Below are 110,163 nucleotides of genomic sequence, written 5' to 3'. Positions count from 1 at the left end.
CGGCGGACGCGCATCTGCGCGTCCGTGTCGGTCGTGTCGGTGGCGATGGCCCTGTGCGGCTGCAGCCAGCCTCTGCTGATCTTCCGGGGCGATCCCCCGGCGGCGCCGCGCGTGGTCGAGGAGCCCACCGTCACCGGCAGCATCGAGAAGCGGCCTGTGAGCTTCGGGGACGACCTCGCCGAGGAGGATTGGCGCCGGGCGCGTGCCGCCCTGGGCGTCGCCCTGGATCCGCAGGGCAACGGGCGGCCCGTGAAATGGGACAATCCGGAGACCGGGCTTCACGGGTCGGTCAACCCGACCGGCCTGCCCTATGTCTCGGACGACCTGATCTGCCGTAACTTCCTGGCCTCGGTGATCGGACCGGCCCGCAGCCGCTTCGTCCGCGGCACCGGCTGCAAGCTCTCGGGCGGCCCATGGACGCTGAAGCGCGTCCGGAGCGCGAGCGGCGCCGGCCGCTCCTGAACGAGGCCGCCGCGCCCGGCGGCCTCAGCCAAGTCATTCAGCCGGCGAGGTTTCTCAGTAGGGGTGGCCGTAATACGGCCGCACGCGCAACCGCGGCTGCGCCGCCGGCGGGGCGGCGTAGCGGGCCGCGGCCTCCGGATCGTAAGTCCGGATGTAAGGGTCGAGGGCTGGGTCGCGGTAATTGCCGTTGTTGACCCCGGCCGAACGATCGTTGCCGCTCAGCGCCGCGTAGGGCGAGAGGCCGCTGCCGCTGTCGCCGCCACCACCGCCACCGCCGCCCCAGGCAAAGGCCATCCCCGGAGTGGCGGCGAGGAGCATCGCCGCGAGGGGCATCGTCAGCGTCTTGCGCGTCATGTCCTGTCTCCGCACCATGTCATTGCCAAGCGAACGGTCCAGCTGAAAGCGCGGTTCCCTCAAAGGCGGACTCTGGCGCGAACCGCCGCGGCTTCACGGCATTGTATCACCGTCTGCCAACACCCGCCTATTCGACGCCCTGAATTTCGATTTTTTCGGTTCACCGCCCAGAAATCGTCTCCGCTGTTAAGATTGAACCGGTAGACATCGATCCGGCCGTGCTTGATCGTGGCGCGGCGTAACAGAATTCGAGCCTGCGCGACGACCGTATCGGCGGTCACCGCCGGGCGCATACCGGGTCTGGCTGCCGTGAACGTCGATACGAAAGCCGGCACGCGGGGCATGAGGCCGACCGGCTGATGGAGCGGGCGACCGGAGGCATGGACCGGCCATCGGCGGCCGGCGGCCGGGCTCCCGCCCGGGCCGAGCCTTCGCCCTCGCGGACGCTCCCCCGCAGCCGGACCGTCACCGTTCGACTGGACCGCCGGGCGCTGCGCGGCTGGCATATCCGCCTTCTCGACCAGCTCGGGCAGCGGCCCGACCACCGGATCCGCGTCGCATGGGTCGACCACGCGGGGGGGCTGCCGCCGAACGCGGAACTCCTGTTCCGGCTGGAGGCCACCATCCACGGCCTGCCCCGGCCGGGCCTGGCCACGGCGGCCGAGCCGGTGGCGCTCGCGTCCTACGAGGCGAGCTCCGCGGGCGAGGAGCTCCGCAGCAGCGGCGCCCAGGATCTCGTCCTCGATCTCTCGAGCGCGCCTGCGGAACCGGGATCGGCACCGGCGTGGCGGCTCGACTATGACGGGTTGCCGGGCGAAGCCGGCCTGCTCGCGGCCCTGTTCGCCCATGGTGCCCCGGTGGCGGCCCTGCGTGGAGCGGACGGCAAGCCGGTGGCCTTGGGGCGCCTGGGCGCGGAATCGCATACGGTGATGCTCGCGGCCTTCGAGGGCTACCTCGCGCGGACCATCACGCTGATCCTCGCCGCCCTCGACGGCGCCGCCTCGACGGAGCTTCCCGACGGCGCCGGGGCGCCCCTGCAGCCCGCGACCGCCTACGACCTCGGCGGCCTGGGCGCCCGGCGGCGGGCCGCCGGGGGGCTCGCCCGGCAGATCGCCCGCAGGCTCTACGCCCTCTGCTTCCACGGCCCGCATTGGCGGGTGGGCTGGCGCCGGATCGTCGGCCCCGACCTGATCGATCTGCGCCGGCATCCCGAGGGCGGCTGGCAGGTCCTTCCCGACGACGGCCGGCGCTTCTACGCCGACCCCTTCGCGATCGCCCGGGACGGCGCCGTGACCCTGTTCGTGGAGGAGTTCGACTATCGCCGCGGCAAGGGCGTGATCGCCGCGGTGGGCTTCGGGGAGACCGGACCCCGCGGCCGTCCGGAGCCGGTGCTCGAACTCGAGACCCATCTCTCCTACCCGTTCGTGTTCGAGGCGGACGGACAGGTCTGGATGATCCCGGAATCCCACGCCTCCGGCACGATCGACCTCTACCGGGCCACCGACTTCCCGCGCGGATGGGTCCACGAGGCGGTGCTCCTCGACGGGGTCGTGGCCGGGGATGCGACCCTGCTGCAGCATGGCGGCCGCTGGTGGATGTTCGCCACGGTCCGGGCCGGCGGGGGCAGCTATTCCGACACCCTGCATCTCTGGCACGCGCCGCATTTCCGCGGGCCCTGGACCCCGCACCGGCACAACCCGGTGTTGATCGACATCGGCTCGGCCCGGGCCGCGGGCCCGATCGTGGCGCGCGACGGCGGCCTGATCCGGCCGGTCCAGGATTGCCGCGAGGGCTACGGCGCGGCGCTCGGCCTCGCCCGGATCCTGCGCCTCGACGAGGAGGCCTACGCGCAGCGGGTCGAGACGCGCCTGCGGCCCGGGGCGGCCTGGCCGGGCACGCGCCTGCACATGCTGAGCGCCGCCGGCGGCTTCGAGTTCATCGACGGCTCGCACCGGGCCCGCACGCGACTCCTGGGCTGATCCCGGCCCGCGCCGCGCCCGGCGCGGACCCGTCGGTGCCGAACGGCACCCGCGGACGGCTCGCATCCCGGCCCCGCGCACGCTAAGCGGGGGGCTCCACCCGCGCCGATCCAGCAGAACCGCCGGGACGATCACCATGGCGAGCCCCGTCGAACATGCGAGCTTCCTGCCGCCGGTCCTGACCTTCCTCACGGCGGCGGTGATCGGCGTGCCGATCTTCCGGCTGATCGGCCAGAGCGCCGTGCTGGGCTATCTCGTGGCCGGGGTGCTGATCGGGCCCTCGGGCCTGTCGCTGATCGCCGAGCCCGAGACGGCGGCGAGCGTCGCCGAGATCGGCGTGGTGCTGCTGCTCTTCATCGTCGGCCTGGAACTGCACCTGTCGCAGCTCGTCTCGATGCGGCGCGACATCTTCGGCCTCGGCACCGCGCAGCTCGTCCTCTGCGCGCTGGTGCTCGGCGGCGCCGGAATCCTGGCGGGCCTCAGCTTGGGCGCCGCCGCGGTGATCGGCCTCGCCCTGGCGCTCTCGGCCACCGCGGTGGCCCTGCAGCTCCTGGAGGAGCGGGGCGATCTCTCCAGCGCCTATGGCGGCCGCGCCTTCGCGGTCCTGCTGTTCCAGGACCTCTCGGTGGTCGGCATCCTGGCGCTGATGCCCCTGCTGGCCTCGGCGGGGGAGGCGACCGACGTCTCCTGGCTCGGGGAGGCGGCCCTCTCCACCGGCAAGGCGCTCGCGGCGATCCTGGCGGTGGTGCTGGTCGGCCGCTACGGCCTGAACCCCTTCTTCCGGCTGCTCGCCGCGAGCGGCGCCCGCGAGGTGATGACCGCCGCCGCGCTCCTGGTGGTGCTCGGCACCGCGCTCCTCATGGAGCAGGTCGGCCTGTCGATGGCGATGGGCGCGTTCCTCGCCGGCATCCTGCTGGCCGAGTCGAACTTCCGCCACCAGCTGGAGGCCGATATCGAGCCGTTCCGCGGCATGCTGCTCGGCCTGTTCTTCATGAGCGTCGGCATGTCGATCGACGGCAACCTCGTGCGGGAGGTCTGGCCCGCCCTGTTCGGCGCCACCCTGGCGGCGATCCTGGTCAAGGTCGCCATCGTGGCCGGCCTGTTCCGGCTGTTCGGCTCGGACACGCTGGGGGCCCTGCGGGGGGCGGCGGTGCTGGCGCCCGCGGGCGAGTTCGCCTTCGTGCTGCTGCCCCAGGCCCAGGATCTCGGCCTCACCGGCGTCACGGCGACGCGCTTCGCCGTGGCGCTCGCCGCGCTGACCATGCTGATCGGGCCGATCGCCGCCAAGGGGCTCGACAAGCTGATCGAGCGGCGCACCGCGCGCAGCACCCGCGCGCTGGAGGCACCCTCCACCGAGCTGACCGAGAGCGGCGACGCCAGGGTGCTGGTGATCGGCTTCGGCCGCTTCGGGCAGGTGCTGACGCAGGTGCTGATGGCCGAGGGCATCCCCGTCACGGTGATCGACAAGGACGTGGAGCAGCTCCGCGCGGCCTCGCGCTTCGGCTTCCGCATCTATTACGGCGACGGCACCCGGCTCGACGTGCTCCGCGCCGCCGGGATCGGCCGGGTCGAGCTGGTCTGCATCTGCGTCGACGACCGGGAGGGCGCCCTCAAGATCGTCGACATCGTCCACGAGGAGTTCTCCAGCGTGCGCACCTTCGTGCGCGCCTACGACCGCCTGCACGCGGTGGAGCTGATGAACCGGGACGTCGACTACCAGATCCGCGAGACCGCCGAATCCGCCCTCGCCTTCGGACGGTCGGCGCTCGAAGGGCTCGGCCTGTCGCCGGAGGCCGCCTCGGCCCGGGCCGACGACGTGCGCAAGCGCGACATCGCCCGCCTCGTCCTGCAGCAGGCCGGGGCCCTGCCGGACGGCGCCGGCTGGATGCGCGGCGCCGCGGCGGGTCTGAAGCCCGAGCCGCTGACCATTCCGGTCCGGCCGGCGCGGGCGCTCAGCACCGAGACCCGCGACCTCGTGGGCAGCGACCGGCGCGAGGCGGCCGAGCGGCTGCTGGAGAAGCCCGCACTGGCGCCGCAGGAGACGGACGCCGCCGAGGGGGAGGCCGATCCGGAGGCGGAGCTGGAAGCGGAAGGCAGCGCCCGGGATGCGTGACCGGCCGGATGTCTGACATGTCCGACGGGCCGCCCCCGGCGGAGGCGGGCCGCTTCGTCACCGGCTCGATCCTCCGGCACGTGGTGGTGATGGCCGCCACCGGATCGGTGGGGCTGATGGCGATCTTCGTCGTCGACCTCTTGTCGCTGCTCTACGTGTCGACGCTCGGCGACCCGAACCTCACCGCGGCGGTCGGCTTCGCCGGCATCGTGCAGTTCTTCGCCACGGCGGTGAATATCGGCCTGATGATCGCCGCCGGGGCCCTGGTCGGGAAGGCCGTCGGCGCGCGCGACCGCGCGGCGGCGCGGCGCCTCGCAACCTCCGCGCTGGTCCTCGGCAGCCTCGTGGCCGCCCTCATCGCGGTGCTGATCGCGCTGCTCGCCGACCCGCTCCTGGCCCTGATCGGCGCGAAGGGCGAGGCGCTGCGGGTGGCGATCCTGTTCCTCCACATCACCCTTCCCTCGAACCTGCTGCTCGCCGCCGGCATGCTGTTCACAGGCCTGCTGCGCGCGGTGGGCGAAGCCAGGCAGGCGATGTCGGTCACCCTGGCCGGAGCGGTGGTCACCGCACTGCTCGATCCGCTGCTGATCTTCGGGGCCGGCCTCGGCGTCACGGGCGCGGCGATCACCGTCTGCGTCGCGCGCGCGACCTTCGTGGCGGTGGGCGTCCGCGGCGTCGCCCGGCACGGCCTCCTCCGCCGGCCGCACCTGTCCGACCTGCCGGCCGACGCCGCCGCCCTGGCCGGCGTCGCGGGACCGGCCGTGCTCACGAATCTCGCCCCCTCGGTGGCGAGCGCGTTCCTGGCACGGCTGTTCGCCGGCTACGGGGCGGATGCGGTCGCCGCCGCGTCGGTGATCGACCGCCTGACGCCGGTGGCCTTCGGCGGCCTGTTCGCCCTGTCGGGGGCGATCGGCCCGATCCTGGCGCAGAACTGGGGCGCGGGCCTGTTCGACCGGATGCGCGGCGTGCTGCGCGCGGCGGTCCGGGTGACGCTGGTCTATGTCGCCGTGGTCTGGCTCGTCCTGGCGCTGACCCGGGGATGGCTCGCCACCCTGTTCGGCCTGCACGGGGTCGCGGCCGAGCTCTTCGGCTTCTTCTGCCTCGTCGGCGGCGCGATCTGGTTCTTCAACGGGCTGCTGTTCCTCGGCAACGCCGCCTTCAACAATCTCGGCTTCCCCCTGCGCTCGACGCTGCTGAACTGGGGGCGCGCGACCCTCGGCACTGTCCCCCCGGCGATGCTCGGGGCGGCGCTCTACGGCCCCCGCGGCGTGGTCGCCGGGATGGGCGTGGGATCCCTGGTCTTCGGCGCCCTCGGCATCCTGCTGGCCCGCCGCACGGTGGACCGCCTGGAAGGGAGCGGCCGGCGCGGGCGTGAGCCCGAGGCTGCGGCGGCGGTGCTGGAGAGGCCGGCGCCGCTGCCGCCGGGCCATGCCCATCCCGAGCCGTTGCACTGAGACGGCGGAGAAGGCGCAAGTTCCGCGGGGAAGAACTGGTATTTCCCCGCGTGACGGGTCACCATACCCTGTCTCGGCCTGTCCCGGCCGGGGCAGGATCGAGGCGTCATGTTCAACCCGCTCGAGATGTTCCAGGCCCAGGGCGAGGCCGGGCTTCAGGCCATGGCCCAGCAATTCGGCCTGACGACTGAGCAGACGGCCCGCGCCTTCGAGGCGCTGATGCCGGCCCTGACCCTGGGGCTCCAGCGCAGCGTCGGCGTGGACCCGACCGGCTTCGCCCGGATGTTCGGACTGGAAGCCGCCAAGCCCGCGCCGCCGCAGGGCTTCGAGGCGCTCAGCCAGATGTTCGGCTCGGCGCAGCTGATGCAGGCCGTGCTGCGGCAGGCCTCGGCCACGAGCGGCGTCGGCGCGCAGGTGCTGCGCCAGATGCTGCCGATGATGGCGGGGGCCGTGGTGGCGAGCATCGTCCATGTCATGCTGAACCAGCCGCAGGCCGAGCCCGCGCAGGCGCGGTCGAGCCCGCCGCCGCCCGTTCCGTTCCCGTTCGGGCCGGCCTGGGCCGAGATGGCCAAGGCGATGATGCCCGCGGTCCAGCCGCCGGCGCCGCCGCCGAAGCCGGCCGCCAAGCCGACCGCGAAGCCGTCGCAGGGGACCGCAGGCGAAGCCGGCTCGGATGTGTTCCAGCAGATGATGCGCACCGGGGCTGAGGTTCAGGGCAACAACATCCGGGCGATGCAGGAGCTGTTCGAGACCTTCTGGCCTGCCTCCGGGGGCGCGACGCCCCAGTCCTCGGACGGCACCCCGGCACGTCCCGATCCGGCGCCCGCCGATCCGGCGGCGGGCAAGGGCCGGCGCGGTCGCCCGTCCGGCGGGACCGGTTGACGCAGGGACAGGGCCCGGGCGGACGTTGACCCCGCGGATCGAAGCGGCCACCTGTCGCCGAGGAGATGCGCCGATGAGCGACCATTTGACCGCCTGGGATGATCGCACGGAGAGCGTCGCCGGGAATGGCGTCGCCAAGCGAGCGATCCCGGGTGCGGGTGCCAGCCTCGTGCGCGTGGTGGTGCCGGCGGGCATCTCGGCGCCGGCCCACAGTCACGACCACGAGCAGTTCGTGCAGGTGCTCGCGGGCTCCGGGGTCCTGGAGACCGAGCAGGGTCGCAAGCCGTTCTCGGCCGGCAGCGTGTTCCACTTCCCGGCCGGGGCGTGGCACGCGGCCGAATTCGAGACCGAGACGGTCTTGATCGAGACGAACCTCGAGGCGCAGGTCTGACATAGGTCCGGCGGGCGTGGTTGGTTCGCCGGGACTCCTCGGCCGGCTCAGGCTCGGCGCCGAGGAGGAGGACGGATCATTCCGGTCCGGGGCCGAGTTGCCGTTCCAGTTCCTCAGCCGCGGGCACCGTCTTGCGCGTGTACCGGATGGCCTGATCGGCGGTCAGCAAGCGACCGTCCTCGGGAAAGAAGGCGAGCCCCCCGACCGATGTCACGCAGGCCGTGATCGCCATCAGGGCGCCGATGGATTCCGCGATGGTGCCGAACCAGAACGCGTACACGCATGGCCAGGAGCCGGCGAAGTCGGTCTCCGGATAGGTTTCCTTCAATTCCGAGAACGGCACGATCGAGCACTCGAAGCCCGAGGCCCGGCCGCGCCGCACGGCCGGCAGATGCCCCGACGAGGCCGGCGGAATCGTCGTTCCACGAAGCTGCAGATCGAAACCGAGCGCGTCCAGGCCGGCCTGCCAATCCGATACGCCGGCGAGTGGTCTCGGACACAGGGCGTACGCTTCCATACTCATGCGAGCACGACTCCGCGTGTGACGGCGACAGAGATGCGGCTCTTGACGGAGATGCCGCGGAGCAGGTGGATCTCGATGACCGGGACGCTGTCGCCGACACCTGCGCCGGCCCGCAGGGCACGGATGCGGCGCGGCGACAGACCCGTTTCGCCGGTCTTGATGTCCCAGATCGCCCGGATCGGCGCTGCGCTTGTCCGGTCATCCCGGAGGAGAACATCCGTGCGTCTGCTGCCGGACAGGCCGTGGCGGACGATGTCGCCGGCGACGAAGCTCTGCTCGACACCGTGCCTGCCGATCCCGGGGAGATCCAGCGCGCGCAGGCGGGCCGCCAGGCTGGCGTGGATCTGGAATCCGTAGAGGAACCCCTCTCCCGGCTCGGTGCTCGCGACGACGTCCTTCAGGACATCGAGGATCTCATCGGTCTTCGCGTCGATCCGAGGATCACCCGTTCGGTCCTTGCGAACGACGGTGAGCGACCCGGCCTCTCCGCACCACCGACCATCGCGGCCCCGTCGCCGATCCGGTCTGAATCCGGCTTTGATGCCCCGGCGTTCCAGGGCCACGAAGGCTCGGCTCAAGCGAAGCTCCGGGAGGGAATACGCCCAGATCACATCGGGATCATGATCTCGCATTGCGCCAGAACCCGCCGTCCTTGTTCCTGTTTTATTCCATGATTCTTTTCCTTCCATCCAGCGATCTCAGGTTGCATTAGGAAAACACTTCGACCCCATCCGGCCGAGCGGGCGCCGGGCCTGCGGCAAATTATTCTTGGCGCGCGAGCAAAATGCCTGCGCTTGGCCTGAGCCGTCGGCGCGTGTAGGAATCCCACCTTGAACGCCCGCCCGTGCACGCCGACGAAAGGCCGGGCATCGCCCCTACCAGAACAGAGGCAGACCATGAGCGCCGGTACCGCCGCCGACAAGCACTTCTCCAACAGCTTCTTCGCCGCCCCCCTCACGGAGACCGATCCCGAGATCGCCGAGGCGGTGGCCAAGGAGCTCGGCCGTCAGCAGCACGAGATCGAGCTGATCGCCTCGGAGAACATCGTCTCCCGCGCCGTGCTGGAGGCGCAGGGCTCGGTGCTGACCAACAAGTACGCGGAGGGCTATCCGGGCCGGCGCTACTACGGCGGCTGCCAGTTCGTGGACATCGCCGAGGATCTCGCCATCGAGCGCGCCAAGCGCCTGTTCGATTGCGGCTTCGCCAACGTGCAGCCGAACTCGGGCTCCCAGGCCAATCAGGGCGTGTTCCTGGCCCTGATGCAGCCCGGCGACACCTTCCTGGGCCTCGACCTCGCCGCGGGCGGCCACCTGACGCACGGCGCCCCGCCGAACGTCTCGGGCAAGTGGTTCAAGCCGGTCTCCTACACGGTGCGCCGCGAGGACCAGCGGATCGACATGGAGCAGGTCGCCCAGCTCGCACAGGAGCATAAGCCGAAGGTGATCATCGCCGGCGGCTCGGGCTACCCGCGCCACTGGGACTTCGCCAAGTTCCGCGAGATCGCCGACTCGGTGGGCGCCTACTTCATGGTCGACATGGCCCATTTCGCGGGCCTCGTTGCGGCCGGCGTTCATCCGTCGCCGTTCCCGCACGCCCATGTCGCCACCACGACGACCCACAAGACGCTCCGCGGCCCGCGCGGCGGCATGATCCTGACGAACGACGAGGCGCTGGCCAAGAAGTTCAACTCGGCGATCTTCCCGGGCATCCAGGGCGGCCCGCTGATGCACGTCATCGCCGGCAAGGCCGTGGCCTTCGGCGAGGCGCTGAAGCCCGAGTTCAAGATCTACGCCCGCCAGGTGGTGGAGAACGCCAAGGCGCTCGCCGACACGCTGATCTCGGGCGGCTACGACATCACCTCGGGCGGCACCGACAACCACCTGATGCTGGTCGACCTGCAGCGGAAGGGCCTCACCGGCAAGGCGGCGGAAGCCGCGCTGTCGCGGGCGCACATCACCTGCAACAAGAACGGCGTGCCCTTCGACACGCAGAAGCCGACCATCACCTCGGGCATCCGGCTCGGCACCCCCGCCGGCACGTCCCGCGGCTTCGGCGTCGCCGAGTTCAAGCAGATCGGCGGCTTCATCGTCGAGGTGCTGGACGGGCTCGCCGCCAAGGGTGAGGCGGGCGACAGCGCGGTCGAGGCCGATGTCAAGACCCGCGTCCATGCCCTCACGGACCGGTTCCCGATCTACGGCTGAGGCGTGAGCGGGGCCGGTCTTTCGGGCCGCCCTTCGGTGGATTAGGAAACGGCCGCGGATCCGACCGGTCCGCGGCCGTTTCCATGCCCGAGTATCCCATCCATGCGGTGTCCCTATTGCGGCGGCTCCGAGACCCAGGTGAAGGACTCGCGGCCCTCCGAGGACGGGGCCGCGATCCGGCGGCGCCGGGTCTGCCCCGACTGCGCCGGCCGCTTCACCACCTTCGAACGGGTGCAGCTGCGCGAGGTCGTGGTGCTCAAGCGCTCGGGCAAGCGCGTGCCCTTCGACCGGGACAAGCTTCAGCGTTCCATCGACGTGGCGCTCCGCAAGCGCGCCGTCGATCCGGAGCGGATCGAGCGGCTGGTCAGCGGCATCACCCGGCAGCTCGAGAGCGCCGGGGAGCCCGAGGTGACATCCGAGGCGATCGGCGAACTGGTGATGGCGGGGCTCAAGGGTCTCGACGACGTCGCCTACGTGCGCTTCGCCTCCGTCTACAAGAACTTCCGCGAGGCGAAGGACTTCGAGGACCTGCTCGGCACGCTGAGCGACGGTAGCCCGGTGCCGGCGGCCGTGCCGGGGCCGGACGCCGAGCTGGAGCCCGAGGCACCGGGGCGGCGCCGCGCCGGCCGCCCATGAGCGACGATACCCACTTCATGCGCCTCGCCCTGGCGCTGGGCCGCCGCGGTCTCGGCACCACGTGGCCGAACCCGTCGGTCGGCGCCGTGGTGGTCGAGCCCGGGACCGGGCGCATCCTCGGGACGGCGGCGACGGCGCGGGGGGGACGCCCGCACGGGGAGCCCGTGGCGCTGGCCGCCGCGGGGGACGCCGCCCGCGGCGCGACCCTCTACGTGACCCTTGAGCCGTGCTCACATCACGGCCGCACGCCGCCCTGCACCGACGCCATCCTGGCCTCCGGGATCGCCCGGGTGGTCAGTGCCCTGGAGGATCCCGACCCGCGGGTGGCGGGGCGGGGCCACGATCTCCTGAGACAGGGCGGCGTCGCGGTCGAGACCGGGCTGATGCGGGATGCGGCGGCGCGCGACCATGTCGGCCACATCACCCGGGTGACACGCGGCCGCCCGGCCCTGCACCTCAAGCTCGCCCGCACCCGCGACGGCTTCTGCGCCGCCGCCGGTCCGGAGCGCCTGCGCATCACCGGCCCGGTGGCGGACGGGGCGGTCCATCTCTGGCGCGCCCATGCCGACGCGATCCTGATCGGCATCGGCACCGCCCGGGCGGACGACCCGTCGCTGACCGTCCGGCTGCCGGGCCTGGACGGGCGCTCACCCCTGCGGGTCGTGCTCGACACGCATCTGCGGCTCTCGCCCGCCAGCGTCCTGGCGCGGACCGCCCGCGACACGCCGACCCTGGTGCTCACCACCCGCTCGGCCCCGGCCCATGCGCGGCGCGCCCTGGAGGCGCTCGGCGTCGAGGTCGCGACCGTCCCGGCGGACGCCGCGGCCGGCGGGATCGATCTCCCGGCGGCCCTGGCGCAGCTGGGCGAGCGCGGCCTGACCCGCCTGTGCAGCGAGGGCGGCCCCCGCCTTGCGGAGGCGCTCGCACGGGCCGATCTGATCGATACCTGCACGCTGGTCACCGGTCCGGTGGAACTGGGACCGGCGGGCGGTCTTCCGGCGCTGGGGCCCGCCCTGGCGGAGGCCCTGGCGGGCGACCGGTTCCGCGAGGCCGAGCGGCTCACGTTCGGGCCCGACGAGGCCGTGACCTACGAGCGCAACAGGACGTAAGCGATGTTCACGGGGTTGGTCAGCGACGTCGGCACGGTCGTCTCGGTCTCGGGCGAAGGTGATCTGCGCCGGATCGCGATCCGCGCCTCCTACGACCCGGCGACGATCGCGCTCGGCGCCTCGATCGCCTGCGCGGGCCCCTGCCTCACGGCGGTATCGGTCGAGCCGGCCGAGGGCGGCTGCGTCTTCGCGGTGGACGCGGCCGCCGAGACCCTGGCGCGCACCACCGTGGGCGCCTGGGCGGCGGGCACGCGGATCAACCTCGAACGCTCCCTCAAGATCGGCGATGAACTCGGCGGCCACTTGGTCACGGGCCACGTCGACGGTCTCGCCGAGATCGTGGAGCGCGAGAGCGTCACGGCGGGCGCCTGGGGGCCGAGCGAGCGGTTCACGCTCCGGGCGCCGGCGGCCCTGGCGAAGTTCATCGCCGAGAAGGGCTCGGTCTGCCTCGACGGCACCTCGCTCACGGTGAATTCGGTCCAGGGCGACCTGTTCTCGGTGCTGCTGATCCCCCACACGCTCCAGGTCACCACCTGGGGTGAGCGGCGCCAGGGCGACCGCCTGAACCTGGAGGTCGACCTGATCGCTCGCTACGCCGCCCGGCTCGCGGAGGCGCGGGCCTGAGCGTCCTCAGCGCGGCGGGATCGAGTAGGTGCCGGTGGCGTGGCAGACGAGGTCCGGGCTGCCGACAGCGGTGATCGCCACCTCGCCGACGGCGAGCCGCCGCCCGAGCTTGAGCAGCCGGCATTCGGCCACGAGATCCCCCGTGGCGGGCTTGCGCAGGAAGTTGAAGTTGAGACTCGTGGTCACCGCGAGCGCCACCGGCCCGATATTGGCGAGGATTGCCGCGTAGAGGGCATAGTCGGCGAGCGCCATCATGGCCGGCCCCGACACCGTCGCGCCCGGGCGCAGGAAGCGCTCGTGGGCCTCCAGCCGCATCCGCGCCGAGAGCGGTCCCACGGCCTCGAGGTGGTAGGCCCGCCCGCCCGCCTGCATCTGCGGGAACTCGCGGTCGAGGAAGTCGCGGGTCTCGGCGAGGGTCAGGATCGTGGCGGTCATGGGCCCTTGCAGCACGGGCGCTCCCGGGAGGCAATCCGAAGCCCGCCTCCCGTCCATCCCCCCGCATCCTGCGGTGTCCGGATGGAATCAACCGTCGCGCGGCTCCGATCAGAAGAAGATCGGCCGTGCGCTGGCGGTGATCTCGCCCAGCACCGTGCCGGTGGCCGGCTCGATCTCCTTGAGCACCACGTCGTAGCCCCAGAGGTCGGCGAGGTGCTGCAGGACTCGCTTGGCGTCGTCCTTCTGCAGGGTGATCTTGTTGATCGCCTTGTGGTGCAGGATCAGGCGCCGGTCGCCCTCGAGATCCACATCCACCACCTCGATGTCGGGATCGAGCCACGCGACGTCATACTGGCGCGCGAAGGCGCGGCGCAGCTTGCGGTAGCCGCGCTCGTCGTGGATCGCCTCGACCCGCAGCTCCGGCTCCTCCGGATCGTCCACGACGTGGAACAGGCGCAGGTCGCGCATCAGCTTGGGTGACAGGAACTGCTGGATGAAGCTCTCGTCGCGGTAATTCTCCCAGCAGTCGCGCAGGACCGCCATGGCGTCGCCGGTGCCGGCGATGTCGGGGAACCACGCCCGGTCCTCGTCGGTCGGCTGCTCGGCGATGCGGGCGATGTCCTGCATCATGGCGAAGCCGATCGCGTAGGGGTTGTGGCCGCCGTAGGAGCGGTCGTCGTAGTTCGGCTGCCGGATGACGTTGGTGTGCGATTGCAGGAATTCGAGGTAGGCCGCCTCGGTGATCTGCCCGGATTCCGACAGGGCATTCATGATCCGATAGTGGCAGTACGTGGCGCAGCCCTCGTTCATCACCTTGGTCTGGCGCTGCGGGTAGAAGTACTGGGCCACCAGGCGGACGATGCGCAGGATCTCGCGCTGCCAGGGGCGCAGGCGGGGCGCGATCTTCTCCAGGAAATAAAGAATGTTCTCCTGGGGCAGCTCCAGCAGCGCCTTGCGCCGCTCGGCGGCCATGTCGGAGCGGACGGCGCCGACCTTCTGCGGCAGGGTCCGCCAGAGATCGTTGTAGATCTGCTCCCCGTGCTCGATCCGCTCGCGCTCGCGCCGCTGCTCGGAGGCGAGGTCCGGCCGCTTCTTGCGCGGATAGCGGTGGACCCCCTGGCTCATCAGCGCATGGGCGGCGTCCAGCACTTGCTCCACCGCCTGGTGGCCGTAGCGTTCCTCGCAGCGGGCGATGAAGCCCTTGGCGAAGTCGAGATAGTCCAGGATGCCTTCGGCGTCGGTCCACTGCCGGAACAGATAGTTGTTCTTGAAGAAGTGGTTATGCCCGAAGGCGGCGTGCGCGATGACGAGCGTCTGCATCGTCGCCGTATTCTCCTCCATGACGTAGGAGATGCACGGGTCGGAGTTGATGACGATCTCGTAGGCGAGGCCCATGAGGCCGCGGCGGTACCCGGACTCGTGCTGGGCGAAGTGCTTGCCGAAGGACCAGTGCTTGTAGAACAGCGGCATGCCGATCGACGCGTAGGCGTCGAGCATCTGCTCGGCCGTGATGATCTCGATCTGGTTCGGGTACCAGGACAGGCCGAGCTGCGGTCCGGCCACCGCCTCGCAGGCGTCGTGGATCCGTCGGATCGTGTCGAAATCCCAGTCGTTACCGGTGAACAGGGGTTTCTGGCCCCCGGAGATGGTCTGGGGCGTCCGTGCCTTGACGAGCGTCATGCGGCCTCCCGTTCGATTGCTTGGATCCGGCCAACTCCGCGTCTCGCCCTCCCCCGCAGAGGCGGGAGGGGCGCGTCGCGCCACTCCGTGTCACGCCTCCGCCTCGGCGCGGCCTTCCTTGCGGCCGAACAGCTCGCGGAAGACCGGGTAGATCTCCCGGCGATGGTTGACCTTGCGCATGGCGATCGGACCGCCGGCCTTGGCGATCGCCTCGTAGGTCCGCCACAGGGTGGTGCGGTGCTCCACGAAGCCGGCGCGGGGGCCGTTCTCGTCCCCCACCTCGAGATAGGCGAAGTGCTGGCAGGCCGGAAGGATGTGCGACCGGAGGAGTTCCGTCGAGGTCGGCCCGTCGGAGGAGACGTTGTCGCCGTCCGAGGCCTGGGCCGCGTAGATGTTCCAGTCGTTCGGGTCGTAGCGCTCGGCGATGATGCGCTTCATCTCCACGAGCGCCGAGGAGACCAGGGTGCCGCCGGTCTCCCGGGAGCCGAAGAAGGTCTCCTCGTCCACCTCGGTCGCCCGGTCGGTATGGCGGATGAAGACGATCTCCACGTGCCGGTAGCGGCGCGTCAGGAAGATGTGCAGCAGGATGTAGAACCGCTTGGCGAGGTCCTTCATGTGCTCGGTCATCGAGCCCGACACATCCATCAGGCAGAACATCACCGCCTGGGCGATCGGCCGCGGATAGGGCTCGAACCGGCGGAAGCGCAGGTCGATCGGATCGACGTAAGGGATCCGCTTCGACCGCTCGCGCAGCCTGAACAGGGCCTGCTCCAGTTCCGAACGCTCTGGATCGCCCTCCGCCAGGGCCTGGATCTGCGCCTCCAGGGCCGCGACTTCCTCGGGCTTCGGCCGCTTAAGGGCGATCCGCCGGGACATCGAGTTGCGCAGGGTGCGGGTGAGCGCGAGATTCGCCGGCGAGCCGGTGACCGTGTAGCCCGCCCGGCGCAGCCCCTCGGTCTCCACCACGGCCAGCCGCCGCTTGGCGAGGTCCGGAAGCTCCAGATCCTCGAGGAAGAGCTCCAGAAACTCCTCGCGGGTGAGGACGAAGCGGAACGCGTCCTCGCTGTTCTCGCCGCCCTCCCCGCCTTCGCCGGCACCACGGCCGCCGCCGCTGCCCGGGGGCCGCTCGATCGTGTCGCCCTCGACGTAGGTCTTGTTGCCGGGCAGGATGTGGTCCTGCAGGCCCGTGCCGGGCTGGCGCGAGAAGCGGGGCTCCCGGACGCCGTCAGCCGGCACGGTGACGCGGCCGTCCTTGCCGAGATCCTTGATGTCCTTCTCGCGGGCGGATTCCCGCACCGCGCGCTGGGCCACGTCCTTCACGCGCCGCAGGAAGCGCTGGCGGTTCGGGAGGCTCTTGCCGCCCGGGTTCAAACGTCGGTCGACGATATGCATCCGCTGCGAAAACCCTCGTCCGCGTGTTCCGGCCGGGTCCGGACCCTTGTCGTACCATGCCGTTACCGGAGGGATGGATCCCTCTTTTGCAGCAGGGCCGAGATCTTCACCGGCCGGTCGTCCGAAACTGTGGCGGCAAAGGGTCGGATCTCAGGGTCGAACCCTGTGCCGGCCGGATTGGACCCGGCCGGACACCCCGCGCCTCAGCCGGCCTGCTTCACCCGCATGTACCATTCCACCAGACGGCGAACCTGCCGCTCGGTGTAGCCGCGCGCGACCATGCGCTCGACGAACTCGCCGTGCTTCTTCTCGGTCTCGCCATCCTTCTTGGAACCGAAGGAGATCACCGGCAGCAGTTCCTCCACCTGGGAGAACATCCGCCGCTCGATCACCTCGCGCAGCTTCTCGTAGGAGGTCCAGCTCGGGTTGCGGCCGCCATGCTGAGCGCGGGAGCGCAGGGCGAACTTGACCACCTCGTTGCGGAAGTCCTTCGGGTTGGCGATCCCGGCGGGCTTCTCGATCTTGGTGAGCTCCTGGTTCAGGAGCTCCCGGTTCATGAGCTGCCCGGTCTCGGCATCCTTGAAGTCCTGGTCCTCGATCCAGGCGTCGGCATAGTCGATATACCGGTCGAACAGGTTCTGCCCGTAATCGTGGTACGATTCGAGATAGGCCTTCTGGATCTCGTGCCCGATGAACTCCGCATAGCGCGGGGCCAGCTCGGTCTTGATGAATTCCAGGTACTTCTTCTCAGTCTCGGGCGGCAGCTGCTCGCGCTTGAGCGACTGCTCCAGCACGTACATCAGGTGTACCGGATCGGCCGAGACTTCGGTGGTGTCGTGGTTGAAGGTCGCGGCCAGGACCTTGAAGGCGAAGCGGGTGGAGATCCCGTCCATGCCCTCGTCGACGCCGGCCGTATCCTTGTATTCCTGCATCGAGCGGGCGCGGGGATCGACCTCGCGCAGGGACTCGCCGTCGTAGACCCGCATCTTCGAGAAGACGTTGGAATTGGCGTGCTCGCGCAAGCGGGACAGGACCGAGAAGCGCGCCAGCATCTCCAGCGTGCCGGGGGCGCAGGCGGCGTCCGAGAGTTCCGAGCTGGAGATCAGCTTCTCGTAGATCCGCTGCTCCTCGGTGACGCGCAGGCAGTACGGGACCTTGATCACGTAGATCCGGTCGATGAAGGCCTCGTTGTTCTTGTTGGTCTTGAAGGTCTGCCACTCGGCCTCGTTCGAGTGGGCCAGGATCACGCCGGTGAACGGGATCGCGCCGATATTCTCGGTGCCGACATAGTTGCCCTCCTGCGTCGCCGTGAGCAGCGGGTGCAGCATCTTGATCGGCGCCTTGAACATCTCGACGAACTCGAGAATGCCCTGGTTCGCGCGGTTCAGGCCGCCCGAATACGAGTAGGCGTCGGGATCCGCCTGCGACAGGGTCTCCAGGCGCCGGATGTCGACCTTGCCGACCAGCGAGGAGATGTCCTGGTTGTTCTCGTCCCCCGGCTCGGTCTTGGCGATGGCGATCTGGCGCAGCCGGGAGGGCCGGACCTTGATCACCTTGAAGCGCGAGATGTCGCCGTTGAACTCGTCGAGGCGCTTGAGCGCCCAGGGGCTCATCAGGCCGGTCAGCCGCCGGCGCGGGATGCCGTAGCGGCGCTGGATCTCCTCGCCCATCGTCTCGGGATCGAACAGGCCCAGCGGGCTCTCGAAGACCGGCGAGACCTCGTCCCCGGCCTTGAGGACGTAGACGGGGTGAACCTCCATCAGGAGCTTCAGCCGCTCGGCCAGCGACGACTTACCGCCGCCCACCGGGCCCAGCAGGTAGAGGATCTGCTTGCGCTCCTCCAACCCCTGCGCGGCGTGGCGGAAGAACGAGACGATCCGCTCGATCGTCTCCTCCATGCCGTAGAACTCCCGGAAGGCCGGGTAGGTCCGGATCGTCCGGTTCATGAAGATCCGGCCGAGGCGCGAATCCTTGGCGGTGTCCACAAATTCGGGTTCGCCGATCGCCGCGAGGATGCGCTCGGCGGCCGAGGCGTACATCAGGGGCTCGTCGCGACAGGCCTCCAGGTACTCGGAGAGCGTCATCTCCGTGTCGCGGCGGGCCTCGTACCCTCGGGCGAAGCTCTGGAAAAGGTCGTTCGTCGCATGCATGGGCATTCGATAACCCTCTCAGACCGTGACAGCTTCATCCTGTCTCGGCTTGGATGCAACCGACAGGCCCGCTTTTGTCGCAGTGCGGCGAGCGTGGCGCCCGGCATGTCGATTGCTTGCAACACTCCCGAGCGCTGAAGGCGGCACAGATGAGACTCCGTGCGGCCCCCGAACGGCTGCACGAGCCGCTGAACTGGGCAGATACCGCCTAAGCGGGCCCAGGCTCACAAATCCGTGCCCTCTTTCTTGCCATCGTCTCCCGATTTGGCACCGGACGCCGCGACCGTAATCTTGACGGTCTGCGTCTGCACTTGACCGTCGGAGCTCTTGACCTCGAACGTCACTTCGTCGGTGCCGGTGAAGCCGGAGTTGGGCTGGTAGAACAGCGCCTGGACGGCCGCCTCCTTGTTGGGACAGCGATAGCTCGCCGGTGTCTTCAGCTTGCCGACCTTGGTGATCACCGAGCCGTTCTTGGGCGGCCCGGAGACCTTGAACTCGGGCATCGGCCCAGGAGAACAATCCTTCTTGAGGTTCGGCGCGATCTCGATGCGCACGGTCTTGCCGGGCGCCACGGTCTTGGTTCGGCTGGCGGGCGCCTGGGCCAGCGCCGGGCCGGCGAGGGCCATGCTCCCGACGAGCAGCGCGGCGAGCGGACGAAGGGCAATCATGGAAGCGTCTCTCCAGTGCCGAGCCGGGACCTGTCTCCGGACGCGCGTCCGGATGCCCCGTTCCTCGGTGGAGACCATGTGGGGACGCCGCGCACGGGCGTCGAGGGCCCGGACGGCCCCTTAATTCTGGAGAGCCGCCGCGACGATACCGGTGATGCGGGCGATCTGCGCGGCATCGAATTCGCCGGCCAGGGCGGCGGCGAGCCGCCCTTCGACCCGCGCGCGCTCCCCGGCATCGGCAAGCGGAGCGGGGGGAATCTCATCCTCGGCCAGACGGCAGACCCGGCGAATCGTCTCGGCGGCCGCGAGGAGTTTCTCCCGGTCGGTGGGACCCATCTCCCAGAGCGGATTGCGCAGGCGGCTGATCACGCGCTTGGCGTCGCGGTACTCGCGGTCGACGCCGGTGGCCGCCTCGATCTGGCTGACGAGGAACATCAGTTCCAGGACTTCGGACGCCGCATCCGGGCATGTGCGGACGATCCGCATGATGCGGGCCATCAGTTCCTGGCTGGGCGTCAACTTGGGTTTGGGCGCGGCCATGCGGGCGACAACGCAGGTTGTCGCCGGAAAGTTCGCTGGCCGCGTGTCGGATCGCGCGGTCGTGCCGACACGGTCAGGCTGGGCCGGTCAGGCCTCCATGTCAGGCCTCCAGGTCGGGCATCTCGTGCAGGCCATCGAGCAGGGCGCGGCAGGCCCGCAATTCCTCCAGGGCTTCGGCCAGGGACGCCCGGTCGGAGGCTCCCAGAGTGCCGGACCGGGCGCCCGCCTCCGTCTCGACCTCCTGAATCAGGGGTTCGGCCGCCACGGCCTCGCCGCGGCCGACCGCCTGCACGAAGCGGACGCCGTTCTCCTTGAGGACCCGCTGCGCCCCCGCGATGGTGTAGCGCTGCACGTGCAGGAGATGCCGGATGCCCGCCACCAGCTCGACATCCTGGGGCCGATAATAACGCCGTCCACCCGCCCGCTTCACGGGACGGATCTGGCCAAAGCGAGTCTCCCAGAACCGCAGCACGTGCTGGGGCACGTCGAGTTCCTCGGCCACCTCGCTGATCGTCCGGAACGCGTGGGCGCTCTTCTCGCCGATCCCGGTCGGCGGTTCGTCGGTCTGTGCGGCGGCGAGGGCTGGCGGCATGGGTGTCTTGCGAATGGGCTCGGAACGCCCCGATCTTGACGGGTCGCAGGGTCGCACTCAAGCCTGAGAGGCTGAGGAATCCGGCGGCGTTTGGAGCGGGTGCCGCTTGTGCGGTGCGTCGTGTGCCGGGCTCCGGATCACCGTCCGCGACCTTGCGGGCATCCGGGACAAGGGCGGGGCAGGATGAACCGCAGCCCGTTCCGGGGCGCAGGCCCCGCAGGAGGCGGCCCCGCACGCGGCCCCGCTCAATCGTCGTCGTGAACGCCCGTGCCATTCAGGCCGTTGATCTTGGCCTTGAGCACGTTGGACGGCTTGAACACCATCACCTGCCGCGGCTCGATCGCGACCTCGACCCCGGTCTTGGGGTTGCGGCCGACGCGCTTGCCCTTGCTGCGCACCACGAAGGAGCCGAACGAGGACAGCTTCACCGTCTCGCCGCTCGCCAGGCAGCTGCAGATCTCCGACAGCACGGTCTCGACGAGGGCGGCCGACTCGGTCCGCGACAGGCCCACCTGATGGTAGACGGCCTCGCTCAAGTCGGCGCGCGTCACCGTCTTGCCTGCCATGCCGTGTCCCCTCGCCCGCATCCTTCGCCCCATGACGCATGGTGCGGCACGCGCGGCCACACCAAACGCTGAAGGCGTATCCCTATGATCCGGCACGCTAATCGGCGCTCCGCCCCCGGTCAACCGCAGCGGGGCCGCGAATCGTTTCAGGCGCCCGCCCGAAGCCTCACCAGCGGATCAGCGCCGCACCCCAGCTGAACCCGCCGCCGATCGCCTCGATCATCACGAGGTCGCCCGCCTGGATGCGACCGTCCCGCCGCGCCACGTCGAGGGCCAGGGGAATCGAGGCCGCCGACGTGTTGCCGTGGCGGTCCACCGTCAGCACAATCTTCTCCCGGGCGATTCCGATCTTGTCGGCCGAGGCCTCGATGATCCGGCGATTGGCCTGATGCGGCACGAACCAGTCGAGCTCCTCCGCGGTGACGCCCGCCTGCGCGAAAGCCTCGACGATGACGTCGGTGACCTGCCCCACGGCGAACCGGAACACGTCGCGGCCCTCCATGCGCAGGTGGCCGGTGGTGCCGGTGGAACCCGGACCGCCGTCGACATAGAGCTTTTCCCGGTGGCGCCCGTCCGACCGCAGGCTCGCGCTGAGCACGCCGCGGTCCCCGGCCTCGTCCTGCGCCTCCAGCACGATGGCGCCGGCCCCGTCGCCGAACAGCACGCAGGTGGTGCGGTCCTCCCAGTCGACGATCCGCGAGAAGGTCTCGGCGCCGACCACCAGCGCGCGGCGGGCCGCGCCCGTGGTCAGGAACTTGTCGGCGGTCGAGACCGCGAAGACGAAGCCGGCGCAGACCGCCTGCAGGTCGAAGGCCGCGCCCTGATGGATGCCCAGCGCCGCCTGGATCTGGGTCGCGGTCGCCGGAAAGGTGTGGTCCGGCGTCGAGGTGGCGCAGATCACGAGGTCGATGTCGTCGGCGGTCAGGCCGGCATCCTCCAGGGCGGCCCGGGCCGCGCGCGCGCCGAGGACCGAGGTGGTCTCGTCGGCGGCCGCGATGTGCCGCTGGCGGATCCCGGTCCGCTGGACGATCCATGCGTCGGAGGTGTCCATCTGCTCGGCCAGATCGGCATTCGTCACCACCCGTGCGGGCAGGCTCGATCCGGTCCCCACCACCACCGAGCGCAGAGGGGGCGCGCGCCGGTGCGGCTCGGGGTCAGTGCGGAGGGTTGCCATCATTGTCCTTCCCGGACGACGCCAGATTCACAATTTCCAGTTGTGAAGCCGCAGCCGTCCGATTTCCATCCCATCCGTCGACGGGGCTCAGTCCGGCACCGGCGTCACGCCGGCGCCAGCGCCGCGGTCTGGTCGAGCATCTCGCGGATCGTGCGGATCATGTCATGGCGCGCCATGTCGTGCGCCAGATCGATCGCCGCGGCGAAGCCCTGCGCATTCTCCGAACCGTGGCTCTTGATGACGATGCCTTCGAGGCCGAGGAACACCCCGCCATTGGCCCGGCTCGGGTTCATCTTGTCCTTGAGGGCCTTGAAGGCCTGCCGGGCGAACAGGGCGCCGATCTTGGCGGCCAGCGTCCGGGTCATGGCGGCGCGGAGATACGTGCCGATCTGTTTGGCGGTGCCCTCGGCGGTCTTGAGGGCGATGTTGCCGGTGAACCCCTCGGTCACCACCACGTCGACGGTGCCGCGCCCGAGATCGGTGCCTTCGACGAAGCCGTGATAGGTGAGGCCGGGGCTCTCCATCTCGCGCAGGATCCGGGCGGCCTCCTTGACCGCCTCGTTGCCCTTCATCTCCTCGGTGCCGACATTGAGCAGGCCGACGGTGGGCCGGTCGAGGTCGAACACGATCCGGGCCATGGCGGAGCCCATCACGGCCATCTCGACGAGGTGCTCGGCATCCGTGCCGATGGTGGCGCCGACGTCGAGCACGACGCTCTCGCCGCGCACGGTCGGCCACAGGCAGGCGATGGCCGGACGCTCGATGCCCGACATGGTCTTCAGGCAGATCTTCGACATCGCCATCAGGGCGCCGGTGTTGCCGGCCGACACGCAGGCATCGGCCTGCCCGTCGCGCACCGCCTGGATCGCCTGCCACATGGACGATTTGCCCCGGCCCTGCCGCACCGCCTGGCTGGGCTTGTCGTCCATGGCCACGGCCACGCTGGTGTGGCGGATCTCGACGCAATCCTTGAGCCGGGGCTCCTTGGCGACCAGCGGCGCGATCACGGCCTCGTCGCCGAACATCAGGAAGGTGGTGCCGGGATGACGCTCCCGGGCCAGGGCCGCGCCGGGCACGACCGTGGTGGGCCCGTGGTCGCCACCCATGGCGTCGAGCGAGATGCACACGCGTTGGGACATGTCGGTAGCGGGTCGCGGGTCTCGGCGGGAAAGGGTTCAGACGTCGGCGGGACGGGGCCCGCCGGGCGCGGCGGACCATAGCGATACCGGCCCGGCGGGCAAATGAAATCGGGCGGCGCAGGCTTCCGGGCGGTCGCCTACGGCCTCAGGCTCCGCCGTCGCGGAGCTTGCGAAGGCCGTCGAGGGGCCCCGCATCGTCGCCCGCCACCACCGGCTCGAAGGTGATGCCGGGCTTGCGCGGATAGGGATCGAGGCCAAGCGCCAGGAACTCGGCGGTGAGCGCACCGAAATCGATGCGGCCGCCGACCAGCGGGTCGGGGATGTCGGCCTCCTCGGCCTCGGTGCCGGCGAGCTGGTCGGTATCGGTGAACACCACCTCGACCGGTTCATGGACCGGCGCCTCGAAGGGTTCGAGGCTCACGGTGCAGACCTGCGTCACCAGGGCTTCCACCGCGCCGGTCACGGTGAGACGGCTGGTCGGCCCCTCGATGGCGAAGCGCCCGACCAGATCGCGGATCCCGGGGATGCCGAAATCGGCGGCGAGCGCCGCGCATTCGGCCGGGCTCGCCTCCACGGTGACGGCGCCGCGCCCCTGGGGCAGGCGCTCGACATTGACCCAGCGCGCGAGGGGAAAGCCCTCCTGGCCGGCGTGGCGGGTCATGAATTTCCTCCATCTCCAGCGTGGACCGATGCCGGCGCGAAGCCGTCCGGCTCCGGGAAGGGCGGCCCGGCCCCGAGCAGCCCGTCCAGATCGGCGCCGGCGAGGGCGGCGTCGGCGGACTGCACGTAGGCGGCAAGACCGCGCCCGTCACCCTCGCCGCCCAGCACGTTGCGGACGAGAACGGCGCGCAGCGCCGCCGCGTCGCCGGCCTCCAGGGCGGCATCGTAGCCCTCGGCCCGGCCGTAAAAGGCGGCGCCGAGCTTCTTCATCCGCTTGGACACGCCCATGTCGCCGACACCGAGTTCGCGCAGCGAGGCGTCGAGCTGGGTGAAGACGGAATTCACGAGATCCTGGGCCACCTCGGATGCCGGCGCCGGCAGCCGGTTCAGCCGGCGCAGGACCAGGATCGCGTGCAGGCAGAGGGCCTCGAACCGGCCCTCCACGGTATCGGGCACGCCGAGGCGCGTGTAGAGGCCCGGCCGGCGCGCGGCCATGCTCAAGGCCACGTGCAGCCCCTCGACGGCGCGGCGCCGCGCGCTCGCGCGCCGGAACAACCCGGCGATCATCGGTGCCGAACCCCGGCCATCTGTGGCCAAGCTTGCCTTGTCAAAGCCATAACCCCGCGGTACGGCAACCCACGCCCAGGGCGCAAGCGCCGTCGGAGCCCCGTGTCGGCGACGACGGTTGCGCCCCGTCCGTCAACACGCTCTCTGGGGGCCCGATGCGGCGCCGTCTCGTCCAGTCCTTCGCGCGCCTCGCCCTGCTCGGCCTTGCGGGAACCGGCCTGTCCGGCTGCATCGGCGAGGAGCTGCGTCACGGCTATCAGGTCGACCAGGCGGCACTCGCCACGGTCAAGCCCGGCATGAGCCCCGAGCAGGTCCTGCAGATCCTCGGCACGCCGTCGACGGTGTCCACCGTGGGCAACAAGTCCTGGTACTACATCTCGCAGAACACCCGCCGGACGATCATGTTCCTGGGTGAGCAGGTCGAGGACCAGAAGGTGACGGCGGTCTATTTCTCGCCCGCCTTCAAGGTCGAGCGGGTGGCGCTCTACGGCCTCCAGGACGGCCGGATCTTCGACTTCATCGAACGCACGACGCCGACGAGCGGCGCCGACCGCGCCTTCCTCAGCCAGCTGTTCCGCGGCCTGACCCGCTACGAGCCGTTCGGCAGCGGCAGCGGCACCAGCGTCGTGCCGGGCGCCAATCGCGGCATGTGATCGGCCTCGCCCGCCACGAGGCGGGCGATCTCCGCCGGCTCCGAGAACAGGTGCTCGGGGCCGAGGGCCGCGAGAGCCCGGGAATCGGTATAGCCCCAGGCCACGGCGCCGAAGGGACAGCCCAGGGCGCGCGCCGCCTCGAGGGTCGCGGATCTCGTCGCCGATGCAGAGAGCCCGGTCGGGCGCCACGCCGGTCCGTGCGAGCAGCGTCCGCAGCCGACGCGCCTTCCCGAAGACCGAGGCCCCGCAGGCATAGGTGCCGATGCGGTCGGCATTGTCCGGTCCGAGCACCCGCCGCACCGTGTCGGCGCGGTTCGACGACAGGATCGCCAGCGGCACGCGCGCCTCCGCGACCGTGGCCAGCATCGCCGGAACGCCGGGAAACAGGGCGATCTGGCCGGCGTCGCGCGCGGCCAGTCTGTGCATGTGGCAGGCGATGAGCGGCAGCTTCCAGCGCGGGATGCCGAGATGGGCCACGATCGCCCGGGCGCCCAGGAGCCGCAGACCCTCGACCTCGTGGGCCTCGACCCGGCGGAAGCGGTAGCGGTCGGCGACCCTGTTCAGAACCGAACAGAACCACGGGAAGCTGTCGGCCAGGGTGCCGTCGAAATCGAGGACGACGAGACGCGGCCGTGGAGCGGCCGGCGGCCGGGTCATGTCAGGTCCGCAGGTTCTCGAGCGGGACACAGAGCCGCATCAGGAGACCGCCCGGCGCCCAGTCGTGCTCGAGCACGCCGTCGAGCTGGCCGGCGACGCTGCGCTCGGCCAGAACGGTGCCGAACCCCTTCCGGAGCGGCGCGCCGGCAACCTGGGGGCCGCCCTCCTCGCGCCATGTCAGCGTATAGCGGCCTGCCTCCCGGGCCCCGCTCAGCGAGACGCCGCCCTCCCGCGTCGAGAGCCCCCCGTACTTGACCGCGTTGGTCGCCTGCTCGTGCATGATCAGGGCGAGGGCGGTGGCGGTGCGCTCGCCGATCTCGGCATCGTCTCCGGTGATCACCACGCGCGCGCGTCCATTCTCCTCGTAGGCGGCCATGATCAGGCGCATCAGCCCGAGCACCGTCTGACCGGCCACCGGCGGGGCGCTGTCGGGGGAATGGGGGCGAACATATTCGTGGGCCCGGGCCAGGGCGCCCAGTCGCTCGCGGAACGCCGCCACGAACGGCTTGGCCGCAGGATCGCTCCGGGCGGTCAGCGCGGCGAGGCCGCCGACCACCGCGAAGATGTTCTTGATCCGGTGCGACAGCTCGCGGATCAGAAGGTCCCGCGCCTCCTCGGCGCGCTTCGCCTCGCGCAGGTCGCGCGTGACGGTGGCGTATCCCACCTCGGTCCCCATCGGATCGCGCACCGGGAAGATGTTGTAGAGCACCGCCAACGGCTCGCCGGTGACGAAGTGCCGGAAGGCCAGCTCGCCCTCCCAGAATCCGTCCCGGCGCACCGCCGGCATGACGGTCTCGGCCAGGATCCGGCGGCTGTCGTCGGTGAAGAAGTCGGACACCGTGCACGCCCGGGCGGCGGCGAGGTCGGGCAGGCCGACCAGGGCCAGGGCGGCCTCGTTGAGATGGGTGATCTCGCCCTCGAGGGTGCAGAGCCCGATGAAGTCCTTGGAGGTCTCGACGATCACGGCGAGCTTGCGGGCTTCGGCCTCGGCACGCTTCAGGTCGTCGATATCGGTACAGGTCCCGAACCAGCGCTCGATCCGCCCCTCGGCGTCCCGGATCGGCATGGCGCGCCCGAGCGTCCAGCGGTAATCGCCGTTGTGGTGGCGCAGGCGGTACTCGATCTCGTAGGGCTCGCCCGTCCTGAGGCAGTGGCGCCACCGCGCCCAGGCCCGCTCTTGGTCCTCGGGGTGGAACACCCCGTTCCAGCCCTCGCCGTCGGTGGAGCCGTAGGGCACGCCGGTGAACTCGTACCAGCGGTCGTTGTAATAATCGTGGAACCCGTCCGGCCGGGTGGTCCAGACCATCTGGGGCATGGCGGAGGTCATCACGCGGAAGCGGCGCTCGCTCGCGGCGATCTCCGCCTCGCGGGCGGCGACCCGCGCCAGCGTCCGGCGATGCTCCAGCAGGCTCGAGATCTGACGTGCCAACGCCAGCAGGGTCGCGGTCTGCTCGGAATCGAGGCCGTCCGGCCGCGGGGCCCGGTCCAGCACGCACAGGGCACCGATCGGAATGCCATGATTGCCGCGGATCACCGCGCCCGCATAGAAGCGGAAGGCCGGCGCCCCGGTCACGAGGGGGTTCTCAGTGGTCCGCGGGTCGGTGGTCAGATCCGGGATGACGAGAAGATCGCCCGCCTCGATCGTATGGGCACAGACCGAGCAGTTGATCGGCAACTCGCGCTTGCCGAGGCCCACCTCCGACTTGAACCACTGCCGCTCGGCATCCACCAGGCTGACGAGGGCGACCGGCGCGCGGCAGACATAGGCTGCGACCCGCACGAGATCGTCGTAGAGCGGCTCCGGCTCCGAATCGAGGATCGCGAGATCACGAAGTTCCGCGATCCGATCCGCGGCGCTCCAGCGTCCATCGGTCGGTCCGGCTTCCGCGAGCGCGTGAGGTGCAGGCACATCCATGGTCCTGCCCTCACATAGGCGCGCAGCGGCCCCCTGCCTAGGGACCGCCGCGCTTTCCTGCCGTGCCCGCCGGGGCCCGGCAGACGATGCTGGCCGGGGCGCGTCAGGCGGCCCGGGACTTCGTCAGGGTCGGGTAGTCGATGTAGCCCTCGGGCCCCTGGCTGTACCACGTCGCGGCGTCGTCCTTGTTGAGCGGCGCCTTCTGGGCGATCCGCTCGACGAGGTCCGGATTGGCGATGAAGGTCCGGCCGAACGCGATGGCGTCGGCCTCGCCGGCATCCAGAACCTTCTGGCCGCTGATGCCGTCGTAATCGGCGTTCAGGATCATGGGGTTGCGGAACACGCGCCGCATCGCCGGGGCGATCGGCGGGTGGTCGGCCTTGCCGAAGGTGCCGTTCGGCCCCGGCTCGCGCATCTCCAGGAAAGCGATCCCGACATCGGCGAGCGCCTGGGCGGCGGCCACGAACAGCGGCTCCGGATCGGAATCGTTGCAGCCCTGGATCGCGCCGTTGGGCGAGAGCCGCACGCCGGTGCGCTCCGGCCCGGCCACCTTCGCCACAGCCTCGGTCACCTCGCGCAGCAGCCGCACGCGATTCTCGATGGAGCCGCCGTACTGGTCGGTGCGGTGGTTGGTGCCGTCACGGAGGAATTCGTCGATCAGGTAGCCGTTCGCGGCGTGGATCTGCACGCCGTCGAAGCCGGCCGCCAGGGCATTGGCGGTGGCCCGCTCGTAATCGGCGAGCAGGCGCGGCACTTCCGAGACCTCCAGCGGGCGCGCCTCGGCATAGGGCTTCTTGCCGGAATACGTGTGCGCCTGATCGGGCGCCGTCGTGGCAGAGGCCGAGATCGGCTTCTCGCCGCCCAGGAAGTCCGGGTGGACCAGCCGGCCCATGTGCCAGATCTGGCAGACGATCTTGCCGCCCTTGTCGTGCACGGCCTTCACGATCGGCCGCCACGCGTCGACCTGGGCGTCGGACCAGATCCCCGGTGCGTAGGGCCAGCCGAGACCCTCCTGGCTGATGCCGGTGGCCTCGGTGAGGATCAGGCCGGCGCCGGCGCGCTGGGCGTAATACTCGGCCATGATCGGGGTCGGCACGTGCTCGCGGGTGCCGCGGCCGCGCGTCAGGGGCGCCATGAAGATCCGGTTCTTCGCCTCGATGGCGCCGATACGGATCGGGTCGAGCAGGGACGGCATGAGGTACCTCGTTGTGGTGCGGCGCAGGCCGCGTCCGGTCTTAATCCTGCGCCGAGGTGGCGCTGCGCCGCCGCGATGCCAAGGTGCAGCGCAGCAGGGCTGACAGGCGCGTGCGGGGGCGCACACGGTGAATGGTGAACAGCCGGGCTCGCTCGGAACCCGGCCCTGTCGACTGATCCGCACCGTGCGGTCCGCGGTCACCGTTCGGGCCGGTCGACGAGAAGGCGCTCACCGATGCCGCCGTCGGTCGCCGGGTCGGCGCCGATGCGCCCGTGTCGTCGCCGCGCGTCTCCGGATATCCGGAGTCGACGCCGGCCATGCGGCTTCGGTTCGTCCGGTCCGGTCTGGGTGTCGGTCTCCATGCCGGGCCGCGCGGCCGGTGCCGGAGAGGCAGGATCCGGCTCGGCCGATCGCCCCGACGTCCGGTCAGGCTGCGAGTTCGCGCATCGCCGCGGCGACCTCGTCGCGGCGGTAGGGCTTCTCGAAGAAGCGCCCGCGCTCTGGCAGATCCCCGGGTTCGGGCTGAATCTTCCCCGATGTCATGATGATCTCGACCGGCGGCCAACGGTCCCGGATCGCATGGGCGAGGTCCAGACCCGCCATGCCGATGCCAAGGTCGATGTCGGAGAAGACGAGGACGATGTCGGGCCGCGCCTCCATAAGGCGCACCGCTTCCTCGGCGTCGAACGCTTCCAGGGCTTCGAACCCCGCATCCTCGACGAGGTCGACAGCCATGAGGCGCATGACCGGCTCATCCTCGATGACGAGGATGGCATTCCGCCTCGCAGTCCCTGCAGCCACGGCTCGCTCCCTATCCATGCTGCAATTGGACGAGCAGCGCACGCAGCGTCGCTTCGAAGCCAGAGGAAGGGTAACGAAGGTCGACGCCGCCGGATCCGGCCAGTCCCAAACGAATGAGGCGCGAGCCGAACCCGGCGCGCTTGGAGTGCGCGGGGGCCACAGGTGGCGGGCCGCCCCGCTCGACCCAGTCGAGCACGACCTCACGCTCCCCGATGCCGTCATCCAGGCGCCACGTCACGGCGACCCGCCCGTCGGGGACCGACAAGGCCCCGTATTTGGCGGCATTGGTCGCCAGTTCGTGCAGCAGGAGCGAGACCGAGAGCGTCGCGCGCGGTCCGAGATCGAAATCGGGGCCCGTGACCGTGATGCGGTCGCCATGCCCCGCGGCGCCGAGGACCGCATGGACGACCTCGCGGACCGGGGCGCTCGTCCATGTCTTGTGGAGGAGCACGTTGTGGGCGGTCGACAGCGCGTGGATGCGCCGCTCGAAGGCCTCCACAGGAGCGCGGTCGGGGACACCGCGAAGGGTCTGCGTGGCGATCGACAGCACCATCGCGAGCATGTTCTTCAGGCGATGCGAGATCTCCTCGTTGAGGATGCGCTGCTGCTCCTCGGCCTCGAGCCGGGCGACGCCCGACTCCAGACGCTCGGCGACGTTGCGCACGAAGGCCAGGGTTTCCGGCGACCATCGGCGGGGCTTGTCGTCCTGCACGATGAACACCGCCACCGTGCGTCCCCGCTCGCGAACCGGCATGTTCACGAGCGCGCCGATGCCGACGTCGAGCATCAGCCGGGGATCCGAGGACGTTCTCGGATCAGTTCGCACGTCCTCGATGACCAGCGGCTCGCCGCGCCGAAGGTGCTCGCGGATGTCGCCGAAATCGGCGTAGCGGTGCCGCCCGGCGATGCTGGCGACGCCCGGTGCGGTCCAGCCCTCCTCGATGTCGACGAATTCGACGTCGCCGTCGATATGGCCATAGCCGGCCCGCGTGACGCCGAGGGTCGTGCCGACGATCTCGGCGGCGGCCTGGATCATCTCCGGGGCCTCCGTCAGGTCGCGGAACCGGTCGCCGAGGCTCAGCAGGGCCGTACGCCGCGCCTCGGCCTGGACCCGGTCGGTGACTTCGAGGAAGGTGACGGCGAAGCGGTCGGCGCCGATGGCGAAGGCGCGGCCCTCGTACCAGCGGTCGAGCGTCCCGACCCGCCGCAGGAACTCGCGCGGTTCCGCGCTCTCCACCACCTGTGCGAACTCATTGACCCAGGCGTCCTCGATACCGGGGAAGACCTCGCGGATGGTCCGGCCGGCAACCTGGTTCACGTCGATGCCGACGAGGTCGCCCCAGGCACGGTTGACCTCGACGTAGCGCCAGTCGATCACCTGTCCGGCCTCGCGGATGACCTCGCCGACGATGAAGCCCTCGCACAGCCGCTCGAACAGGCTGCGCCAGTAGGCCCGGCTCTCGGCGAGGGCGTCCTCGCCGTCGAGGCGCTCGTGGACCGCCGCCATCAGGCGGGCGAGCGTCTCGAAGAACGCCACGGTCTCGCGGTCGAAGGCGGCCACCCGCGTCGAGGCGAAGGCGATGACCGCGCAGAGTTCGCCCCGGCTGACGATGGGGAACCCGGCATAGGCGTCGAGGCCGTTGCCGCGGGCCGCCTCCCATCGCGGATCGAGACTGGCCTGCAACCCGCTGAGGATCAGGGGCTGGCGGGTCTCCGCGACGATGCCGCAGAGCGGAGTCCCGAACGGCAGGCGCTTCAGGCGCTCGCGCCCGTCCGGAGAGATGTTGACCGCGTGAGTCAGGCGCAGGTGCTGCCGGTCCGGCGTTACGTCGTAGAGGCAGGCCCGGTCGAACCCGAGGGCGTCGGCCCCGTCCCTCAGAATGGGTTCGAGGACCGCGGAGGGGTCGTCGGCGGTGAGCAGGGCCGTGGAGGCGGTGGCGATGACGTCGAGCCGGTGCGCCCGCCGCAGCTCGGCGGCCTGGAACGCAAGGACCTGATCGCGCTCGTCCACGGCCCGGCGCATCTGCAGCTGGGTGACGACCTGCGCCGCCAGGATGCGCAGGTCCTCCTGCTGCTCCGGGGTCAGCCCCTGGGGCCGGGGCGCGGTGTCGATGACGCAGAGCGAGCCGAGCACCTGCCCGTCGGGCGCGCGCAGGGGCACCCCGGCGTAGAACCGGATGAACGGCTCCCCAGTGACGAGGGGGTTGTCGGCCGTGCGCGGGTCGGCCGCGAGGTCGGGCACGATCAGCAGGTCCGGCTCGGCCAGCGCGTACTTGCAGACCGAGCGCTCGAGGTCGGTCTCGCACGAAGGAAAACCGATCCGTGCCTTGAACCACTGGCGATCGGCGGCCACGAAGCTGACGAGGGCGACCGGGGTCAGGCACAGCCGGGTCGCCAGCCGCACGATGCCGTCGAAGGCGGCCTCGGGCGGGGTGTCGAGGATGCCGTAGGCCTTGAGCGCGGCGAGACGCAGGTCGGCGGCGATGAGATGCTCGACGCCTTCCATGTCGATCACGGTCATGCGGAAATGGCCCCGTGCGTCGCCAGGGGATCGGGCGCGCCGTCGGGGTCGAGCGCGACGAGGGTTCCGGCCGGCGTGAAGGTCGCGCCGAGGACGAGGGCGAAGTGCTCCTGCACCCGGCGATGGCATTCGCAGGACGCCGCCTGCAGAGCCGGCCGGTCGCGGACCGTGATCCTGGCCCGGCCCATCTCGATGAGCCCCTGGGCCTGGAGCCGGTTGAGGATGCCGCTGAGATAGGTCCGGCGCACCCCGAGCATCTCCGCCAGCATGTCCTGGGTGATCGGCAGGACGTCGGTGGCGAGCCGGTCGTGCAGGGCGAGCACCCAGCGCGCGCACCGCTGTTCGATGGGATGGGCGGCATTGCAGGCGACGGACTGGACCACCTGCGCGAGGAGGCAGTCGGCGTAGCGCACGAGGGCGTTGCGGATCGGCAGCGAGGTGCGCTTGGCCGCCTGCATCCGCGCCGCGTCCAGCCGCACCGCTGCCCCGCCCATCTGAACGACGGCGCGGTTGAAGGCCGGGAGGTAGCCCTGGCTCACGACGCCGCCGAGCGCCCCCTCACGACCGACGGTCGCGGTCTCGATGGTGCGGCCCTCCTCCAGCGGCACGATCAGGGAGACCACCGTCCCGTCGAGCGGGAAGATCATCGCGGTGACCTCGTCCCCCGGCTCGAACAGGACGTCGCCGCGCACCAGTGTGACCACCTCCGCATGGGGGAGAAGCCTCGACCGTTCGACGGGTGGCAGCGAGCGGAGCAGGAGGTTCCGCTCCAGCGGGGACGGTGAGTTCGGCGGCATCGGTCGCGGCAGGCTGGCGCTACGAGCCGGCATAGCCCAGCTTGGCCGCCGCGTCCGTTCAAGAGTGAACACTTCCCGCTAAAATGATGGCCGGCGGACGCGAAGTCTCGACATGACGGATTGGCGCAGTCGTTCACGGACGGCGCAGCGTCCTGCAGGTGGCTGCGCCGACCGCAACGGTCCGAGAGTCGAACCCCGGCACCGCCCGATCGGGTGCCCGTGCCCCTCGCCCTGTCGGATCGGCGATGAGGCATCCGCAGGATCCGCCCGGCTCCGTGCGGGCCGGAAGCGGATCGGCCGCAGGCGGCCGCCCGGATCCGGTGCGGCCGGTGATCCCTCAGATGGCCCGCAAGCGGAACCGAGAGGTCGGAAAGCCGACCTTCGGTTCGGCCATCCATCGATCAGCTGTGTGCCAGCACCGCGAGCAGCAGCAGGGCGATGATGTTGGTGATCTTGATCGCCGGGTTCACCGCCGGACCGGCGGTGTCCTTGTAGGGGTCGCCCACCGTGTCGCCGGTCACCGCCGCCTTGTGGGCCTCGGAGCCCTTGCCGCCGTGGTGGCCGTCCTCGATGTACTTCTTGGCGTTGTCCCAGGCGCCGCCGCCCGACGTCATCGAGATCGCCACGTAGAGTCCGGTGAGGATCACGCCGAGCAGGCTCGCCCCCACCGTGGCGAAGGCCTGGCTCTTTCCGGCGATCAGCTGGATCACGAAGAACAGCACAACCGGCGACAGCACCGGCAGGAGCGAGGGGACGATCATTTCCTTGATCGCCGCGCGGGTCAGCATGTCCACCGCCCGTCCGTAATCCGGCCGGTCGGTGCCCTGCATGATCCCGGGCTTCTCCCGGAACTGGCGCCGGACCTCCTCCACCACCGCGCCCGCCGCGCGCCCGACCGCCGTCATGGCGATGCCGGCGAACAGGAACGGGATCAGGCCGCCGAGCAGCAGGCCGACCACGACGTAGGGGTTGGACAGGGAGAAATCGACGCTGACGCCCTGGAAGAAGCGGTACTGTGTCGGGCTCGCATTGGCGATGAAATAGTTCAGGTCCGACGTGTAGGCGGCGAACAGAACCAGCGCGCCGAGGCCCGCCGAGCCGATGGCGTAGCCCTTGGTCACCGCCTTGGTGGTGTTGCCGACCGCGTCGAGGGCGTCCGTGGACTTGCGCACCTCCGCGGGCAGGCCCGCCATCTCGGCGATGCCGCCGGCATTGTCGGTGACCGGCCCGAAGGCGTCGAGCGCCACGATGAAGCCCGCCAGCGCCAGCATGGCGGTGACCGCGATGGCGATGCCGAACAGGCCGGCGAGCGCGTAGGTGCTGATGATGCCGGCCACGATCACGATGGCCGGCAGCGCGGTCGATTCCAGCGAGATCGCCAGCCCCTGGATCACGTTGGTGCCGTGGCCGGTCACCGACGCGTCGGCGATCGACTTCACCGGGCGGAAGTTGGTGCCCGTGTAGTACTCGGTGATCACCACGATCAGCGCCGTGATGGCGAGCCCGATCACCGCGCAGCCGAACAGGCCGCCCGACGTGAAGGTGACGCCGGTGGAGGTGGTGAAGGTCGTCGAGAAGCCCCCGAGCAGGGTCATGTTGACCGCCGCGATCGCCGCGATCGACAGAACGCCCGCGGCGATCAGGCCCTTGTAGAGGGCGCCCATGATCGACTGGTTGGCCCCGAGCCGCACCGCGTAGGTGCCGGCGATGGAGGTGAGGATGCAGGCCGAGCCGATGGCCAGCGGGTACAGCATCATCGGCTCGAGGACGTCGCGGCCGCTTCCCGTGGGACCGGAGAAGAAGATCGCGGCCAGCACCATCGTGGCGACGACCGTCACCGCGTAGGTCTCGAACAGGTCGGCCGCCATGCCGGCGCAGTCGCCGACATTGTCGCCGACATTGTCGGCGATGGTGGCGGGGTTGCGCGGATCGTCCTCCGGGATACCGGCCTCGACCTTGCCGACGAGGTCGCCGCCGACATCGGCGCCCTTGGTGAAGATGCCGCCGCCGAGGCGCGCGAAGATCGAGATCAGCGAGGCGCCGAAGCCCAGGGCGACGAGGGCGTCGATCACCTCGCGGCTCGACGGGTCGAGATGGGCGCCGCGGGTGAGGAACAGGTAGTAGAGAGCGACGCCAAGGAGCGCGAGGCCCGCCACCAGCATGCCGGTCACCGCCCCCGACTTGAAGGCGACGTCGAGGCCGCCGCCCAGCGAGGTGGAGGCGGCCTGGGCCGTGCGGACATTGGCCCGGACCGAGACGTTCATGCCGATGAAGCCCGCCGCCCCCGACAGCACGGCGCCGATCAGGAAGCCGACCGCGACCTTGATCCCGAGGAAGACGGCGAGGAGGACGAACAGGACGACGCCGACGAGGCCGATCGTCGTGTATTGCCGCCGGAGATAGGCCTGCGCGCCCTCGGCGATGGCGGCGGCGATCTCCTGCATGCGCTGCGTGCCGGCATCGCGCCGCATCACGTCGAGGATCGTGACGATGCCGTAGGCGACGGCGCAGAGCCCGCCCACGATGATCAGAACCAAGGGAATCATGCGACCGTCCTTGTCATTATCATGCCTGGCGTGGGCTTGTGATTGTCGAGCTTGACCGCCGGACGACGGCCATGGGACGCGGTGCTCGAATTCGGGGCTTTCCTTCCCAGAACAATACCTTGATTGCCAAACTTCGCCGGTGAGCGCAAACGCCGCTTGGGTGAGAGGCGGCAGGGATCGCGTCTCATGGCGCGGCGCGAGACGAAATCTCGGATCCGCAAAATTGCATTATCTTGCAGATCTTATTCCCTGTCGGCCGCGGCCGACCTGTTTTCACGGGCGCGGCGCGGCGGTTCAGAGCCATTCCGATCGGATTGGGACGAACCCGACCGTCGAGCCCGCCGCAGGAGGCGCGGGTCCCCTCTCCCGTGCGGGAGAGGGACAGGGTGAGGGATCAGGTTTGGCCGGACGAGGCATGCCTTTTCGGCAACCTGAGGACGCACCTTATCCTGATCCTTCTCGTCCCTCACCCCAACCCTCTCCCGCACGGGAGAGGGGGCTTGGCGCGGCTTTCTCGAACGGAGATGCCTGTCCTACCGACCGTCGCAACACGATCGGGAACGGCTCTCGCGACCGTTAACCCCACCTTAACCAACCGATATTCTATTTCTGATTGTATTCTGACGGGAACTCGCCATGAGCAGCGACCAAGCCGCCAAGCTGGCGGCGACGATCGAGGTGTTGAGCGGCGCGGTCGGGTTCCTGATCGCCGAGCGGGTCGCGGCGCAGCCGGTCCCGATCCAGAACGATCTGCTCCGCATGCTGCAGCGCGCCCTGTCCCGGGCGCCGGGCGCGGGCGGGGACCCGGTCGGCCGCTGGGTCCCGGTGGTCGCCGCCGAGATAATCGGCGAGGTCCGGCGCCAGATCGGCCACCCGGCCGGGCGTGTCGCCGGCCCGATGACCGCGGGACCGGACGCGATCTGGGCGTCAGAAGTGGCTGAAGGACCCAGCCGCGAACACGCGCTCGGCGCCATCGCTCATTTCGAAACGCGGCGGGCCGTCGCCTGATGTGACGGTGCCGATGGCCGAGACGGTGAGACCGGCGGCGGCCGCCTCGGCCTGGAAGGCCGCGACATTCTCCGGAGCAACGGTACAGAGGATCTCGTAATCGTCGCCACCGGTCAGGACCGCGTCGATCAGCGCGGGCTCGGCCGCGCAGGCGCGCCGGGCGGCATCCGAGAGCGGCAGGGCGGCGGCCGCGACCCGGGCGCCGCGACCCGCGCCCAGCATCTTGGCGAGATCGCCCGCGAGGCCGTCGGACACGTCCATGGCCGCCGAGGCGTAGCGGCGGACCGCCGGCGCCGCGGCGAGCCGCGGGCGCGGATGCAGGTAGCGGTCGGCGAGTTCGGCTTGGAGCGCCGGGTCCAGCCCGGCGACCCAGGGCGCCGTGGGCTCCAGGCGGAGCCGCAGGCCGAGGGCGGCGTCGCCGATCGTGCCGGTGACGCAGATCCGGTCGCCGACCCGCGCGGTGGTGCGGCGGACGATGGTGCCGGTCGGCACCTCACCGAACAGGCTCACCGAGATCAGCGCCGGGCCACCGGAGCGCACCGTGTCGCCGCCGAGGAGCGGACAGCCGGCCTCCGCCGCCGCCGCGCCGAGCCCCGCCGCGAAGCCGTCGAGCCAAGCCTCCGTCCAGTCATCGGGGAGCGCCAGGGTGAGCAGGAAGCCGCGCGGGACCGCGCCCTTGGCGGCGATGTCGGAGAGGTTCACGCCGAGGGCCTTCCGGGCGATCGAAGCCGGCGGATCCTCCGCGAAGTAGTGGATCCCCGCCACCACGGCATCGGTGGTGAGGACGAGGTCGTGGCCCAGCGTGGGCGTCAGCGTGGCGGCGTCGTCCCGCAGCCCGTGGGCGCCCGGCCCCGCGAGGGGGGCGAAGTAGCGGGCGATCAGCCCCTCCTCGGAAGCACGGGCCGACCCGGCCAAGGCTCAGGCCTTCCCGGCGGGCGGCTTTCCGGAGGATGGCTTTCCAGCGGACGGTTTGCCGACGGACGGTTTACCGGGAAGCGGCTTCGACGAGCCCGGCTTGCCGGACGCCTTCTGAGCCCCGACCTCCCCCGGCCGGACCTCCCGGGCGAGCCGGTCGAGCACGGCATTGACGAGGCCGGGCTCGTCGGCCGTGTAGAAGCTGTGGGCCACGTCGACATATTCCGAGATCGCCGCGGCCGCCGGCACGTCGCGGCGGAACATCAGCTCGTAGGCGCCCGCCCGCAGGATCGCCCGGAGCACGATCTCGATGCGCCGCAGCGGCCAGCCCTGGGCGAGGGCCTGATCGAGCTTCGGGTCGATGGCCCGCTGCTCCTCGACCGTGCCGCGCAGGAGGTCGCGGAAGAAGGCGGTCTCGGCCGGGGGATGGACGATCCCGTCGACCTCCTGGCCGATCCAGAAGGCCTCGAACTCGGCGAGCGCGTCGAGGACGCCCTTGCCGGAGATGTCCATCTCGTAGAGCGCCTGCACCACGGCGAGGCGGGCGCCGCTGCGCAGGCTGATCTTGGCGGGCTTGCCGGCGGGCTCGGCGCCCGTCTCCGGCTGGGTGTCGGTGGTCCCGGTCATGGGGGTATCCGTCATCGGGTGCGCGCGGCTTCGGCGGCGCGCTTCAAAGCGAGCACGCCGAGGGCAGCCTCGGCGGCACCGCCGCCCTTGTTCATCTCGGCGACCCGGGCACGGGCGAGGGCCTGCGCCTCGGTCTCGACCGTGAGGATGCCGTTGCCGAGGGGCACGCGGCGCTGCACCGACAGGTCCATGAGCGCCCGGGCGCTCTCGCCGGCGACGATGTCGTAGTGGCCGGTCTCGCCGCGGATGACGCAGCCCAGCGCCACCACCGCGTCGTAGGGCTCGGCGTCGAGCAGGATCGCCACGGCGGCGGGGATCTCCAGGGCGCCCGGAACGGTCACCACGATCGCCTGCGCGGAGGCGGCCGCGATGGCCGCGCGGGCCCCGGCGAGGAGTTCGTCGGCGATCGCGTCGTAGTAGCGCGCCTCGACAACGAGGATCCGGGCGCCGGCGAGGGCCGGGTCGGTGGGCTTGGGCGCCGAGTCGGCGCGGGTATGGGCGACCATGGCTCTCGTCCGGCCGGGTTTTCGGGAATGGGCGGGCGGCACGTCGGGCGCCCGCACGGGGAGGACGGTTAGACCGAAGCGGCCGGCGCCACAAGCGGTGCGGGATCTTGGCTCAGGCCTGGCCGCGCGGGCGGCGCCGAAGCCGGCCCCACCAGCGGCGGCAGCGGAGGCGCCGCGGGCCCGCCCGCCGGCAGGGCCGTGCGCGCGACGTTCATCGTCATGGCGAGGAGCGCGTAGTAGCCGTTGATGCCGGCGAGATCGATCGCCCCCTGCTCGCCGAAGCGCGCCACCAGGGCCGCGTAGGTCGCGTCGCTCACCGCGCGGTTGCGCATCAGCTCGGTCGAGAACGCGTAGGCCAGCGCCTCGTCGGCGCTCATCGTGTCGGGGCGGCGTCCTTCGGCGAGCGCCTGCGCGGTCTCGGGGGCGACCCCGGCCTTCAGGGCGATGGGGTGGTGGATGGCCCACTCCACCGGCTGGCTCCATTCCCGCGCGACCACCAGGATCGCGAACTCGCTGACCCGGAGCGGCAGGACGCTGCCGTAGCGCAGGTACTGGCCCATCCGGCTCGCGCACAGCATCAGTTCGGGGCTGCGCAGGAGCGGCACGAACGGCCCGAAGACCGGGACGCCGCGCTCGGCCTGGAACGCGGCCGCGGCCTCGGCCTGCGCCGGGGACAGGCTGTCGGCCGCGATCTCCGGCATGCGCTCCGCGCTGGTCTGCCCGCTGGCCATGCGTTTCTCTCCCCTGCCTCGACCCCGACCCGCGGGGCGCTCTGGATTTCCGGCCCCCGTGCGCCTAGACCATTGAGGCTCACCGGCACGCACCGCGCCCGACCGGGCCGCGACCCCTGAACGCCAGCGAGGCTTACGGCTTTGGCCCTCCCCGTCAACGAACGCCGGCGCATCATGCTGCTCACGGGCGCGAGCCGGGGCATCGGTCACGCCACCGTCAAGCGCTTCTCGGCCGCGGGCTGGCGGGTGATCACCTGCTCGCGCCACGCCTTCCCGGAGAACTGCCCCTGGGAGATGGGGCCCGAGGACCACCTGCAGGTCGACCTTTCCGACGCGCAGGACACGGCCCGCGCCGTCGAGGAGGTGCGGGGCCGGCTCGCCGCCGAGGGCGGGGTTCTGCACGCGCTGGTCAACAATGCCGGCATCTCGCCGAAGGGGCCGGAGGGCGAGCGCCTCGGCGCCCTGGCCACCGAGTTCGACACGTGGCAGCGGGTGTTCCAGGTCAACCTGTTCGCCACGATCCTGCTGGCCCGAGGCCTGCGCGAGGAACTCGCCCGGGCCAAGGGCTCGGTCGTCAACGTGACGTCGATTGCCGGCTCGCGCGTCCATCCCTTCGCGGGGGCGGCCTACGGCACCTCCAAGGCGGCGCTCGCCGGCCTGACCCGCGAGATGGCCGCCGATTTCGGGCCGCTCGGCGTACGGGTGAACGCGATCTCGCCGGGCGAGATCGACACGTCGATCCTGTCGCCCGGCACCGAGAAGCTCGTCGAACAGATCCCGCAGCGCCGGCTGGGCACGCCGGACGAGGTCGCCAAGGCGATCTACTTCCTGTGCACCGAGGCCTCGTCCTACGTGAACGGCGCCGAACTCCACATCAACGGCGGCCAGCACGTTTGACCAGACCGGGCGCTTCCTCTGGCGCATCCTCGGGCACGGCGGCCGCGCGCCGGCACCCGGCGCCGGACCGCAGGCTCCGCGCCGTCGTCCTGGGCCTCATCGTGGGCGTCGCGCCCGTCGCGGGGGCGCGGGCCGAGCCCGGGATCCGGATCCTCGACCTGCCCTTCAAGGTGCGGGCGCTGCGCGGCTCGCGCAGCGAGGCCGCGGTCTCGGTGGCGACCTCCGGGCTCCTGCCGATCACCGGCGCCAAGACCGGTCCGCAGACCGGCGGCCAACAGGCCGGCGACGAGGAGAGCGCGCCGATCGCCGTAGTCTGGGGCGACGAGGGCGGCGCCGTGCTCGCCCTCGCCGAGGGCCGCGTCACCGTGCGGCCGATCGGCAAGGAGGCCGTCGAGGGGCTGACCGCCGCCGAGACGCCGCGCGGAGCCCTGCCGGGCTCGCGCCGGACGCTCTCGGGACCCCTGAGTGCCTATCTCACCGGGCGCACCCGCGCCCCCGACGGCGGCGCGGCCGCCGCGGTCCTGACGATCCGCGAGCGCCAGCCGATGGCGGTCAGCACCGATCCGAAGCCCGTGCCCGTGGCCACCGTGACGGTGCCGGCGGGGGGCGAGGCGGTGTTCGCGCCCCTGCGGCCGCGCCTGCTGCGCCTCGGGGGCCGGCCGGCGCTCCTGGCGGCGACGCTGTCGGGCGCGGATGCCGGAGGGCTCGCGCTGATCGACCGGCCCGCCGGCGATCCGGGCGCGGCCTGGGCCGTCACCGCCCGCACGCCCGCCCAGCCGGGACCACCGCTGAAGATCGTCGGCATCGCCGATTTCTCCGGGTCCGGCGAAAGCCAGGCCGCGACGGTCAGCGCCAAGGGCAGGCTCCAGCTCTGGACGCTCCGTCCCGACCGGATCGAGGCGGCCGGCGAGGCCGAGGGCTACGCGGCGGGCGACGGCGATTCGGATCTCGCCGTCACCACCCCGGCCGGCGGCGGCCCCGAACTCGTCCTGCCGGTGGCGGGCCGCCCGGAGATCGCCTTCGTGGCAGCCAAGGGCGGCCTGCGCGAGCGGGCGCGCGTGGCCCTGCCGGTTCCCGCCGAGACCGGCATCGTCGTCCTCGGCGAGGGCGCCGCGGCGCGGCTGCTCGTCGGCCTCGCCGACGGCCGGGTGGCCGTCGTGGCACCCGATGGAGGCACGCCGTGAGTGCGGGCGCACCGGATTCCGACAGCCGCCTGTTCCCGGCGCGGCCCTTCGTGGGCGCGTCGATCGCGGTGATCCGCGGCGACCGCGTCCTGCTGGCGGCGCGGGCCAACGAGCCGATGCGCGGCGTCTGGACCCTGCCGGGCGGCCTCGTGGAAGCGGGGGAATCCCTGGCCGAGGCGGCCCTGCGCGAATTGTCCGAGGAGGTCGGCCTGCCCGCGGAGGTTGTCGGCGTGCTCGCGCCCACCGAGATCATTCTCCGGGACGAAGCCGGCCGCGCCCGACATCACTACGTCGTCCACCCGCACGCCGCCCTGTGGCGCGGCGGCGAACCCGTGGCCGGCCCCGAGGCGCTGGGGACCCGGTGGGCGACGCTCGCGGAGGTCGCGACCCTTCCGACCACCCCGGGACTGGTCGACACCCTGCGCGAGGCCTTCGCGCGCGTGGATGCACATGTGGATGCACATCCTGCGCGGACGGGCGGCGGGGAGGCGACGGCGTGAGGCGGCCGACGACGATCCTGTGCCTGCTGGCGCTCCTCACCGGCCTGGTCTCCGGGCCCGCCCTGGCCCAGCAGCGTTCCGGCCGAGGGGCCGCGCCCGCCAAGGAAACCGCCCGGGAAGCCGCGAAAGAGGCCCCCAAGGAGGCGAACGCCCCCGCGGACGTGCCCGCCCCCTACGACCGGGACCTGCTGCGCATGTCCGAGATCATCGGGGCCCTGGCCTTCCTGCGCAACCTCTGCGGAGCGCCGGATGCGTCCGACTGGCCGGCCCGCATGAAAGCCCTGATCGAGTCCGAGGGCGTGACCCCGGTCCGCCGCGACCGCCTGGCCGGCGCCTATAACCGCGGCTACCGCGGCTATGCGCTCACCTACCGGGTCTGCACGCCGGCGGCCCACGAGGCCGCCGCCCGGTACGTCGCCGAGGGCGACCGGCTGTCGCATGCCCTGGCCGGCCGTTTCGGAGGGTGATGCAGGCGCAACACACGCACCGGCGATGCCGGCGAAACATCGGATTTGAGCGCCCGTGTTAACCGATCCGAAATTCTCGGCTGGCCGAGCCGCCGGGACCCGCCTATCATCCATTGCGTCCGCCGGGCCCCGTGTCCGGCGCAATGGAAGTATCCGGCTATGCAGCACAGCTCTCACACCGCCCCCATCGAGGTCGATGTCGAGGAGAAACGCGTCGCGCTGAGTTACGTCTCGGAAGCGTTCGCGGAAGGCTGCCTCGATGGTCTCGACGGTGACTGCATGGCCCAGGCCGCCCTGTTCGCGGCATTTCAGGAACTGGTGACCACGTACGGCGAGGAAGCCACCGCCCGGTACGCCGAAGGATTCCCGGAGCGCATCCGCGGGGGCGCCTTCACCACCACCCTGCAGCATTGAGCGTGTGAGCGCGGACGGTTGAGGCACGGGCGGTCAGCGACTACGTCCCGGGTCTGCGGTTCGGCGCGCCGGACCGCCCGCCGCCCGAGGAGCCGCCGCCCATGCCCGTTGCCCTGTTGCCGGACCGCGTCCTGGTCACCGTCGTGGGACCGGACGCCACGACGCTGCTCCAGGGCGTCCTGACCTGCAATGTCGAGACGCTCCAGCCCGGTGAGGCGCGCCTCGGCGCCCTGCTGACGCCGCAGGGCAAGATCCTGTTCGACTTCCTGGTCTCGCGGATTCCGGACGGCTTCCGGCTCGACGTGCAGGCCGACAAGGCTGCAGACCTCGCCAAGCGCCTGACGCTCTACCGTCTGCGCGCGCAGGCGACGATCGCCGCCGACCCGACCATCGCGGTGGCGGCCGTCTGGGCCGGCGCCGTCCCGCCCGCGGCCGAGGCGGTAGCGGATTCCCGCGCGGCCGATCTCGGCGCCCGCCTCTACGCCGCCGCGGGCGCCTTCTCGGCGGACGCGACGGAGGCCGATTACCACGCGCACCGGATCGCCCTCGGCGTTCCCGAAGGCGGACGCGACTACGCCTTCGGCGACGCCTTCCCGCACGAGGCGCTGATGGACCAGCTCGGCGGCGTCGACTTCCGCAAGGGCTGCTATGTCGGCCAGGAGGTGGTCTCGCGGATGCAGCACCGGGGCACGGCCCGGACCCGCATCCTGGCCGCAGCCTATCCCGACACCGCGCCCCAGCCCGGCACCGAGATCACGGCGGGCGGCAAGGGGCTCGGCACCACGGGCAGCGCCGCCGGAACCCGCGGCCTCGCCCTGGTCCGCATCGACCGCCTGGGCGACGCGCTGGCGGCCGGCGAGACCCCGCGGGCGGGCGAACGCCCCGTGACGCTGGAGCGCCCGGCCTACGCGACCTTCGCGATGCCGGACGTTGCGACGAGCGCGGCGGGCTGAGGCCGGATCGCATTCCGCGGGCGCCGCATACTCCGGGACAGGGGCCCCGCGTTACCGATCACAGCCCGATCCCGGGCATTCGCATCGGAGCACGATCAGCTTGCGCGTGGGGCGGCTTCCTGCGACCCCGGGGCGGCATGCCGGCATCCTCCGGCCGGCATCCCAGGCCGGCCCGGGGTCGATCGGGAGCCGTCCCCGACCTTCTGCCCTGAAGCGGATGCTCGCCTCCGAGCCGCAGCGACGGCCAGATCGGTCGCCTGGGCGGGGACATCGAGGAGGACGAGCATGACCTTCCAGGACGAGATCGCAGCGTTCTTCGCCAGCTACGTCGAGGCGTTCGCGCGCCGCGACGCCGATGCGTTGAGCGAGCTGTGGGAGCCGGTCGGACTGTTCCCGTCTCCGACCGGCAACTTCGCGTTGCCGAGGGAGGCATTTCGCGACCATTGCGTGACGCTCATGGACTTCTATCGCAAGCAGGGGGTCGTCCAGCCCCTGGGCGAACTCCGGTCGGCGGTGGAACTCTTCCCGAACGTCGCTCAGGCTCGGATGACCTATCGGATGCGGGGCGAGGGAGACGCACTCGTCGCCGAGTGGGACCACGTCTACATTCTGCGCCGCTCCGACCGCTGGCGCGTATCGTTGACGATCGCTGACGGTGAAATGGCGGCATGGGCCGCACGAGGGGCGCAACTCTGATTTGCGAATGTCGGGCGCTCGACGCCACACAGGACGCCTGTTGCTCAGGAGCCTCGCGAGAAAGCGGAAGCGCTGACAATCTCGGAAGGGTCGCGAGCAGGCGCGACGGCGATGTCCATTCCGGTGCGTTTGCCGCTCTGGAGCGGCGCCTCGCACGCCCCCCGCGCCGACATACGCGCCTTTGCACCCGCGACCGTCGTCGACATCATTTCGGAGGTTGCCGCCATAACTGATCTGATATGAGGTGCGCCCCTCGAAAGCTCGACATCGACGGGATTCAGACCACAAATGACTCAGAATCGGATCACCGTGGAAGCAACGGCTCCCGCACCCCTCGATGTCGCCTGGAAGGCCTATACATCGCCCGACCAGATCATGCAGTGGAACTTTGCCTCCGACGACTGGCATTGCCCAGCCGCAAGCGTCGACCTGAAGGAAGGTGGCAAGTTCACGTCCCGCATGGAGGCGAAGGACGGAAGCATGGGCTTCGATTTCGAGGGCACTTACACAAAGATTATTCCGAACACGCGAATCGAATATGCGTTTGGTGATCGCAATGCGGTGGTCGAGTTCACCCCATCGGGCGAGCAAACGCACGTAAAGATTGCGTTCGATCCCGACGAACAAGTCCCCCTCAACCACCAGCGCGACGGCTGGGCGGCCATTCTTGGAAACTTCTGCCAGCATGTCGGGAGGCGTTGAAGCCCGCCCAACGAGAACGACGACCGAGACCGCTGTCCGGCCGGAGCGGGCGTTTCCCTCCCGCCCCGACAACGCCAGTCCTGTGCCTTCCCTCTCATCCCTCGAGCGGACAGCCTGCAAGCGTTGAGGAGACCCTCCAGACGACCAGGAGAGGATGCTCGAAATCGAAGAGGACGATCTATCTCGCGAGCAGACACGCGCATTGCTGGCGCTTCATCGTGCAGGCCCGCATGCGTGCTCGCCGCCCGGCCACGTGTTCGCGCTCGATCTCTCAGGCTTGCAACCACCGGGCGTGACCGGGTTGACGTCGCAGAAGGCGTGCGCCGGCCATGCGACCGGACCACTCCCCCATGCGTGAAGCCGGAGCGGAGCGCGCCGCGACAGCCGCTGCGCGTTCCCCATTCCGACGATGGCGTTCCGCTCCTGTTCTCGTTAACGTGGCCGGATGTCCGAGACTGGCCTGATCGACCATTCCGACGGCTGCCCCCGCTGCTGGTGGGCCGGCCAAGACCCGCTCTATGTCGCCTATCACGACACCGAATGGGGCGTGCCCGAGTATGACGGCCGGGCCCTCTACGAGAAGCTGATCCTCGACGGCTTCCAGGCCGGCCTGTCCTGGATCACCATCCTGCGCCGCCGGGACGGGTTTCGCGACGCCTTTGCCGATTTCGATCCGGAGCGGATCGCCCGCTTCACCGAGGACGATGTCGCGCGGCTGATGGCCGACACCCGCATCATTCGCAACCGCGCCAAGATCCAGGGCACCATCGCGGGCGCCCGGGCTTGGCTGCGGATCGAGGACCAGGGCCCCGGCTTCTCGCGCTTCCTCTGGGATTTCGTCGACGGCCGGCCGATCCAGGGCAAAGCCCGGACCCGTGCGGAGATCGCCACCGAGACGCCGGTCTCCCAGGCGATCGGGAAGGCCCTGAAGGCGGAAGGCTTCTCCTTCTGCGGGCCGACCATCGTGCACGCCTTCATGCAGGCGGTGGGCATGGTCAACGACCACCTCGTCGGCTGCCACCGGCACGGACCCTGCGCCGAACTGGGCCGGCCCCGATGAGCGAGCCGCCGCGCGCCTGGCAGCGCATGCTCTCCGGCCGGCGCCTCGACCTCCTCGATCCGGCACCCGGGGACATCGAGATCGCCGACATCGCCCACGGCCTCGCCCGGGTCGCCCGCTGGAACGGCCAGACCCATGGGCCGCACGTCTTCTCGGTGGCCCAGCACAGCCTGCTGGTCGAGGCGGTGGGCCGCCATCTCGACGCCGCCTGCACCGATCCGGACGGGCTGGAACTCCTGCTGCACGACGCGCCGGAATATGTCGTGGGCGACATCATCTCGCCCCTGAAGGCCGCCCTCGGCGACGCCTATCGCGGCATCGAGCTGCGTCTGCTCGCCGCGGTCCGCCGCCGCTTCGGCCTGAACGCCCCGCTGCCGGCGCTCGCCCGTTTGGTGAAGCAGGCCGACCGGATCGCTGCCCATGTCGAGGCGGTGCGCCTCGCCGGTTTCGCCCGGGACGAGGCCGAACGCTATTTCGGCCCCGCCAGGGCGCTGCCCGAACCGGTGCTGGTCCTGGCCGAGCCGTGGCCGACCGCCGAGGCCGAGGCGCGGTTTCTCGCGCGATTCCACGCTCTGTGTCCGACCTGACGAATCTCCGCCCTCGATCCGTCACGATCGCAGGTCACTGGCGCCAGACCATGCCGACCCTCCACGTCTGTCCCCTCTCGCGTCTGCCCGAGACGGTCGCCGCCACCGATGCGAGCCACGTGCTCACGCTGATCAATGTCGGCACGCCGCTGGAGCGGCCGGCCGCGATTGCGGCGGAGAACCACGTCGTCATCGGGGTCAGCGACATCGCCGCGTCGCGCGACGGGCACGTTTTGCCGGCTGAAGAACATGTGGCCCGGGTGCTCGACTTCATTCGGGCGTGGCCGCGGGAGAAGCCGCTCGTCATCCACTGCTATGCCGGGATCAGCCGGTCGACAGCCGCCGCCTATATCGCAGCCTGCGCGCTGGCGCCGGAGCGCGACGAGACGGCGATCGCCGAGGCCCTGCGCGCAGCTTCGCCTTCGGCGACGCCCAACCCCCTGTTCGTGGCCATCGCCGACCGCATGCTCGGCCGCGACGGCCGCATGGTCGCGGCGATCGCGCGCATCGGTCGCGGCGCCGACGCCTTCGAGGGCACGCCGTTCAGCCTGGCGCTGGCGTGAGCCGAAGTGTGGCGCAAACGCCGCCGCGTGGCTCCAAAACGGTGCGGATCCGGCCGGCGGATTGGCCCCCCGGGTTGTGGGCACCGGGTTTCGCGCCGTACAACCACCCCCAAAGGAAGTATCTGGGATGAGTGCGAGCAGACCCGAGGGGGCCCCCGCCGCCGGCGACCTGCCCTTCGAGAAGGCGCTGGAACAGCTGGAGGAAATCGTTCGCCGGCTTGAGCGGGGCGACGTGCCCCTCGACGAATCGGTGGCGATCTATGAGCGCGGCGAGGTGCTGAAGAAGCATTGCGAGGCGCTGCTGAAGCGGGCCGAGGCCCGGATCCAGCGGATCACGCTGGGCTCCGATGGGCGGCCCGAGGGCGTTGCCCCACTCGACATGTCCTGAGGCTCGGCGGTCAAACCGATCCCATCCGTTAGAGGTTGATGCCGTGGCAATTACCCCCGAGCAGAGTGCGCTTCTCGATCGTGTCCCGAATCCTGCGGCGCTGCGGCGTCTTCCGGAATCGGATCTTCCGGCTGTTGCGGAGGCGGTGCGCGCCGAGATGATCGACGCGGTGTCGATCACCGGCGGCCATCTGGGCTCGGGGCTCGGCGTGGTCGAGCTGACGGTGGCGCTGCACCACGTGTTCGACACCCCCGACGACCGCATCGTCTGGGACGTCGGCCACCAGTGCTACCCGCACAAGATCCTGACCGAGCGCCGCGACCGCATCCGGACCCTGCGCCAGGGCGGGGGGCTGTCGGGCTTCACCAAGCGCAGCGAGAGCGTCTACGACCCGTTCGGCGCCGCCCATTCCTCGACCTCGATCTCGGCGGCGCTGGGCATGGCGGTCGCGCGCGACCTCGACAACGCCACCGCCAAGGTGAAGGGCCGCCCGCAGAAGCGCCGCAACGCCATCGCGGTGATCGGCGACGGCTCGATGTCGGCCGGCATGGCCTACGAGGCGCTCAACAATGCCGGCGCCCTGCACTCGCGCCTGATCGTCATCCTCAACGACAACGACATGTCGATCGCCCCGCCGGTGGGCGCCATGTCGGCCTATCTCGCGCGGCTGGCCTCGGGGGGCGCCTACCAGTCCCTGCGCGAGACCGCCAAGCAGCTCGGCAAGCTGCTGCCGAAGGCGCTCTACCAGCGCGCCGCGGCGGCCGAGGAATACGCCCGCTCGCTGGTGGTCGGCGGCGGCACCATGTTCGAGGAGATGGGCTTCCACTATGTCGGCCCGGTGGACGGGCACAATCTCGACCACCTGCTGCCGGTGCTCAAGAACGTCCGCGACGCCGAGCACGGCCCGATCCTGCTGCACGTCGTCACCCAGAAGGGCAAGGGCTACGCGCCGGCGGAGGCCAGCGCCGACCGCTACCACGGCGTGGTCAAGTTCGACGTGATCTCAGGGATCCAGGCCAAGGCCAAGCCGAACGCGCCGGCCTACACGCGGGTGTTCGGCGAGAGCCTGATCAAGGCGGCGGATGCCGACGACAAGGTGGTGGCGATCACCGCCGCCATGCCGGGCGGCACCGGCATCGACCTGTTCGGCAAGGCACATCCGGACAAGACCTTCGACGTGGGCATCGCCGAGCAGCACGCGGTGACGTTCGCGGGCGGCCTGGCCACCGAGGGCTACCGGCCGTTCGTGGCGATCTACTCGACGTTCCTGCAGCGGGCCTACGACCAGGTGGTGCACGACGTGGCGCTGCAGAACCTGCCGGTGCGGTTCTGCCTGGACCGGGCGGGTCTGGTGGGCGCGGACGGGGCGACGCATGCCGGCGCGTTCGACCTGGCGTATCTGTGCTGCCTGCCGAACATGACCGTGATGGCGGCCTCGGACGAGGCCGAGCTGGTGCACATGGTGGCCACCGCCCACGCGCACGATTCGGGCCCGATCGCCCTGCGCTACCCGCGCGGCGAGGGCGTGGGGGTCGAGCTTCCGGAGCGGGGCGAGGTGCTGGCGATCGGCAAGGGCCGGGTGGTGCGCCGGGACGCGGAGGCGCGGGTGGCGATCCTCAGCCTGGGCACGCGGCTGGCCGAGGCCGCGAAGGCGGCGGACACGCTGTCCGAGCAGGGCGTGGCGGTGACGGTGGCGGATGCGCGGTTCGCCAAGCCGCTGGACGAGGCGCTGATCTTGGATCTGGCGCGGGACCACGAGGTCCTGCTGACGATCGAGGAGGGCTCGCGGGGCGGGTTCGGCGCGATGGTGCTGCACCTGCTGTCGGAGACGGGCGCGCTGGACGCGGGCGGGGTCCGGGTGCGGACGCTGACGCTGCCGGACACCTACCAGGACCACGACAGCCCCGAGAAGATGTACGCCGAGGCCGGCCTCGACGCCAAAGCCATCGTCAAGGCCGCCCTCGATGCCCTGCCGGCGGCGTCCGGCAAGGCGGAGCCGGCCAGCAACGTGGTGAGCGTGCGCCGCCGTCCCCGCTGATCGCGCGTTTCGCGACGGCGCTCCGCCCCGCGCACCTCGTCCTGAGGGGCCGGAGCGGAGCGCAGGCCCCGAAGGCGCCTTCCGGAGGTCGCGCGATCTCCGGAGGGCGCCTGCGAGGCGGCTCCGCCGCACCCCAGGATGAGGGTGCGGCCGGGCGAACCCGCCTCCCTACCCCAGAGCCTGCGCCACCGCCTTGCCGCAGGCCTGCGTGTCGGCGTTGCCGCCGAGGTCGCGGGTGCGCAGGGTCCGCTCGGACAGCACCCGTTCGATCCCGCTGACGATCTCCCGGGCGGCTTCGTGCTCCCCGAGATGCTCCAGCATCATCGCCCCCGACCAGATCTGACCGATCGGGTTGGCGATCCCCTGGCCGGCGATGTCCGGCGCCGAGCCGTGGACCGGCTCGAACACGGACGGGTGCACCCGCTCCGGGTTGATGTTGCCCGACGGCGCGATGCCGATCGTGCCCGTGCAGGCGGGCCCCAGATCCGACAGGATGTCGCCGAACAGGTTGGAGGCCACCACCACGTCGAACCGGTCCGGGTTCAGGACGAAATGCGCGGTCAGGATGTCGATGTGGTACTGGTCCCACCGGACGTCCGGATAGGCCTCGGCCACCGCCTTCACCCGCTCGTCCCAGTACGGCATGGTGATCGAGATGCCGTTCGACTTCGTGGCCGAGGTCAGGTGCTTCTTCGGGCGCTTCTGGGCCAGCTCGAAGGCGAATTTCAGGATCCGATCGGTCCCGTGGCGGGTCATGATCGTCTCCTGCAGGGCGAATTCCCGGTCGGTGCCGGCGAACATCCGGCCGCCCGCGTTCGAGTACTCACCCTCGGTGTTCTCGCGGACCACCCAGAAGTCGATATCGCCCGGCTTGCGGTCCGCCAGCGGGCACTTCACCCCCGGCATCAGCCGCACCGGGCGCAGGTTGGCGTACTGGTCGAATTCCCGCCGGAACAGGATCAGGGAGCCCCAGAGCGAGATGTGGTCGGGCACCCGCTCGGGCATGCCGACGGCGCCGAAATAGATCGCGTCGTGGGTCTCGATCTGCGCCTTCCAATCCTCCGGCATCATCCGGCCGTGCTGCTCGTAGTAGTCGCAGCTCGCGAAATCGAACCAGTCGAGCTGGAGCGAGAAGCCGTGGCGCCTGGCCGCCTGCTCCAGCACGCGCACGCCCTCCGGCACCACCTCCTTGCCGATACCGTCGCCGGGAATGACGGCGATGCGGTAGCGGCGGGGCGGGCTGGTCGGGTGGCCGGGTTTATCTGGACCGGGTTTTTCTTGGCCGGGTTTTTCTTGGCCGGGCATATGTCCTCCACGCATGTCGGAGATCGGGCTTTTGCTGAGCCCGGATCGGAGACGTCAGGGTGATTGTTGCACCCGGGCGTGCGGTCAACACGCCGGCCTGACAATCAGTCGGTTTCGCCCGCCATCGCCCGGCGCTGGCGGTCGAGTTCCTCGCTGTAGCGTTTCAGCGTGTGGCTCTCGGTGAGCAGGCCCAGCACCTTCCGGCTCTCGGCACTCTCGACGACTGCGAGCGCCTCGCTCTCCGTGCGGTCGAAGGCGGCGGCGGCGTCCTTGGCGTTCATGCCCGGCGTGAGGAAATCGTCCCCATGGAGGAGCAGGTCGGCGAGCACGGGCTGCGCGTCGGCGCCGGAATCCCGAGACGCCGCGTGCGCCTCGGGCACGTTCACGATGCCGGCATAGCGCCCGCCCCCGTCCACGGCGATCACCCGAGAGGGCGAGCCGAGGGGATGGGCACGCAGGAAGGTGGGCAGCGGCGTATCCACCGCCACGGTCCCGGGATTGCGGCGCATCAGCCGGCCGACGGTGAGCGAGCGGATCCAGCCGACATCGTGGGGGCTGCGGATGCTCTCGCCGCGCAGGTGGAAGCGCCAGGTGGCGAAGGAGTAGCCGAAGGTCTTGCGCACGGTGAGCGAGGACGCGATCACCGCCGCCAGCACGACGCCGGTGATCGGCAGGCTACCGGTGACCTCCAGCGCCAGGAACGTCATGGTCAGCGGACCGCCGATGATCGCGACGGCCAGGGCGCTCATGCCGATCACCGCGTAGGCCAGGGGCGTGAGGCCGAAATCCGCGAGCGGCGGCACCAGCACGGGGGCGAGGGCGGCGAACAGCTTGCCGGCGATGGCGCCCAGGAACAGGGACGCGAAGAACAGACCGCCCCGGAACCCCGAGCCGATCGAGATCGCCGAGGCCACCGCCTTGGCGGCGAACAGCCCGGCCAGGGCGGCGATGCCGTGTCCCTGCCCTTCGGCGGCGAAGTGCATGTGCAGGGCGCCGTGACCGCCCGAGAGCACCTGCGGCGTCGCCAGCAGCGCCAGCGCGCCGACGCACAGCCCCCCGAAGGCGGGCGCCGCCACCCGCGGGACGCCCGAGGCCTGGACGAGGCGCTCGACCAGGGTGACCCCGCGCATGATCAGGATGCCGAGGCCCGCACAGACCAGCCCGAGGGCGAGGCTCGGCAGGATCTCCAGGCTGGTGACGTGCGAGGTCGTGACCGCCTGCATGTCCCCGAGATCGACGAGCGGCTGGGCCTCGATCAGCGACCGGGAGATCAGGTTGCCGCACAGGGCCGCGACGATCACGGGCGTCAGGGTGGCGATGGAGTAGGTGCCGATGATCAGTTCGAAGGCGTAGAAGGCGCCGGCGAGCGGCGCGCCGAAGCCGGCCGCGATGGCCCCGGCCGCACCGCAGCCCACCAGGGTGCGCAGGTCGCTGCGCCGCACCTCGAAGGCGATGCCGAGCCGCGAGGCGAGGCCGGAGGCGATCTGTGTGTAGCCGGCTTCGAGCCCCACCGAGGCGCCGGACCCGTTCGAGATGACGTTCTGGAGTGCGAGGTAGAGGCTGTCGCGCAGGGACATCCGGCCGCCATGCAGGGCGTTCGCCTCGATCGGGTCGATGGCGGGGCGCTTGCGCGGGCCGCGGACGTAGTTGGCGGCGACGATCAGCAGGCCGAGCACGCCGCCGCCCAGGCAGGGGCCCACGAGGAGGAGCACCGGCGACACGGCATCGACGGCGCTGAGGCGCGCCCCCGCGGGCAGCTGGTAGAGCCCCTCGCGCAGGGTCTGGGTGATCCAGGTCATGGCGGAGACCGCCACGCCGGCGACGCAGCCCACCAGGGTCGCCAGGGCGACGAGGCCGCCTTCGCTCCGGCGAACGAGGCTGCGCAGCCGTCCGGGGGCCTGGATGAGGCCGATCCCGGCCCAACGGCGACGGGTCCGCCGGCTCGGCCGGACGGCCGATCGGGCCGGGACGTCGGCCGATCCGTCGCCGGGCGCCCTGCCCCCGCCGGCGCCCGCTGGCTGTCGCGCGCTCACGGTCCGCCTCTTCGCCTCCGGTCGGTTCGACTGGCGGGGCCGACGCGTCGACCCCGCCGTCGCAGTTACAGCCGGGGTCGATCCCGTTGCAAACGGGCGCGTGCCGCAGGGGCGCTGCCGGCCCGGCGCGGGGGAGCCGGACGGCGCTATCCACGGAGTCGAAATCCCGTGCACACATCGCCTTGAAAACTGCCGCGGCCCACGATACACCCCGCGCCAGTGCCGCCGTAGCTCAGTTGGTTAGAGCACCAGATTGTGGATCTGGGGGTCCCCCGTTCGAGCCGGGGCGGTGGTACCATTCATTCAGCTCGACAGCGCAAGGGGTTGGCGGATCGCCGGCCCCTTTTGCTTTGGGGGGGTGCATCCGGCGCCTCCCGGATCCGGCGTTCTCGCCGAACGAGCGTCTCGGGACGACCGCACAGCCCGGGCGATCCCGGCGGTCTCAGGCGTGCTTGGGCGCGGCGTGCGGGAGATCGTCCACCGCGCGCCGCGGATGGCCTAGCGCGACGGCGGATGCGGGGCGAGCCGGCCCGGGATGGACGCCATGGTGCAGCGGCGGCAGCCCGGCCTCGCATCACCCTCGAGGCGCCCCGGGCCGTCGGGAGAGTGGGGGCGCGCCCCGCCCTCCGGCCGGCAGCGGTGGCGACCTCAGCCCGCGTCGGATATCGCACGTCCGATCGGCCTCGCGGGCACGCCTGCCGGATCGGACGGGTGCCGGGTCGCGCGGTCGCCGGCCCCGGTGAGCGGATGGCCGATGGTCCGGCATGCCCAATCCGGCAGGCAGGCAGCCGCAGCACCACATGAGCGGACCGGACGTCCGACCGAACCCGTTCCGGCGTGCGCGCCCCATGCGAGATCCGAACCGATGCCCCTGATCGATCCCGCTCGCTCGCTTCTCCTGATCATCGACGTTCAGGTCCGGCTGATGCCGGTGATCGCCGACGGAGCCGGAATCCTGGCCAATACGGGCCGCCTCGCCGCCGCCGCGCATCGCCTCGACGTCCCGATCATGGTCACCGAGCAGAATGCCGGTGGCCTCGGCCCCACCGTGCCGGAACTGGCGCCCGAGCCCGGGACGGCCTTCCCCAAGATGAGCTTCAGTGCCACCCGGACGCCGGGCTTCCTCGGGCGGCTGCCCGCGGATCGGGACCTCGTGGTCACCGGCTGCGAGGCGCATATCTGCGTGCTGCAGACCGTTCTCGGGCTTCTCGAGGCCGGGCGCCGCGCCTGCGTGGTGTGCGATGCCGTGGGTTCGCGGCGGACGGAGAGCCGGGCGGCCGCGCTCACCCGGATGGCCGCCCACGGGGCCGAGATCGTCACCACCGAGATGGTGGTGTTCGAGTGGCTCGGCACGGCGCGCCACCCGCGGTTCCGCGAGATCATGACGCTCATCAAGTAGGCGCCGGCGCGGCTCCCGGCCCGCCGAGCCGGCATCCCCTTCGACGGTAAGCGGCCTAGGGACCGTCCAGGGCCGCACGGGTCTGCGCGTCGGGACCGATATCGTCGGCGCCGTTCATGCCCAGAACCTCGATCAGGCGCATCCGGGCGCGGCTGACCCGGCTCTTGATCGTGCCGACGGCGACGCCGCAGATCGCCGCGGCCTCCTCGTAGGTGAAGCTCTGGGCGCCGACCAGGACCAGCGCCTCGCGCTGAGCCGGCGGCAGACGGTTCAGGGCGCTCTGGAACTGCGCCATCTCCATCCGGATCTCCTGCTCCGGGAGGGCGCTGAGCCGCCCGGCATGCACGCCGTCGGCATCCTCCACCTCGCGCTTGCGCTTGCGCTGCTCGGAATAGAACAGGTTCCGCAGGATCGTGAACAGCCACGCGGTCAGGTTGGTCCCGCGGCGGAAGCTGGCGGCGTTGATCCACGCGCGCACCAGCGTGTCCTGCACGAGATCGTCCGAGCGGTCGAGGTCGTAGGTCAGCGAGAACGCGAAGGCCCGCAGGGCCGGGATCGCGCCCAGAAGGAGGTCGCGCATCTCCGCATCGGCCCCGACGGGCGCCGGACCGGATCCGCTCCCCGCGGGGGCGGCTTGCAGCATCAGGGTCATTGCGAGGCCTCCGTGTCGGAGCAGGCGGCGAGGTCGTCGAGCAGCGTCCGGAGCCGGTCCGGAATCGGCAGCGCCAGCACCCCGGCGTAGTGCAGGCGCAGGCCGCGCCCGATCCGGTCCCGCGCCGCGCCGTCGATCAAACGACCGGGCGCACCGGCCCGCCGCGCCGGGCGCGGCCCGACCGCGGCGCATCCCTCGGTCGCATCCGGCGCTCCGGCGGAGCCCGCCCTCGCCCGATCGTCCTCGTTCCCTGACATGGTCGCGCCCCCTGCCGTGCCCGATGCGGCCCCGGAGGCCCGGCCTCCGCCGGACCGGTCTCGGCGCGGCGGAGACGCATCTCATCGCTGTCCGGCAGGGCTGGTAGGCGCGACGGATTTAATCGGCTCTGAACTGCGCATTCATCTAATTTTAATTATCAAATGGCCCAGCTTGGGCGGAATTTTCAGAATATATACTCAGTTACAATTCAGAAATACTTGTTTTCAGCTTGGCTGTACCGAGGATGCGCGGAGGCACCTGAACGGACGCTGACCGCGCTCCGGGCCGCCTGTCCGACCGGGCGCGGTCTCGCTCCTCCCGAAACCGAACGGGCCGCGACCAGACCCGTCCTAGCGCGCCCCCGCGCGCGGGTCCGTCGACGGAAGACCCGGTCCCGGGATTCTTCCAGGGGGAGGCGATTCGAAGGGGCGATGTCCCGACCGCTGCGTGAGGAGAGCGGTCGCCGCGCTCCGGGAGCAGGCCCAACCCACTCTGAGCGCGCGGAAAACGTCTGGTGCCGGTGGAGAGGATCGAACTCCCGATTTACGGTATAACCACCGCCGATTTACCGTCGATTACAGAGTTAAGACGTTTTCAGAACGACAACCGATGTACCGCCTTGTGGGAGAGTTCTGTGTGATCGTCAAGCCTAACCTAGGATCATCGTTCGCGTACCGATTTCCAAGGCCTCTGAATACGGCCGACGGTGAAAAATAGTCGGCCTATAGTCAGCCAAGGGTTCGGGCCAGCAAAACCCATATAACGGTTATGTCCGGCTGGTTTTGGATTCCTGAATGGCTCGGCAATAACAGTTATGACAAAACAAAAATCTATGGTTTTTCGACGCACAACTTGGGGTGCGCTTGACAATAAGTAAATATCATGGTAGATTAACGGCATACTTGATGAATGCTCTCAGGTAGATCGACGGCTTAGGCGGTTGTCTGAGCCTATTTCCACATTGCCGCTCACGTTCAAGTTCGAATCCTATTTCAGACTCGCTCTTTGTATAGTGGCTCAACGATAAGCTGAACAATTTGACCTACATAAACTATGCCGGAACAAGAGCCGGTGCTGGTAAGACCTACGCCTATTCTGCTATTGCGGCAGAAAGATCGAAGAACAATCGCAATACGATAATCTTGTCGCCGACGATCAAGCTCATAACAGAAACTGAGAAAGCAGTAAGGTCGGCGGGATCGAATTGCCGTATCATCAAGATACACAGTGATGATGGCGAAGAAGTTGCTACGATTGCCAGGGTTCTTGACTACCTTGAACACCAAGCAAGGCCCGGCGACATTCTTCTTATAACTCAACAATGTTTCCTTGGTCTACCGTACTTCCATCATAAATCAAAATGGCGATTGCTGGTCGACGAAGATATTCCTGTATTTATCAGTGAGACACTCAACTTACCTGACAATCATAATCTAATAACCGACCATATTGAGTTGGGAGAGGCGGGGCCAAACTACGCCCGAGTGAAGATAGTCGGCAAGACAGCACTTAAACGCATCGTCGACAACAAGAACAAGGATGAGATTTGGTCCAGCTTGCGACCTATGTGCTCACTATTGTTACGTGGCGATTGTGAGTGCTACGTCAATTCCAAGCAACTGAACGATCTGAAATCTGACCTCAAATCGAAAGGGCAACTCACCGTCTATGCGTTCCGAAAGCCCAATAGGTTTTTGGGTTTTGATGGGGTGACGATAGCTTCGGCGTGGTTCGAAGACTCACTCACGTACCATCACTGGAAGAACCATGGCGTGAACTGGCAGGAGGATGATGACGTTAAGCGATCCATCCTGAGGCCACTGCACCCTGAGAATCCTCGGCTCACCATCTTCTACGGTTATGAGGGGCGAAACTCCAAGAACCTACGGAACCGATTGGAAGAACAGGGGAACGGCGAACTAAGGGACGCTATCAAACGGCTGATGGCGGGTGAGCGGTTCTTGTGGGTTGAGAACAAGGACAGGGCCGATACCAGCGTTCTCAGGGGATGTGGGAATGGGAAGCCCCTACCGCCCGTTTCCGCAGGTCTGAACGGCTACAGCGCCTACCGGAACGCTGCTGTTCTGATGGCTACCAACTATGACCCGGGCCAATCCGAAATCCTGAAACAGGTAATCGGGTTCGACGGTCATAAGCAAGCACGGGCGATGGTGATTAACCTCTACCAAGCCTTCATGAGGACCGCTCTGAGGAAAGATGAGATAGAGGAAGAAGCCAAGTGGGTGGTTCCCTGTCTCGAAGAAGCACAACTGTTATCGGAGCGGTTCCCTGGGTCAGTAGTGAAGCCCTTGGGTCTCGCGCCACTACCTGAAAGGAAGTCTGGACGGCCAAGGAGATTCGCCACTGACAACGACAGGAAACGTGATTCTGAGCGACGGAGGAAGGAAGAATTAACGCGGAGCGTGGGCTTCGCCCGTAATCTCGCACCTGATTTGCTTGAGAGAGTCGTTTTTTTGAATCAACAGGACGAAACCACTTATAGATCTATAGGTCATTTCGTCCGAGATTTCAGAGGCTCATACTTCAAGACATGGTTCGAAACTGATCCATCCTGCATCACAATGACGGAGAACCGATTCATTGGTTACTTGAAAAAAAGATCCAAAGATGTCTACTTCCAAAAAAACGACATACCTTGCATTGCCGGCGCGCTATTCGACCCCGCACTCACGAATAATAAGAACACCCGATATGACGGTAACGTGGTTCTCTCTCGGGGGATATGGCTGGATATTGAAGATGGGGCTCTCACACCCAAGGTCTTTGAACAAGCTTTCCCAACAATCCCCTTCGTCGCGTTCAGCACCTTCAATCACACAAAACAAAAACCACGGTTCAGGATTTACATTCCAACGGATAGACCGATGTTATTTGAAGAAAGTGTTGCAATGTATCATGAAATAAGGTATAGTCTTAAAACTCAAGGATGGATGAACGGCAAGAGAACCGCGAAGCGATGCGTAAACATTGATCGTCCGTTTGATGGGATCGATTGTAGGCCGAACCCATCGCAGCTTTCCGTTCTTCCCTGCCAGTCTCAAGATCGCAAAGCCAGCTTCTTCATCGACAGCACCAAGGGGAAAGAGCCTCTGAACGTCGACCTGTGGCTTGAACAGCGGTCATGGTTCGAAGGCGATGATGAGTTTTATGACCTTCCCACTGTCCCTGACGATTGCGAAGCGACGGAATTAACACCAGAACAGATGGTCATTATCAAGGCCACGACAGACAGATGGGAGATTTTCGGGAGGCAAAACGGGAATGGTGATGCTGGTATCTTCGCCCTCTACCTTGAGCTTAGACGGGCACGCATCTCTATAACAGATATGGAATGGCGTTTGTATCGTGCCGCCGAACAATCATCAACACCGAAGGACAGAAAGGACCAAGTCCGAAGGCTAATTCAAAATTTAAGACGCAAAACCATCTAACATCATAAGGGGCCGGAATTTCTGATTAACCTATCGTTCCGGCCTCGCTCAGAAATACAAATTTTTGATCGAGAAAGTCCGTTTCACAGTGCCAAACCCAAATTACGAATACATTTATGAAATTCTCACCCGCGCTTACGATCATAGAAATTGCGATTTTATGTTCGTTTTGCGTAACATTCTTTATAGAGGGTCAGAAGAAGCAAACTACTTGTCATTTCAATTCGACGACGATGACGGTGAGCGATTCAGACAGGTAAAGATCTACCTTGAAGGGATCATTTTGGACCTGCCTGATATGCTGGATCATCAAGGCAACGTCCTTGCTCATTGCCGGTCTACCATCCTCGAGGCTGTTACCCTATCACGCTACCTCATTGCTATAGAGCGTGCGCAGACAGCCTCACAATTGGACATGCTGGAAGAACGGCTTGAGGGTTGTCCTTGCTCGGATTGCCACGGCGCGTTGAAGGTGGCCTAGGCGACTTAGGAGAGCCGCAGGGCATCATCCCTTCTGCGGTGTCTCTACCGAGGGTGCATAGCGTTTCGGGACCGTCACTGGCGCCCTCTCGGATACGCGGGGACCACTAAAGGCTTCCGACCACACCCATGCCTTTGGCGGTCTGTAGGCTCATAGGATCGTTAGGGAGCCTAGATCCTCCCTCAGAATTACCCTCGGCCCCAGGATGGCCCAGGATCGTCTGTAACGCCGACAAACCTCACTAGCCTTCGCTTGCACACTCAGCGAAATGGACCGGCTTCTGAGATTGCCGGTCCATGATCCATCGTTCGCCAAAGCGCATTACAGTTGCAGGTCTGAGCTCTGACAGCCCTTGAATCGTCCTGCGCAATCCCTGAGGAAGCGCGGATCGGGTCTCGAAGTCCGCGTCGCCTCAGGACACCCATAGGCCATACATACGGGAGGAAGAATGATCCGATCTACGTTGTCGATAAGTGCCGGTTTGGCGGTGATTGCAGTCGTCCTCACTTCGCTCTGGATCGGTTATGGGCCGCGTCCTCAAGGTGGCGGTCAGGATAAGCGGACAGCAGCCATTGAGCCCCTATCCAAACAGCAACGATCTGGACTGGATGCGAACGGACAACCCATTCGAACCATCACGCCAGGATCACCTTCCAATGCGGGGATGGTGGCATCCGCTCCCACCAGTGCAACCCCGCCCGTTGCCCGTCCCACCGATCAAACGGCAAACCCTAGGGCGTCCGTCGATCCGCCGACTCCTGAGCGACCAGCCGACAATGCGTCTAACCCAAGCTTGACAACGGAGACGACCCCCGAAGGCGCAATTGACCCATCGGCGACGACAGGTGGAAACGTGGATCTGAACACCGCGACCGTGGAACAGCTAAACGCGCTTGGGGCCGGCATGATCGGCAAGAGGATTATCGAGTTCCGCCCTTACACGTCACCCGATGAACTTCTTTCGCGGCGTGTCCTGAAACGTGCCGATTATGACACTATCAAAAGCTCGGTCACCGTCCGGTAGCGACGATGAATCGGATTACATGAAGGTGATCTAGGCGATTTTATGCTATAGTTCCGCCATGCACGTCCACACAATCATGATCCGCCTCAAAAACGGTTCGCCCGACCTTTCTGAGGATTCTGCACCCATCCTTCCGCCCGCTCTCATCCAGTGCGAGGAACTATGGAAGGATCGGGGCAGGCGTAGATCGTGGCCTAAGCACCAATGGGCTTTCGTTAGGCACGCCATTGAACCCTTGCTCTACGCCAGGATCGAACCGGAGCCTGAGCATTACGAGAACGGCCTTCTGAACCCCAAGGGAGTGATCCAGGCCAGAGCCATCGAATTGTCGGCGGTCAGCTTTGAGAATGGGCCGCTCCCTACCATCTCGGGCTATGCGCGGTTCCAGCTGACGTTTGACCGGGCGTTCAGGGACACGGGCGAACTTTACGACTGGATGGAATCGACGGATTGGCTGGATTACGCCCTGTGCTTCGGCCTCCGGTTAGGGAACGGTGATGAGTGGGATGCAACCTATGAGCACAGCGGCATCGATTTTGAGCTTATCACGATTTGATGCTCAATCATTACTTGATCACCCAATGTGTTCCTGACTTGGTTATGTTTCCTTCGCTGTCGCATCTACTGACAGATAGGGATTTGGCGCTGGCATCACCGTGATTGAGAACAATGTGATGTGGCGCCGGCACCTCGCTTTGATGTGAGAGGGCCCAATTAGGCCAGCCGTCAAGTTCAAGTTTCTTCGTTGAACGCGGCGAACTCAAAACGAGATGCAGATTGATGTGGTCTCTAGGTAGCTTTACTATTCTTTCTATCTTACTCTTCATCTGTGAGTTGGTCCAAGCTTTCAAGCGACAACCGGAACTGACCCCTTCGCGTCACGAGGATCTGACCCCCATGCCGGTTTCCTCGCCTAGACGGGCGTGGGGTTGGGGACGATAGCGGCCCTCTGTAGAAGTCCGCTGCGACGCTTCTCGCGCAGGCGGTAGCTGTCACCGCGGATGGTGACGACGTGGCTATGGTGCAGCAGCCGGTCGAGGATGGCGGTGGCCACCACCGCGTCCCCGAACACGCTGCCCCACTCGCCCACCGCCCGGTTCGAGGTCACCAGCATCGCGCCGCGCTCGTAGCGGCGACTGACGAGCTGGAAGAACAGGTGCGCGGCATCCGGCTCGAACGGCAGGTAGCCGAGCTCATCGATGATCAGCAGCTTCGGCTTGGCATAGTGCGTCAGCCGCTCCTCCAGCCGCCCCTCGGCGTGCGCCTTGGCCAACTGCGCCACGAGCGTCGTGGCTGGGGTGAACAACACGCCGTAGCCGGCCACGATCGCCGCACGCCCGATCGCCACCGCCAGATGCGTCTTGCCCACCCCGGGTGGTCCGAGGAGCAGCACCGCCTCACCGTTGGCGATGAAGCGGCCGGTGGCGATCTCGCGGATCTGCGCCTTGTCCAACGAGGGCTGTGCGCCGAAGTCGAAGCCGGTCAGGTCGCGCACGAACGGGAAGCGGGCCAGCCCGAAGGCCATGTCGATGCGCCGCTGATCGCGCCGGGCGATCTCCCGCTCGCAGAACAGCGTCAGCGCCTCGCGGATCGTCAGTTCGCCCCGGCCGGCCTCGTCGATCAGGCTGTCGAGTTGGTCACGCATGGCCGTCAGCTTCAGGCGGTCGAGCAGTACGGTGAGGTGATCGTGTTCCTCGCTCATCAGAAGCCTCCCCCGGCGACAGCCTCGTACTCGGCGAGCGGACGCAGCAGTTCCGGCGTCGCCACGAGAGGAGGCGGGTCGCGCCGATGAGCCGGTCGCTCACGGCTACCCACGAGCCCGGCCAGATGAGCGTCGTCGACCGCACGGCCGTGACGTCCCTTCAGTTCGGCATGCGCGGCGACCTCCCGTCCGCCGTGGTGGACGCGCACCACCGCTCCGCTCACGGTGACCCGCACCCGCTCACCGATCAGCCGCCAGGGTACCGAGTAAGCGTTGCCGTCGACCGCAACCGCGCAGTCCGCTCCGACCCGGCGCACGAGATCGCGCGCGGCGGAAAACGGCGGCACGCCCGCGAGCGGCCGTAGCGCCCGAGCCTCGTCGCGGGCGAACCGCTCGCCCGGCGCCTCGCCGGTCGTGCCGTGCACGCGCCGGTCGGCGACGTCCCGCGTCCAGGCATCGAGATGCGCCTCCAGGGCTGCGAAGCTCGCGAAGCGGCGGCCGGCCACGGCATTGTTCTTGACGTAGCCGACGCCGCGCTCGTCCTTGCCCTTCGTGCGCGCCCGGTACGGGGCGCAGGCCCGCACCCGGAAGCCCCAGTGGCGGGAGAAGGCGTGCAGGCGCGGGTGCAGGACGACCTCGCGGCTCACAGGGTCGTGGTGCAAGACCAGGGCGCGAGCGTTGTCGAGCAACACCTCGTGTGGCACGCCGCCGAAAGCCCGGAAAGCGCTCTCCAGCCCGGCGAACCAGTCCTCCTGCCGTTCGTGGCCGAAGGCACGCACGTGCAGGCGGCGCGAGTAGCCGAGCGTCGCTACGAACAGGGAGACCCGAGTCGGCACGCCGCCGATCTCGACGCGCCGTTCGCCAAAGTCGATTTGCATCTGCTCGCCCGGCCGCGTCTCGAACCGCACGCTCGCCCGCGCGGCGATCACCAGATCCCGCCGCAACGGCGCGACCGCCCGCTCCACCGTGCGCAGGCTGACGTGGATGCCCTTCTCGGTCGCCAGATCCTGGCGCACGACGTCGGCGTTGCCCGCATGCTGCCGGAAGCGTTCGACCAGCCAGTCCGCCAAGCCGTCGAGCTGCTTCGAGCGCGAGGGCGTCGCGCAGGGGCGCCAATCCCCCCGTCGCAGCCACTGCTTCACCGTGTTCTTCGAACAGCCAAGCTCGGCTGCGATCCGCTTCGCGCCCCAGCCGAGCGCCTGCAGCCGCATCATCGCCGACACGTCGTCCGGCGTCTTCATCTCGGCCCTCCACGGATCGTCCATCCGCGTCAGAGCCTGAGCCTCGTTCCTGATCATCTCGACCTCCTCGCTCATCGAGGGGGTCAGATCCTCATGGCGTCAGGGGGTCAGTTTGCCGTGTCGCCTGACACAAGCTGTAGTGAGCTTGGCCTCAATGAGGATGATGGTTGTGTCAAAGGCTACTATGAGGTCGATATCCTCTTGATTGCCTCGTATTTCCTTTCCCGGATTTGGTTGGGGCGTGGAGGGATCAGGGAAATTGTAGTCAGGGCCGAAAGATAGAACGGCGTGCAACCAATCGAAATGATAGTCGAAAGCCCACCACGGACGTTCAGGGATTTCGATATTGAGGACGTTGCGAAGTTTGTCTAGGAATTTGGCATCAAGATCGAGGAATGGAGTTCCGACGGCGTCTAAGAGTAGCCAATAGCGTTCCTTGCGATTGAAACGCGACAGTGCATTCACAAGCTGAGAATGTGGGTTCACTTTACCCTCTACTACTAAGAAGCATCCTTCTGGTCCGGGATGCCGCTCATCAACCTATACACGGATGCCCGCGCCACGTTCAGTTCGCGCGCTATGGCTGTGGCTCCCATCCCATGTGCCGCCAACGCCTTGATCCGGGCCGCGTCGATGGATGGCTTGCGGCCCTTGTAGACGCCTTCGGCCTTGGCCTTCGCGACACCCTCAAGCTGACGCTCACGCCGGATGGCCGTCTCAAACTCGGCAAAAACACCAAGCATCTGCAAAAAGCATCGTCCGGCCGCACTGGATGTGTCCACGGGTTGCTCAAGGACCCTGAGGGATACGCCTTTCGCTTCCAGCCGGGACACGATAGCGGCAAGATCCGCTACCGACCTTGCGAGGCGGTCGATGCGGGTGACTTTCAAGGAGTCCCCGGGCCGCGCGAACTGGATGATCGTTTCCAGTTCGGTCCGGCCCTCAAGCTTGGTGCCGGTCACCTTCTCGGACCGGATCACATCACAACCGGAGGTTTGCAAAGCCTCTTGCTGGACGGCTAAGCTCTGTGATGAACTGCTGACCCGGGCGTAACCGTAGATAGCCACCGGCGAGACCTATGTCTTTTATGGTTCTAGACCCTCATACCTTACCGTCTCATAAGCGGTCCGGCAACCCAAATAAGACGCCTGTTTGGCGACTTAGATGTCTCGGGCTGCTGTCTCGCTAGGGTTTACTCAAACGAGACAAGCCTGTCTTTGTCGGACGTATAGAACGGTCCAACGGCTTGGTATTGATTTTTAGCTAGGTGGGGTCATCCGTCTTGAGTGAAGCATCTCAAACACAGCTCTGGCAAAAGTCGTTTGTCTCGAAAAAGGGTGACGTTCATCAAGAAGCCAGATTAAGGCTAGTTTCGTCCCTTGGACAAATGAGAGACAGCGTCGGAACGCTGCTCAAGAATGTTCCGGCCGATTGTAAAGATTTGACAATCCATGATGTCACACATTTAGACGCGCTGTGGGAGATGGCTTCCCTTATTGTTGGCGAAGATTACGATCTTAATCCGGCCGAAGCCTATGTACTTGGTGGATCGATACTTCTCCACGATGCGGGATTGACCGTTTCATCTTTCGGAAACGGCTTGGCTGATCTGATTGCAACCACCGAATGGCAGGATATTGCCGCAGCTATTTTACGAGAACACAGTATAGAAGTGAATGATAATAATATCCGCACGCCGCCGGATCGCATTGCGCCTATCATTAAGTTTGCAGTTTTACGTGCACTACATGCTAAACAAGCCGAGGTAATGGCTACGCAACACTGGACTATGGCGGGCGGAGTTCAAATCTATATAATCGATAACCTTGAGTTCAGGCAAGCATTTGGATCCTCGATTGGCCGAATAGCACACAGCCACAACTGGGATATAGGTAAGGTTGCCGATAGGTTGAACAATAATATTGGGTCTGGCACTACCTTGCCCAACGAATGGTCCGTTAATGAGCGAAAGATTGCCTGTATCTTACGGTGCGCAGATGCTGCACATATCGACCGTCGGCGCGCGCCCACCATCCTGTTCGCTGCAAGCCGTCCTGGCGGATTGTCAGCTAGGCATTGGGGTGCACAGAACAAGATCAATAAGCCCACTGTCGATAAGGGTACGTTAATCTATAGTGCCGGGCAATCATTTAGATCGGATGAGGCGGAAGCTTGGTGGCAGGCTTACGACCTGATAGGAGTAGTCGATAAGGAAATCAGATCATCGAACGCACTCTTAGAAGAGATGCATGCCCCATTGTTCAAGGTCCAAAGGGTGTTCGGCGCAGAAAGTCCTCGCGCTTTATCTACTTACTTCATCCCAGATGGCTGGCGTCCAATAAATGCCGAGGTTAAAGTCTCCGATCCTGTCCATCTCGCGAAAACTTTAGGCGGCCGTCAGTTATATGGGGCTGGCATGTTGGCGCCGCTTCGAGAAATATTACAGAATGCAGCGGACGCGATACGAGCCAGATGTAAGATCGAAGACCGCCCCTTGTCGTGGGGGCAGATAAAAATCACTCTCGAGAACGACCCGGATAAGCCAAAGGGGTGCATATTACACGTAGAAGATAATGGAATAGGTATGACTGAGCGCGTTATGGCTGGCCCTCTAATAGATTTTGGAAAGTCGATATGGAGTTCCAGCCTCCTTCAAGAAGAGTTTCCCGGGTTACAGAGCAAAAACATAGATCCAATCGGAAAGTTCGGAATAGGTTTTTTCTCGATATTCGAACTAGGTAGTGATGTTAAAGTTGTTAGTAAGCATTACGAAGCCGGCCTTTCTGATACTAAAGTACTAGAGTTTAGATCGCTGTCAGGCAGACCTCTCATACGACCCGCGTTGCCCAAAGAGCTTCCACGTGACGCCTCAACGAAAATCAGCGTCGCAATCTCTGACTATGATGTATTCGTTCGATCTGCGGCAAAGTCGCACGCGGCTTATCGCTTAACAGCATCTATTGTGCCCGATTTGAGTAAGGCCTTGCTTCGAATGATTTGCATGCTCGACATTAATGTGGAGTTTCAGGATAAGGTGGGCGGCAAGACATCTGCGCATTCTTACGACATTTATGGGGTTGATGCGGATATATTCATAGAGGAGTTGCTGCCTGACGTGCCGCAGAACGAGAGAGATGCGTATAAGGCAGCCTACAATAAAACTCTTAAGCCAATAGTAGGCGAAGACGGTAAGAAATATGGACGAGCCGCCTTATCGTTCATACCGTCGTTTGGCCGGCAGCACGAACGGCGGGCGACTGGCCATGTAGGCGTCGGAGGATTTGTGTACGAAGATTATTCGGGAATAACAGTCCCATATCTAGGTGTGGTTGAAGGCAGCACGGATGGGGCAGCCCGCCGATCCGCACGTTCATCTGTTCCGAAAGATGTCTTGATCAAATGGGTCTCAGAGCAGGCTAAACTTATCGATCAATCTCGATTTCAGAAACTTCATTTGATGAAAGCTGCGGAGTCGATACTAGAAATGGGAGGAAATCCTGGTGATCTACCTTATGTGTTCAACCAAAATAAACTTATAACTCATTCCGTTCTGAATATCTTGCTATCGTCTATGGATGTTGTCCATCTCCCCCTTGAAATAAAATACTCTACTGATCTAAAGATTAGACAGTACTCTGAACTAAACGCCAACTTTTTTGAAATACCAATGAATAGCAAGGTTTTCGTCATTTTTGGCGATGACTTTAGGCTAGTCAACGAAGACTTGGTTCGATCGATCCTGAAAGATGGTCGGAGAGAAATAACTTTATCAGATATTGAAGACTCGCCTTCGGCGAAACCTTCGCTCAAGTTGTTTATTGATATCGTAGCGAAGGCATGGAAGAATGAGCCGCGTCTATTTGTCGAAGGTTTTCAAGTTTTTGAAGGTGAGCTTCATTTGCATCCAAATGCTCAATGGGTAATGTCGCTTCGAAAGGGGATTGCCAGCTAAGCTAAGCGGTCCACCTGTGGAGGTTGGCTGATGCTCAATGTCACAGCCGGTCTAGTACCCAATCGGCCGCGGCAGGAGCGTCGGATCCGGCGGCTGTAATGGGCTGTCCATTGTTGTGGTATCTATGGGGTAACGTGGGAATCGCCCGATAATGTCCGCCAGCATCATAAGGGTCGGTGTCTCGTATCGTCTGCCGACCGAAGCAATACGATGACCGGTGATGGCGTCGCGTAAGCGTTCCTCGATCCCTGCTCCAAGCGCCCGTGTCTTCCACGTGTGCCGCCAGCCGTGGTTCGGATCGACGCCCGGATCCAGTCTGACCGTCTCGCGTACCCACTTGCCGAGCTTATGCCCCTGTAGCTCTGCCGGTGAGGTAGATGATCGTTCACCGTGGCGCTTCGGATCATAGAACAGGGGTCCAGGCCCACACTCTCCCACGAACGCTAGGAAGCCTTGTTCAATCAGGTGGGCATGGATGGGGACGGATCTGGGTTCGCCCGTCTTTGTCACCCTAAGATGCATGAACGGGACGCCACCTTCTGTCCGTATGTCCTCACGGTGAAGGTTGGTCAGTTCGGCTATCCGTGCACCACTGTAGGCCGCAAGCCAAGGGCACCATCGGCGGGCTGCGCTACGGGTTGGGTTACGGGCGTCTAGCGTGACCCCTGAGGCCGCCGACAGGATCGCCGCTATCTCCCGGTCTCGAAACACCCGCTCTCGCTGTAGGACGATCCTAGGCTCATCCAGCGATATGCCAGCGGCCGGGTTGGACGACAGGATCTGACCAGCTGCTCGACCGATGCCCCACCGGAACACCGAACTGAGAGCGACCAGATCGTTCTTGTTGATCGCGCGCGGGCTGATGCCTTCGAGGTCTCGCCTATGCATCGCCCAAACGAAAACGTCATCGCCGGTTAGGGTCCGAACGTCCCGGCCCATGGCGAAGGCTTCGAATGAGCGGATGCTGCCACGGTAACGCTTGATCGTGTTGGGGGCCCGTTTGTCCGCACGATCCGTTGCCCATCGTTCGAATAGTTCCCCGATGGTCAGAGTCGGGCCGCTGATCGTGGGCAGGGAGGGCGCTGCGGTCGATAAGCGTGTAGGCGCCGGCGAGGGGGCAGCTATCTCACACGCTTCAATCGATGTGTTAGAATAGTCACACCCGCGTTCGATGGTCCAGATCCGCTTGAGGGCACCATCAGCAATAGCGTGACGAACCTTGGCCTCACGTGGCTCTTTGGTCCTAAGCGATGCCTGGACGATAGGACCTACGGTAACGGCAGCCCAAGAGGCGCCGATGGGAAGCCTGATGGTCCTACCCTTCAACCGTGCGACAAGATCGGCGGGGGTTCGTTGGCGTAGATGGTAGATCCCTGTCTTAGGGTCCTTCCATGGTCGGGCGATTTGGAGAGACAATGTGTGGGACCGCTGTGTGAGAGTAGCGGTCGTCGTTCCTTAAATCGCCACCTAACCTACTGTAATCTTTGATAAAATCGTGGTGCCGGTGGAGAGGATCGAACTCCCGACCTTCGGTTTACAAAACCGCTGCACTACCGCTGTGCTACACCGGCTCGCGAGACGCTTGCTACCAGCCGCCGTGCCGCCGCTCAACCCGAGCGGCGCGAAGAATTGCGGCGGCCCGCCTCATTGGCCCGAGCGGCGGATCAGGCGCTTGAAGCGCTGGTCCGCGGTATCGAGGCGGTCGGCGATGCCGCGGCGGATGCACTTCCCGACGGAATCGCCGGCGTAGAAGCCGACCGTCTGGTCCTGGTATCGGCAGGCCTGGATCGGCGGCCAAGCCACCACCCCCGCGACGACCAGGAGCACGACCAGGCTGTCGACGACGAGCCAGCCCTTCCAGCCGAGCCGGAGGCGGCGCCCCCGTTCGGGTGCCCGGCTCCCGCGGGGGGGACGGTTCGCCGCTTCGGGGCCGACCCGCGCCATGCGGGCGCGGAACTTCGCCTCCTCGAGGGCATCGGACACACCTTCGGACGCGGCGGGAAGAAGCGGGCGGCTGGACATGGCGGACTCACGGGGAGCGGAGCAGAGCGCGGCGGCGCGACACGCCGAAGGTTCAGTTGATGAGTCGCTTCAGGAGGGCGAGGTTGTCCTGGATCGAGAGGACGTTGCCGAGCATCTCGTTGCGGGCGCAGGCACCGGCCCCGACGAGGCCGAGCCAGCCCGCCGCCGGACGGCCGCTGCAATCGGCGAAGCTGCCATACAGGAACAGCGCCGCCGGCACCGCAAGGACGGAGACCTTGATCAGCGAAGACAGCCGCCCGAAAAAGCCCTTGCGTGCCCGCTGCGGCTCGTCCCGATCCGCCCGCCAGGTCGCATCGTCCGGCTCCCAGGCATAGCGGTCCGCTTGATAGGCTGCCGCGTCGATGTCCCGGTCCCGGCGATACATGGCGAGGGCGTACTCGGTCTGATCCAGTCGGGAGCAGATTGGCACGCCTTCGTGAAGCTCAACCTAAGGGAAATGTTTAAGTTCGTCTGAACGGGTGGACTGTCCCGCCGGGCCGGTCGCCTCAGGCCGCCAGCGCCCGCTTCACCGTGGCGCGCAGATCCGCCAGGGAGAAGGGCTTGGTCAGGACATCGGTGACGATGGCATCGAGCCCCCGCGCGCGCTCGCGCTGATCGGCGAAGCCGGTCATCAGCAGGATGGTCAGGTCGGGGAAATCGCGCTTGGCCGCCAGGGCCAGCGCGATGCCGTCCATGAGCGGCATGCGGATATCGGTGAGCATCAGATCGAAGCCGCCGTCGGCCTCGTTGAGGCGATCGAGCCCGTCACTGCCATCGCTGGCCGTGACGACCGCATGGCCGTCGATCTCCAGCCCCCGCTTGAGGAAGCCCCGGACGGTCTCTTCGTCATCCACCAGGAGGATGCGCGCCATGTGGTCCCGTGATCGTCCCCGAAGCCCGCGAGCGCCCCGTCGCAATGATGCGGACGCCCAAACGTCGACAGACACAGGCGAATTTGCCGCCTGTCAAGACGTCGCACGTCGAATCGTCAATCCTGCCGTGCAGCGCGGCGAAAATGCCGCGCCGCGGCGTCTCGGTCAGGCATCGAACAGATCCGGGCCGCCATCCCCGTAATCGACCACGCCCACGAAGGGCAACTGCCGGAAGGCGTGCGCGGCATCCATGCCGTAGCCGACGACGAAGACATCGGGGCAGACGAAGCCGACGAAATCCGCGTCGATCGTCACGGCGCGCTTGCCGGGCTTCTCCAGCAGCACCGCGGTGAGGACGCGCCGGGCGCCGCGGGCCATCAGCAGGTCCTTGGCGAAGACGACGGTGCGGCCCGATTCCAGGATATCGTCCACGAGCAGCACATCCCGCCCGCGCACCTCGCTCTGCACGTCGCGCAGGATCTCGACCTGACCGCTGGACACGGTCCCCGTACGGTAGCTCGACAGGTGCACGAACTCGACCTGCGGCGCGAGGCCGACCCGGTGGAGCGACCGGAGCAGGTCGGCCGCGAACATGAAGCTTCCCTTGAGCACGGCCACGACGAGGAGGTCCTCGGGCCCGGCAGCCAAAATCTCCTGGGCGAGTTCATCGTTGCGCCTGGCGATGGCCGCCTCGTCGAACAGGGTCCGGACGCGCCGTTCAGGGGTGCTCATCACTCGTATCCCGAAGCCCGTTCGCGGGACGGGATCCGCCACCGCACTGGAGAGGGTCTTAGCGTCCCGGGCGCCGTCGGGAAACTCCGGATCCGAAACGACGGCGGGCCGACATCAAGTCGCGCCCGCAGGACCCGCCGACGCCGGGAGCGTCAGGCCTCGGTTCCCTGCCGGAACGGGCGGAGCAGGCGGGTGAGCCGGCGCCGGCGCGGCGCGGCCGCGCCGGCATGCCGCTCGGCCGTCACGTCCGGCAAGGACTCCGGTCGGGGCTCCGGTCCGGACTCCAGTTCGGACTCCAAGTCCATCCCCGCCGGCGCCTCCGCGGGCTCGACATGCCGCACCTGTTCCAGGACGTCCGCCACGATGCGCGGAATGGGGCGCTCGTGCTCCTCCAGCAGCAGCGACGCGGTCCAGAGACGGCTGGCATTCGCCAGCGGCAGCGTTCCCTGGGTCAGGCGCTCCATCAGCATCCGATCGGCCAGCGACGCCGCCAGCGCGCTAACGATCTCGAGCTGATCCTGCTGTGTCGTGCTGTTCATGGCAGTCTTCACACTCAGACGATATTCAATTCATGCGATCGAAAGCGTAGGCGGACAAATTTGGCAATTCTATAACCCACCCCAGAACCGGGAAACGCCGGCGAACAAAACAGAGGACAACGAAACGACACGCCTTCCGGCCCCCTGCAGGGGCTGGTGCGCTGGGCGGTGCTGGCGGGCCTGGCCTGAGCCGGCCTTGAGGCAGGTCAAGGCCGGGATCCGGATCGCGCCCCATCCTGGCGGTCCCGAACCCGGACCGGCGCCCCGCCGACGAACCTGCCGACCAGCCGCCGATACACCTCATGCCTGCCCTGACCGACCTCATCTACGTGGTGGACGACGACGCGGCCGTCCTCCACTCCACCCGCTTCCTCCTGGAAAGCGAGGGCCTCCGGGTCGCGACCTTCGCGGACGGACCGGAACTGCTGGCAGCCTTCCCGGGGCCCAGCCCGGCCTTCGTCCTCCTCGACCACGTCCTGCCGGGGCTCGACGGCCTGGAAGTCTGCGCCAGGCTCCACGACCTCGATGCCCGCGTGCCCGTGGTCCTGATCACCGGACACCCCGACCCCGCCATCCGCGCCCGGGCCCGCGCCGCCGGGATCCCGCTGGTCGACAAGCCCCTCGCCTTCGACGCGCTCCTCGGGCTCCTCGCCCCGGACGCCGCCCGAGACACCGCCCGAGACGCCGCCCCAGCGCCACGCCCCGCGCCCCTCCCCCAGCCGGCCTGACCACACCCGGCGGAAACCAGACAGGCCAGAGCGAAATACGGCGCGCATCGGGCCGGCGTGCGAACACCCGGCAGAGGGCGGCCCGACCTGCGGCCCGTCCTGCCACCCGTCCTGCCACCCCCATCATGCCGCCCCCGTCCTGCCCCCACCGCAGCAGAAGCCATCGAGACGGGCGCGCTCGGAATGGCGCGGCGGTCCGGCCCCTCAGGCCGCCTTGGACACCCCCTCGGCGGAGGCCGCCTCGACGACCTCGTGCGACAGCGTGCGCGCCTCCGCTTGGTAGTCGGCCATGCTTCTGGTCAGGAACGCCGTCTGAAGCTCGAACGCATCCTTGAGCGAGCCGCATCGGGTGAGCGCGGCCAGATGGTCCGCCTGGGCCTGGAGACGGCAGCCCGTGAAGCGCACCGTCTCCGTGGCGATGCGCAGCGGCAGATCGACGGCAAAGGCGCGCCAGGCGCCGAAGCCTGTACCCAGGCCGGCCTTGATGGACTCCATCGGGTCGGTGGACGACGGTGCCTGAAGAGGCGTCACGGTCTCAGAAGCCATCGGGATCTCCTGTCTCGACATCCGGGCCACGAATGAAGTTCCGGTACGATCCGCATTGATTCAGATCAATATCTCAAATCCAATACAAATAGTCGCTCAGATATTATTGAGAAAAACCCGACCGGACAGGTCGGACGCCGCCGGACGCGCCGCCCCGCGACCCGATCCAAGGCTCGGCGCCAGCTCTGGATCTCTCGGGCATCGCAGGCCGCGGCCCGTCCGCGCACGGGGCTCGGCCCTCGCTCCCTCGCTCCGGTCGCGAAGGGAGAAGCCGACGCGACGCGTCGAGAGCCGGACCGAGCCCGCGATGCCCAACGGATTCACCGTCGTCCGCAGCCCCGTCCCGGTCGGTGCGCCGGCATCGCGGGGGCCGGAACCTGGCGTGGTCGCGCCCCACGGGCCTGAGCCCGGCCCGGTTCGACGGGGACGGTTTGATCCAACGCAAGGCCCGCGAACCAGGCGGGCCCTAGCTCGGCGGCGCGGACGGAGGCACCTTCGACATGGCCACGGCGGCGGTAGGCTCAACCGGAACAGGATGGTCGGCCGCCGAGTGGGGGACGCGGGTGCGGAGGTGGCTGGCGGTCCTGCCGCTGGCGGGCCTCTGCGCGGGCCTCCTGGCGCAGGCGCTCGGGCGGCCGGATTTCGCGACGGCGGCCTGGGCGTTCGCAACCCTGGCGGTCCTGGCCGTCCTCCTGACGCAGGTCGTGACGAGCTTGGCGCGCGGCGATGTCGGGCTTGACCTCGTTGCCCTTCTCTCGATGGGCGGCGCCCTCCTCCTGGGTCAGACGCTGGCCGGTGCCGTCATCGCGCTGATGTACGCGGGCGGCCAGTCGCTGGAGGCCTATGCCACGGGCCGGGCCGGGGCGGCGATGACGGCGCTGATCGCGCGCCAGCCGCGCACCGCCCTGCGCGAGGAGGGCGGTGTGTTGCAGGAGGTCGCCCTCGCGGCGCTGGTCCCGGGGGACCGGATCCTGGTCCGTGTCGGTGACGTCGTGCCGGTGGACGGGTGGGTCGCGGCGGGCCGGGCGGTGCTCGACCGGTCGAGCCTGACCGGCGAGGCGCTACCGGTCACCCTCAAGGCGAACGAGCCCGTGCTCAGCGGCACGGTGAATGCCGGCACGCCGTTCACCCTCTTGGCGGAGCGACCCGCGGCCGAGAGCACCTATGCCGGGATCGTCCGCCTGGTCGAGGCCGCCCGAGCCCAGAAGGCGCCGATGGCGCGGTTGGCGGACCGCTACGGGCTCGGATTCCTCGCCCTCACGCTGGCTTTGGCCGGCGGCGCCTGGGCCGCCACGGGCGACCCGATCCGGGCCCTGGCGGTGCTGGTCGTCGCCACGCCGTGCCCGCTGATCCTGGCGGTGCCCGTCGCCCTCGTCTCGGGACTCTCGCGCGCGGCCGGCATCGGCGTGCTGATCAAGGGCGGCGGCGCGCTGGAGATGCTCGCCCAGGTGCGGGTCCTGGTGATCGACAAGACCGGCACCCTGACCCGCGGCTCCGCCCGACTCGCCGCCCTGCGAACCCTCGGCGCGCACGGGGAGGCCGAGGTCCTGCGCCTCGCGGCGTCCGTCGATCAGGCCTCGGGCCACCCGGTGGCGCGGGCCCTGGTCGAGGAGGCCCGGGGGCGCGGCCTGATCCTTCCGCAGCCCGCGATGGTCGCGGAATCCCCCGGCGAGGGGGCGAGCGGCCGGGTGGAGGGGCGGCTCGTCATCGTCGGAGGCGCGCGCCTGATGCGCCGGCACGGCATCGTCTTCCCGCCGGCGGCCGGCCCCCGACAGGCCGCGGCGGCGGCATCGACGGTCCTGGTCGCCGTCGACGGCACGCCGGCCGCGGTCCTGGACTTCGCGGACCCGCTGCGGACGGATGGCGGCCGGGCGCTCATGGACCTTCGCGCCTGCGGGATCACGCGCGTGGTGCTTGCGACCGGCGACCGGCGCGGCGTCGCCGAGGCGCTCGTCGCCGGCCTGCCCGTGGACGCCATCGTGGCCGACCTCGATCCGACGGCCAAGACCGGCACCGTGGCCGCCGAGCGTCGGAACGGCCCCGTGATGATGGTGGGCGACGGGGTCAACGACGCGCCCGCGCTGGCGGCGGCCGATCTCGGCGTGGCCCTCGGCGCCCGGGGCGCGGCGGCGGCGGCCGAGGCGGCCGACGTCGTCCTGCTGGTGGACAGCCTGGCGCCGCTGCCGCAGGCGATCCACATCGCGAAGCGCGCCCGCGCCATCGCCCTCCAGAGCGTGTGGATCGGCCTCGGCCTGTCCCTCGCCGGCATGGTCGCGGCGGCGCTGGGCCATCTCTCGCCGCTTCAGGGGGCGCTCCTTCAGGAGGCCATCGACGTCGCGGTGATCCTCAACGCCATGCGCGTGCTCGGCGGCCCCCGGGACGGGCGCGAGCCGACGGCGGATTCCGTGGGCCATCCCTGACGCCGGCCGGCAGCCGGCGGGCTTGCGCTGGATCAAGGTGGCCCCTCGCGGCTCCAGCGAAGTTCCCCGCATCGGCATCGACGCGGGCCGGAGCTGAGCCATGGACTACGCCAACATCCTCGTTTCCGCCGACCTCGGCGAAGCGGCGCTGGACCGGATGCGCCTCGCCGCCGGCCTCGCCCGGCGCTTCGCGGCGACGCTCACGGGCGCGGCGGCCCATCCGGTGCCGTCCCCCATCCTGGTCCGTGATGTCTACGATGCCGTCGCGCAGGAAGAGCGCAACACGGCACAGATCCAAGCCATCCTCGAACAGGCGCAGGCCCTGTTCCGGCGTGCCGGGACCGAGGGGATCGGCACGGACTGGCGCGCCGGCTTCGCGGACGCCGTCACGCACGTCATCGAGACGGCCCGCGCCGCGGACCTCGTGGTCCTGAGCCGGCGGGGACCGGGCGACGCGGATCCGGGACCGCTCGGCGTGCCGCCCGGGCCCGTCCTCATGGAGGCCGGCAGGCCGGTCCTGGTGGTGCCGCCGGGGCTCGCGAGCCTGACGGGGGCGCGCATCGTTATCGCGTGGCGGGACGGTCCCGCAGCGCGGCGGGCCGTGTCGGCGGCTTTGCCATTCCTGCGGGCGGCGGACCGGGTCCACGTGGCGACCGTCGGCGCCGATGCCCGGCCCGACGGTGCCGACGACGTGGCCGGCCACCTCGCGCGGCACGGCGCGCACGTCGCCGTCCATCACCTGCAAACGGAGGATGATGCCGGCTCGGAGATCCTGCGGTTCGCCCTGCGGCAGGATGCGGATCTGATCGTCACGGGCGCCTACGGCCATTCCCGGTTGCGGGAATGGATGTTCGGCGGCGTCACGCGCGATCTCCTCGAGCGCTCCCCACGCTGCTGCCTGATGAGCCACTGAGCCCGCGCTTCCTCGGAGCCGCCCGTTCGCAGGCTGGACGAGCGCTTCCCGATCGCGGGCGTCGAACGGCACCATCCCGCGACGCCCGCGTTCCGGTCGGATCCGCGCGACGAAGTCAGTCTCGCCGGCCTGAACGCGTCAGGGTCGCGATGGGCGGCGGCAGGGAGGCAGAGCCATGGACAGTCGGCTTCTCTACGTCAGCCGGCGGACATCCTCCGAGGCCGACGTCCGGAACATCGTCGAGACGTCTCTGTCCCGGAACGCCCGGCTCCGGGTCACGGGAGCCCTCGTGGCGTCGCGCACCCGGTTCGCACAGATCCTGGAGGGGCCGCGTCCCGCGGTCGATGCCCTGATGGACAGCATCCGTCGCGACCCGCGCCATACGGAGGTGGCGGTGCTGCTGTACGACGACATCGACCGGCGGCGCTTCGCCGACTGGAGCCTCGCCTATTCCGGCGCCTCCGTTTACGTCGACAGGCTGATCGCAGCCCTGACCGCGCGTGCCCCGGCGCAGCCGGACCCGGCCGACCTGCGCCGCCTGATCCAGGCCATCGAGGAACTCGCGCGGGCCCGGCTCTGACACCCCCGCACGGGCGGGAGAGCCGAAGGCGCCCACGGGGCCGTCATTCGACGAAGCCCCAGCCGGCCTCGAGGGCGCGGCGCTCCTCCTCGGTCAACGGGTTGGCCCAATCGGGCGCGTTCGGCGCCCGCACCGGAGGCGCCGCCTCGACGGGTTCGGGGCGCACCGGCGGCACCGCCTCCGCGGCTTCGGAGCGCACCGGGGCGCCACGGGGCGGCGGCTCACGCTTGCGCGTCGGCCCGGTGGTCGTGCCGCTCCGGGCTGTTGGTCGCTTGCGCATCGCCGACCCCCTAGGTTCAATGGGACAGGAACAGCGGCACGGGGCTGTTCCGCAGGAGCGAGCGGGTGACCCCGCCCAGGAAGAACTCCCGCTTGGGGGAATGCCGGTAGGCTCCCATCACGACCATGTCGGCGCGGAACAGGCCGGCCTGGCTGCGCAGGGTCTCGGCGATGCCGTCCCCCTTCGGCAGGTCGTTGACGACGACGTTCACGCCGTGCCGCGCGAGGTGGGGCGCGAACTCGGCCCCCGGGACGGCCTCGTGGATCTCCGCGTCGTCGCAGACCGAGACGACCTCGATCGCTTCGGCGGCGCGCAGGAACGGCAGGGCATCGTTGGCGGCCCGCGCCGCCTGCGCGCTGCCGTCCCAGGCGACGATGATCCGCCGTGCGGCGAAGGCGTCGCAGCCCGGCGGCACCGCGATGACCGGCCGCCCGCTCTCGAAGAGCGCCCGCTCGATGGTCTCGCGATCGAGGTCGAACCGTCGCGGTCCCGCGTCCAGGACCGTGAGGTCGTGCAGGCGCGCCTGCGTGGCCAGCCGGGTCACGACGTCCGGGTAGGTCAGACCCGGCGCCTCCGTCGTGCAGACCACGCCGCCTTGGGCCGCATCGCCGGCCGCACGCTCCGCGATGGAGCGCGCCAGCGCGTCGAGACGGCGGTCCACGAGGGCCTCGCCCACGTAGTCGAACTCGCCGAGCCATGCGTCGTCGCCCGTGAGGCGCCAGGAGGCCGACTGTACGGTGAGGTGCGCATTGGCGGCCTTGGCCAGCGTCAGCCCGTAGCCGATCGCCGCGATCGGGGGATCGAACTCGCCCTCCACGGTCGTGCCGACGAGGACGTCGCGGATGCCCGCGAGTGGGGAGCGGGAGGGGCTGGACATGGAGCGTCTCCGATTCGTGCCGGCCCCATGGTTCGTCCCGTCGCGGCTGGGCAGCCTTGATCCACCTCAAGCGGCCCGCGACGCGGAGTGTTCAATTTCGCACATTCGCACAACGGGATCGTCTATATTCGACCGACAACACTGCCGAAAGGCTGTTCACTGATTCCAAAATGCAGTAATTTTTGGTTGTCATGGCGCAACCGATTGGAAGTTCGGGACGGATGCGTTTTCATCGTCGCGCCCCGCAGGACCTCTCCGGGTGCAAGCGATGACGACCCCCGTCGACGCGCCCGGCCACCCTCGCGACGATGCCGCCGCTCAGACCGACGACGACCTGCGGCTGACCCTCGACGAGGTGGGCATCTGCATCTGGTCGCTGGACATCGCGACCGGTCGCGCCGTGGTGTCACCGACCTGCGCGCGCCTGTTCGGCGTCCCGGCCGAACGATTGACCACCTTCGCCGCCTCGCAGGCCATGGTGCATCCGGAGGACCGTCCAGCCCGCGCGGAGGCCATCGAGAGAGCCGTGCGGGAGGGGGGCAGCTACGAGGTCGATTACCGCGTCCTGCGCCCCGACGGGCATGTCTGCTGGCTGCGCTCGCGCGGCCGGGTGCAACTCGACCCGGAACGCCGGCCCTTCCGGCTCCGCGGGGTCGTGCTCAATATCGACGAGCAGAAGCGGGCCGAGGTCGATGTGCGGGCCCGCGAGGCTCACCTGCGCTCGATCCTCGACACCGTGCCGGAGGCCATGGTCGTCATCGACGAGGCAGGCCTGATCCATTGGTTCAGCGCCGCGGCCGAGCGTCTCTTCGGCTACGCGGCCGACGAGGCGGTCGGGCGGAACGTCCGCATCCTGATGCCGGAGCCGATGCGGAGCGAGCACGACAGCTACCTCGACCGCTACCGGCGGACCGGCGAGCGCCGCATCATCGGCACCAACAGGGTCGTGACCGGCCTGAGGCGGGACGGCTCCACCTTCCCGATGGAGCTGGCCATCGGCGAGATGCGCGCGGGCGAGCAGGTCTTCTTCACCGGGTTCATCAACGACCTGACCGAGCAACGCCGCACGCAGGCCCGTCTCGAGGAACTCCAGGCGGAGCTGGTCCACATGTCCCGCCTCAGCGAGATGGGCGAGATGGCCTCGACGCTGGCCCACGAGTTGAACCAGCCGCTCGGGGCCATCAGCAACTATACCAAGGGCTGCAAGCGCCTTCTGGCGCATCCCAGTCCCGAGAACGTCGCCAAGACGGTGGAGGTGCTCGACAAGGCCGCCGAGCAGGCCTTGCGGGCGGGACAGATCATCCGGCGCCTGCGCGAGTTCGTCACCCGCGGCGAGACCGAGAAGCGGGTCGAGCCCGTCGCGAGTCTGATCAAGGAGGCCAGCACGCTGGCCCTGGTCGGGGCCCGGGAGCAAGGCGTTGTCGCGCGCGTGCACGTGGATCCGAGGGTCACGTCCGTCCTGGCCGACCGCGTTCAGGTTCAGCAGGTCCTGATCAACCTGATGCGCAACGCCCGCGAGGCCATGCAGCAGGGGCACCGGCGCGAATTGCGCGTCGAGGCCTGCCCCGCGGGAACGGACCACGTCGAGATTGCCGTCGTGGACACCGGGCCGGGCATCTCGGACGCGGTGGCGGACCGGCTGTTCCAACCCTTCGTCACCACCAAGGCGAGCGGGATGGGCGTCGGGCTCTCGATCTGCCGCACCATCGTCGAGGCTCATGGCGGCCGCCTATGGGTCGAGCGCAACGAGGCCGGCGGGGCAACCTTCCGGCTGACGCTGCCGGCCGCGCACGATGGAGACCTCGGTCATGCCAGCTAGCCTTGTGCACGTGGTCGACGACGACCCGGCCATGCGGGACTCGGTCGGCTTCCTGCTCGGCACCGAAGGCTTCGAGGTGCGGCTCTACGAGACTGCGACCGACTTTCTCCAACGGCTCGTCGAGCCGGCAGCGGGCTGCGTCCTGACCGATATCCGCATGCCCGGCCTCGACGGCCTGGAGTTGCTCCGCCGCCTGCGGGCATCCGGCCACACGCTTCCGGTTATCATGATGACCGGGCACGGGGACGTCCCGCTCGCGGTGGAGGCGATGAAGCTCGGCGCCTGCGACTTCATCGAGAAGCCGTTCGACGACGAGGCCCTCCTGCAGGCGCTGCGCTCCGCCCTGGAACGCAACGGCGCGGCCGAGGCGGTGGATCCGACGCTGCGGGAGTTCGTCCGGCGGGTCGGCACCCTGAGCGAGCGCGAGCGGCAGGTCCTCGACCAGCTGGTCGCCGGCGGCACCAGCAAGGAAATCGGCCGCACGCTCGACATCAGTCCGCGCACCGTCGAGATCTACCGGGCGAAGCTTATGGCCAAGACGCAGGCCGGCACCCTGCAGGAGCTGGTGCGCTGGGCGGTGCTGGCGGGCCTGGCCTGAGCCGGCCTTGAGGCAGGTCAAGGCCGGGATCCGGATCGCGCCCCATCCTGGCGGTCCCGAACCCGGACCGGCACCCCGCCGACGAACCCGCCGATCCAGCCGCCGATACACCTCATGCCTGCCCTGACCGACCTCATCTACGTGGTGGACGACGACGCGGCCGTCCTCCACTCCACCCGCTTCCTCCTGGAAAGCGAGGGCCTCCGGGTCGCGACCTTCGCGGACGGACCGGAACTGCTGGCAGCCTTCCCGGGGCCCAGCCCGGCCTTCGTCCTCCTCGACCACGTCCTGCCGGGGCTCGACGGCCTGGAAGTCTGCGCCAGGCTCCACGACCTCGATGCCCGCGTGCCCGTGGTCCTGATCACCGGACACCCCGACCCCGCCATCCGCGCCCGGGCCCGCGCCGCCGGGATCCCGCTGGTCGACAAGCCCCTCGCCTTCGACGCGCTCCTTGGGCTCCTCGCCCCGGACGCCGCCCGAGACGCCGCCCGAGACACCGCCCCGGCGCCACGCCCCGCGCCCCTCCCCCAGCCGGCCTGACCACACCCGACGGAAACCAGATCGGCAAACCGGCGCGCGCCGGCGTGCCCGAGGCCGAGGCCGAGCTACCCTGGCCGAGGCGACCGCGGCGCCCGCATGCGGCGGCGGACGATCCGAAGGGCCCTGAGCGCGCCGTCACAGCGTGCGGCCAAGCAAAAGATCCGGCCCACGTCGCTCTTGTCTCCACGGCACGACGACTTGCCAAGCTTATTCATGAACATTGCAGCGAAACCTGCACAAAGATCTTGAGCTGGATCAATGTACCGCCGCACCAATACGGAGACCCTGAAAATCGGGAAGGCGGCAGGCCGTCTGCCGCTCGTGCTCCGGACGCCCGCTCAGTCCGGCCGCCGGGGCCCCTTCGTCAGGGGGAAGCCGATGAGAACCATCGAGAATCGAACCGAGGACATGATCCCGAACGCGCTCAACATCCTCCTCGGGATCACGCTCGTCCTCGCACCCTGGTATCTGGAGTTGAGCTACGATTCCGCCGCCGCACGCAACGCCTTTCTCAGCGGCAGCGCCATCACCGTCGTCGCGTTGCTGGCCCTCGGCCGGACCTACGATTGGGAAGAGTGCCTCAACCTCGCCCTCGGCCTATGGGCGGCCATGGCGCCGTGGGCACTGGGCTTCGCGGAGACCAGGGGCGCCATGGGGGTGCATGTCGGGGTCGGGCTCGCGGTGGCCGCCCTGGCCGCGTTCGAACTCCGGCGGCTCTACGTGTCGCCCCAGGCGCGCTCGGTCTGAGGCGGCCGGGCGCCGGAACGGCCGCGGCAGCCCTGCGCCGCGCGCGGCCGCGTCCCTCACGGCATCGTTTCCAGGAGGCTGCCATGCCCCTCGACCCCGTCGCGCTCGCGGCCGCCGCGTCCTTCACGGTCGGCTGCGCGGGCATCCACGCCCTGCGCCGTCATGCCGATGTCCTCACGCTGGTTCTGGGCGTGCTGGCATACGGGCTCGCCACCCTGGTGGGCGCCCTCCTCGCGGGGCGCTCCGGCCTGCCCGGGCTCCCCGACCCGGTTCCCGCCTGGGCATTCGCGACGACCGCGGGCCTCTGAGCCCGACGCGCGGTACTACGTAATTGTCCGTAAGCAAGTTCGCTTAAGACACGAACCGGAATTTCATCGCTCTCCGAGGACGGCCAATCTCGCTCCCACGACGAGGTGAGGAGCGAAGCGATGAGCACCGACTACACCGCACGGACGTCCACGCAGATCCCGGCAGGCCATTCGGCGCCCTTCCCGAGCCTGGACGCAAGCGCCCTGTTCGCGGGCTGCCCCGAGGTGATCGGGACGCCGTTCTCCTACGCCCGCGAGGAGGAAGTCTACGGCGAGGGCGAGGAGGCCGAGTTCGTCTACAAGGTCGTCAGCGGCGCGGTGCGCACGCACAAGGTGCTGAGCGACGGCCGTCGTCAGATCACCGGCTTCCGCCTGCCCGGCGACCTGTTCGGGTTCGAGCAGGGCAAGATCCACCGCCACAGCGCCGAGGCGCTCACCGACACCAAGGTGCTGATCTTCAAACGGCGGCAGGTCGAGCGCGCCGCGACCGACCGGGCCGAGTTCGCCTGCCAGCTCTGGGACATGGCCACGAACGATCTGAGGCACGCCCAGGATCACATGCTGCTGCTCGGGCGCCGCTCGGCGGCGGAGCGCGTGGCAAGCTTCCTCATCGACGTGGACGCACGCCTGGGCGGCACCGGGACCTTCGCCCTTCCGATGACCCGGCGCGACATCGCCGACTTTCTCGGGCTGACCATCGAGACCGTGTCGCGCACCCTTTCGCAGCTGGAGGAGGACGGGGCCCTGCAACGCGTCGGCGGCCGCCAGGTCAGCCTGAGACGGGCCCGGCTCCACCGCATGATCGAGGACTGAACGCGACGCCGCCCCGGCGGGCCGCGACGGATCGTACTGCCGCGCCGTCAATGGGCGAGGAACAGCGGAAGGGGGCTGCGGGCCAGGAGCGACTGGGTCACGCCGCCGAAGAACCATTCCTTCAGGCGGGCGTGCCGGTAGGCGCCCATCACCAGCATGTCGGCGCGGAACAGCCCCGCCTGGGTCCTGAGCGTCTCCGCGACGTCGTCGACGACCGGCAGGACGTTCACCGACACGGTCACGCCGTGGCGCGCGAGGTGCGGCGCGAACTCGGCGCCGGCGACCGCGGCCGAAAGGTCCTTCTCGCCGACGACGGACACGATCTCGACCGCCTCGGCGGCGCGCAGGAACGGCAGGGCATCGTTCGCCGCCCGCGCGGCCTGGGCGCTGCCGTCCCAGGCGACGACGATCCGACCGGCAGGCCAGGCCGAGCAGCCCGCAGGCACCACGATGAGCGGGCGACCGCTGCCGAACAGGAGTCCGTCGATCAGGTCGCGGTCGAGATCGACCTCCCGCGCCTCCGCGTCCAGGATGGTCAGGTCGGCGAGGCGGGCGCGGGCGGTGAGCCGGGCGATCAGATCCGGGTAGGCCAGCGCGGGCGCCTCGGTCGTACAGGTCACCCCCGCACGGGTGGCATCCCCGGCGGCGCGTTCGGCGACGGCCTGGGCGAGGACGCGCAGGCGCCGGTTCTCGTCCGCGACGAGGCCGTCGACGAACCCCAATCCCGCGCCGCCCACCATGGTGAGACGGCGGGCCGCGGACTGGACGGTGAGGTGGGCGCCCGCCGCGGCGGCGAGCGTGAGGCCATAGCCAAGCGCCGTTCCGGGCTCGTCGCCGCGGCCCTCCTCGGTGACGGCGACCAGGATGTCGCGCAAGGCGTTGAGGGGCGATGAGGACGGGAGGGACATGAGAGCTCCGGGCTGCCGATCGCCCGAGTCTCGACGGGTGCGGCCGCTCGACCTTGATCCAGCTCAACGCCGGACCGTCGGCGACCGCGCCGGATCATCCCATCCGGTCAGGGCTTCTTGCGGAAGCGGGACACGAACCGCTCCACCGCCCGCGCCATCGCTTCGAGCCGCGGCTTCAGCGCCGGGATGTCCTCGCTCAGGAGGGCGAAGCCGAGGGGCAGCATCCAGAGGCCGAGGATCGGCAGGAACGACAGCAAGCCGCCGCCGATCAGGGCGAGCGCCGCCGCCAACCGCGCCGGCCGCCGCGAGGGTTTCCTCAGCCACGTGACCGCATCGCGCAGGCGCCCGGGAAGGCGGCCGGTCAGCCGCTCCACCCGTGCGTCCCAATCCGCTGCGGTCGGGTCCGTCGTGATCCTGCTCATGGACGACAGCTTACACGAAGGCGCGCGGGCCGTGGGCGCGGAGGGGCACCGGACCTCACGTCGGACGGCCGTCGCGCCCGGACGGCCGGCGGGCTCCTGCCGCCAGGGTGGCGAGTTGGACGACCAGGAGCGGTGCGAGGCTCACCGAGAGGACGAGCATCCAGCCGTTCCGATCGAGCGGGACGAGGCCCAGCAGGCGGCCGACCGGCGGGAGATAGGCCGGGCCGACGAGCAGCGCCGTGCACAGGAGCAGGGCGGCCCAGACCCAGGGATTCCGGGTGACCTCGTTGCGGAGGAGCGGCGCGCTGGAGGCGCGCATGTTGAACACCTGCCAGAGCTGCGCGAAGGCGAGCGTCAGGAACGTGACGGTCACGACCGAGGCCGGATCGAAGGCGAGCCAGAACGTGGCGGCGGCGCCGGCCGCGAAGGTCGCCGCCGTCATCGCGGCGGCGTGCAGGCCGATCCGCGTCCATTGCGCCCGCCCCAGAATGGGCTCCTTCGGATCCCGCGGCGGTCGCCGGAGGATGTCGTCCCGGCCTTCGCCGAGGGCCAGGGCGAAGGCCGGGAACACGTCGGTCACGACGTTCAGGTAGAGGATCTGCATCGGCAGGATCGGTAGCGGCAGCGTCGACACGACCGCGAGCCCGACGACCATCACCTCGCTCAGGTTGCAGGCCAGCAGATAGGTGACGAACCGGCGGATGTTGTCGAAGATGATCCGCCCCTCGCGGATCGCGCCCACGATGGTCGGGAAGGCATCGTCGAGGAGGATCATGGCGGCGGCCTCGCGCGCCACGTCCGTCCCCCGCCGGCCCATCGCGACGCCGATATCCGCCTGCCTCAGCGCCGGGGCGTCGTTGACGCCGTCGCCGGTCATGGCGACGACCTCGCCCTTCGCCTGGTAGGCGCGGACCAGCGCCAGCTTCTCGGCCGGGCTCACGCGGGCGAAGACCGCGACATCCTCCAGCCCGTCCGGCAGGCCGGCATCGGGGACGCCCTCCGCGATGCGGTCCCCCGGACCGGCGAGACCGACCGCGAGGGCGATGCTCCGGGCGGTTACGGCGTGATCGCCGGTGACCATCACCGCGCGGATGCCCGCGGCGCGGCAGGCCGCCATCGCCGCCGGCACGTCCTCCCGGGCCGGGTCCTCCAACCCGACCAGCCCGAGGAACGTGAGATCCTCGAAGGGCGGGCATCCCGGGTCCGCGACCGTCCTCTCGGCGCAGGCGATGACCCGCAGGCCCCGTGCCCCCAGATCCTCGACGCGGCGTCGCCACAGGGTGCGGTCGCCCGCGTCGAGGGGACGATCATGCGCACCGTCACCGGTGCGCCGCGAGGCGGCGAGCACGGCCTCCGGGGCGCCCTTGACCGCCACCCAGAAGCCCGGCCCCGCAGCATGGACGGTGGCCATCATGCGGACGGCCGCCTCGAAAGCGTGCTTTCCCACGAGAGGCCGGTCGCGCCCGAGGGCCGCGCGGTCGAGGCCGGCGGACCGCCCCGCCCGCAGGAGCGCCTGTTCCATCGGGTCGCCGCTGCCGTCTCCGGCGCCCGATCCGAGCGCGGCGTCGTTGCAGAGCACCGCAACGCGGAGCAGGCGTCCGGCTTCGATCGAGGGCCCTCCCTCGGCCAGGTCCCCCTGCCCGGAGGGCAGCGACAATTGCCGCACCGTCATCCGGTTCTCGGTGAGCGTCCCCGTCTTGTCGGTCAGGATGACCGTCGTGGCGCCGAGCGTTTCGACGGCCGACAGGCGCTCGATCAGCGCGTTCCTGCGGGCCATCCGCCACATGCCGCGCGCGAGCACCAGAGTCGCGACGATGGGCAGGCCTTCCGGAATGGCCGCGACCGACAGCGCGATGCTGGCCTCGGTCATGAGGCGGAGATCCTTGCCGGTTGCGATGCCGAGGCCGGCCAGGAGAACGGCCACCCCCAGGACCGCCCAGACCATCTGGCCGGACAGGCGGCCCAGGCGCCGTTCCAGGGGCGACCCCTCCGGGTCGGCCTGCGCGACGAGGCGCGACACCGCCCCGAGTTCGGTCGCCGCGCCGGTCGCGACCACGACACCCGCACCGCTCCCGCGGGTGACCAGCGTGCCCCGGAACAGCATCGACGCGCGCTCCGCGAGGCGTGCCTCCGCGGCGACCGGCTGTGCCGACTTGTCCACCGGCACGGATTCCCCCGTGAGGGTCGACTCGTCGGCGCCCAGGTTCGACGCCTCGACCAGCCGGATGTCGGCCGGGACCGCATCGCCGCCCTCGATCAGCACGATGTCGCCCGGGACGAGATCCTCGGCGGGCAGGACCCGGATGTGCCCGTCGCGGCGGACGCGGGCCGAGCGCGTCCCGAGCGACCGCAAGCCCTCGACGGATCGGACCGCCCGAAGCTCGGTGAAGAAGCCGAGGCCGGTATTGATGGCCAGCACCGCGATGACGGCGGCCGCCTCCTGCCAATCCCCGAAGTAGAGCGAGAGCCCGCCGGCCGCGGCGAGCAGGTAGACGACGGGGCTCGCGAGTTGATGCAGGAGCAGGGACAGCCTGCCGGCCCTCTCGGTCGTGGCGATCACGTTCGCGCCGAACCGCGCGCGCCGTTGCCGGGCCTCCGCATCGGTCAGGCCCGCGGGCAGGGCGGTCTCGAAACGCCCTGGAACCTCCGCGACCGGCAGGGCATGGACGGGTTTCGTCCCCGCCGCCGGGCACCCGGTCGCGGCCGGGGGGCTGGGCCATTCGGGATCCTCGGCCGGATCCCGCTCAAGCATGGCGCAGCCGGTCGAGGCGCGCGGCGTTCGGGCAGAAGTCCGGGTAGGTGCGGCCCGCCGTTCCGGCCCGGAGCTCGCGTTCGCAGCGGCTCCGCGCGCCGCAGGCCAGGCAAGCGGCCTCGAGCGCCCGCATGGTCTCGGGCTCGCTCCGCCGAACGGCTTCGGGGTCGAGCTGCAGGCGTCGCATCAGGCTGACGACGCCCTGGAGCTTCGCGCCGGCTTCCGGCGACAGGCCGGCGGGCGCCGCGGCGTCGGCCTCCATCATCGTCTCCATCATCTCCTGGTCGATGCCCCGGATTTCCTGCGCCGCCTTCAGGAGGCAGCACCATCCGGTCATCGCGGCGGCGACGCCGAATGGATCGAAGGGGTCGGTCTTGTCGGCTGGTGCGGCCATCACAGACTCCTGAAAGTCCCTGCGTGCCCCACCGCGGCGGCGGTGCCCTTGATCCATCTCAAGGCCGATCCGGCGACATCGGCGCACATCTCGGTCGGCGGCGGCCCAGGGCCCGCCACACCCCGGGGACGAGGGGCGATGCGCACCATCGACAACCAGCCGGAAGACATCTTCCTGGGCGGCTGGAACCTCGCGCTGGGCGCGGGCCTGATCCTGGCGCCCTGGTACTTCGGCTTCGGGTCCGAGGGCACCGCGGCCTGGAACGCCTGGATCACCGGGGCGACGATCCTGGCCTTGGCGGCCCTGACGCTGACGCGCACCCGTGAGGGGGAGGTGTACGCCATCGGGGCGGCCGGTCTCTGGTCCTGCGCGGCCCCCTGGGCGCTGGGCTTCCAGGACGCCGCGGCCTGGGCTCACGTGGGCCTCGGCGTCGCCCTCCTCGTCTCGGCCGGATCCTGGCTGTGGCGGCTGCGGGACCTGCCCGCTTCCCAGAAATCGGCCCAGAAATCCGCTCGGCAAACCGCGCCGCCCGCGGCCCGCGCGACGCCCAGGGTCAGCGAGGATCGATCCGCATGTCGACCGGGGACCAGGACGCCGTCGCCGCGTTCCTGACGCAGGCCCTGTCGGGCATGGGACAGGTGGAGACCGTAACCACCCACATCTCCCGGCTCTTCCTGGCCGGCAGCCGCGTGTTCAAGCTCAAGCGCGCCGTCCGCTTCCCCTATCTCGACTTCTCGACCCCCGAGCGGCGCCTCGCCGCCTGCGAGGCCGAGGTCGTGCTCAACCGCCGCACGGCACCCGCGCTCTACCTCGGCGCCCGGCGGATCACGCGCGGACCGGACGGGGGCCTGGCCTTCGACGGGACCGGGAACCTCGTCGACGCCGTGGTCGAGATGCGGCGGTTCCCGGAGGCGGACCTGTTCGACACCCTGGCGTGCGAGGGTCGCCTCGGACCGGACCATATCGCGGACCTTGCCCAGGTCATCGCCGCCTTCCATGCCGGCGCGGAGATTCACCGCGACAAGGGCGGGGCCGCCGCCCTGACGGCGCTCGTCGACTTGAACGCGGCGGCGCTCCGGGCGACGGGGCTCGCCTCGACCGGCGCGGTGGCGACGCTGACGGCGCGGTTCCGGGCGGTTCTGGCGCGGCATGCCCCCCTGCTCGACGCCCGCCGCGCCGCCGGCAAGGTCCGCCGCTGCCACGGCGACCTCACCTTGCGCAACATCTGCCTGTTCGAGGGCAAGCCGACGCCGTTCGACTGCATCGAGTTCAGCGAGACCATCGCGACAACCGACATCCTGTACGACCTCGCCTTCGTCCTCATGGACCTCTGGCACCGGTCGCGCTTCGACCTCGCCAACCTCCTGCTCAATCGCTACCTCGATGGGGCGGACGAGACCGACGGTCTCGGATTGCTGCCGGTCCTGATGGCGCTGCGCGCGGTGATCCGCGCCCACGTCACGGCGGCTCAAGCGGCGGACGGAACCGGCGCGGCCGCCGCCGCCAGGACCGCCGAGGCGCGCGCGTATCTCGCCCTCGGGGAAGACCTGCTGACCGACAGGCCGGCGGGCCTCCTGGCGGTCGGCGGCTTCAGCGGTTCCGGCAAGTCGAGCGTCGCGGCGGCGGCGGCCCCCTGGATCGGCGCGGCCCCGGGCGCCCGGATCCTGTCGAGCGATCGGATCCGCAAGCGCCTGCACGGGGTCGACGCCCTGACGCGGCTCCCGGCGGCGGCTTATGCCCAGACCGTGTCGCGGCGCGTCTACGCGATCCTGCGGCGGGACGCCGGGCGGGTCCTGGCCGCGGGCCATTGCGTCGTCGCCGATGCGGTCTTCGACCGACCGACCGAGCGGGCGCAGATCGAGGCCCTCGCCCGAGACCGGGGGGCCCGGTTCTGCGGCGTCTGGCTGGAGGCCCCGGCCCCATTGCTCGCGCGCCGCATCGACAGCCGCGCCGGCGACCCTTCGGATGCCACCGCGGCGGTCCTGGCGGCCCAGGTCGCGCGGGGTCGCGGCGCCCTCGCGTGGCACGAGCTCCGCGCCGATCAGCCCGTGGACGCGTTGCGCGCGACGGTCCTGTCGCTCCTGGGGAGCGTCGGCGTGACGGGCTGGCCGGCGGCCCGGCCATCCGACGGGTCACCGGCGACCCCGACCCCGCCGGATCGGCCGGAGCGGGCAGCGAGCATTCCGACGACGATCGCCATCGCGCAGGGCCCGCCTCCGCACACGCGGTGACGTTGACGCACGTCAAGGCGAGGCCGGGCGCGGAGAGCCATCCTCACCGCGCGCGTGGACGTCGAACCGGGCGATGCCGTTCAAACCGATCGCAAGCAAGGCGGCACGCGACCGGTCGGCCCCCGGTCGCGGCGCCGCGTGCTGCCTCGCCGGGGCAGCCTGGCTCGCCGGCGCCGCCGGCGCGCTGCTCACGAGCCCCGCCGCACCCGATGCCGGCCTACGCCCGGACGGGTTCCAGGACTCGCCCTATCGGGACCTGCGGCTCTTCGGGGCCGCATTCCACGCCATCCGGTCACGGGCGGCCGACATGCGCGGCGACGGTCCGTTGATCGACGCTGCCATCGTCGGGATGCTCGCCGCGCTGGACCGGCATTCACACTACCTCACCGCGGCCGAGTTCCGCCGGCTCGATGAGCAGGATACGGGGAGCTATGCCGGCATCGGCGTGGTCGTCGACGCGGACGGGACGGTGCGGCGCACGCTTCCCGATGCCCCGGCCGCGCGCGCCGGCCTCACGCCCGGGACAATCATCCAAGAGATCGACGGCGTCGCCATCGGGCGCATCGCGCCCGACCAGGTCGCCGACCGCCTGCGCGGAGAGCCGGACTCGGCGGTGCGCGTGCGGGTCGTCCGGCCGGGCGAGCCTGCCCCGGCCGAGATGGTCCTGATCCGGGAGTGGCTGCCGCTGCATCCGGTGCGCCTGAAAGCCCTGGATACCGTCGCCTATCTCGGGCTCGACCACTTCGACGAATTCACGACCGGCCGGCTGCTCAGGGCGGTGGCGAACCTGAAGGCCGGCATCGGCCGTGACAGGCTCACGGGATTCATCCTGGACCTGCGCGGCAATCCGGGGGGCCTCGTCGTGCAGGCCGTCGCGGTGGCCGGGGCCTTCCTCGGACGGGGCGAGATCGTGCGACTGGTCGGCCGGGACCCCGGCAGCGTCGAGCGGTTCGCGCTGGACAGGACCGGTGCCGACGTGATCGACGGCCTTCCGCTGGTCGTGCTCGTCGACGGCGGGACCGCGTCCGCGGCCGAGATCGTCGCCGGCGCCCTTCAGGATCACCGGCGCGCGATTCTCATCGGGACGCGCACCTACGGCAAGGGGGCGGTCCAGACCACCTATGCCCATCGCGACGGGCGCGCGCTGCGCCTCACCACGGCCTGGTTCGTCACGCCCGCGGGCCGCCGGGTGGACGGCAACGGCATCGCACCCGACCGCGTGGTGACCCCGGACGGCATGGCGGCCGGGACGCAGGGCCGCCTATCGCCGGAGCCCGGTGCGGGCGGCGGCTCGCTGCAGGACGGCTTCGTCGCGGACGGCCTCATCGATCCGTCGCGGGACCGGCCGTTGACGGCGGCCGTGCAGCATCTGCTGGCCGTCAGCCAGAGCGGCGGCGGCTTGATCCACCGCAACGACCCCAGTCCCAACCGGTGATGTCGTGCCGCCGCGAGCGGGACAGCGACGGGTCGACCCATGGAGATGACGGCGGTTCCGGCGCGCGCGCGCGACATCGCCACTCCGACGGAGCTGTCGTCGCCCGGGCCGAGCGGGGCGTTCTGGGTGCGCGGCCTCGAGACGCTCTGCGCCGAGCTCCGATGCGGGCTCGACGGGCTCGGCGCGGTCGACGCCACGCGACGGCTCGAACGCTACGGGCCGAACAGCGATGCCGGGACGCGGGCCGGCGGCGCCCTGCAGGCCGTGCTCCGCCGCCTGCTCGAACCGCTCGCCCTGATCCTGATCGCGGCCGGCCTCGTCTCGGTCGTGACCGGCGACGTGGTGGGAGGCGTCATCATCGTCGCCATCCTCGGCCTGTCCATCGGACTCGACACGGTGCAGGAGGGCCACGCCACACGGGCTGCCGAGGCCCTGCGCCACACGGTGGCGCTGAAGGCCGAGGTCAGGCGGGACGGCAGCTTCGTCACGGTCCCGGTGGAGCAGGTGGTTCCCGGCGACATCCTGCGCATGCGGGCCGGCGACATCGTCCCGGCCGATGCCCTCGTGATCGACGGCGACGCCTTCACGGTGGCCGAGGCCGCCCTGACCGGCGAGCCCTACCCGGTGGAGAAGCGGGCCGGGCCGGTGACGTCTCCAGAGTCGGCGGAGGCCTCGAACGCCGTGTTCCGCGGCGCCGTCGTGCGGACGGGCAAGGCAACCGCCCTCGTCGTCGCGACCGGCCCCGCCACGATGTTCGGCGCGGCGGCCTCGGTTCTGGCCGAGGCGCGGGCATCCTCGCCCTTCCAGCGCGACCTCCACGCCTTCGGGCTCATGGTCGCCCGGCTGACCCTGGCCCTGGTGCTCAGCGTCCTGGCCGCCCGCGTCGTGCTCGGCCGCCCCGTGCTCGACTCCCTCCTGTTCGCGGTCGCGCTCGCCGTCGGCCTCACCCCGGAACTGCTGCCGATGGTCACGACGGTGACGCTCTCGCGGGGCGCTCTGCGCATGGCGGCCCGCAAGGTCATCGTGAAGCGGCTCGCCGCGATCCACGACCTCGGCGCGATGACGGTGCTGTGCACCGACAAGACCGGGACGCTGACCTCGGCCGAGATCGCCCTGGGCCGCAGCCTCGATCCGGCGGGCCGCGAGGACGCGCGGCCGTCGCGGCTCGCGGCGGTCGCGGCCGATCTCGGCGGGGATCGCAGCTCGCTCGACGCGGCCCTCGTCGACCATCACCCGAACGCGGGCCGGGCGTGGGTCCTGGCCGGCCAGCGGGCCTTCGACTACGGGCGCCGCACCGGGTCGGTCCTCGCGCAGGGACCGGAGGGGCCGCTGCTGATCCTGAAGGGCGCGCCGGAGGCGGTCCTGGCGCTGTGCACCGCGCGCCGCGCCGGCGAGGGGACGGAGCCGATGGGCCCGGAGGAACGTGGCGCGGCCCTCGGGCAGGTCCGGAGCCTGGCCGAGGAGGGGCTGCGCACCATCGCGGTCGCGTCGCGGCCCTGGTCGGGGCCCATGCGGCCGCCCGGAACCGCGGACGAGGCCGACCTCGTCTTCGAGGGCTTCTGCGCCTTCGCCGACCCGCCCAAACCGACGGCCGCCGCCGCCGTCACGCGGCTCGCGCGCGCCGGCGTGCGCCTGAAGATCCTGTCCGGCGACGACCCGGTGGTCGTGCGCCGCCTTGCCAGCCTCGTCGGGCTTCACACCACCACGGTCCTGTCCGGCTCCGAGGTCGCGGCCCTGAGCGATGCGGCGCTCGCGGTGCAGGCCCGCAAGGTGGACGCCTTCGGACGGCTCACCCCGGACCAGAAGGCGCGCATCGTGCGGGCGCTTCAGGCCAGGGGCGCGATCGTGGGCTTCCTGGGTGACGGCATCAACGACGCGCCGGGTCTCGCGCAGGCCGATATCGGCCTCTCCGTCGAGGGCGCGACCGGGGTCGCGCAGGCCGCGGCCGACATGATCCTGCTCGCCTCGGACCTTGCGGTCGTCGCCGACGGCGTCGAGGAGGGGCGGCGGACCTTCACCAACATCCTGAAATACATCCGCATGGGCGCGAGCTCGAACTTCGGCAACATGCTCTCGATGGCGGTCGCCTCGGTGACGCTGCCGTTCCTCCCGATGCTGCCGACGCAGATCCTTCTCAACAACCTGCTCTACGACCTCTCGGAGGTCGGCATCCCCTTCGACCATGTGGCTCCGTCCGCGACCGCCCGGCCACAGGTCTGGGACATGGCGGCCATCCTCCGGTTCGCGGGCGTGATGGGCCCGCTCTCGTCGCTGTTCGACCTCCTGACCTTCGGCGCCCTGCTCTTCCTCTTCGGTGCCTCGGCGGAGGAATTCCGGACGGCCTGGTTCCTCGAATCCATGGCGACGCAGATCCTCGTGATCTTCGTCATCCGGACGAGCGGGCGCCCCTGGCGGGATCGTCCGAGCGCGGCGCTGGCATGCTCCTCGCTCGCCGCGCTGGCGGCCGCGCTGGCCCTTCCCTTCACGCCGGCAGGGCCTTGGTTCGGCTTCCAGGCCCCGCCCCTGCCGACGCTCCTCGGCATCGCGCTGATCACCCTCGCCTACCTCGCGGCGGTCGAGACCGTGAAGCCCTGGGCCGCCCGCCCGCCGCACCGCGCCCGCCATCGGCGCGCCGAACCTTGATCTGCCTCAAGGCCGGCGGCGCCGGCCGGTTGAAGGATGGCCGAACCGCAGCCGGCGCGGTCCGGCACCGCTCACGGGATGGAGGCTTCCATGACCACGACGTTCGACGAGCGCGAGCGAGCCGCCGAACGCCGCTTCGTCCAGGAGGAAGAGGCGCGGTTCCACGCCCGCAACCGGCGCAACCGGCTCCTGGCCGCCTGGGCCTCCGAGCGGATGAACCTGACCGGCCAGGCGGCGGAAGACTACGTCACCGCCGTCACGGAGTACGCCGTCGTGACCGAGGACGAAGCGCTGATCGACAGGCTTCGGTCGGATCTCGGGGCGGCCGGCATCGACGCGACGATCCCCCGCCTGCGCACGGAGCTGGAGCGGTGCGCCGCGCTCGCCCAGGCCGAGCGGCGCGTCGGCGTCGCGCTGAATCGAGGCTCCTCCGTCTAGGCCGCGCCGCAGCGCCGAGGAGCCCCCGCGCCATCGCGCCAGCCAGAACGATCGGGAGACACGCCATGAGGAAGGACCCCATGACCGACAAGGACCTGCGCCGGGCGGTGCTCGACGAACTCGACTTCGACCCGAGCCTGGACGCCGGGGATATCGGCGTCGCCGTCTCCGAAGGGGTGGTGACGCTCACCGGCCATGTCGGCAGTTACGCCGAGAAGGTGGAGGCGGAGCGCGCCGTGCGCCGCGTCCGGGGCGTGCGCGCCATCGCGCAGGAGATCGCGGTCCGCTACGCCGATGAGAAGAAGGTGGCCGACGACCAGATCGCCGCCCGGGCGCTCGCGATCATCGACTGGTCGGTGCATCTGCCGAAGGACGCCATCCAGGTGAAGGTGGCCGGCGGCTGGGTCACGCTGACCGGCACGGTGGACTGGCAGTACCAAGTGGCGGGCGCCGAGGCGGCCGTCCGGAAGCTCACCGGCGTGCACGGCGTGACCAACCTCATCGAAATCCGGCGGCAGGTGCCCCCGGCGGCGGTCAAGGACAAGATCCTGGAGGCGTTCCGGCGGGGCGCCCTGTTCGAGGCGGAGGGGATCAAGGTCACCGTCACGGGGGACAAGGTGACCCTGGAAGGGGCGGTGACGGCCTGGGCCGAGCGCGATGCGGCCGAGCGCGCCGCGTGGTCGGTGCCGGGCGTGCGCGCCGTCGAGGACCGCATCGTGGCCCTGAGCTGAGGAGGACCGCCATGTCCGGCGAATCGCACGCGCTCGACGCCGCCCCGCTCCAGGGTGGACGACCTCCGGGGAAACCCGATGCCCGGCCCGGACTGTCTCGCGTGACGCTGACGCTGGCGCGCTGCCCGGAGCATCCGGACGGCAGCACCGGACGGGGCTACGAGATCGTGGCGCCCCTCACGCCAGACGGGCACCTCGACCCGGCGCTCTGGCGCGAGACCCGCGACCGGTGCCGCGTCCGCCGCTTCTGGATCGGCGAGCCGGACCGGCACGGCCGCCTGGTGCACCGGGCCGGTGGCGAGGGCGGCGCGACTTGGCTGATCGACTACGAGGACTGGACGAACGAGGATGACGAGGCCGGCTACCATCTGGGTACCCACGTTTTCGTCGAAGGCGAGTACGTCTCGATCCGGGATGCCGGCGGCGCGGCCTACCGCACGTTCAAGGTCGCCCGCCTCACCCATCCGGACGGCGGGGACGGATCATGACGGGCGGGGGCGCGGACTGTCCCGTACTGCCCCTGTGCCCGCCTCCGTCGGAGTTCGGGCCCGCCGAGAGCACCCTTCTGACGCTGTGGCGCACCTTCTGGCGCGATCTGCCTCTCGCCCGGGCCGGCGCGGTCGACCGTCTCCTGTACCGATGGGTGCAGCCGGCCGACATCGCAGCCCGTTCCGTCGGTTCGACGGAGGGGCGCGACGGCCGCGATGGCGGGGTCGGGATGGGGGGTGTGCGCGCGTGAGCGCGATGGAGCGTGCAGCCCCCCGCCGTCCCTCACGGTGCGGCGATGATCTCCGGGGGCCGCCGGGCGGCAGGCGGTGCATCGTGCCGCGATGCCGGATGGCGTGGAGGCTTCGAACCGGGCGCCTTTGATCCACCGCAAGGCACGACCGCGGCGCGGCGCCGACCTGTTTCCATCCAGCGAGACTGGGGGCGCATGATGTCGATAGCCGAAGGGAAGACGCGCTCAAGGCTGAGCCACGAAGCGATCACCGCCCAGGGATGCGAGGCGGCGCAATCCCCCCCTGGCCCGACACGGCCCCCGACACAGCCCCAGACACTACCGCCGACACTCCCCCTGGCACGCGCCCGGGACGCGCAGACGGGCCGGCGGAAGTTCGCCCGCGACCCCACGCGCCCGTCGGGCGTGGATTGGACCTTGACCATCCGGCGCAGGCTGGATCGGTCCGGCGGCGTCTGGGCCGCGGAGATCGATGCCCTCGCCGCATCCGTAGCCCGGGTCGTGAACGTCGAGGCGGACACGGACATCGTGCGCGAGGGCGACACGCCGACCGAATGCCGCCTTCTGCTGGAGGGTTGGACGTGCCGGTACGTCCCCTTGAAGGACGGCAGGCCGCAGATCCTCGGCCTGCAACTCGCCGGCGACGCCCTGGACCTGCAGGGCTTTCTGCGGGGCGAGATGGATCATGTCATCGCCACGCTCACCCCATGCCGCATCGGCATCATTCCGCACGGCGTCCTGCACGGGCTCGTCGAGCGGCATCCCGGCATCGGCCGTCTGATTCAGGTCGAAACCGCCACCGAGGCGGCCATAACCCGCCGCTGGCTCCTGAATGCGGGGCACCGTCAAGCCTATGCGGGGATGGCGCACCTGATCTGCGAACTCTTCACCCGGGCCGCGGCGGCCGGGATGACCGAGGCCTTCCGATTTCCGATGCCCCTGACGCAGACGGAACTCGGCAGCGCCCTGGGCCTCACATCGGTCCACGCGAACCGGACCATGAAGAGGCTCCAGCAGGCCGGGCTCGTGTCCAAGCGATGCCGATGGATGACCATCGAGGACTGGGACGGTCTCCGGAAGGTCGCCGAATTCGACCCTGCCTACCTGAACCTGGATTTCCCGCCCCCCTGACCCGGTGTGGACACGGCCCGGGTTCGGCTCCCCCCGGATCCGGGTTTGGAGCGGCCCTCGCGGAGGGACTCATCCGCGATTGCGTCCAGCCCGGGGGATGGCGCGGCCCCGAAGACGGCCCGAAGACGCCTCGAAGACGCCTCGGGCGGCACGCGCGCTTCGGGCCGTCGCGACACCCCGAAGGTCGGGCACCGATACCGTGATCGCAGTCAGGAAGGGACGCCCGGGGGGTTCGTCCAGCGCGCCCAGCACCGGCGCGTCGAGGCCTCCGATCGGGAGCGCCGCTCATGACCGGTGTCGGCGACCGCGGGCGCGCCACGCCGGGTCGTCGGCACCCGGCCGGGACAGGGCGCGGCGCAGGCTGGAGGCGCCGGCGTCGAGGACGCGGATCATCGCCCGGCCTCAGGTGACGACCGTCCAGTCGTCCAGGGTTTCGCCCGGGCGAGGCTCTTCGCCCGTGGTCGGACCGCACTGCATGATGTCGCCGTCGATCCGCCGACGGTCCGGATGCGGATGCGCATGCCGGTCCGGCCAGACCCAATCCCGCACCTCCGGCAGGTCGTCGCCGGTGCGACGGACATACGCGTGATGGGCCGCCAAGGCATCCCGCAGCGCCTGCTCGGCATGCTCGGCGCATGCCCCGAGATGGGGGACCGTCTGCAGCGCGGCGAGCGCGAGGTGGAAGCGGTCGAGGCGGTTCAGCACGCACATGTCGAAGGGCGTCGTGGTCGTGCCCTCCTCGATGAAGCCGTGGACGTGGAAGTTGCCATGGTTCGTCCGCCTGTAGGTCAGCCGATGGATGAGCCACGGATAGCCGTGATAGGCGAACACCACGGGCCGATCGGAGGTGAACAGGCTGTCGAAGGTTGCGTCGTCGAGCCCGTGGGGGTGCGTCTCGGGCGCAGGCAGCGTCATCAGGTCGACGACGTTCACCACCCGGACCTTGAGCGCGGGGACATGTCGGCGCAGCCAATCCACCGCGGCGAGCGTCTCCTGGGTCGGCACGTCGCCCGCGCAGGCCATCACCACGTCCGGCTCCCCCGCACCCTCGTTGGAGGCCCAGTCCCAGATGTCGACGCCGGCCGCGCAATGGCGGACGGCCTCGTCCAGACTCAACCACTGCAGGGCCGGCTGCTTGCCGGCCACGACGACGTTGATGCGGTCGTAGGTGCGCAGGCAATGGTCCATGACGCAGAGCAGGGTGTTCGCGTCCGGCGGCAGGTAGATGCGGGCCGTGTCGCCCCGCTTGTTCGCCACGAAGTCGATGAAGCCGGGGTCCTGGTGGCTGAAGCCGTTGTGGTCCTGCCGCCAGACATGGGACGAGAGAAGGATGTTGAGGGACGGCACCGGCCGGCGCCAGGGCAGGTCGCGCGCGGATTTCAGCCACTTGGCGTGCTGGTTCACCATCGAATCGACCACGTGGGCGAAGGCCTCGTAAGTCGCGAACAGGCCGTGCCGCCCGGTCAGCACGTAGCCCTCCAGCCAGCCCTCGCAGAGGTGCTCGCTCAGCACCTCCATGACGCGGCCGTCGCGGGCGAGGTTCTCGTCGCCCGGCAGGATCGCCTCCTGCCAGGCGCGGCTCGTCACCGCGAAGACCGCGTCGAGGCGGTTCGAGGCGGTCTCGTCCGGCCCCATGATGCGGAAGTTGCGCGCCTGCGCGTTCAGGGTCAGCACCTCCCGAAGGTAGGCCCCGAGCGCGCGGGTGGCCTCGGCCCTGGTGCGGCCGGGCTCCGGCACCGCGACGGCCGCCACGCTCAGGTCGGGTAGGCGCAGGGGCGCGCACTTGTGCGCGTTGGCGTGCGGATTGGCCGAGATGCGCCGCGCCCCCTTCGGCGACAGCGCGGCGAGTTCCGGGACGAGGGCGCCGTCCTCCGCGAACAGCTCCTCCGGACGATAGGAGCGCATCCAGGCTTCCAGGATCGCCCGGTGCTCCGCGTTCTCCCGGACGGCGGCGACCGGCACTTGGTGCGCACGCCATGTGCCCTCGACGAGCTTGCCGTCCACACAATGCGGCCCCGTCCAGCCCTTGGGGCTGCGCAGCACGATCATGGGCCAGCGGGGCCGCTCGACGGCGCCACGTCCGGCGCGCGCCCGGATCTCCGCGATGGTGTCGAAGGCGGCGTCGAGGGCCGTGGCCATGGCCTGGTGCATCGGGGCCGGGTCGTCGCCCTCGACGAAGACCGGCGCGTAGCCGTAGCCGACGAGAAGGCTGCGCAGCTCGTCCGCGGGTATGCGGGCGAGGACCGTCGGGCTGGCGATCTTGTAGCCGTTGAGGTGCAGGATCGGCAGGACCGTGCCGTCGGAGCGCGGGTCGAGGAACTTGTTCGCGTGCCAGGCGGCGGCGAGCGGCCCGGTCTCGGCCTCGCCGTCCCCGACGATGCAGGCGACGGTCAGGCCCGGGTTGTCGAGGGCTGCCCCGAACGCATGCGCCAGAGAGTAGCCGAGTTCGCCGCCCTCGTGGATCGAGCCCGGCAGCTCGGGCGAGGCGTGGCTCGGGATGCCGCCGGGGAACGAGAACTGCCGGAACAGGCGGCCCATCCCGACCGCGTCCCGGGCCACGTCCGGGTAGATTTCGCTGTAGGTGCCCTCCAGGTAGGCGTTGGCCACGAGACCCGGCGCACCGTGGCCCGGTCCCCAAACGGCGATCATGTCGAGGTCGCGCTGCCGGATGATCCGGTTCAGGTGCGCGTAGATGAAGTTGAGGCCGGGCGTCGTCCCCCAGTGGCCGAGGAGCCGCGGCTTGACGTGCTCCGCCTTGAGCGGCTCGCGCAGGAGCGGGTTGGCCATGAGGTAGATCTGCCCGACCGACAGGTAGTTGGCGGCGCGCCAGTAGGCGTCGATCGTCCCGAGGCCATCGGGTCCGAGCGGCCCGGGCACGAAGGCCAGACCGTGTCCGTCGTCCCGGCCTTCGCCGTCGTGGCGCTCCTTCGAGCCGTGCCTCGCGTCCATGTCGGCCTCCCGGCGGATCCGTAACCCGGGGCGGACCCTGCCGGGGGCCGGGCCCGGCGGCGTTGAGGTGGATCAAGGCCCTCCCCGGGCAGGACGGCAAGATGGCCCCGTCAGCCAAGACGGGAGCGAACGATGACCCTGGTGCTTCGATCCACCCACATCCGGACGGTGCGCCGCGTATGGATGCCGCTCAGGCTCGAGCCGCGGAACGACGCGGGCGGGCGCGTCGTGGCGGATGGCTACCACTACGGGCGCATCGGCAGTCTGCAGGCCCTGGCCCTGGCCATCGCGGCCTCGGCGGTGACGACTGTGCTGCTCTGGCTGGTCCTCTGAACCGAGCGACGCGGGGAGACGGGTGATGGACGACAAGACCGTGCACCAGCATGTGCTCGACGAGCTGGAATACGCTCCGATGATCGACGCGGCGCAGATCGGCGTCACCGTCGAGAACGGCATCGTGACCCTGACGGGGCATGTCCGCAACTACGCCGAGAAGGGCATCGCCGAGCGCGTCGTGCTGCGGGTCCGCGGCGTGCGGGGCGTGGTGGAGCGGATCGAGGTCCGTTATCCGAACTGCCCCATCGTCGGCGACGAGGCCCTGGCCGAGCGCTGCGCCCGGGTGCTCGCATGGGACGTGCAGATCCCGGAGAACGCGGTCACGCTCAAGGTCGAGAAGGGCTGCGTCACGCTCGACGGCTGTGTCCCGTTCTATCACCAGAAGGCGGCCGTCGATCAGGCGCTGCGGCGCCTGGCCGGCGTCACCGACATCGTCAATCTCATCGCGGTGAAGCCGCTCGCGCAGGCCACCGAGGTGAAGTCCCGCATCCTCGCGGCCCTGAGACGGAGCGCGCGGGATCCGGATACGATCCGCGTGCACGTGGACGGCGACAAGGTCACCCTCGACGGGTGCGTCGATGTCTGGAGCGAGCGCGAGATCGCCGAGCGGGCCGCGTGGTCGGCGCCCGGCGTCCGCGCCGTCGAGGATCGCCTGACCCTCGCGTGAGGCCGGTCCGATGCTGGCCATGGTCCTGCGGGAGATCGGCGCGGCCCTCGTCCCGGAGGAGCGTCCGGACCCGGACCCCGGGCCGGGCGAGGTGCGCATCCGGGTCGAGGCCTGCGCGGTCTGCCGGACCGACATCCACGTCATCGACGGCGACCTGCCCCAGGCCGTCTATCCCATCGTGCCGGGACACGAGGTCGTCGGGCGCGTCGAGGCGGTCGGCGCGGGCGTGACGGCGCCGCGACCGGGCATGCGGGTCGGCGTACCTTGGCTCGGGCATGCCTGCGGGCACTGCGCCTACTGCGAGACGGGGCGCGAGAACCTCTGCGACGCCCCCGGCTTCACCGGCTGCACCCGCGACGGCGGCTTCGCGAGCCATCTCCTGGCCGAGGCCGCCTTCACCATCCCGCTCGACGCGCGCCTGGACCCGGTCGCGACGGCGCCCCTCCTGTGCGCCGGGCTGATCGGCTGGCGCACGCTGCGGATGGCCGGCGATGCCGGAACGGTCGGTCTCTACGGGTTCGGGGCGGCCGCCCACATCGTCGCCCAGATCTGCCGCTGGCAGGGGCGGCGCGTGTTCGCGCTGACCCGGCCGGGCGACCGGGACGCCCAGGACTTCGCGCGCACGCTGGGGGCCGCGTGGGCCGGCGGGTCGGACGAGGCGCCGCCCGAGCCGATGGACGCGGCCCTGATCTTCGCCCCGGACGGGAACCTCGTCCCGCGGGCCCTCGGCGCCCTGCGCAAGGGGGGCCGCGTGGTCTGCGGCGGCATCCACATGAGCGACATCCCGGCCTTCCCCTACGACCGGCTCTGGGGCGAGCGCTCCGTGCATTCGGTGGCGAACCTCACGCGCGAGGACGCCCGCACCTTCTTCGCGGTCGTGCCGCAGGCCGGCCTCGTCACGCACACCCGCACCTACGCGCTGACCCGCGCCAACGAGGCCGTGGCGGATCACCGGTCCGGCGGCCTCCGGGGCGCGGCGGTCCTCGTGCCCTGATCCCACGTCCCGGGCGCGCGGCCTTCCGGGCGGGGCACCGGGTCAAGGCGGTTTCGGGCGATCGGCGGGCGCGATCCGGCCGGAGCGCCGCCTCAGGCGCCCTGCCGCGGGAGCGTGTCGAGGGCCTGCCGGAGCAGGGCGTACTTTGCCAGCGTGACGCGCCACTCCCGGAACCAGTCGATCAGGCCGCCCCACGGATCGTTGAGCTGCCTCAGGCCCGCGACGAAGGCCACGACGGTCCCGAGATCCGTCTCGCCGTTCACCACGAGATAGCCGCCCAGCCCCAGGGTCAGCGCCACCCCGGCATGGTGCATCAGGTTCATGAGGAAGTTCATCGAGAACTTCAGCTTGAAGATGCCCATGTTGAGCCGGAACACCCGCTCGATGCGCGCGTCCTGAAGCCCCGTGGCCTCGTGTCGGTGCCGGCCGATGATGCCGCCGCTGATGCGGCGCAAGGCGCCCGTCCGCGCGACCACGCGGCGGTTGATCGCCTGCTGCATCAGCGGCACGAAGACCATCTGCGGTACGAACACCGCCAGCGCCAGGGCCGCCATCAGCGGGTTGAGGTACAGCATGTACCCGAACGTCCCCAGCACGATGCCGCCCTCCAGGACCGGTTCCGAGACGCTCACGCCGACGAAGGCGCCGACCGGCTCCGCCTCCGCCAGGACGAGGGAGACCTCCACGCCCTCGACCGCCGCACGGTCGCCCGGGGCGAGGGTGCCGAGGTCCTGCAGCAGCGTCCTGCGGAGCCGGCGGACCGCGCTCTCGCTGACGTAGCTGCGGTATATGTTGAGCGCGAGCTTGAGGGCCCCCATCGCCGTGGCCGCCGCGATGTACAGGGCCGCGAGCAGGAGGATGGTTCGGGCGCTCCCGCCGGGAAGGGCCGCGTTGACGACCCGCCGCTGCAGCTCGAGGGGCGCCAGATCCGCCACGAAGAGGGCCGTCGCCATCGCCACCAGGGCCAGCTGATGGGCGCCGCTCGCGCTCGCGATGAAGGCCGGGAGGGTCCGCGGCGTCGCCAGCCCATCGCGGGATGGCCCGAAACCGGGCAGGCCTGAAGCCAGGATCGCGGAAGCGGACGGCATGAGACCTCCATCCGCAACCTCATGTCCCCATCCGGCGGGACCGGGCATTGCGATCGGTCAATCGTCCCGGACATCGCGCCCACCGCGCGGCGGGACACGCGCCCTCGCGGCTGCCCCGGTGCGGTTGAGCTGGATCAAGGCCCCGGCCACCCGCACGGGCAAGAGTCGCCGGGCCGGGCGGACGGGCCCGCGCCGGGAGGTGATCATGCGGATCTCCAACATCTTGGTCTCGGTCGACCGCGGGGCCACGGCCGTCGACCGCGTCCGGCTCGCCGCCGACATCGCCTGGCGCTTCGACACCACCCTGATCGGCGTCGCCGCGCGGCAGCTCGTCACCATGATCCCGGTCGAGAGCGCCGACGCGTCGCAGCGCATCTTCGAGATCGAGGAGACGCGGGCGAAGGAGGAGCTGGCCGAAGGGCGGGCGCTGTTCGAGCGCGAGGCCGGCGAGCGGGTCAGGACCGCGTGGCGGGAGGCGCTGGCCGAGCCCCTGGCCTTCCTGGTGGAACAGGCCCGCGCCGCCGGCCTCGTGGTGGTGAGCCGGCAGGGGCCGGCCGACGGCGATCCCGGGCCGATGGGTGTCGCCGCGGGCGGCCTGCTGATGGAGGCGGGGCGTCCCGTCCTCATCGTGCCGCCCGGCCTCCATCGGCTCTCGGCCAAGCGGATCGTCGTGGCCTGGAAGGACACCCGCGAGGCGCGCAGGGCCGTCCACGACGCCCTGCCGTTCCTGGTGCGGGCCGACCAAGTCCATGTCGCGGTCGCGGGTCCGGAGGCGCGGCGCGAAGGCGCCACGGACGTCGCCGCGTACCTGTCGGGGCACGGCATCCGCGTCGCCACGCACCTGCTGCACAAGCCCGAGATCAGCGTCGCGGACGAGATCCTCCGCTTCGCCCGGCGGGAGGAGGCGGATCTGATCGTCATGGGCGCCTACGGCCATTCCCGGCTGCGCGAGTGGGTCTTCGGGGGCGCGACCCGCGAGATGCTGGAGACCACCACCGTTTGCTGCCTGATGAGCCACTGATGCGCACGACCCGCCTCCTTCTCGCCGGCGTCCTGGCTGCCCTCCCCCCTCTGCCCGCCGTGCCGGCGACGGCCTGGAACCTGCAGATCCGGCAAGGCGAGACCCTCGCGCGGACCAACTGCGCCCGGTGCCACGCCATCGGGCGGGCCGGGGAAAGCCCGCTGCGGGCCGCGCCCCCCTTCCGCGATCTCCACACGCGCTACCCCGTCGAGGATCTCGGCGAGGCGCTCACCGAGGGGATCCGCACGGGCCACCCGACCATGCCCGAGTTCCGGTTCGATCCGGACCAGGCGCAAGACCTGATCGCCTACCTGAAATCGCTGGAACGCTGAGGGAGAGCCTCGATGTACCTCCGCTGCCTCCTCGTCCCGACCGGCCCGGGGATCGACGCGACGCGTCGGCTGGACGCGGCCCTGCGCCTTGGGCGGCGCCTGCACGCGCATATCGGCGTCGCCTTCATGGCGCCCGGCCCGGAGCACGTGCTGGCCGCCATGGCGAGCCTCGTGCCGATGGACGGCACGACCATCGAGGCCATCCAGCAGAGCGTCCGGGAATCGGCGGCCGAGGGCAAGGCGGCCTTCGAGGCGTGGTGCGGACGCGCGGGCGTGCCGGTGGTCGCGAAGGCCGAGCGCCTGGACGCCACCTTCGCGACGTGGACCGAACTCTCCGGAGAGGTCGAGCCGCTCCTGACGCTGACCGGGCGGGTCAACGACCTCGTCATCGTCGACCGCCCGGATCCGGACGAGCCGTTCACGGGCCGCGCCCTCGACACCGCCCTGTTCGCGGTCGGCCGGCCGACCCTGGTCGTCGGCGAACACATCCCCCACGACCTGCTGGACCACGTCGTGATCGCCTGGAACGGCAGCCTGGAGGCGACGCGGCTGATCGGCCAGTCCATCACGCTGCTGCACGAGGCCGCGCGCGTCACGGTCGTCCACGCGCAGACCGAGCGCTTCGCGGAGGTGCGGGCAGCGGATCTGTGCGCCTATCTGCGCTGGCACGGCATCGTGGCGGAGGCCGTCAGTCTGCCGGTCGAGGACGGGACCCCGGTCGGCGCGGCGATCCTGGCAGAGGCGGGACGGCGCAACGCCTCCCTGCTGGCCATGGGCGCCTACACGCACAGCCGCGTGCGCGAGTTCCTGCTCGGCGGCGTCACCCGCCATGTCATCGAACACGCCGGCATTCCGGTGCTCATGGCCCACTGAGTGCGGGCCTGGGCAGAGGGCTCGGTTTCGGCCGGGCGCCCGGTCGCGATGCGGTTCCACCGCCGCAGCCGGGTCCGGGGGGCGCCGGTTGCGCCTCTGCGTCCGGATCCGGCCGGAGAGCGCAATTGTAGCCGGTATCGACGGCGCGCCAGAACAGGGCCCGGAACGCCGCCCCGTGGCGCGAGAGGATCGCGTCGATCAGGACCCGGGCCGCGGCGGCGTCCGCCGCGCTCCAGTCCCCCGGGCGTGGGGCCGGCGGCGGCGTCCCGGCCTCGTCGGCTCCTGCCCCGTCGGCCCCTGCCGCGTCGGCTTCTGGCACGGGGTCAGGCATTGGCGAGGCAGCGCTCGATCTCCTCGACCGGATGCTTGGTCAGATCCTTGTCGACCTCCGCCACGACGACCCGCCGCAGGCGCTCGGGCAACGCGCGCCGCATCTCGGCGAGGGTCTTCGGCGGGGCGACGACGATCAGGGCCGTGACCGGATCGAAGGCGTCCAGCGCGTGGGCGACCGCTTTCGCGAAGCGTCGCTCGGCGAGATCATGCCAGTCCGTCTGCGCGATGGCGCTGCGCTGGTCTCCGAGCCTGACCCGCGGCGGCCTGTCGGTGCCCTGCGCGTGGGTCGGCGGGTTCGGGGGCGCCTCGAACGCGAGCTGGACCTGGAGGTCCGGCTTCGGGTGGACGCTCACGTTGCGGAGCACCAGGGCCTTGCGGCCGTCGCAGACGACGACATAGCCGCCGTGCGGGATCATGCGGGTGCGTGTATCGGACATGCCGCCCATCCCTGCTCTCAGTGGCTCATCAGGCAGCAGACCGGGGCGCCGGCCAGCAGTTCGCGGGTGACGCCGCCGACGACCCACTCGCGCAGACGCCCGTGCCCGTAGGCGCCCGTGACGATCAGGTCCGCCCCATGCTCTGCCGCCGCCTCGACGAGCGCCAGGGACACCAACTCGCCCTGGGCATCGCGCCGGACGCGGATCGCGGAGACGTCATGGGCCTGAAGGAGGCGGAGGGTATCCTGCCCTTCGGAACTGGCTCCGTCGTCGACGGAGACGACGAGCACCTCCGAGGCGCGCTTCAGGAAGGGCAGCGCGTCCCAGACCGCCCGGCGCGCCTCGCGCGTGTTCTTCCAGCCGATCACCACGCGCTTCGCGTCGAGATGGTCCAGATCCGGCGGCACCACCAGCACCGGACGGCCGAGCTGCATGACCGCATCGGCCGGATCCACCGCGAACAGGGGGGGCCCGGGGACTCCGCGGCCGACCACCACGAGGTCGGCGGCCGCGGACTGTGCCGCCAGGAACGCCACCGGGACATCGAGGTTGGAGCGCCACTCGAGGCGGTTGCGGCCGCCGGCCGCCGCCGCGAAGGCCTCGTGGGCGACCCGGAGGTCGTTCAGGACGGTCTCGCCGGAATCGGCCAGCGCGTAGGCGCTCGCCGGCGTCGGGCCCACCGGCGGGACGACATAGGCCGGCTGCTCCGCGGCGACGCCGATCAGGCGGGCGTTGAAGTCGTCGGCGAGGCGGCCTGCCAGGCGCACGCGGTTTCGCGCGCCATCCGTCAGGTCCATGGCGACCATGATGCTCGCATAGGTCATGGAACGTCTCCGGCTCGAAGGACGGCGGCGGGATGGCGGCGGGATGACGGCGGGCCCGGCCGGCGCCTCCCGTCGGTTCGGGCCTCAGCCCAGCGTCGGTCAGCCCAGCGTCAGGTGGTCCTCGACGGCGCGCACGCCCGGCGCCGACCACGCCGCGTTCTCGGCGAGCCGGCGCTCGTGCCACGCGTTCACCTTGCCCTCCAGGACGACCTTCGCGTCCTTGACGGTGACCTTGATGGCGTCCGCCTCGAGTTCGGCGTTGCGCTTCAGCGCCGCCAGGATCTTCGCACGCACATCGGGCACGCTCGCCTTCGGCGCCACCTCGATGGTGTTGAGGATGCCGGCCACGCCCGCGAGGCGCTTGATCGACCGGTAGGCTTCTTCCTTCTGATACTGCCAGTCGACCCGGCCGGTCAGCGTCACCCAGCCGTTCTGAACTTTCACCTGCACCGCACCCTTCGGCACGGTCGCGGACCAGTCAAGCATCTGCACGGCGCGCTGGGCGAGGTCCTCGTCGCGCGGCGGCGTCTCGCCGCCGAAGCGGACCTTGATCTCCTCGACGACGCCGCGCACCCCGCGCACCTTCTGGGCCGCCTTCTCGGCGGCGACGCGCTCCGTGTAGCTGGCGACGTGGCCCGTGAGCGTGACGATGCCGTTCTCGACGGCGACGCCGATATGTGCGGCGTCGATGCTCGGGTCGAAGTCCAACTCGTCGATGACGTTCTGGCGGATCAGCTTGTCGCCCATGTCGGTCTCCTCCGATGACGTCCAGGCCGTGCCCGGTCCACGCCGACGCTAGGCCCGGCAGGCGGTCGGGCATTGATCCAGCGCAAAGGGGGCGCCCGCCCGCCTCCGATCCGGCATCGGGCAGGCCCGGGGGCCGCCGGCAACGGCGCAGCCGGCGGTCACGGTGGAGACCATCGCCCGGGCCTCGAACAGCCGCTCGAACTGCGGCACGTCCGAGAAGGCGCGCGGCACGCGTGCGTTGCCCGAGATCAGGGCGAAGGGGATTCCCTTCCGGCGCAGGGCGCAGGCCAGCGGGAAGCCGGAGCCGTGATTCAGGTCGATGCTGACCACCGCGAAGTCCGGAGGCGTCTCGTCCAGGCAGCGGGCCGCCTCCGCGCTGGTTCCGTAGGGTCCGCGCACCGCGCAGCCGGCCTCGGCGAGGACGTCCTCCAGCCACATGCCCGGCAGGGCCTGCGGCTCCGCCACCAGCACGACCGGCCTGTCCCCTGGTCCGCTCCTCATCGCCCGTCTCCCGGTGCCGTTGCGGTGCGGCCAGGATGGACCGGTCGGTCCGGTCCGCGTTGCGCCAGGTCAAGGGCGGTGTGACCGTACCGCTCAGGACCATGCCGGGCTCATGCCGGGCTCATGCCGCGGAACGCGCCGCGGCCGGCTTCGCCGCGAACCGGATCGAGCGGGCCACCCGGAGGGCCGCCGCCAGGTCGTCCCGGTCGGTGCCGTAGCGGTGCCAGAGATTCTCCAGCCAGTCCGGAGGCCCGGCCTCGGCCTCCGGGATCTCGGAAAACGGCACATGGTACATGCCGTCGAGCGCCTCGATGCCGTAGCCGGTGACGGCCCATTGCCGGCCCTGCCAATGCACGGGGGCGGTGAGATCGTGGCTCATGGGGATGCCTCCTTATACCGTGGCCTCGGACAGTTGGGCGACCAGGCAGGTGTCGGCCCGCAGACGCCAGTCGACGATGCCGGCCGCTTCGCAGAACAGCGCCTGGGCCGCGCAGGCCGCGGTGACCTCCGACCGGGCGGGGACGATGACCTGGTGCTGCAGGATACGGTGGTCGTGGCCGCTATCGTCCGGCACGACCTTGTGGAAGGTCACGAGGTATTGGCGCATGGTGCGCCTCCTGTCCGAGAATCCCTTCAGCCTGGGGCCCGCGGGGACCGGCGGCCTTGATCCAGCGCAAGGATGGGCGCCCGGTCAGGTTTCCGGGGCCGGCGGGAAGAGACGGTCTCGGCTGGGCTCGGTCCCGATGCCGGCCGCCGCCCGGGCGGCCCGGTGCGCCTGCGTCTTCCCGTGCAGCGGCCAGTACCGCTCCATCGCCAGGTAGGTGAACGAGGCCGACCACCCGATCAGGAGCAGGCCGTTGAGGGCCTCGACCCCGGCGAGCAGCCGCGTGTGCGAGGTCGGGAAATGGTCGCCGAACCCGAGGGACGTGTAGGCCACCACGGAGAAGTACAGGCAGTCCTCGAAGGTCTCGACCGGCGCGCCCGCGAAGGTGCCGATGCCGAGCCGGAGCACGAGCAGCCAGTAGGCGCCGGCGTAGATCCAGACGGCGACGGTGTGTCCGACGAAGGTCATCAGCACCACGGCCAGGATGCGGACCCGCGGCGGGACCGGCAGCTCGGACAGGTGCTCCGAGGTCAGCCGCAGCGTCTCGTAGAGGACCAGGATCGTGGACACGACGAGGGCGACGCTGGCCGTCATGGCGAGGAGCATGGCGCTGGACCGGACGACTGTTCCCCTCGACCCTGCCTGAGACACCGCGGACCTCATTGACCTGGCTCAAGCGGCCCCGCAGCCGCGCGGTGATCCAGATCAAAGCGCGTCCTTCCCGGATGGCCTCCTCTACAAGCGGCGCCCCGCGACGGGCGCCCCGACAGGGGAGACGACCATGGCCGACGTGCATGTGGCCGAGGAACTCTGGTCCACCAGCATGCTGCCTGAGGGCATTCTGGAGCGGTGGTTCGTGGCGGACGGAGCGCGCGTGCGCGCCGGCGAGGCCGTGGCCGCCGTCCGCATCGGCGATGCCCTGCACGACATCGCCTCGCCGGCCGAGGGCTGCCTGACGGTCCTCGCCCCCGTGAACCAAGTGGTCGACCCCGGCTGCGTCATCGCCGAGGTCCACGCCTGACGCCGCGCCGCGGCGATGGTTTCCACACCGGCCGTGGCGCGGTGCCCGGCCGGTCCTATCGGAGGCAGATCATGTCCCGCGCGGACCCGGCCCCAACACAATCGCCGACGTGGCGGACGGACGAGATTCTGGTCAGCATCCTGCAGTACACGGCCGGCATCGCGCTGGTGCTGACGGCGTGGGTGCTGGCCTTCACCGACCATGCCCGTGCGGCGGGGTCCGCGCTGCTGCCGGGCTTGCTCATCATCATGCTCTACGGCGCCAACCAGATCCGCTTCCGGGCCGTTCTGGAACGGACGGTCCTGCTCGTCGGGGTTTGGACGCTGGTCGCACCCTGGGCCCTCGGCTTCGCGGCGAATGACGGCGCGACCTGGGCGCATGTCGTTCTCGGGAGCCTGGCCGTCGCCTCCGCCACGGCCCTGCTGCGGATCGCGAGGCGGTCATGACGGTCTCGCGGCCCGCCGCCTGCGCGGCGCTCCTCGCCGGCCTTCTGGCGGTCGGAACCGGCGCCGCGGCGGCCGATCCCGACGAGGGTCACCGCCTCCGGGGGTGGACCATCGCCACGCAGCTCTGCAGCCCGTGTCACGCCGTCGGTCGCGCCCCGCAGGCCGGCGACGCCATGGGACCGTCCTTCGTCCGGATCGCCAACATGCCCTCGACGACCGGACTGGCGCTCAACGTCTTCCTGCAGAGCCACCACCAGCGCATGCCGAGCCTGCGGCTCGACCGCGACGAGATGGATGCGGTCATCGACTACATCCTCAGCCTCAAGGAGGCCGAGGCCATCCGGCCATGAGGCGCGGCACGCTTTCGGAGCCCGTCCGGGACGAGACGCGGATTACGCCTGCAGACACGCCTGCAGACACACCTGCCGCCCGCGACGGCCTCGGAACCGGGCAGGCCCCGCGCCGGACGGCCGCGGCTTCCTGGCGTCAGCGATGGGCTGGGCGTCGGCGATGCACCGGTCGCCCGGGTCGCGGCCTTCGGGGCGGCCGTCGCGTCTCCGCGCCGTCAGGATACCGGAACCGAGGCGCCGGAGATATCGGCCTTCAGGTGCTCCCGGAACCACCGCGCCGCGTGCTGCGCCACCGTCTCGAGCGTCCCCGGCTCCTCGAAAAGATGCGACGCACCGGGCACGACGACCAGGCGCTTGACGCAGGTCAGACG

At 69.6% G+C, this 110,163-nt stretch carries 115 protein-coding genes, 2 tRNA genes and 1 pseudogene (1 of these 118 cut by a window edge); 61 read left to right on the top strand and 57 right to left on the bottom strand.

Annotated features, from left to right (window positions below; translation table 11 throughout):
• Positions 1-24: 24 nt before the first annotated feature.
• Positions 25-462, top strand: coding sequence for an RT0821/Lpp0805 family surface protein (locus ABC766_RS19630; RefSeq protein ID WP_374701347.1), 438 nt, complete (start codon positions 25-27; stop codon positions 460-462).
• 54 nt (positions 463-516) lie between these two features.
• Here ABC766_RS19630 and ABC766_RS19625 read toward each other — a convergent pair whose 3' ends face one another.
• Positions 517-816, bottom strand: coding sequence for a hypothetical protein (locus ABC766_RS19625; RefSeq protein WP_345819289.1), 300 nt, complete (start codon positions 814-816; stop codon positions 517-519).
• Between the two features lie 359 nt (positions 817-1,175).
• Between ABC766_RS19625 and ABC766_RS19620 the strand changes: the two genes are divergently transcribed.
• The 5 genes from ABC766_RS19620 (at position 1,176) to ABC766_RS19600 (ending at position 7,635) form a co-directional block, all read left to right on the top strand.
• Positions 1,176-2,795, top strand: a complete 1,620-nt coding sequence (locus ABC766_RS19620; protein WP_345819288.1) for a glucosamine inositolphosphorylceramide transferase family protein — start codon at positions 1,176-1,178, stop codon at positions 2,793-2,795.
• A 136-nt stretch (positions 2,796-2,931) separates the two neighbouring features.
• Complete coding sequence (locus ABC766_RS19615) at positions 2,932-4,908, top strand: monovalent cation:proton antiporter-2 (CPA2) family protein (protein ID WP_043356576.1); 1,977 nt, start codon at positions 2,932-2,934, stop codon at positions 4,906-4,908.
• 17 nt (positions 4,909-4,925) lie between these two features.
• Positions 4,926-6,362, top strand: coding sequence for an MATE family efflux transporter (locus ABC766_RS19610; RefSeq protein ID WP_345819287.1), 1,437 nt, complete (start codon positions 4,926-4,928; stop codon positions 6,360-6,362).
• A 108-nt stretch (positions 6,363-6,470) separates the two neighbouring features.
• Complete coding sequence (locus ABC766_RS19605) at positions 6,471-7,244, top strand: DUF937 domain-containing protein (RefSeq protein ID WP_043356569.1); 774 nt, start codon at positions 6,471-6,473, stop codon at positions 7,242-7,244.
• 73 nt (positions 7,245-7,317) lie between these two features.
• On the top strand, positions 7,318-7,635 hold the full coding sequence (locus tag ABC766_RS19600; protein WP_342142185.1) for a cupin domain-containing protein: 318 nt from the start codon (positions 7,318-7,320) through the stop codon (positions 7,633-7,635).
• A gap of 76 nt (positions 7,636-7,711) precedes the next feature.
• On the opposite strand, the gene ABC766_RS19595 is transcribed toward ABC766_RS19600, so the two are convergent.
• Both ABC766_RS19595 and ABC766_RS19590 read right to left on the bottom strand, forming a co-directional pair.
• Positions 7,712-8,158 carry a hypothetical protein gene (locus ABC766_RS19595; protein ID WP_342142186.1) on the bottom strand — a complete coding sequence of 149 codons (447 nt, stop codon included), beginning with the start codon at positions 8,156-8,158 and terminating at the stop codon, positions 7,712-7,714.
• Positions 8,155-8,847 carry a hypothetical protein gene (locus tag ABC766_RS19590; protein WP_342142187.1) on the bottom strand — a complete coding sequence of 231 codons (693 nt, stop codon included), beginning with the start codon at positions 8,845-8,847 and terminating at the stop codon, positions 8,155-8,157. The genes ABC766_RS19595 and ABC766_RS19590 overlap by 4 nt, the downstream gene beginning before the upstream one ends.
• A 207-nt stretch (positions 8,848-9,054) precedes the next feature.
• Between ABC766_RS19590 and glyA the strand changes: the two genes are divergently transcribed.
• From glyA to ABC766_RS19570, 4 genes are all read left to right on the top strand, one after another.
• A complete protein-coding gene (gene glyA, locus ABC766_RS19585) occupies positions 9,055-10,359 on the top strand; it encodes a serine hydroxymethyltransferase (protein ID WP_043356556.1) in 1,305 nt (434 codons plus the stop codon).
• A 102-nt stretch (positions 10,360-10,461) separates the two neighbouring features.
• On the top strand, positions 10,462-10,995 hold the full coding sequence (gene nrdR, locus ABC766_RS19580) for a transcriptional regulator NrdR (protein WP_043386431.1): 534 nt from the start codon (positions 10,462-10,464) through the stop codon (positions 10,993-10,995).
• Positions 10,992-12,104: a bifunctional diaminohydroxyphosphoribosylaminopyrimidine deaminase/5-amino-6-(5-phosphoribosylamino)uracil reductase RibD gene (gene ribD, locus ABC766_RS19575; protein WP_287090437.1), complete on the top strand. Its 1,113-nt coding sequence runs from the start codon at positions 10,992-10,994 to the stop codon at positions 12,102-12,104. Before nrdR ends, ribD begins: the two co-directional genes overlap by 4 nt.
• A gap of 3 nt (positions 12,105-12,107) precedes the next feature.
• Complete coding sequence (locus ABC766_RS19570; protein WP_075380886.1) at positions 12,108-12,728, top strand: riboflavin synthase; 621 nt, start codon at positions 12,108-12,110, stop codon at positions 12,726-12,728.
• Positions 12,729-12,734: 6 nt separating this feature from the next.
• On the opposite strand, the gene ABC766_RS19565 is transcribed toward ABC766_RS19570, so the two are convergent.
• The 12 genes from ABC766_RS19565 to ABC766_RS19510 form a co-directional block, all read right to left on the bottom strand.
• On the bottom strand, positions 12,735-13,163 hold the full coding sequence (locus ABC766_RS19565) for a PaaI family thioesterase (RefSeq protein ID WP_043386434.1): 429 nt from the start codon (positions 13,161-13,163) through the stop codon (positions 12,735-12,737).
• 108 nt (positions 13,164-13,271) lie between these two features.
• Positions 13,272-14,843, bottom strand: coding sequence for a SpoVR family protein (locus ABC766_RS19560; protein ID WP_345819285.1), 1,572 nt, complete (start codon positions 14,841-14,843; stop codon positions 13,272-13,274).
• A gap of 90 nt (positions 14,844-14,933) precedes the next feature.
• Complete coding sequence (locus ABC766_RS19555; RefSeq protein ID WP_043386438.1) at positions 14,934-16,235, bottom strand: YeaH/YhbH family protein; 1,302 nt, start codon at positions 16,233-16,235, stop codon at positions 14,934-14,936.
• A gap of 203 nt (positions 16,236-16,438) precedes the next feature.
• The gene (locus tag ABC766_RS19550) at positions 16,439-18,391 is read right to left on the bottom strand and encodes a PrkA family serine protein kinase (RefSeq protein ID WP_043348452.1); all 1,953 of its coding nucleotides are present in this window, start codon (positions 18,389-18,391) and stop codon (positions 16,439-16,441) included.
• A gap of 218 nt (positions 18,392-18,609) precedes the next feature.
• The gene (locus ABC766_RS19545) at positions 18,610-19,053 is read right to left on the bottom strand and encodes an Ig-like domain-containing protein (RefSeq protein WP_043348449.1); all 444 of its coding nucleotides are present in this window, start codon (positions 19,051-19,053) and stop codon (positions 18,610-18,612) included.
• Between the two features lie 120 nt (positions 19,054-19,173).
• Entirely contained in the window at positions 19,174-19,593 is a 420-nt protein-coding gene (locus tag ABC766_RS19540; RefSeq protein ID WP_043386440.1) for a hypothetical protein, read from the bottom strand.
• Between the two features lie 100 nt (positions 19,594-19,693).
• Positions 19,694-20,185, bottom strand: a complete 492-nt coding sequence (locus ABC766_RS19535; protein WP_342142190.1) for a MerR family transcriptional regulator — start codon at positions 20,183-20,185, stop codon at positions 19,694-19,696.
• A gap of 245 nt (positions 20,186-20,430) precedes the next feature.
• Entirely contained in the window at positions 20,431-20,751 is a 321-nt protein-coding gene (locus tag ABC766_RS19530) for an integration host factor subunit alpha (protein ID WP_043348440.1), read from the bottom strand.
• A 166-nt stretch (positions 20,752-20,917) separates the two neighbouring features.
• Complete coding sequence (locus tag ABC766_RS19525) at positions 20,918-21,925, bottom strand: beta-ketoacyl-ACP synthase III (RefSeq protein ID WP_051976215.1); 1,008 nt, start codon at positions 21,923-21,925, stop codon at positions 20,918-20,920.
• 104 nt (positions 21,926-22,029) lie between these two features.
• On the bottom strand, positions 22,030-23,064 hold the full coding sequence (gene plsX / locus ABC766_RS19520) for a phosphate acyltransferase PlsX (protein WP_043348438.1): 1,035 nt from the start codon (positions 23,062-23,064) through the stop codon (positions 22,030-22,032).
• Positions 23,065-23,209: 145 nt separating this feature from the next.
• Positions 23,210-23,725, bottom strand: a complete 516-nt coding sequence (locus ABC766_RS19515) for a YceD family protein (protein WP_043348436.1) — start codon at positions 23,723-23,725, stop codon at positions 23,210-23,212.
• Positions 23,722-24,291, bottom strand: a complete 570-nt coding sequence (locus tag ABC766_RS19510; protein WP_043348434.1) for a ubiquinol-cytochrome C chaperone family protein — start codon at positions 24,289-24,291, stop codon at positions 23,722-23,724. The genes ABC766_RS19515 and ABC766_RS19510 overlap by 4 nt, the downstream gene beginning before the upstream one ends.
• Before the next feature lie 155 nt (positions 24,292-24,446).
• On the opposite strand from ABC766_RS19510, the gene ABC766_RS19505 reads away from it, so the two are divergent.
• Complete coding sequence (locus tag ABC766_RS19505) at positions 24,447-24,944, top strand: outer membrane protein assembly factor BamE (RefSeq protein WP_342142191.1); 498 nt, start codon at positions 24,447-24,449, stop codon at positions 24,942-24,944.
• Here ABC766_RS19505 and ABC766_RS19500 read toward each other — a convergent pair.
• The 7 genes and pseudogenes from ABC766_RS19500 to ABC766_RS19470 all read right to left on the bottom strand — a co-directional run bounded on the left by ABC766_RS19500 (position 24,881) and on the right by ABC766_RS19470 (position 35,376).
• Positions 24,881-25,601 (bottom strand): annotated as a pseudogene (locus ABC766_RS19500) (HAD hydrolase-like protein). The gene ABC766_RS19505 and the pseudogene ABC766_RS19500 sit on opposite strands and share 64 nt — an antisense overlap.
• 1 nt (position 25,602) lies before the next feature.
• Positions 25,603-27,516: a PAS domain S-box protein gene (locus ABC766_RS19495; RefSeq protein ID WP_043759241.1), complete on the bottom strand. Its 1,914-nt coding sequence runs from the start codon at positions 27,514-27,516 to the stop codon at positions 25,603-25,605.
• 103 nt (positions 27,517-27,619) lie between these two features.
• On the bottom strand, positions 27,620-28,711 hold the full coding sequence (locus tag ABC766_RS19490; RefSeq protein ID WP_043348413.1) for an alkene reductase: 1,092 nt from the start codon (positions 28,709-28,711) through the stop codon (positions 27,620-27,622).
• Between the two features lie 426 nt (positions 28,712-29,137).
• Positions 29,138-29,512, bottom strand: a complete 375-nt coding sequence (locus tag ABC766_RS19485) for a response regulator (RefSeq protein WP_236952725.1) — start codon at positions 29,510-29,512, stop codon at positions 29,138-29,140.
• 10 nt (positions 29,513-29,522) lie between these two features.
• Positions 29,523-32,033, bottom strand: a complete 2,511-nt coding sequence (locus ABC766_RS19480) for a GAF domain-containing protein (RefSeq protein ID WP_345819284.1) — start codon at positions 32,031-32,033, stop codon at positions 29,523-29,525.
• Positions 32,030-32,830 (bottom strand): Crp/Fnr family transcriptional regulator, encoded by an 801-nt coding sequence (locus tag ABC766_RS19475; protein ID WP_342142208.1) that lies wholly within the window; start codon positions 32,828-32,830, stop codon positions 32,030-32,032. The genes ABC766_RS19480 and ABC766_RS19475 overlap by 4 nt, the downstream gene beginning before the upstream one ends.
• Positions 32,831-33,231: 401 nt before the next feature.
• Positions 33,232-35,376: a sodium-translocating pyrophosphatase gene (locus tag ABC766_RS19470; RefSeq protein WP_053609099.1), complete on the bottom strand. Its 2,145-nt coding sequence runs from the start codon at positions 35,374-35,376 to the stop codon at positions 33,232-33,234.
• A 636-nt stretch (positions 35,377-36,012) separates the two neighbouring features.
• Here ABC766_RS19470 and ABC766_RS19465 point away from each other — a divergent pair.
• The gene (locus tag ABC766_RS19465) at positions 36,013-36,384 is read left to right on the top strand and encodes a hypothetical protein (RefSeq protein ID WP_345819282.1); all 372 of its coding nucleotides are present in this window, start codon (positions 36,013-36,015) and stop codon (positions 36,382-36,384) included.
• Here ABC766_RS19465 and thiL read toward each other — a convergent pair.
• The 4 genes from thiL to ABC766_RS19445 form a co-directional block, all read right to left on the bottom strand.
• A complete protein-coding gene (gene thiL, locus ABC766_RS19460; protein WP_345819281.1) occupies positions 36,304-37,299 on the bottom strand; it encodes a thiamine-phosphate kinase in 996 nt (331 codons plus the stop codon). The genes ABC766_RS19465 and thiL overlap by 81 nt on opposite strands.
• Before the next feature lie 3 nt (positions 37,300-37,302).
• Positions 37,303-37,926, bottom strand: a complete 624-nt coding sequence (gene nusB / locus ABC766_RS19455) for a transcription antitermination factor NusB (RefSeq protein ID WP_345819280.1) — start codon at positions 37,924-37,926, stop codon at positions 37,303-37,305.
• 11 nt (positions 37,927-37,937) lie between these two features.
• Entirely contained in the window at positions 37,938-38,432 is a 495-nt protein-coding gene (ribH, locus tag ABC766_RS19450; RefSeq protein WP_043348390.1) for a 6,7-dimethyl-8-ribityllumazine synthase, read from the bottom strand.
• 68 nt (positions 38,433-38,500) lie between these two features.
• A complete protein-coding gene (locus tag ABC766_RS19445) occupies positions 38,501-39,163 on the bottom strand; it encodes a carboxymuconolactone decarboxylase family protein (RefSeq protein ID WP_345819279.1) in 663 nt (220 codons plus the stop codon).
• A gap of 174 nt (positions 39,164-39,337) precedes the next feature.
• Here ABC766_RS19445 and ABC766_RS19440 point away from each other — a divergent pair, with 174 nt between their 5' ends.
• From ABC766_RS19440 to dxs, 14 genes are all read left to right on the top strand, one after another.
• Positions 39,338-40,060 (top strand): SDR family NAD(P)-dependent oxidoreductase, encoded by a 723-nt coding sequence (locus ABC766_RS19440; RefSeq protein ID WP_043348395.1) that lies wholly within the window; start codon positions 39,338-39,340, stop codon positions 40,058-40,060.
• On the top strand, positions 40,057-41,244 hold the full coding sequence (locus ABC766_RS19435) for a hypothetical protein (RefSeq protein WP_345819278.1): 1,188 nt from the start codon (positions 40,057-40,059) through the stop codon (positions 41,242-41,244). The genes ABC766_RS19440 and ABC766_RS19435 overlap by 4 nt, the downstream gene beginning before the upstream one ends.
• Entirely contained in the window at positions 41,241-41,744 is a 504-nt protein-coding gene (locus ABC766_RS19430) for an NUDIX hydrolase (protein WP_043386459.1), read from the top strand. The genes ABC766_RS19435 and ABC766_RS19430 overlap by 4 nt, the downstream gene beginning before the upstream one ends.
• On the top strand, positions 41,741-42,211 hold the full coding sequence (locus tag ABC766_RS19425; RefSeq protein ID WP_043348384.1) for a TIGR02301 family protein: 471 nt from the start codon (positions 41,741-41,743) through the stop codon (positions 42,209-42,211). The genes ABC766_RS19430 and ABC766_RS19425 overlap by 4 nt, the downstream gene beginning before the upstream one ends.
• Before the next feature lie 159 nt (positions 42,212-42,370).
• Positions 42,371-42,625 (top strand): hypothetical protein, encoded by a 255-nt coding sequence (locus ABC766_RS19420; protein ID WP_012320917.1) that lies wholly within the window; start codon positions 42,371-42,373, stop codon positions 42,623-42,625.
• A gap of 101 nt (positions 42,626-42,726) precedes the next feature.
• Positions 42,727-43,578, top strand: coding sequence for a folate-binding protein (locus ABC766_RS19415; RefSeq protein ID WP_345819276.1), 852 nt, complete (start codon positions 42,727-42,729; stop codon positions 43,576-43,578).
• A 285-nt stretch (positions 43,579-43,863) separates the two neighbouring features.
• Positions 43,864-44,274, top strand: a complete 411-nt coding sequence (locus tag ABC766_RS19410) for a DUF4440 domain-containing protein (RefSeq protein WP_182593217.1) — start codon at positions 43,864-43,866, stop codon at positions 44,272-44,274.
• A gap of 288 nt (positions 44,275-44,562) precedes the next feature.
• The gene (locus tag ABC766_RS19405; RefSeq protein WP_345819275.1) at positions 44,563-44,976 is read left to right on the top strand and encodes an SRPBCC family protein; all 414 of its coding nucleotides are present in this window, start codon (positions 44,563-44,565) and stop codon (positions 44,974-44,976) included.
• Between the two features lie 154 nt (positions 44,977-45,130).
• Positions 45,131-45,334 (top strand): hypothetical protein, encoded by a 204-nt coding sequence (locus ABC766_RS19400; RefSeq protein ID WP_345819274.1) that lies wholly within the window; start codon positions 45,131-45,133, stop codon positions 45,332-45,334.
• 87 nt (positions 45,335-45,421) lie between these two features.
• A complete protein-coding gene (locus tag ABC766_RS19395) occupies positions 45,422-46,036 on the top strand; it encodes a DNA-3-methyladenine glycosylase I (RefSeq protein ID WP_345819273.1) in 615 nt (204 codons plus the stop codon).
• Positions 46,033-46,623 carry a hydrolase gene (locus ABC766_RS19390; protein WP_246410943.1) on the top strand — a complete coding sequence of 197 codons (591 nt, stop codon included), beginning with the start codon at positions 46,033-46,035 and terminating at the stop codon, positions 46,621-46,623. Before ABC766_RS19395 ends, ABC766_RS19390 begins: the two co-directional genes overlap by 4 nt.
• Before the next feature lie 50 nt (positions 46,624-46,673).
• The gene (locus ABC766_RS19385) at positions 46,674-47,186 is read left to right on the top strand and encodes a tyrosine phosphatase family protein (protein WP_342142206.1); all 513 of its coding nucleotides are present in this window, start codon (positions 46,674-46,676) and stop codon (positions 47,184-47,186) included.
• Positions 47,187-47,313: 127 nt separating this feature from the next.
• Positions 47,314-47,574, top strand: a complete 261-nt coding sequence (locus ABC766_RS19380; protein ID WP_043348369.1) for an exodeoxyribonuclease VII small subunit — start codon at positions 47,314-47,316, stop codon at positions 47,572-47,574.
• Positions 47,575-47,617: 43 nt separating this feature from the next.
• Positions 47,618-49,612, top strand: a complete 1,995-nt coding sequence (dxs, locus tag ABC766_RS19375) for a 1-deoxy-D-xylulose-5-phosphate synthase (RefSeq protein WP_345819272.1) — start codon at positions 47,618-47,620, stop codon at positions 49,610-49,612.
• A 168-nt stretch (positions 49,613-49,780) separates the two neighbouring features.
• Here dxs and ABC766_RS19370 read toward each other — a convergent pair whose 3' ends face one another.
• Positions 49,781-50,917 carry a tartrate dehydrogenase gene (locus tag ABC766_RS19370; RefSeq protein ID WP_342142279.1) on the bottom strand — a complete coding sequence of 379 codons (1,137 nt, stop codon included), beginning with the start codon at positions 50,915-50,917 and terminating at the stop codon, positions 49,781-49,783.
• Between the two features lie 104 nt (positions 50,918-51,021).
• Complete coding sequence (locus ABC766_RS19365; protein WP_236961958.1) at positions 51,022-52,950, bottom strand: chloride channel protein; 1,929 nt, start codon at positions 52,948-52,950, stop codon at positions 51,022-51,024.
• A 221-nt stretch (positions 52,951-53,171) separates the two neighbouring features.
• On the opposite strand from ABC766_RS19365, the gene ABC766_RS19360 reads away from it, so the two are divergent.
• Both ABC766_RS19360 and ABC766_RS19355 read left to right on the top strand, forming a co-directional pair.
• Positions 53,172-53,248 (top strand) — tRNA-His (locus ABC766_RS19360).
• 567 nt (positions 53,249-53,815) lie between these two features.
• Complete coding sequence (locus ABC766_RS19355; RefSeq protein ID WP_342142278.1) at positions 53,816-54,349, top strand: isochorismatase family protein; 534 nt, start codon at positions 53,816-53,818, stop codon at positions 54,347-54,349.
• 55 nt (positions 54,350-54,404) lie between these two features.
• Here the strand turns inward: ABC766_RS19355 and ABC766_RS19350 are convergent, their stop codons facing one another.
• Together ABC766_RS19350 and ABC766_RS19345 are read right to left on the bottom strand one after the other, a co-directional pair.
• Complete coding sequence (locus tag ABC766_RS19350) at positions 54,405-55,001, bottom strand: sigma-70 family RNA polymerase sigma factor (protein ID WP_051044938.1); 597 nt, start codon at positions 54,999-55,001, stop codon at positions 54,405-54,407.
• Entirely contained in the window at positions 54,998-55,258 is a 261-nt protein-coding gene (locus ABC766_RS19345) for a NepR family anti-sigma factor (RefSeq protein ID WP_043388191.1), read from the bottom strand. The genes ABC766_RS19350 and ABC766_RS19345 overlap by 4 nt, the downstream gene beginning before the upstream one ends.
• 1,038 nt (positions 55,259-56,296) lie before the next feature.
• Here ABC766_RS19345 and ABC766_RS19340 point away from each other — a divergent pair.
• From ABC766_RS19340 to ABC766_RS19325, 4 genes are all read left to right on the top strand, one after another.
• Complete coding sequence (locus ABC766_RS19340) at positions 56,297-58,711, top strand: DEAD/DEAH box helicase family protein (protein ID WP_345819271.1); 2,415 nt, start codon at positions 56,297-56,299, stop codon at positions 58,709-58,711.
• Between the two features lie 64 nt (positions 58,712-58,775).
• Positions 58,776-59,192 carry a hypothetical protein gene (locus tag ABC766_RS19335; RefSeq protein WP_345819270.1) on the top strand — a complete coding sequence of 139 codons (417 nt, stop codon included), beginning with the start codon at positions 58,776-58,778 and terminating at the stop codon, positions 59,190-59,192.
• Positions 59,193-60,045: 853 nt separating this feature from the next.
• A complete protein-coding gene (locus ABC766_RS19330) occupies positions 60,046-60,216 on the top strand; it encodes a helix-hairpin-helix domain-containing protein (RefSeq protein WP_345819269.1) in 171 nt (56 codons plus the stop codon).
• 76 nt (positions 60,217-60,292) lie between these two features.
• Entirely contained in the window at positions 60,293-60,772 is a 480-nt protein-coding gene (locus tag ABC766_RS19325) for a hypothetical protein (RefSeq protein WP_345819268.1), read from the top strand.
• A 357-nt stretch (positions 60,773-61,129) separates the two neighbouring features.
• Here ABC766_RS19325 and istB read toward each other — a convergent pair whose 3' ends face one another.
• Genes istB through ABC766_RS19305 form a run of 4 tightly spaced genes read right to left on the bottom strand, consistent with a single transcriptional unit; the run spans position 61,130 to position 64,226 of the window.
• On the bottom strand, positions 61,130-61,918 hold the full coding sequence (gene istB / locus ABC766_RS19320) for an IS21-like element helper ATPase IstB (RefSeq protein ID WP_127991182.1): 789 nt from the start codon (positions 61,916-61,918) through the stop codon (positions 61,130-61,132).
• Positions 61,918-63,216 carry an IS21 family transposase gene (gene istA, locus ABC766_RS19315; protein ID WP_427902312.1) on the bottom strand — a complete coding sequence of 433 codons (1,299 nt, stop codon included), beginning with the start codon at positions 63,214-63,216 and terminating at the stop codon, positions 61,918-61,920. The genes istB and istA overlap by 1 nt, the downstream gene beginning before the upstream one ends.
• 42 nt (positions 63,217-63,258) lie before the next feature.
• Positions 63,259-63,645: a hypothetical protein gene (locus ABC766_RS19310; RefSeq protein WP_345819267.1), complete on the bottom strand. Its 387-nt coding sequence runs from the start codon at positions 63,643-63,645 to the stop codon at positions 63,259-63,261.
• A gap of 14 nt (positions 63,646-63,659) precedes the next feature.
• Entirely contained in the window at positions 63,660-64,226 is a 567-nt protein-coding gene (locus ABC766_RS19305; protein ID WP_345819266.1) for a recombinase family protein, read from the bottom strand.
• 215 nt (positions 64,227-64,441) lie between these two features.
• On the opposite strand from ABC766_RS19305, the gene ABC766_RS19300 reads away from it, so the two are divergent.
• Positions 64,442-67,111: an HD domain-containing protein gene (locus ABC766_RS19300; RefSeq protein WP_345819265.1), complete on the top strand. Its 2,670-nt coding sequence runs from the start codon at positions 64,442-64,444 to the stop codon at positions 67,109-67,111.
• A 1,496-nt stretch (positions 67,112-68,607) separates the two neighbouring features.
• Here the strand turns inward: ABC766_RS19300 and ABC766_RS19295 are convergent.
• The 6 genes from ABC766_RS19295 to ABC766_RS19270 all read right to left on the bottom strand — a co-directional run bounded on the left by ABC766_RS19295 (position 68,608) and on the right by ABC766_RS19270 (position 71,276).
• Positions 68,608-68,682, bottom strand: a tRNA-Thr gene (locus ABC766_RS19295).
• 73 nt (positions 68,683-68,755) lie between these two features.
• Complete coding sequence (locus tag ABC766_RS19290) at positions 68,756-69,133, bottom strand: hypothetical protein (protein ID WP_345819264.1); 378 nt, start codon at positions 69,131-69,133, stop codon at positions 68,756-68,758.
• Between the two features lie 52 nt (positions 69,134-69,185).
• Positions 69,186-69,563 (bottom strand): hypothetical protein, encoded by a 378-nt coding sequence (locus tag ABC766_RS19285; RefSeq protein ID WP_345819263.1) that lies wholly within the window; start codon positions 69,561-69,563, stop codon positions 69,186-69,188.
• A gap of 76 nt (positions 69,564-69,639) precedes the next feature.
• Positions 69,640-70,005 carry a response regulator gene (locus tag ABC766_RS19280; protein ID WP_043354361.1) on the bottom strand — a complete coding sequence of 122 codons (366 nt, stop codon included), beginning with the start codon at positions 70,003-70,005 and terminating at the stop codon, positions 69,640-69,642.
• A 165-nt stretch (positions 70,006-70,170) separates the two neighbouring features.
• A complete protein-coding gene (hpt, locus tag ABC766_RS19275) occupies positions 70,171-70,737 on the bottom strand; it encodes a hypoxanthine phosphoribosyltransferase (protein WP_043354359.1) in 567 nt (188 codons plus the stop codon).
• Between the two features lie 152 nt (positions 70,738-70,889).
• Entirely contained in the window at positions 70,890-71,276 is a 387-nt protein-coding gene (locus ABC766_RS19270; protein ID WP_345819262.1) for a hypothetical protein, read from the bottom strand.
• Between the two features lie 302 nt (positions 71,277-71,578).
• Here ABC766_RS19270 and ABC766_RS19265 point away from each other — a divergent pair, with 302 nt between their 5' ends.
• Entirely contained in the window at positions 71,579-72,004 is a 426-nt protein-coding gene (locus ABC766_RS19265; protein ID WP_345819261.1) for a response regulator transcription factor, read from the top strand.
• Positions 72,005-72,208: 204 nt separating this feature from the next.
• Here the strand turns inward: ABC766_RS19265 and ABC766_RS19260 are convergent, their stop codons facing one another.
• A complete protein-coding gene (locus ABC766_RS19260; protein ID WP_043354355.1) occupies positions 72,209-72,550 on the bottom strand; it encodes a phasin family protein in 342 nt (113 codons plus the stop codon).
• Between the two features lie 500 nt (positions 72,551-73,050).
• Here ABC766_RS19260 and ABC766_RS19255 point away from each other — a divergent pair, with 500 nt between their 5' ends.
• From ABC766_RS19255 to ABC766_RS19245, 3 genes are all read left to right on the top strand, one after another.
• The gene (locus tag ABC766_RS19255) at positions 73,051-74,970 is read left to right on the top strand and encodes a heavy metal translocating P-type ATPase (protein WP_345819260.1); all 1,920 of its coding nucleotides are present in this window, start codon (positions 73,051-73,053) and stop codon (positions 74,968-74,970) included.
• 100 nt (positions 74,971-75,070) lie between these two features.
• Positions 75,071-75,883: a universal stress protein gene (locus tag ABC766_RS19250; RefSeq protein ID WP_345819259.1), complete on the top strand. Its 813-nt coding sequence runs from the start codon at positions 75,071-75,073 to the stop codon at positions 75,881-75,883.
• Between the two features lie 175 nt (positions 75,884-76,058).
• A complete protein-coding gene (locus tag ABC766_RS19245) occupies positions 76,059-76,463 on the top strand; it encodes a BLUF domain-containing protein (protein WP_043388204.1) in 405 nt (134 codons plus the stop codon).
• 43 nt (positions 76,464-76,506) lie between these two features.
• Here the strand turns inward: ABC766_RS19245 and ABC766_RS19240 are convergent, their stop codons facing one another.
• Positions 76,507-76,743, bottom strand: a complete 237-nt coding sequence (locus ABC766_RS19240) for a hypothetical protein (RefSeq protein ID WP_345819258.1) — start codon at positions 76,741-76,743, stop codon at positions 76,507-76,509.
• 16 nt (positions 76,744-76,759) lie between these two features.
• On the bottom strand, positions 76,760-77,620 hold the full coding sequence (locus ABC766_RS19235; protein ID WP_345819257.1) for a universal stress protein: 861 nt from the start codon (positions 77,618-77,620) through the stop codon (positions 76,760-76,762).
• 268 nt (positions 77,621-77,888) lie between these two features.
• Here ABC766_RS19235 and ABC766_RS19230 point away from each other — a divergent pair, with 268 nt between their 5' ends.
• The 6 genes from ABC766_RS19230 (at position 77,889) to ABC766_RS19205 (ending at position 82,445) form a co-directional block, all read left to right on the top strand.
• The gene (locus ABC766_RS19230; RefSeq protein ID WP_345819256.1) at positions 77,889-79,439 is read left to right on the top strand and encodes a PAS domain S-box protein; all 1,551 of its coding nucleotides are present in this window, start codon (positions 77,889-77,891) and stop codon (positions 79,437-79,439) included.
• Complete coding sequence (fixJ, locus tag ABC766_RS19225; protein WP_342142270.1) at positions 79,429-80,037, top strand: response regulator FixJ; 609 nt, start codon at positions 79,429-79,431, stop codon at positions 80,035-80,037. Before ABC766_RS19230 ends, fixJ begins: the two co-directional genes overlap by 11 nt.
• Positions 80,038-80,151: 114 nt before the next feature.
• Positions 80,152-80,577 carry a response regulator transcription factor gene (locus tag ABC766_RS19220; RefSeq protein WP_342142269.1) on the top strand — a complete coding sequence of 142 codons (426 nt, stop codon included), beginning with the start codon at positions 80,152-80,154 and terminating at the stop codon, positions 80,575-80,577.
• Between the two features lie 378 nt (positions 80,578-80,955).
• Positions 80,956-81,324 carry an SPW repeat protein gene (locus tag ABC766_RS19215; protein WP_342142268.1) on the top strand — a complete coding sequence of 123 codons (369 nt, stop codon included), beginning with the start codon at positions 80,956-80,958 and terminating at the stop codon, positions 81,322-81,324.
• A gap of 83 nt (positions 81,325-81,407) precedes the next feature.
• Positions 81,408-81,632: a hypothetical protein gene (locus ABC766_RS19210; RefSeq protein ID WP_043354335.1), complete on the top strand. Its 225-nt coding sequence runs from the start codon at positions 81,408-81,410 to the stop codon at positions 81,630-81,632.
• 120 nt (positions 81,633-81,752) lie between these two features.
• Positions 81,753-82,445, top strand: a complete 693-nt coding sequence (locus ABC766_RS19205) for a helix-turn-helix domain-containing protein (RefSeq protein WP_043354333.1) — start codon at positions 81,753-81,755, stop codon at positions 82,443-82,445.
• Positions 82,446-82,492: 47 nt separating this feature from the next.
• Here ABC766_RS19205 and ABC766_RS19200 read toward each other — a convergent pair whose 3' ends face one another.
• From ABC766_RS19200 to ABC766_RS19185, 4 genes are all read right to left on the bottom strand, one after another.
• Positions 82,493-83,353, bottom strand: a complete 861-nt coding sequence (locus ABC766_RS19200; protein ID WP_342142267.1) for a universal stress protein — start codon at positions 83,351-83,353, stop codon at positions 82,493-82,495.
• A gap of 107 nt (positions 83,354-83,460) precedes the next feature.
• Positions 83,461-83,775: a hypothetical protein gene (locus ABC766_RS19195; protein WP_043387212.1), complete on the bottom strand. Its 315-nt coding sequence runs from the start codon at positions 83,773-83,775 to the stop codon at positions 83,461-83,463.
• 55 nt (positions 83,776-83,830) lie between these two features.
• Positions 83,831-86,527 (bottom strand): cation-transporting P-type ATPase, encoded by a 2,697-nt coding sequence (locus ABC766_RS19190; protein WP_345819255.1) that lies wholly within the window; start codon positions 86,525-86,527, stop codon positions 83,831-83,833.
• On the bottom strand, positions 86,520-86,921 hold the full coding sequence (locus ABC766_RS19185) for a DUF6455 family protein (protein ID WP_342142266.1): 402 nt from the start codon (positions 86,919-86,921) through the stop codon (positions 86,520-86,522). The genes ABC766_RS19190 and ABC766_RS19185 overlap by 8 nt, the downstream gene beginning before the upstream one ends.
• A 138-nt stretch (positions 86,922-87,059) precedes the next feature.
• Between ABC766_RS19185 and ABC766_RS19180 the strand changes: the two genes are divergently transcribed.
• From ABC766_RS19180 to ABC766_RS19140, 9 genes are all read left to right on the top strand, one after another.
• Positions 87,060-87,533: an SPW repeat protein gene (locus ABC766_RS19180; RefSeq protein WP_342142265.1), complete on the top strand. Its 474-nt coding sequence runs from the start codon at positions 87,060-87,062 to the stop codon at positions 87,531-87,533.
• Complete coding sequence (locus tag ABC766_RS19175; protein ID WP_345819253.1) at positions 87,494-89,152, top strand: AAA family ATPase; 1,659 nt, start codon at positions 87,494-87,496, stop codon at positions 89,150-89,152. The genes ABC766_RS19180 and ABC766_RS19175 overlap by 40 nt, the downstream gene beginning before the upstream one ends.
• A gap of 73 nt (positions 89,153-89,225) precedes the next feature.
• The gene (locus tag ABC766_RS19170) at positions 89,226-90,587 is read left to right on the top strand and encodes a S41 family peptidase (protein ID WP_345819252.1); all 1,362 of its coding nucleotides are present in this window, start codon (positions 89,226-89,228) and stop codon (positions 90,585-90,587) included.
• 39 nt (positions 90,588-90,626) lie between these two features.
• A complete protein-coding gene (gene mgtA / locus ABC766_RS19165) occupies positions 90,627-93,230 on the top strand; it encodes a magnesium-translocating P-type ATPase (protein ID WP_345819251.1) in 2,604 nt (867 codons plus the stop codon).
• A gap of 90 nt (positions 93,231-93,320) precedes the next feature.
• Positions 93,321-93,668, top strand: a complete 348-nt coding sequence (locus ABC766_RS19160) for a DUF1476 domain-containing protein (RefSeq protein WP_043352687.1) — start codon at positions 93,321-93,323, stop codon at positions 93,666-93,668.
• Between the two features lie 80 nt (positions 93,669-93,748).
• Positions 93,749-94,399, top strand: coding sequence for a BON domain-containing protein (locus ABC766_RS19155; protein WP_043352676.1), 651 nt, complete (start codon positions 93,749-93,751; stop codon positions 94,397-94,399).
• Between the two features lie 11 nt (positions 94,400-94,410).
• Positions 94,411-94,887, top strand: coding sequence for a hypothetical protein (locus tag ABC766_RS19150; RefSeq protein WP_342142261.1), 477 nt, complete (start codon positions 94,411-94,413; stop codon positions 94,885-94,887).
• Positions 94,884-95,138 (top strand): hypothetical protein, encoded by a 255-nt coding sequence (locus ABC766_RS19145; RefSeq protein WP_345819250.1) that lies wholly within the window; start codon positions 94,884-94,886, stop codon positions 95,136-95,138. Before ABC766_RS19150 ends, ABC766_RS19145 begins: the two co-directional genes overlap by 4 nt.
• A 417-nt stretch (positions 95,139-95,555) precedes the next feature.
• Complete coding sequence (locus tag ABC766_RS19140) at positions 95,556-96,269, top strand: Crp/Fnr family transcriptional regulator (protein ID WP_342142260.1); 714 nt, start codon at positions 95,556-95,558, stop codon at positions 96,267-96,269.
• 402 nt (positions 96,270-96,671) lie between these two features.
• Here the strand turns inward: ABC766_RS19140 and ABC766_RS19135 are convergent, their stop codons facing one another.
• Positions 96,672-99,218 carry a phosphoketolase family protein gene (locus ABC766_RS19135; RefSeq protein WP_345819249.1) on the bottom strand — a complete coding sequence of 849 codons (2,547 nt, stop codon included), beginning with the start codon at positions 99,216-99,218 and terminating at the stop codon, positions 96,672-96,674.
• 132 nt (positions 99,219-99,350) lie between these two features.
• On the opposite strand from ABC766_RS19135, the gene ABC766_RS19130 reads away from it, so the two are divergent.
• The 3 genes from ABC766_RS19130 to ABC766_RS19120 are packed head-to-tail and all read left to right on the top strand — an operon-like array spanning position 99,351 to position 101,215.
• Positions 99,351-99,551 (top strand): hypothetical protein, encoded by a 201-nt coding sequence (locus tag ABC766_RS19130; RefSeq protein ID WP_287089667.1) that lies wholly within the window; start codon positions 99,351-99,353, stop codon positions 99,549-99,551.
• A 25-nt stretch (positions 99,552-99,576) separates the two neighbouring features.
• Positions 99,577-100,221, top strand: coding sequence for a BON domain-containing protein (locus ABC766_RS19125; RefSeq protein ID WP_043352669.1), 645 nt, complete (start codon positions 99,577-99,579; stop codon positions 100,219-100,221).
• 10 nt (positions 100,222-100,231) lie between these two features.
• On the top strand, positions 100,232-101,215 hold the full coding sequence (locus tag ABC766_RS19120) for a zinc-dependent alcohol dehydrogenase family protein (protein ID WP_345819248.1): 984 nt from the start codon (positions 100,232-100,234) through the stop codon (positions 101,213-101,215).
• 92 nt (positions 101,216-101,307) lie between these two features.
• On the opposite strand, the gene ABC766_RS19115 is transcribed toward ABC766_RS19120, so the two are convergent.
• Positions 101,308-102,303: an ABC transporter ATP-binding protein gene (locus tag ABC766_RS19115; RefSeq protein ID WP_043352660.1), complete on the bottom strand. Its 996-nt coding sequence runs from the start codon at positions 102,301-102,303 to the stop codon at positions 101,308-101,310.
• Between the two features lie 205 nt (positions 102,304-102,508).
• On the opposite strand from ABC766_RS19115, the gene ABC766_RS19110 reads away from it, so the two are divergent.
• Genes ABC766_RS19110 through ABC766_RS19100 form a run of 3 tightly spaced genes read left to right on the top strand, consistent with a single transcriptional unit; the run spans position 102,509 to position 104,529 of the window.
• Positions 102,509-103,324, top strand: coding sequence for a universal stress protein (locus tag ABC766_RS19110; protein WP_043387218.1), 816 nt, complete (start codon positions 102,509-102,511; stop codon positions 103,322-103,324).
• A complete protein-coding gene (locus tag ABC766_RS19105; protein WP_043759294.1) occupies positions 103,324-103,656 on the top strand; it encodes a c-type cytochrome in 333 nt (110 codons plus the stop codon). Before ABC766_RS19110 ends, ABC766_RS19105 begins: the two co-directional genes overlap by 1 nt.
• Positions 103,657-103,668: 12 nt before the next feature.
• A complete protein-coding gene (locus ABC766_RS19100) occupies positions 103,669-104,529 on the top strand; it encodes a universal stress protein (protein WP_345819247.1) in 861 nt (286 codons plus the stop codon).
• A 323-nt stretch (positions 104,530-104,852) separates the two neighbouring features.
• Here ABC766_RS19100 and ABC766_RS19095 read toward each other — a convergent pair whose 3' ends face one another.
• From ABC766_RS19095 to ABC766_RS19065, 7 genes are all read right to left on the bottom strand, one after another.
• Positions 104,853-105,299 (bottom strand): host attachment protein, encoded by a 447-nt coding sequence (locus ABC766_RS19095; RefSeq protein ID WP_043352661.1) that lies wholly within the window; start codon positions 105,297-105,299, stop codon positions 104,853-104,855.
• A 17-nt stretch (positions 105,300-105,316) separates the two neighbouring features.
• Positions 105,317-106,123, bottom strand: a complete 807-nt coding sequence (locus ABC766_RS19090) for a universal stress protein (protein WP_043352654.1) — start codon at positions 106,121-106,123, stop codon at positions 105,317-105,319.
• 99 nt (positions 106,124-106,222) lie between these two features.
• Positions 106,223-106,870: a BON domain-containing protein gene (locus ABC766_RS19085; RefSeq protein WP_043387185.1), complete on the bottom strand. Its 648-nt coding sequence runs from the start codon at positions 106,868-106,870 to the stop codon at positions 106,223-106,225.
• A 48-nt stretch (positions 106,871-106,918) separates the two neighbouring features.
• The gene (locus tag ABC766_RS19080; protein ID WP_345819246.1) at positions 106,919-107,371 is read right to left on the bottom strand and encodes a histidine kinase; all 453 of its coding nucleotides are present in this window, start codon (positions 107,369-107,371) and stop codon (positions 106,919-106,921) included.
• A 121-nt stretch (positions 107,372-107,492) separates the two neighbouring features.
• Positions 107,493-107,750: a hypothetical protein gene (locus tag ABC766_RS19075; RefSeq protein ID WP_043759309.1), complete on the bottom strand. Its 258-nt coding sequence runs from the start codon at positions 107,748-107,750 to the stop codon at positions 107,493-107,495.
• A 12-nt stretch (positions 107,751-107,762) separates the two neighbouring features.
• Positions 107,763-107,978 (bottom strand): hypothetical protein, encoded by a 216-nt coding sequence (locus ABC766_RS19070; RefSeq protein ID WP_043387181.1) that lies wholly within the window; start codon positions 107,976-107,978, stop codon positions 107,763-107,765.
• Between the two features lie 84 nt (positions 107,979-108,062).
• On the bottom strand, positions 108,063-108,581 hold the full coding sequence (locus ABC766_RS19065) for a potassium channel family protein (RefSeq protein ID WP_043387216.1): 519 nt from the start codon (positions 108,579-108,581) through the stop codon (positions 108,063-108,065).
• 175 nt (positions 108,582-108,756) lie between these two features.
• Here ABC766_RS19065 and ABC766_RS19060 point away from each other — a divergent pair, with 175 nt between their 5' ends.
• The 3 genes from ABC766_RS19060 (at position 108,757) to ABC766_RS19050 (ending at position 109,792) form a co-directional block, all read left to right on the top strand.
• Positions 108,757-108,996 carry a biotin/lipoyl-containing protein gene (locus ABC766_RS19060; protein WP_043352632.1) on the top strand — a complete coding sequence of 80 codons (240 nt, stop codon included), beginning with the start codon at positions 108,757-108,759 and terminating at the stop codon, positions 108,994-108,996.
• Between the two features lie 71 nt (positions 108,997-109,067).
• Positions 109,068-109,442 carry an SPW repeat protein gene (locus ABC766_RS19055; RefSeq protein ID WP_345819245.1) on the top strand — a complete coding sequence of 125 codons (375 nt, stop codon included), beginning with the start codon at positions 109,068-109,070 and terminating at the stop codon, positions 109,440-109,442.
• Entirely contained in the window at positions 109,439-109,792 is a 354-nt protein-coding gene (locus tag ABC766_RS19050) for a cytochrome C552 (RefSeq protein WP_345819244.1), read from the top strand. The genes ABC766_RS19055 and ABC766_RS19050 overlap by 4 nt, the downstream gene beginning before the upstream one ends.
• A gap of 215 nt (positions 109,793-110,007) precedes the next feature.
• Here ABC766_RS19050 and ABC766_RS19045 read toward each other — a convergent pair whose 3' ends face one another.
• On the bottom strand, positions 110,008-110,163 hold the final stretch of the coding sequence (locus tag ABC766_RS19045) for a dienelactone hydrolase family protein (protein ID WP_345819243.1). 540 nt of this gene lie beyond the right edge of the window; the window shows 156 of its 696 coding nt (coding positions 541-696); the start codon falls outside the window, past its right edge — the gene reads right to left on this strand; its stop codon occupies positions 110,008-110,010.

The organism is Methylobacterium fujisawaense (genome assembly GCF_039619325.1).
Lineage (GTDB): Bacteria > Pseudomonadota > Alphaproteobacteria > Rhizobiales > Beijerinckiaceae > Methylobacterium > Methylobacterium fujisawaense.
The sequence above is the reverse complement of the archived record's forward strand: the minus strand, read 5'-3'. Positions and strand labels throughout refer to the sequence as shown.

Excerpts from the sequence above, each read along its gene's own strand:
- ABC766_RS19625 (WP_345819289.1), bottom strand. The coding sequence starts at position 816 with ATGACGCGCAAGACGCTGACGATGCCCCTCGCGGCGATGCTCCTCGCC.
- ABC766_RS19620 (WP_345819288.1), top strand. The coding sequence starts at position 1,176 with ATGGAGCGGGCGACCGGAGGCATGGACCGGCCATCGGCGGCCGGCGGC.
- ABC766_RS19615 (WP_043356576.1), top strand. The coding sequence starts at position 2,932 with ATGGCGAGCCCCGTCGAACATGCGAGCTTCCTGCCGCCGGTCCTGACC.
- ABC766_RS19610 (WP_345819287.1), top strand. The coding sequence starts at position 4,926 with ATGTCCGACGGGCCGCCCCCGGCGGAGGCGGGCCGCTTCGTCACCGGC.
- ABC766_RS19605 (WP_043356569.1), top strand. The coding sequence starts at position 6,471 with ATGTTCAACCCGCTCGAGATGTTCCAGGCCCAGGGCGAGGCCGGGCTT.
- ABC766_RS19600 (WP_342142185.1), top strand. The coding sequence starts at position 7,318 with ATGAGCGACCATTTGACCGCCTGGGATGATCGCACGGAGAGCGTCGCC.
- ABC766_RS19595 (WP_342142186.1), bottom strand. The coding sequence starts at position 8,158 with ATGAGTATGGAAGCGTACGCCCTGTGTCCGAGACCACTCGCCGGCGTA.
- ABC766_RS19590 (WP_342142187.1), bottom strand. The coding sequence starts at position 8,847 with ATGGAAGGAAAAGAATCATGGAATAAAACAGGAACAAGGACGGCGGGT.
- glyA (WP_043356556.1), top strand. The coding sequence starts at position 9,055 with ATGAGCGCCGGTACCGCCGCCGACAAGCACTTCTCCAACAGCTTCTTC.
- nrdR (WP_043386431.1), top strand. The coding sequence starts at position 10,462 with ATGCGGTGTCCCTATTGCGGCGGCTCCGAGACCCAGGTGAAGGACTCG.
- ribD (WP_287090437.1), top strand. The coding sequence starts at position 10,992 with ATGAGCGACGATACCCACTTCATGCGCCTCGCCCTGGCGCTGGGCCGC.
- ABC766_RS19570 (WP_075380886.1), top strand. The coding sequence starts at position 12,108 with ATGTTCACGGGGTTGGTCAGCGACGTCGGCACGGTCGTCTCGGTCTCG.
- ABC766_RS19565 (WP_043386434.1), bottom strand. The coding sequence starts at position 13,163 with ATGACCGCCACGATCCTGACCCTCGCCGAGACCCGCGACTTCCTCGAC.
- ABC766_RS19560 (WP_345819285.1), bottom strand. The coding sequence starts at position 14,843 with ATGACGCTCGTCAAGGCACGGACGCCCCAGACCATCTCCGGGGGCCAG.
- ABC766_RS19555 (WP_043386438.1), bottom strand. The coding sequence starts at position 16,235 with ATGCATATCGTCGACCGACGTTTGAACCCGGGCGGCAAGAGCCTCCCG.
- ABC766_RS19550 (WP_043348452.1), bottom strand. The coding sequence starts at position 18,391 with ATGCCCATGCATGCGACGAACGACCTTTTCCAGAGCTTCGCCCGAGGG.
- ABC766_RS19545 (WP_043348449.1), bottom strand. The coding sequence starts at position 19,053 with ATGATTGCCCTTCGTCCGCTCGCCGCGCTGCTCGTCGGGAGCATGGCC.
- ABC766_RS19540 (WP_043386440.1), bottom strand. The coding sequence starts at position 19,593 with ATGGCCGCGCCCAAACCCAAGTTGACGCCCAGCCAGGAACTGATGGCC.
- ABC766_RS19535 (WP_342142190.1), bottom strand. The coding sequence starts at position 20,185 with ATGCCGCCAGCCCTCGCCGCCGCACAGACCGACGAACCGCCGACCGGG.
- ABC766_RS19530 (WP_043348440.1), bottom strand. The coding sequence starts at position 20,751 with ATGGCAGGCAAGACGGTGACGCGCGCCGACTTGAGCGAGGCCGTCTAC.
- ABC766_RS19525 (WP_051976215.1), bottom strand. The coding sequence starts at position 21,925 with ATGGCAACCCTCCGCACTGACCCCGAGCCGCACCGGCGCGCGCCCCCT.
- plsX (WP_043348438.1), bottom strand. The coding sequence starts at position 23,064 with ATGTCCCAACGCGTGTGCATCTCGCTCGACGCCATGGGTGGCGACCAC.
- ABC766_RS19515 (WP_043348436.1), bottom strand. The coding sequence starts at position 23,725 with ATGACCCGCCACGCCGGCCAGGAGGGCTTTCCCCTCGCGCGCTGGGTC.
- ABC766_RS19510 (WP_043348434.1), bottom strand. The coding sequence starts at position 24,291 with ATGATCGCCGGGTTGTTCCGGCGCGCGAGCGCGCGGCGCCGCGCCGTC.
- ABC766_RS19505 (WP_342142191.1), top strand. The coding sequence starts at position 24,447 with ATGCGGCGCCGTCTCGTCCAGTCCTTCGCGCGCCTCGCCCTGCTCGGC.
- ABC766_RS19495 (WP_043759241.1), bottom strand. The coding sequence starts at position 27,516 with ATGGATGTGCCTGCACCTCACGCGCTCGCGGAAGCCGGACCGACCGAT.
- ABC766_RS19490 (WP_043348413.1), bottom strand. The coding sequence starts at position 28,711 with ATGCCGTCCCTGCTCGACCCGATCCGTATCGGCGCCATCGAGGCGAAG.
- ABC766_RS19480 (WP_345819284.1), bottom strand. The coding sequence starts at position 32,033 with ATGACCGTGATCGACATGGAAGGCGTCGAGCATCTCATCGCCGCCGAC.
- ABC766_RS19475 (WP_342142208.1), bottom strand. The coding sequence starts at position 32,830 with ATGCCGCCGAACTCACCGTCCCCGCTGGAGCGGAACCTCCTGCTCCGC.
- ABC766_RS19470 (WP_053609099.1), bottom strand. The coding sequence starts at position 35,376 with ATGATTCCCTTGGTTCTGATCATCGTGGGCGGGCTCTGCGCCGTCGCC.
- ABC766_RS19465 (WP_345819282.1), top strand. The coding sequence starts at position 36,013 with ATGAGCAGCGACCAAGCCGCCAAGCTGGCGGCGACGATCGAGGTGTTG.
- nusB (WP_345819280.1), bottom strand. The coding sequence starts at position 37,926 with ATGACCGGGACCACCGACACCCAGCCGGAGACGGGCGCCGAGCCCGCC.
- ribH (WP_043348390.1), bottom strand. The coding sequence starts at position 38,432 with ATGGTCGCCCATACCCGCGCCGACTCGGCGCCCAAGCCCACCGACCCG.
- ABC766_RS19445 (WP_345819279.1), bottom strand. The coding sequence starts at position 39,163 with ATGGCCAGCGGGCAGACCAGCGCGGAGCGCATGCCGGAGATCGCGGCC.
- ABC766_RS19440 (WP_043348395.1), top strand. The coding sequence starts at position 39,338 with ATGCTGCTCACGGGCGCGAGCCGGGGCATCGGTCACGCCACCGTCAAG.
- ABC766_RS19420 (WP_012320917.1), top strand. The coding sequence starts at position 42,371 with ATGCAGCACAGCTCTCACACCGCCCCCATCGAGGTCGATGTCGAGGAG.
- ABC766_RS19415 (WP_345819276.1), top strand. The coding sequence starts at position 42,727 with ATGCCCGTTGCCCTGTTGCCGGACCGCGTCCTGGTCACCGTCGTGGGA.
- ABC766_RS19410 (WP_182593217.1), top strand. The coding sequence starts at position 43,864 with ATGACCTTCCAGGACGAGATCGCAGCGTTCTTCGCCAGCTACGTCGAG.
- ABC766_RS19405 (WP_345819275.1), top strand. The coding sequence starts at position 44,563 with ATGACTCAGAATCGGATCACCGTGGAAGCAACGGCTCCCGCACCCCTC.
- ABC766_RS19400 (WP_345819274.1), top strand. The coding sequence starts at position 45,131 with ATGCTCGAAATCGAAGAGGACGATCTATCTCGCGAGCAGACACGCGCA.
- ABC766_RS19395 (WP_345819273.1), top strand. The coding sequence starts at position 45,422 with ATGTCCGAGACTGGCCTGATCGACCATTCCGACGGCTGCCCCCGCTGC.
- ABC766_RS19390 (WP_246410943.1), top strand. The coding sequence starts at position 46,033 with ATGAGCGAGCCGCCGCGCGCCTGGCAGCGCATGCTCTCCGGCCGGCGC.
- ABC766_RS19385 (WP_342142206.1), top strand. The coding sequence starts at position 46,674 with ATGCCGACCCTCCACGTCTGTCCCCTCTCGCGTCTGCCCGAGACGGTC.
- ABC766_RS19380 (WP_043348369.1), top strand. The coding sequence starts at position 47,314 with ATGAGTGCGAGCAGACCCGAGGGGGCCCCCGCCGCCGGCGACCTGCCC.
- ABC766_RS19370 (WP_342142279.1), bottom strand. The coding sequence starts at position 50,917 with ATGCCCGGCCAAGAAAAACCCGGCCAAGAAAAACCCGGTCCAGATAAA.
- ABC766_RS19355 (WP_342142278.1), top strand. The coding sequence starts at position 53,816 with ATGCCCCTGATCGATCCCGCTCGCTCGCTTCTCCTGATCATCGACGTT.
- ABC766_RS19350 (WP_051044938.1), bottom strand. The coding sequence starts at position 55,001 with ATGACCCTGATGCTGCAAGCCGCCCCCGCGGGGAGCGGATCCGGTCCG.
- ABC766_RS19345 (WP_043388191.1), bottom strand. The coding sequence starts at position 55,258 with ATGTCAGGGAACGAGGACGATCGGGCGAGGGCGGGCTCCGCCGGAGCG.
- ABC766_RS19325 (WP_345819268.1), top strand. The coding sequence starts at position 60,293 with ATGATCCGCCTCAAAAACGGTTCGCCCGACCTTTCTGAGGATTCTGCA.
- istB (WP_127991182.1), bottom strand. The coding sequence starts at position 61,918 with ATGAGCGAGGAACACGATCACCTCACCGTACTGCTCGACCGCCTGAAG.
- istA (WP_427902312.1), bottom strand. The coding sequence starts at position 63,216 with ATGATCAGGAACGAGGCTCAGGCTCTGACGCGGATGGACGATCCGTGG.
- ABC766_RS19290 (WP_345819264.1), bottom strand. The coding sequence starts at position 69,133 with ATGTCCAGCCGCCCGCTTCTTCCCGCCGCGTCCGAAGGTGTGTCCGAT.
- ABC766_RS19280 (WP_043354361.1), bottom strand. The coding sequence starts at position 70,005 with ATGGCGCGCATCCTCCTGGTGGATGACGAAGAGACCGTCCGGGGCTTC.
- hpt (WP_043354359.1), bottom strand. The coding sequence starts at position 70,737 with ATGAGCACCCCTGAACGGCGCGTCCGGACCCTGTTCGACGAGGCGGCC.
- ABC766_RS19270 (WP_345819262.1), bottom strand. The coding sequence starts at position 71,276 with ATGAACAGCACGACACAGCAGGATCAGCTCGAGATCGTTAGCGCGCTG.
- ABC766_RS19265 (WP_345819261.1), top strand. The coding sequence starts at position 71,579 with ATGCCTGCCCTGACCGACCTCATCTACGTGGTGGACGACGACGCGGCC.
- ABC766_RS19260 (WP_043354355.1), bottom strand. The coding sequence starts at position 72,550 with ATGGCTTCTGAGACCGTGACGCCTCTTCAGGCACCGTCGTCCACCGAC.
- ABC766_RS19255 (WP_345819260.1), top strand. The coding sequence starts at position 73,051 with ATGGCCACGGCGGCGGTAGGCTCAACCGGAACAGGATGGTCGGCCGCC.
- ABC766_RS19250 (WP_345819259.1), top strand. The coding sequence starts at position 75,071 with ATGGACTACGCCAACATCCTCGTTTCCGCCGACCTCGGCGAAGCGGCG.
- ABC766_RS19245 (WP_043388204.1), top strand. The coding sequence starts at position 76,059 with ATGGACAGTCGGCTTCTCTACGTCAGCCGGCGGACATCCTCCGAGGCC.
- ABC766_RS19240 (WP_345819258.1), bottom strand. The coding sequence starts at position 76,743 with ATGCGCAAGCGACCAACAGCCCGGAGCGGCACGACCACCGGGCCGACG.
- ABC766_RS19235 (WP_345819257.1), bottom strand. The coding sequence starts at position 77,620 with ATGTCCAGCCCCTCCCGCTCCCCACTCGCGGGCATCCGCGACGTCCTC.
- ABC766_RS19230 (WP_345819256.1), top strand. The coding sequence starts at position 77,889 with ATGACGACCCCCGTCGACGCGCCCGGCCACCCTCGCGACGATGCCGCC.
- fixJ (WP_342142270.1), top strand. The coding sequence starts at position 79,429 with ATGCCAGCTAGCCTTGTGCACGTGGTCGACGACGACCCGGCCATGCGG.
- ABC766_RS19220 (WP_342142269.1), top strand. The coding sequence starts at position 80,152 with ATGCCTGCCCTGACCGACCTCATCTACGTGGTGGACGACGACGCGGCC.
- ABC766_RS19215 (WP_342142268.1), top strand. The coding sequence starts at position 80,956 with ATGAGAACCATCGAGAATCGAACCGAGGACATGATCCCGAACGCGCTC.
- ABC766_RS19210 (WP_043354335.1), top strand. The coding sequence starts at position 81,408 with ATGCCCCTCGACCCCGTCGCGCTCGCGGCCGCCGCGTCCTTCACGGTC.
- ABC766_RS19205 (WP_043354333.1), top strand. The coding sequence starts at position 81,753 with ATGAGCACCGACTACACCGCACGGACGTCCACGCAGATCCCGGCAGGC.
- ABC766_RS19200 (WP_342142267.1), bottom strand. The coding sequence starts at position 83,353 with ATGTCCCTCCCGTCCTCATCGCCCCTCAACGCCTTGCGCGACATCCTG.
- ABC766_RS19195 (WP_043387212.1), bottom strand. The coding sequence starts at position 83,775 with ATGAGCAGGATCACGACGGACCCGACCGCAGCGGATTGGGACGCACGG.
- ABC766_RS19190 (WP_345819255.1), bottom strand. The coding sequence starts at position 86,527 with ATGCTTGAGCGGGATCCGGCCGAGGATCCCGAATGGCCCAGCCCCCCG.
- ABC766_RS19185 (WP_342142266.1), bottom strand. The coding sequence starts at position 86,921 with ATGGCCGCACCAGCCGACAAGACCGACCCCTTCGATCCATTCGGCGTC.
- ABC766_RS19180 (WP_342142265.1), top strand. The coding sequence starts at position 87,060 with ATGCGCACCATCGACAACCAGCCGGAAGACATCTTCCTGGGCGGCTGG.
- ABC766_RS19175 (WP_345819253.1), top strand. The coding sequence starts at position 87,494 with ATGTCGACCGGGGACCAGGACGCCGTCGCCGCGTTCCTGACGCAGGCC.
- ABC766_RS19170 (WP_345819252.1), top strand. The coding sequence starts at position 89,226 with ATGCCGTTCAAACCGATCGCAAGCAAGGCGGCACGCGACCGGTCGGCC.
- mgtA (WP_345819251.1), top strand. The coding sequence starts at position 90,627 with ATGGAGATGACGGCGGTTCCGGCGCGCGCGCGCGACATCGCCACTCCG.
- ABC766_RS19160 (WP_043352687.1), top strand. The coding sequence starts at position 93,321 with ATGACCACGACGTTCGACGAGCGCGAGCGAGCCGCCGAACGCCGCTTC.
- ABC766_RS19155 (WP_043352676.1), top strand. The coding sequence starts at position 93,749 with ATGACCGACAAGGACCTGCGCCGGGCGGTGCTCGACGAACTCGACTTC.
- ABC766_RS19150 (WP_342142261.1), top strand. The coding sequence starts at position 94,411 with ATGTCCGGCGAATCGCACGCGCTCGACGCCGCCCCGCTCCAGGGTGGA.
- ABC766_RS19145 (WP_345819250.1), top strand. The coding sequence starts at position 94,884 with ATGACGGGCGGGGGCGCGGACTGTCCCGTACTGCCCCTGTGCCCGCCT.
- ABC766_RS19135 (WP_345819249.1), bottom strand. The coding sequence starts at position 99,218 with ATGGACGCGAGGCACGGCTCGAAGGAGCGCCACGACGGCGAAGGCCGG.
- ABC766_RS19130 (WP_287089667.1), top strand. The coding sequence starts at position 99,351 with ATGACCCTGGTGCTTCGATCCACCCACATCCGGACGGTGCGCCGCGTA.
- ABC766_RS19125 (WP_043352669.1), top strand. The coding sequence starts at position 99,577 with ATGGACGACAAGACCGTGCACCAGCATGTGCTCGACGAGCTGGAATAC.
- ABC766_RS19120 (WP_345819248.1), top strand. The coding sequence starts at position 100,232 with ATGCTGGCCATGGTCCTGCGGGAGATCGGCGCGGCCCTCGTCCCGGAG.
- ABC766_RS19115 (WP_043352660.1), bottom strand. The coding sequence starts at position 102,303 with ATGCCGTCCGCTTCCGCGATCCTGGCTTCAGGCCTGCCCGGTTTCGGG.
- ABC766_RS19110 (WP_043387218.1), top strand. The coding sequence starts at position 102,509 with ATGCGGATCTCCAACATCTTGGTCTCGGTCGACCGCGGGGCCACGGCC.
- ABC766_RS19105 (WP_043759294.1), top strand. The coding sequence starts at position 103,324 with ATGCGCACGACCCGCCTCCTTCTCGCCGGCGTCCTGGCTGCCCTCCCC.
- ABC766_RS19100 (WP_345819247.1), top strand. The coding sequence starts at position 103,669 with ATGTACCTCCGCTGCCTCCTCGTCCCGACCGGCCCGGGGATCGACGCG.
- ABC766_RS19095 (WP_043352661.1), bottom strand. The coding sequence starts at position 105,299 with ATGTCCGATACACGCACCCGCATGATCCCGCACGGCGGCTATGTCGTC.
- ABC766_RS19090 (WP_043352654.1), bottom strand. The coding sequence starts at position 106,123 with ATGACCTATGCGAGCATCATGGTCGCCATGGACCTGACGGATGGCGCG.
- ABC766_RS19085 (WP_043387185.1), bottom strand. The coding sequence starts at position 106,870 with ATGGGCGACAAGCTGATCCGCCAGAACGTCATCGACGAGTTGGACTTC.
- ABC766_RS19080 (WP_345819246.1), bottom strand. The coding sequence starts at position 107,371 with ATGAGGAGCGGACCAGGGGACAGGCCGGTCGTGCTGGTGGCGGAGCCG.
- ABC766_RS19075 (WP_043759309.1), bottom strand. The coding sequence starts at position 107,750 with ATGAGCCACGATCTCACCGCCCCCGTGCATTGGCAGGGCCGGCAATGG.
- ABC766_RS19070 (WP_043387181.1), bottom strand. The coding sequence starts at position 107,978 with ATGCGCCAATACCTCGTGACCTTCCACAAGGTCGTGCCGGACGATAGC.
- ABC766_RS19065 (WP_043387216.1), bottom strand. The coding sequence starts at position 108,581 with ATGCTCCTCGCCATGACGGCCAGCGTCGCCCTCGTCGTGTCCACGATC.
- ABC766_RS19060 (WP_043352632.1), top strand. The coding sequence starts at position 108,757 with ATGGCCGACGTGCATGTGGCCGAGGAACTCTGGTCCACCAGCATGCTG.
- ABC766_RS19055 (WP_345819245.1), top strand. The coding sequence starts at position 109,068 with ATGTCCCGCGCGGACCCGGCCCCAACACAATCGCCGACGTGGCGGACG.
- ABC766_RS19050 (WP_345819244.1), top strand. The coding sequence starts at position 109,439 with ATGACGGTCTCGCGGCCCGCCGCCTGCGCGGCGCTCCTCGCCGGCCTT.